The organism is Coleofasciculus sp. FACHB-542 (assembly GCF_014695825.1).
Lineage (GTDB): Bacteria > Cyanobacteriota > Cyanobacteriia > Cyanobacteriales > FACHB-T130 > FACHB-T130.
This window is the reverse complement of the sequence record NZ_JACJPB010000041.1, coordinates 1-115,343: the sequence shown is the minus strand read 5'-3', so window position 1 is coordinate 115,343 and position 115,343 is coordinate 1. Positions and strand designations below refer to the sequence as shown.

Genomic DNA, 115,343 nt, shown 5'->3' with positions numbered 1-115,343 from the left:
TTTTCTGGGTTGCCCAGTCATACAGCACCAGTCCTACGAGTAGCGCCACAATAGATGTCGCGATCGCAAAGGAAACCCATTCCGCAAGCGATCGCGGCGGTCGTTGCTGTTGGGATGAATTGCTATCTTGATTCGTTTGGCTCATGCTAGCAACCTTCCTGCTGCGCCACCTACAGTGGCTGGGAGTCCTAGTAACAATGTATAGCTCAACCACATTTGCCACGGATCGTCAAAGCTCAGCTGGTGGAAGAACCACAACATAAATGTGGCTGCCAGAAGCGACACTAAATAGGAGCAAACAGTTTCGCTTAAGGGACGCTGAAAAAGTCCTTGCTGTTGTTTCCGTTGTTGTTGATTAGTAAAGCCAGCCTGAAAGACAATCCCATAAGAAATTAACAGCGAGGCAACAATAATCGCAATCAGCCACGGAGGGGAAGAAGCAGCGACTAGCATGGGAATTTCGTCAGTAGGCGCAATGTTAAAGGCAATAATCGTGGCACCAATCAAAGTACCCCCAATATCTGCCAAGGTCGCATTGAGACGGGTTTTGTCTGGTTGTGGGGGATTTTCATCGCTGTTAGGAGATTGATAGCGATCGCCACTTAAAAAAGAACGCGCTAGCGCCACACCCAAAGCAAACGGTACACTCTCGAAGATTATTTTTCCTAATGCTTCACCCAAAGAGGTATCGAAGGTGATTTCGCGCAATAAAATTAGGATACTTGTCGCGCAGACGACGCCGATAGCGATCGCTTCAAGGGTATCTATCACCGCTTCACCCGGTCGAATATCCTTATATTTGCGAAAGCCTTCGGTGCGATTGAGCAGGAAAACGACGATAAACGTGGCAGCGATCGCAGCTAGCATCACCGGCGGTTCCGTGAACGACCCAATCCACCAGACTTCCATCGTGTACAGTAGCGGAATTCCGAATAAAAACCCACCCGCGGCACCCCGCAGTAGATCATCCCATTCTTTCGACCAAATGTTTTCGGGTTTATGTTTTGGAGCGCGTTTAATCTTCATTAGGGGGGCATCGACTTTTCATCCGCTTATGCCAAGCCAAAAGTCATTCTCAAGCAACCGAGCCAGAGGCAATAACAGATGAAGCTAGCGGTAAGCCGTTCGTCAACTTATTCCTTAAATGTTATCAAACCCTGACTCTCGAATAATGTAAATCATCCAATAGCCGTCTTATTTGATTTCGGAAGAAATGAACTGCTCCAAGTCCCACAGGGCGATCCAACAAGACAATAGAGAATTTAATAACTACTGCAAGGATTGCTGTCGAAGCAGATAAAAGCCAGGAGGAAGAGAAAATTCTGAATCGTTTGTTTTCCTAACCCCTGACTTTATCTCACTCATTTTTAAGTTGTCTTACGCCATCTTTTCCCAAACTCATCGAGGGTTGCTTTCGGAATCTGCGTCTGAAGCCACTCCAGCGCATCATCTTGATGAGGCAACCCTTGGTAGTATTTGCACATATTCACCAGATTAACTGGAGGCACTTGTGTGGGGTTGGTGAGCGCATTCCAGGTAGTTGTTCCCACAACTCCATCCGCCTTTAACCCTTGGGATTTCTGAAAAGCAATCACAGCCGTTTCTGTGCCCGTACCAAAACTACCATCAATGGGACCCGGATTAAAACCTTTGTCCTTCAAAAACTGCTGCAATTGTTTGACTTTTTCTCCTCGCGATCCAACTCTTAAGGAACCATCGTCTGTCGGAACACCGATTGCACTCAACTTTTGACGAACGGCTTGACGCAAACGGGGTAGTTGAGCGTATAACCAATCACCAGGGCAATCAGTGGCAGAAAAATCTCGATGCCCTTTGATATTATCAGGAGAAATCTTGCAGGAACTGCAAATTGAAACGCATAAATCGACTAAACTATTCCATTGTTTTTCACCCATCTGATGGGTCATGAATCTGCCTTCATTTTCAATTCCCGGCGATTCATTGCCTAGAGCACTGCCAGCATGAGACGAGCGAATACACAAACCTCGTTTAATTTTTGCTAAAGTGCCATTTCTTCCTTCTAGGAGAACGCCGTCCGTTGTATTCAAAAAATTATGACCGGAATCCCACCAGCCGAAAACATCCATGTGGGTATTCTGAACACTTTTGGCAAATTTTTTCGCTCCATCCACAGTTCCTTTCGATATATGGCTGGGGGGATTGGGCGTATCGGTATGGTGAACGATCACGTATTTAGGTGTGGTTTCCTCTGACCACTGTTTGGGGGGTCTGGCCCCCCACTCCTGACATGAAATAACGCTAGCGGTAAAAGGCATGTTGAAGATGTCCTGTAAAGTTGACGGCAGATGAATAATGAGCGTGATGGGACAAACCACAAACGCTTTCTCTAGCACTGCCAGCATCGTTTGTAACCTAATAACTATGCCGCAGCAAGGTAAGTAGCAATTTTTTTCACATTTCTTGATAGCTCAGATTAAGTGAAATTCTTGGAGTGCGGGTAAAAAGTTTTGGTTTTCGTGACTGGGGCGGCTGAGTTTGATGAGGGCAAAGCGTTGGGCGGGAGTGAGTTCTGCCCAGTGTTGGGGTGTCAGTATTGCTCCAAATTCTGCTGCCTTTTCCTGAATGTTAGCCGGTATTTTTGTAGCATCCATCCAATCTGGATGAGGTTCTATCGGCAGGTCACTGGGAGAGACGCCTGTGTGTTCTACAACGAATTGGTGCAGTAATTTCCGGTAGGCTTGAGCTTCATCTGTTGTGGTACAGGGCATCTCTACCAGGGTTTGTCGTTCCGCTTGACTAAATTGGTGCCAGTGAGGCAATTTTAGTTTGACGCCGCAAGTGTCTAATTTCATCCGCACCTGCATCGGAATGCAACGCAAGGACTCTACAAAATCGGCTTCAAATTGAAAGAAATTATTTGTAGATTTGTCAGTCTTCATTCATTTTCTGGGTAATTAATTCATTAAAAATAACAAAAATTTTGATGAATAACTTCTCCAAAGAAAAAGCTCCTAAAGGCATAAACTGCGACTAATAGGAGCATTACCACAATCGTGAAAAGCTTTCAATATCGGCAGGATTCAAGGGCTGGTTTGTGGAAAGTCCCTAGCAGCAGTATATAGGGGCAGCGAGGTGGGGTTTTGCAACCCGGTCGGCGTGCGCGATCGCTGCGTTTGAATCAACGAGACTTGGGTAGTCAACAGGAAACTGACAAAACTGGCAATCACCAGAACCGGCACCATTGCGGTGTCTGAAAGCACGCTGAGAATTACAGTGGAACTAATCGGTGTTTTTGTCACCGCCACGTTGACTGCCGCCATCATGCAAATCATACCGATTGTCGGGTGGATTTGTGGAAAAGCTAGAGAAATTGCCAAGCCAACTGCTGCACCAATGTAAAACAGCGGAAAGATGAATCCTCCCCGGAAACCGGAGTGGAGGGTGAAACTAACTGCTAGCATCTTCGCGAATGCGATCGCGAGCAACATCGTCACTCCAAACGTCGAACCTGTTTCGACAATCGTATGAATTTCCTTTTCGCCAAAAAATAGGGTCTGGGGAAACACTAAAGCAATCAGCCCAATTGCGAACCCTCCCAAAGTAGCCAGCGCAATCGTGTGGTGTTCGATGTATTGAGTCAAGTACCCAATACTCCGGAACAGAACAATAAAGATGATCGCAATCAGCGCCCCTAGCGCCCCCAGCAGTGCGCCTTGACCCAAATTCACCAGGGAAAGCTTAGGAGGTGCGACAAAGTGATACATCCCCCCAATCGTCAACCCCGTGTTAAATCGAAACACAAAAAAGCTTAAGATTGCCGAAAGCACGGCAGGAATGAGCGCTTCGTAGTATTCCAATCCCCGACGATGGGGAATTTCTAGGGCGAAGAGTGCGCCACCAAGAGGCGCACCAAAGAAGGCACCCAATGCCGCACTCATGCCGCAGAAAGTCAGCACGCGAGTTGTCGTCAGGGTCAAATTGAGCTTTTGACCCAGCCAGCCGCCAAAGCTGCCATTGATTTGTACTAGCGGGGCTTCAGGACCCGCACTGCCACCGGCTGTAATCGAAAACAGGGAAGCGACAATCATTGCCGGAGTTTGGCGTAGAGAAATTCGTCCTGGATCGTGTACCTTATCAACGACTAGAGAAACTTCACCGGGAAGTCCCATGAAGTGCAGTGTGAGACCGACAAAAAATCCCCCAATTGTGGTAGCAATCCACACGTAATTCCAGGCGGGAAATCCGCTAGGGAAGTAAGGATTCAAAACACCAGGCAGCGTGTGCCAAACAAAATGCAGGCTTAATTCCAGTGCGTAATAATAAACCGTTGCAACTAATCCTCCAGCAATTCCAATGACTGCCGAACAGAGAATAATTTGCTGATAAGTTAGTTCGCCTGCACTGTTGGAATCGTTAGGTAATGTATCAGCATATACGTTATGCTCGTTGCTGGCAGTTGTTCGATCGGGAGACGACATAAAATCTCCTCAAAGTCACTAGCAGTGTGAGTAGGAAAGCAAGGTTAACTTAATCCCAAATCACCCGTCTAGGTGTATTAAAAACAACTTTATCCAGAAAGAATATTAATAATCTATCTAAATTGGTAAGGAAGCATGAGTAGCCAAGCATATCTCTAAACCCGCTCGACACGCCATAAAAATATTGGGGTGAGATTGAAACTCACCCCTACTCGCTTGGTTTTAGAAAAAGGCAGTTATTAAACCTAAGTTGGTATAACCCTTAACACCTTATCTATTACCAATTAGCGCTTGTAACAAAATTAATTTTGTTCGCGTTCGTGCGAGAAAACGGGAGTTTTTGAGGATGTTATTCCGACTTCTTCACCTTCATGAGAGCCTTCCGGTTCTTTGAGAAGAAACGCACAAAGACTAGCCGAAATTAAGCCAACAATTCCTAGCATCTGGAAAAATATGCGATCGCCCGCAGCATCCTGAGGTAAAAAGCTATAGACGGTGAGGTAAATTACCGCTCCTACGTTGCCATAAGCACCCACGTTACCAGCAATCTGACCCGTTACGCGCCGCTTAATTAGAGGAACAATTGCAAAGGTCGCACCTTCCGCTGCCATGACAAAGAAGGAAGCAATCATGGTCACAATAACTACCCCGAACAGGGGTATATTTGCACCCAAACCGCTAAACACTAGATAGCCAATTCCTGTGCCAGCAAGCGTTGCTGCCAGCGTCCACTTCCGGCTGCCAATCTTGTCAGAAATTAAGCCACCTCCTGGACGAGCCGCCAAGTTCATAAAGGCATAAGTTCCGGCAACTCCCGCTGCTAGCGCCTCTGTCAATCCAAAGCCTCTTTGAAAAAACGTTGGGAGCATGGAAACAACAGCTAGCTCTGAGCCAAAACAGGCAAGATAAGCAATTTCTAAATTGACGACTTGACCAAATTGATAGCGCTCTTCAGCAGAGTAGCGCTTTTTACCAGTCATCAAGCTGTGATTTGCTTTCCAACAGTTATAAGCTTGGAATGCATACAAGCACAGCAGCAGAAACCAGGTGACATACAGTTGAGTGATATTGAGAAATTTAACTTGATTTAAGCGCCAAGCAATGACGCCCAAAACGCCGACTAAGGGAATGTTGCTAAGTAATAGAAACCAGAAGTCTTTCTGGGTAGTCACTTCTATTCCGGCGCTGCTTTGGGGACGTTGGTAAACCTTACCTGGAGGGGTATCTTGGACGTTTAAGTAATAAACAATTCCGTAGATAGCGGCAACAATTCCGGTGAGCGCGATCGCAAACCGCCAGTTAACTTGACCTGCCCCTAAAAAGGCAGCTGCTGTGGCAATTGTCGGGAGGGTAAACGCTGCACCTGCCGAGCCAAAGTTGCCCCAGCCGCCATAAATGCCTTCTGCTAAGCCAATTTCTTTCGGGGGAAACCATTCCGCCACCATCCGAATACCAATCACAAATCCACACCCAACGATGCTCAGCGCTAAGCGGCTTAATACTAATTGGGAAAAATTCTGTGCAAATGCAAACATCAGGCAAGGAATCGCCGCATAAATTAAAAGGCATGAATAGGTGATCCGAGGACCGTAGCGATCCAGAATCATGCCGACAATAATTCGAGCCGGAACGGTGAGCGCAACGTTACAAATAGCGAGAGTTCTGAGTTGGGCTTCATTTAAACCTAAATCTGCTTTCACCGCTGTGGCAAAAGGGGCGAAGTTGAACCAAACGACAAAGGTTAAAAAGAATGCAAACCAGGTCAGGTGTAAGATGCGGTATCGACCGCTAAATGACCATAATCCGGACATTTCAGAACCTCTTCTTTTCAAGTAAAGTATGCATCAAAGCGGGAACTGTTCTTGGGTTAGCGTAAATTTTATAGATTCAATCGAGGATATAAATCCTAGGTAAAAAATTTACGTAATTAGGCGCTTGCCACGGGGTTCAGTCTATTTTTTGCTTGAAAGTTTTCAAACATAAAATCTCACCTTATCGAGCCGAGCTGCCGAACGTTAGTTTTTTTAGCAATAAGCGCTTCTGTTAGAGTAATGAACTGAATAATCTGAGTTCGTAGAATTTGTTACAAAAGACAGATTTCTTTTGAAATCTCTATCTTGTTAGGTATTGTATCTGTATTGTGAAGTATTCTTTCTTCTCCATTGCACATTTTGCATGAGTTGAATGCAAAATGTGTAATAGAGTGATTATTTTTGAGTATTTCCTGAGCGATAACCGTTTGATTTTTTCAAGCAAATAACTTCCCTTTGCTCAAAGGGAAGTTATGAGAAGTTTTTACAAAAGCTGCTTTTGCTTTCCTCAGCTTGGATTTTTAGGCTGATTTCTCTGCTGCTATTTTCTAGTTAGGCGCTCTAGAAGCTGTCTGTTTACATCTGTCAAATCTTACTAATTCAGCATTTATTAATAGGTTTTGTGGATAGTCTTGGAGCCATTAGATTGTAAGGGCTTAAAAAAATTAAATGATATTGATAAGTCTCTATATTTTCAGAATGCGATCGCGTTATTTGGTCGAAGGCTCAGAATCTCAAGCCAAATTAGATTAATCCTATGTGAGCATTTCCTGACATTGACTCCTCTCTAGACACGGATGGTGGTTGCATCCCTCAGCGGGTTCGGCAAACTTGCTAAATCTGATTTCCTCCTTTTGATAGGTGCAGTATTCGCTGAAATTCTTCACTACCGAGAAAATCGAGTTCAGGCTATTTTAAACTTTTGTAAAAGAAGATTTTTGTATATTCAGCTACAGAATTTTTGCTAGATTTAAATAGATGCACAATTTTTAGAAATTAATCAAAAGGTTTTAGTAATGAAAACGCAAGAACGCCCCCAAGTATTGATAGCGGAGGAAGAACCCTCTAATCCATTGATGGTGGTGCTTTTGGTTACGGTGGTATCGATGATTTTCGGGTTGATTCCGGTTGTTTATAGTTCAACGTTTGCAAAACTCCAATCCCAGACACCAATCGCGCTGGGAGAGGCAGGCTTGTGGAGCGCTTTTGGAGAAAAAGCGGATAGCGTTCGGGTTAACCCAGAACGGTAAACTTTTGGTAGAAATTTAGGCGTGAAAGCGGATAGAAAACCAAAGCTTTTGCGATCGCTTCAAACACGCAGCGGTGAGGACAAAGCTTTCGGTTGAGTCTCTGTCTGTGGAGTCTCTGGAAGCATATACCCCTCAGAGATTAGATGGGCAGCAATCGGCACCAGTTGCACGGCGCAAGCTTTTAGTTCGGGTTGTAGAGAATCGGGACAGGATGCGGAGTGAGTCAGGGCATTCGCTTCGGCATCATCCGCCCAAAGATCGCCCCAGTGAATGGGGACAAAAACTGTACCGGGAGAAATGGTCTGAGTGACTTTGGCTGGGAATCGAGAAGTCCCGCGACGACTTCGCACTTCCACCCAGTCATTCTCCTGAATCGCTAAATTCGCAGCATCGCGGGGATGAATCTCAATGAACGGTTGCGGATGCATTTGGCTGATTTTGGCAATCCGTCCGGTACGAGTTTGCGTGTGCCAGTGCCCGTACAGCCTGCCCGTCGTCAGTACAAAGGGGAAGTTTGAATCGGGGGGTTCTGTAAGTCCCCGCGAATGCTTGGCAACAAAACGCGCCCGTCCATCCGGTGTCGAGAAGCGCAAGTCGGTGTAAAGCCTTTTAGGAGTGCTGAGGGAAGATTTTCTCGGTTCATTTTTAATTTTTAATTTGGCATTTTCAATCGGTTCGGGCCATTGAATGGGGCCTTCTTTTTTCAGACGTTCGTGGCTGATGCCAGTTTGGTCGCAGAGGCGATCGCCTGTTAGCTGTACAAATTCATCATAAATTTCCGATGAGTGAGTATAAGCAAACTGTTCGGGATATCCCAAGCGACGACCCACTTCTGCAAAGATTTCCCAATCTGCCCTTGCCTCCCCTAGGGGTTTGCGAAAAGCTGGACACAAGGTGACGACTCTTTCCGAATTGGTCATCGTCCCAGTTTTTTCCCCCCACTGCGCCGCCGGAAGTAGAACGTGAGCAAAAGCAGCAGTTTCCGTGGGATAGTAGGCATCTTGATAGACCGTAAAAGGCGATCGCTTTAGCGCCGCTTTCGTTCGTTCCAGATCCGGCATACTCACCGCCGGGTTCGTCGCTGCAATCCAGAGAAACTCGACCTCTCCCGTCTCTAGTCCAGTGATAATTTCCCAAGCGCTGCGACCGGGAACCGACGAAATCTTCCCAGCGGGAAGCTTCCAAAACTGCTCAACTTCGGTTCGCTGCTGGTTATCCTTGACTAAACGATATCCGGGCAACAAATGAGCCAAACCCCCGACTTCCCGTCCCCCCATCGCGTTGGGTTGACCCGTTAGGGAAAAAGGGCCGCTTCCGGGTTTGCCAATTTGACCCGTCATCAGGTGCAAGTTGATCAAGCTGGAGACTTTCGCAGTCCCTTCGGAAGATTGGTTCAAACCCATTGTCCACATAGAGAGGACTCGGTTAGAATCAGCCCACATTTTGGCAACGGTTATCAAGTCATCCACGGAAATGCCGCAGCGTTCGGCGACCACTTCCGGTGGATAGTGTTGAATCACCTCAGCGTAGGTGGAAAAGCCTGCGGTGCAATCCTCGATGAATTCAACATTCATCTTGCCCCATCGTAGAAGCAAATGAGCGATGCCATTGAGTAAATCGATATCCGTACCGGGTCGAATGGCTAGATGCAAATCGGCGGCTTCGGCGGTGGTGGTGCGACGCGGATCGACCACAATCATTTTGACGTGATGGTTCTGTTTATGGTGTTTCCGCAGCCGATTGAAGATAATTGGGTGACACTCTGCGGTGTTGCTACCGATGATAAAAGCACAGTCGGTTAGTTCTAAATCTTCGTAGCAACAAGGCGGACCATCCGAACCTAGGCTGTAAAAATACCCTGCTGTAGCGGAAGACATACATAGGCGCGAGTTGGTATCAAAGTTATTCGTGCCCAAGATTCCTTTAAAAAGCTTTTGGGCAAGGTAGTAGTCTTCCGTCAGGAACTGACCCGAACCATAGAGACATAAGGCATCTGGGCCAGTGGAGTTCAGGATGGAACCCATGCGACTGACAATTGCATCTAAGGCTTCCTCCCAGGAAGCGCGACGGAAGGGTTCATCCAGAGAGTCGCGCATCATCGGGTAGAGGAGACGGTTTTGATCGATCGATTCTGTAACCGTCGCTCCTTTGACACATACCATACCTTGACTGGAGGGATGAGAGCGATCGCCCCGAACTTTCCAGATCGGATTTCCTTGGCTATCTCGATTTGTCTCCCGATTTGCAGCTGCTGGCGGCGAAACTTCTAAGCCACAGCCAACGCCACAGTAAGGGCAGAGGGTTTTTGTTGAGTCACTCATGGCATTCGTCATGGGTCATGGGTCATGGATCATGGGTCATTAGTCAGGGGTCATGGGTCATTCGTAATTAGCAAGTGACTAATGACGCATGACTAACGACTAACGGCAATCTCTGCTTCTAGCTTTTCTTGTGGCTGCTTGGGAATTGCCCCAAAGTGTTCGATCAGCAAGTCTTTCACCACTGACTTGAGGTCCTCGCAAGGAACCTTTTTCATGATTTCTTTGCCCAGGTGTGCATCTTTCCCGACCTTGCCACCCATCCAAATATCCACCGCCTCTACGGTTTGACCATCTTTGCGTGTCTTCGTACCGATGAAGCCAATATCTGCAACTTGCGGTTGACCGCAGGAATTTGGGCAACCTGTCCAGTGAATGCGAACCGGATGCGGTTGAATTAACTCTTCCTCCAGTTCCTGAATCAAGGCAAGCGCCCGGTTTTTCGTTTCAATCAGCGCAAAGCCGCAGAACTCGCTACCTGTGCAAGAAACCAGCCCCCGGTTCAAGATGGCTGGATCGATAGACAACCGTTCTTGAAGCAGTGGTTCTTCTAAGAAGGGACTTAAGCGCGTGTCCGGGATATTGGGGATAATCAAATTTTGTTCGACAGTCAGACGAATCTCCCCGCCGCCATAAACTTCCGCCATTCGCGCAAGTTCAAACATTTCATGGGCATACAAGCGACCGACAGGGACGTGCAAACCGACGTAGTTCAGTCCGGGTTGCTTTTGAGAATAAACGCCAATATGGTCGCGCTTGTCCCAGTCAATTTCATCTTTTTCAGCCGCCGATTCCAGCGAATGCCCTAGTTGTTTTTCGACTTCCGCCCGAAACTTTTCAACGCCCCAGCCCTCAATCAGGTACATAATCCGGGACTTTAGCCGATTCTCGCGGGGACCATTATCCCGGAAAACCTCCAGCATTGCCTTACTTAAAGAGATAGCCTCTTCAGGAGGAATCCAAACATCGAGAGGAATGGCTTCTACATATTGATTGGGCGCAAAGTAGCCGCCTACGAGGACATTAAATCCAATGATGTGATTTTTGTAAGCGGGGATAAAGGCAAGGTCGTTGATTTCGGCATGAACGGAGTTGTCCCGACCCCCGGCAACGGCAATGTTAAATTTTCGGGGTAGGTTGCTGAGTTCGGGATTGCCCTCACCGTTATTGGTAATCATGTCCTGAAGGCTGCGGACAATCCCCCGTGTATCAATCAATTCAGCCGCATCAATGCCTGCAACTGGCGAACCCGTGATGTTCCGAACATTGTCCATTCCCGATTGAATGCAAGTCAGACCCGCTTTTAACAAACCGTTGAATATCTCTGGGATATCCTCAATCCGAATCCCTCGCAATTGGAAATTTTGTCGGGTGGTAATGTCGGCGTTTCCCTGGTTTTGAAATCCCGAACCCGTGCAGTAGCGTTGCACGATTTCAGCCAGTACTCGCATCTGAGTGCTGGTCAAAATGCCGTTGGGTATCCGCATTCGCATCATGAACTTGCCGGGTGTCACCGTGCGATGGAAAAAACCCAACCACTTTAGCCCTTGGTTCCGCTCAAACTCGTCCATCGCCTCCCAGCCAATTTGTGCAAAATGCTCCAGTTCTTGCTTCAGCAATAGGGGATGTTTTGCAGCTTTGGCTTTTTCAATCTTATTTAGTTTTTCCGTAGGCTTGGTTGCCTTTATTGCTTCTGTAGGCGTGGTTACGTTAGTCACGGTTCCTCCTTGCGTACCTGTATCTGGCGCAATTGCACGTGTAACCGTACAGCTATTGCTCTCGCTGTTAAATACTGCTTTTTATGCTAAGTTAGGCGCTTTTAAAAATTGAAACGGTAGACTTTGTTACAGAAGCTGCCTATTGCCAATGAAACCTTTCTTTTGAAATATTTTTAATTTTAAAAGTCTATCTTTATGGTTACTTGCCAAATCAGATTTTATGGAAGTGCTGAAGATTAAATTTCAAGCCACACCTGCTTGTAACCTCTATTTCCCAGGGTTTCGTTTTCTCTTTCGGTATTATTCAAAATAGCTGTAAGCTTTAACGGGCAAAACTTATGAAGGGATTCATCTGAAAGGAAACCCGTTTAAATAGGCATCATTTGAAATTTTCACCCAGCCACTTTCCCTCAGATACAGAGGGGCGCAAGAGAAGGGGTGAGGCTCTCCTAGAATACTGAGTAATTAGCAAGATTTATATGAGTAAATTATTCACCATTCTGTAAAAAAAACTGGCGCATTTGATACATTTTTAAAATCTTAATCAGTTTGTCTAGTTGAAGATTCTTGAGCGCTGCCTTATCGGGTCAAAATCCTCAAAATCCTTGAAGCGGAGACATTAAGAATTTTTAAAATTTCAGCCTTTCCTGGAATATATAACAGTCTTCTTTAATTTGGGAAAAACGAACCGCAGAGGACGCAGAGAGCGCAGAGGAAGAGAAGAGAGGAGCTTATCGAGGAAATAGACTCGGTAAATAACCTACACTGCATCAAGTTCGTAAATCGCTACTAGCTCTTCCTTACCTTTCACCCGAACAAACTTATCGACTAAGCGCAGGGGGAAAGTGTCGGGGTGGCGCAGCGCTTCGACGATTGGCTTGGTAACGAGGATGGTGCTGTCGTAGTTTTTGGTGAGGCTTTCGACACGAGCGGCTACGTTTACGGCATCCCCAACAACTGTAGACTCGATACGGGAGCTAAATCCAACGGTACCCATGACGACCTCGCCTCGATGAATGCCAATACCGATGTCGATGGTTGGCAAACCTTGATGCGATCGCTCTTCATTCAATAGTTTAAGTCGCTGTCGCATTGCTAATGCTGCGTACAGAGCGTTGTCCGTCGCTTCATCATCGAAGAGCGCCATAATCGCGTCGCCGATATACTTGTCAATGAAGCCGCCGGACTTGTCAATCACTTGCCCCATGCAGGCGAGGTAGTCATTTAAAAATGAAAAGGTTTCTAAGGGCGTCATTTGTTCTGACATTGCCGTGTAGCCCCGAATATCGGCAAATAGGATCGTAATCGTGCGCGTCGAGGCAAAGCCGACTTGGATGTTCTCGATGCCGTCGGGTGCAATCACCAGAAGAAATTTCTCTGGTACGAATCGATGAAAAGACTCGATAGTTTTTTGTAGTCGGCTAAACAAACCTTGTAGCGCCGCCGACATATCATTGAACGCGATCGCTAAAGCGCCGATTTCATCTTTGCGGTAAATTTCAGCCCGATGGTGTAAATCGCCTGCGGCAATTTTGGCAGCACTCACTTGCAACCGCCGCACAGGACTACTGAGTTCTGTTGCCAACAGGTAGGAACCGAAAAGACCCAAGGAGAGAGCAAAAACCCCCACAAACAGCGCTTTTTCGACAGCGATCGCGACCGCTTGATTGACCTGCCGCAGCGACATCCCAATCCGCAACGTCCCAATTTTTTGCCCCGAAGAGTTGCGAATCGCGGCGGCAACTTCGATGGCAGTTTCACCTTGGCGTGCCCGCACTTTGCGGTTGAAAGTAATGTCGCGCAGGAGGAATGTCTCGACAACACGGGTATCGTCATATACTGCCAGCGCCGAGTCCGTTACCCACACAGGCACAATATCGGGAACATACTGTTCCTGAAGTTCGCTTTCGCTGGCGGCGACGATTTGATTTGACAAGCGCACATCGGAGATCAGAATGTAAACGAAATCTGGGTTGCGCTTCAGTAGCAGATTGAAACCGAGCCGAATCTGACCCCAATTTTGGTCTTCAAGTTCGTTTGTCCAGGTATTAGATAAGGCGATCGCTAGCTGCTGGACTTCACGCCGCTTCTGTTCCCGGTAGAGTTGTCTCTCGTTTTTCGCCCACAGCCATACCACAGAACCAACAATCGCCACAATCAAGAGTGTCGTGGCGGTCATAATTCGTGTATGAATTGAACGGAACGCGGCAACTTTCATCAGGGTTAATTGGTAATGGTTACTTGGTAATTTCTAAAAAGTTTGAAATTTTAAATTTTTAGTTTTGAACGAAAAAATCTTCTTGAAACTCAAAACTCTCAAAAGTTAAAACTTTTGAATAAAATAATTTTCTTGGAACTCAAAACTCAAAACTCAAAACTCAAAACTCAGACTAACCATTCGCCATTATTTACTAACCTCCAGTTGTTCCACAAAAGTGAGCCAGCGCTGATTCTCGGATCTCGCTTGACAATTGCTGGAGAAAGCCAGCGTTATCGGACCACCCATTTTGGCAGGAATCGGATTGCGTTCGTTACTCCAGTGCGTGGCAAACAAAATATCGCAGTCTCGCACCTCGTTAGCTGCCAAACGAATTGGATTCAGGGCATTGCGAGAGACGGGCGCTTTTCCCCGAATGATAACCATACCGTTTTCTGGCAGGGTAACACCGGCAGCCGCAAGAACGTCCCGCACGCGCACGCCCGTGAGCTTGACTTTGCCAATAGGCCACCCAATCGGGTAGCCAACAGCTTCTTCGATGGTGACTTGTGGCAGTTGGCTGATGGTTTTGGCATCAAGCGGGGTTTCGCCAACGCGCAGTTGTACTGGCTCGGTACCGACAATCAGGTTGGTCACGTAAAATGCCCAAAAACGGTCGGGATACTTTTGCTCAAGCTGCGGGTACTCGGTGTAAGGAAATACCAGAGAAAGCGGGCCGCCTTCGCTGCGGGAAATGGGCATTCCATCGCGCTCTAAAGCAATGATAATCGGGTACGCACGCAAGTCTGCAATGCTGACGGTGGCACGGTAGGAATCGAAAGCGACAAGCGTTACTTCCTTACTATTAGTGATGCCGAACTTGTCGAGCAGTTTAGAGATAGCAACACCCCGAAAGTCAAAAATCCGATCGGGGTTGTTGCTGGTATTATGGGGCGATCGCGTCCGTATATGGGTGGTTGCGATCGCGTCTAGTTCTTGCATAGTCAACCGCACGGATTTTCCCGCCGCCGTTTTCCCCTGAATTTCTAGATTCCACTGTTGCCGCTGTCGATTGTTCGTATGAGCAGCAACCATTGCGGCGTTTTTTTGCATTGCCTCATTTCTCCACGCCTCCATCTCGGCATTCGTTGGTTTCTGATTTTGACATCCGCTCACGAAGGCAAGCAGGAAGAGGCAGCTGGAAAGAGGGAGCCGGGAAGGTTTCATATCATCTTTATAACCTTCAAGCTTGATTCTGCACCCTTCCACAAGTCCCTGTTGCTGCGATTAATGAGGAAAATATGTCGGTTCATTCCCCGGCTTCCACTTGATGTTGCAGCCGATGCTAGGCTTCTGGTCTGAGGGGATTGATTGACCGGCTAACACTGCATCTATTGCGGCTCGTAAATCTTTGCCGTTGACGGGTCGATCGTTACCGGGGCGACTGTCATCTAATTGACCGCGATAAACCAAACTTTGGTTGGCATCAAAGAGGAAAAAGTCTGGGGTACAAGCAGCGGTATAAGCTTTAGCAGTTTCTTGAGTTTCGTCGTAGCACAACGGAAAGGTGAATCCCAGCTCATTCGCCATTGCTTTGAGTGAGTTGGGGGCATCATCTGGATAGTTGCTGGCATCGTTGGCACTAATTGCCACAATTCCAATCTCTTCACCTACGTAATCCTTGCCAAGCTGCACGAGTTCTCCCTGAATGTGTTTTACAAAGGGGCAATGCTTGCAGATGAACATGACCAGCAATGCCTGCTTATCGGCAAAAGTGGCAAGGGAAATGGTTTGACCAGATACCACATCCGGCAACTGGAAATCTGGGGCTGTCGTGCCCAACGCCAACATAGTTGAGGCGGTTCGCACCATTGTATGCACTCCTTACGTTTTGGTAGACTGCGCTCCCACTTATATTGCTCTACCACTGAAAAAAAAACCAGAGTAAGTAGCGATCGCCTCCCGCTATAGTACAATTGTACTGATTGCGTCCGCATCCAAGTCGTTAGGTAGCCATCCAGCCATCGACATGACAAAACTGCAAGCCAGCCTCAAAGTAGTCCAGATGAAACGTGGCGAAGACCGTCAACCCGTAAAAGGTGATGCCAAACACAAGCGCGTTCCATCGCCAGCGATCGCCAATACTGAAAGACGACCTCGAAAGACAGGCGATTCCAGAAGGTTAATTCCGTCACTACGGGTGAAAACCTATCAGGAACTGCTACAGGAACATCTGAATGAAAAGTTAAAACACCTAGAGGCGCAAGCAACCCAAGTCAATCGGCTTTCAGCGGAGCTAGAGGCAGCAATACAGGAACTCAAGGCAATCTCAGCTCAAGTTAATACAGACTTGAAATCCCTTCGGGGTAAAGCTGACATTTGCGAGTATAAAGCAACCAGTCTCCCCTACGTCGGGCAAAAGCTTGATGGATCGTTAGTGCTGACGGCTCGATCCATCGATCTCTACAAAGCCGAACGGGAAGCTTCGTCGCTGGCACAGAAGCTGCGGCGACGAACCGGAAAAAAACGCCGCTGAGAGCTTTAATCGTCTAAAGCAAATATAAGCCCCAGGATGGAAGCCTGGGGCTTATTTCAATGGCTATTGCATTTGCGATCGCTGATATTTTACAAACCAGTTAAGAGCGATCGCGTGAGTTTATCGCGATCGCTCTTAACTGAAATTTAGGAAATCGTATTGCGGTTACTACAAATTCTTAGGCTTAGCGCTATTATTTGAATAATCGAAATATATCCTAAATAAATATTTAAGGATGGTTCTTCCTTATCAAAATTTATAATATTATAAGAACTTGAGTAAAGTCTAGAGTTCAAGATAAAAAGTTTCTCTTTATCTTGAAGAAAGAACTTTGTTTACATTCCACTAATAAACATTTAGGAAAAAATCAACAAAGGTATAGGTAAAAGAGTCATCATTTGATAATTGAAACTCCTAAAAAAATGCTAATTTTATTATTAATCAGACCTTTTACGTGAAAAAATAAACTAGGGTGAAGAAAGAAACTTTTATTCTTTTTTTTCTAGCCTTATACCGAAAATCGTCAAAATTTATTAGTGAGTGACGCTGGTGAAAGAAAGTAACTCAAAAGACACGCTGTTGCACGCAATGAATCCGCTGAGCCGATTTTCCAACCGAGCAGAGGATTACGCCAAGTATCGACCGAACTATCCAGACGCCGCTATTGATATTATCCTGAAGGGATTAGGAAATCCTTTACAACTGGTCGCCGCAGATATTGGTGCAGGGACGGGAATTTCCTCGCGTTTGTTAGCTCAACGTGGAGTGAATGCGATCGCTATCGAGCCAAACGCCGCAATGAGAGACGCCGCATCACCGCATTCCTTGGTAGAGTTTCGTGACGGAACAGCAGAAGCCACGAATTTACCCAACGCATCTGTTGATTTAGTGACTTGCTTCCAATCTTTCCATTGGTTTAATCCCGAACCAACATTGCTAGAATTTCGCCGCATTCTTAAGCCAATAGGACGACTAGCGGTAGTGTGGAACGATCGCAATCAAAACGAGCAATTCACAGCAAATTACAGCCGCTTAGTTGAGATTGCATCAAACAATCATCCAGCAGAGAAGCGGATGGTTTCAGTCGCTCCTCTACTAACCAGCCCCCATTTTCCAGATGTCCGGTGCCATACTTTTGAGTACCAGCAGCAGCTAGATTTAGAGGGACTAATTGGCAGGGTAAATAGTGTATCTTACATCCCCAAAGAAGGTGAGGCGTACCAGCAACTTGTGACAGATTTGCAAGAACTGTATGCAAGCGCTTGTAATGAGCGCGGCTATGTGTATTTAACCTATACCACGAATGTTTACCTTGCAGATAATGGGTAATCAGAAAGAGTAACTGTAGAGATGCGAAATTTCCTATCTTTGCAAGAATTACCCATTACCCATTACCCATTACCTATTACCTATTACCCCTTATTATCCTTTCGCCCAAGGTCCCCAGATAGCAAAAGTAATGCCAGGAGTTTGGATATTCACGAACATGGTCTGACCATCGGGCGAAAAACAGGCACCAGCGAACTCATTATCATTGATAGCATTCCGAGCAAATTGGTAGAGTTCGCCCTTTTGAGTGACGCCGACTACAAATTGCTCGTCGTCACCATCTTCACAGATGATCAAATCGCCAAAAGGAGCCACAACAATGTTATCAGGACTATCTAATACATTTACATCATTTGGTTCAACAAAAAGTTCAAGAGTGCCGCCTTCTTGTGCTGTTTTCCCAGGAACGTAGCGCCAAACTTGACCGAGTCCGGCAGCGCCACCATCTGTGCAACAAAAGTAAAATTCACCGTTGCCGTACCAGATGCCTTCCCCACGTGTAAATTGGGCTGCACCCTTACTAAAGCCTTCGACGCGGACAGTATCTGTATCCGGGTCGGGATTGTCGATGCGAACCCATTCAACTTGCATTGGTTGACGCACCGGGAAGTTAGTTTTAGTAATTGCTTGGGGCATTCCTTTAATTTTCAGAGCTTCCAAAACACCGCCTTCTACAAGTTTGCCCGGTTGATTTGGAATGAAGCGATAGAAGAGACCATTGCCTCTATCTTCAGTTTCATAAACAATTCCAGTTTTTGGATCGATTGCAACCGCTTCGTGGTTAAAACGCCCCATTGCTTTTAAAGGCACGGGAGTCACAGTTGTTTTTGCATTCGCCGGAACTTCAAAGTTATAACCGTGACGTTGGTTGACATTTCCCGTAATATTAACTGGATCGTTTGTAGCGGGAGTTGATGTATTTTCTTCAGAGCTAATCCACGAACCCCAAGGAGTCGTGCCACCTGCACAGTTGCGGTAGGTTCCTGCTAGGGAAGCAAAATGACTTTGTATTTGGCGATTCGCCCCTACAATTAGAGTTGTTGTGCCACCTTTACAGAGATTATCGTATTTGAGTCCGACAACTTGCGTGGTAGAATTCGGGCTTAATTCGTGATTGCGAATTAAGATAGTTGTGTTATTAGGACCGGGAAAAGCACCCATCCCATCGTGACCACCCGGTACTGGATTGCCATCGTTCATCATGTCTCCAGTCCGAGAAATAGCGCGATATTGAAATCCGCGTGGTAAATCCAATAAACCATTGGGATCTGGAATCAGCGGGCCATAACCTCCCCCACTCACTAATTGACCCCTGGCTGCTTTGGTATAGAGCGCTTCTAGAGGGGACATTAATACAGCACCCGCAGCACTCGCGCCTGCCAGGGTGAAGAATTGCCGCCGTGATAAAGACATGGTGTTCTCCGCGTTTATGCGTTGAACAGCTTAATTGGCGTTCATCAACCTTCGGCAAAGCTTTGATTAAGGCTTGGTTAATTTTTTATTCAGAAAATATTATTGCTTGCCTAGTTTATTCCGTTTTTACTAAAAAATTATGAACGTAGAAGTACGCTAAGAATCTTCGCGAACCTTTGCGCTTAGCTTAGCGTAGCTTTGCGTTAAAACACTCATTCATCTTCAGGATTAATCGCAGAAAATAGCGCCGAATAATCCTCATCCGCTAAACCCATGTCCTGTGCCATTTCTAAAATTTGGCGAATACCTTCCAAACTGCTGACATTCAAGCCATTTAACTTAGCTTCATTGAGAAATAAGTTAGTATCTTTGAGCAGATGTTTAGTTGGGAAATTGGGATTTTCATAATTCCTATCTAACATCCGCTGCAATTTCTTATCAAAAGTGGGAGCAAAAAGGGCGCTTTGCCGTAAGATTTGCATAAACAGCTCAACGTCGGCACCTTGACGTTGAACAAAACCTAAACTAAGGGCAAAAGCACTGGTAAGGGAAGCGATTAATTGATTTAATGCTAATTTGACAGCAGCGGCAGCACCGACTGAGCCAATATGTAGAGGTTCAGAGCTAAAATGTTTTAGAAAATCCGACCACTGTTGAAATTGCTCATCGGAAGCACCTACCATGACAATTAATTTACCGGCTTCTGCTTCCGAAATACTGCCCAACACGGGTGCTTCAATATACTCTGCACCCGCTGCAACAATTTGGGAAGCGATCCCTTTACTTTCTGTGGGTGAGATCGTTCCCATTTGAATGACTGTACGCCCTTTTAACTCTAGTCGGGAAGCCTCAGACAACAAAATCTCATCAATTGCTATAGCGTTTGTCAGCATCAAAATCACGCACTCAGACTCGCGAATTGCCTCTTGTGGAGAGTCGGCAATTTTAGCGCCAGCATCCTGCAAAGGTGCTAATTTCGACTGAGTGCGATTGTATGCAACCACTGGAACTTTAGCTTCTAAGAGCCTTTTAGCCATCGGCTGTCCCATCAACCCAGTTCCGAAAAATCCTACTTTCACGATTGCTTTAACCTCTTCTAACTCTTGTTACTAAAGAACCTCACTCCACCTGCAACACCGCTCTGAGCAAAGAGAGGATGAGAATGAGGCTCAGGAAAGATAAGGGCGATTCAAGCGGATTTAAGAGGGATTAACCCAGGCTCGTTCCGCTGTCCAATGGCGATCGCTCGATCGATAAACTGTAACACCCTCCAAACCAGCTTGTTGCAAGAAGTCCTGCACTTCATCCAAGGTAAACGCAGCGTGGAGAGAGTCGTGAAATAACATCTTTTGATGTTTGTTGTAATTTGTACCGATACTTTCCACCAAATTATTCATTATTTCCTCGCTTGGAGGACGAATTAAATCTCGGATGAGAATAGCACCCTGCGGCTTTACCACTCGTTTCACTTCTTGCAAGAATGGCAGTGGATTGGGTAGGTGGTGAAACAGGCTATTGGAAATTACCATATCAAATTCTCCGTCTTGATAAGGTAACTTCTTGGCATCAACAAATTCCAGAATGATTTGTTTTTGCAACCCAGCTTTTTCTACATTTTCTCTACCAAGTTGCAGCATTGATTCTGCCATATCGATTCCGAGAATTTGCCATTCAGGGCGTTGCTGTGCAATTAAGATAGGAATTCGAGCGGTTCCGGTTCCGGCATCTAGAACAGTTGCATTTGTTGCTCCTATCTCAATTGCCCGTTGAGCAAATGCCCCATTTATTTCTGTAAAGTCCATCGAGTCATATTCAACAGCTTCTTCCAAACTGTCCATGACTTCGGGTTCTAATACTCTTTGCATGGCTTAATGGCTAAGTAGATGGATCTCGTATTTGTCGGATAGATCGAGCAGATGCGGAGGCGCGTTCATGCCATAAGGCTTTATCCTTCTAGGGATAGTACCCCATCAAAGCGTTGTCAATGTTGGGTTTCGTTCCTGAATCTAAGCTACATCAGATGTTTAGGTTGATCGTGTCCACTCGCTGAATTGCTAATTGCGATCGCGCTTTCGTTTGCGTTCTTTTTCCTTCTTCTTTGCCTCGTCGAGAATTTTCTTCACTTTTGCCTTAATTTCGTTGTGTCGCGCTACTCCTTCATAGGCATAGCGGTTGTAGCCGTTACTCTGAATTAAACTTTCTAAATACCGAGTCCGCTCATCGGTGATCGGGTGCGTGGAAAGCCAACTGAAGATCGGGCGATCGCGATCTTGCTTGCTTAGCGTCACCATCAGATTCCGCATCCCATCCGCCGCATAGCCGGTAGCACTGAGAATACGAGTTCCGAGAATATCCGCCTGACGTTCCATGTCGCGGCTGTAGTCAAAAACAATCAGATTGGTGACGGTATTTCCAGCATAAGGAATAAATCCGGTCACACTAGCCGTAAGATTTCCCTGTGTGACTAATTGAAACCCATGAGATAGGACGGCATGAGATAATTCATGGGCTAATAAACCAGCTAATTCTGCCTCCGAATGGGTGCGCGCGATCGCACCCGCATTGACAAAAACCTTGCCTCCTGGTAGCGCAAAAGCATTGAGATCGTCATCTAGAACCACAAAAAATTCATACTCAAAATCCTGGCGTCCCGCTACCGTTGCTAATTTATTTCCTATCTCCCGAACGTAATTCAACACCTCTTCATCTTCAACCAGTGGCAGTTCGCGTTTGGCTTGTTTTGCCACCGATCGACCAATCGCAGATTCTCCCCGCAGCATCAGTGCGGCGCTTTCAACGGCAGTCAGAGGGCCGAACAAACTGCCAGTGAAGGCATAGCTTAAAGCACCCGTAATTACATTAGCGATCGCATTTCCTCTCAATTCGGCGCGTAAATGCGATTGATAACGTTTTAGATTCTCTTCCGCTAGCGTTGCAAACTCCGCCGCTTCTGGATGATTCGGGTTAAGCAACGCAAATTGACGTGCTGACAGCGAAGCTTCCAACCATTTTTTATTTTGACCGTATGCTGCAATTTTTGCTTTGAGCAACATCGGTTCGGCGGGATAAAGAGTGCTTGCCCGTTCCAAAACTTGTAAAGATTTTTCTACCTGATTGTAATCCCGCAGCGCTTTTGCATACTCTACCGGACCGGGAATAAATTCAGGATACTGCTCTACTAAAAATTGCAGCGGCACAAAAATTTTGCTTTCCAGTTTTTGTTGTATACCCGCTTGAGCCTCGCGCCAATAAACTCTCCCCGCTGGTGCTAACTTATCCGCGTCAGTAATGGCTTCTTTTCGCTCAGTTTTCTCGGTTGCATTAGCAAAAGGAACTTTTGCCTCCCGGTAAAGCTTTTCAGCCGCAGCAAATTGTCCCCCCAGATAAAGCTTATCCGCTTCAATTATTTTCTCTTGCTGAGCAATTTCTTCTGGAGTTAGTTTCTCCTCCTCAGCTTTTTCGTCTGTATCGGATTCTGGTTTTGTTTCCGGCTTTTCACTTGCTTCCGGACTGGGTTCTGGTTTTGTTTCCTCAGCAGAGGGTTTGACTTCGGGGGTGCTGGTTTCTTCCGTCTTTGGCGTTGTCGGAACTGGAGTAACGATTACCGCCGGAGGTGAATCCTTTTGCGTGTTGGTATCCTCTGGTTGAGGCGTTGGGGTTTCAGTTTTCTTGGGAACTGGAGTCACAATCACCGTAGGAGGCGATGTCGGTTCCGCTAGCACTGCTGTGGGGGAAGCGGACAATAGCACAAGCGCAAAAGCCAGGGAATTCCAGACAGGTTTCATGGCAGAAGAAAATGGAAACTCTAGTTTTCTATATTATGTTTAGAGTTTACCCAACCCATCTCGCTACGACTAGAGGAGCAGTAAGGCGAGGTTGTACCATTTTACGCAGACTTATTTTAGAAACGCGATCGCATTTCCTGTATTTGTGTTTTCGTTAGCGCGATCGCATCCTAAAGCAGTTCTGAGGAAATTTCGCTCATTGAGGCATAAAGTTCGTCTATCTAATTAATCTGCCGAGTTTGCGATCGCCTTGGTGCTGGCTATCTCTTGATAGAATGCCATGCTACCCATTCGTCCTCCGTTTTTCCAAATAAGCAGCAAATTCTCGACCTTTCGCCCCCAATTCCTCGATATCCGTATCCAGCATATCTTCAACCAGATAACTAGCATCGTGGTTAACAAAGCTATTTGGTTCAAACATACTATCGGGCAAGCATTCAAACTGTGCTATCAGGGTATCGATTACAGCCACAAAACAATTAGAATTTTGAGAGATTATTCTTTCACCTGCATTATAGATGGATAAAAGTAAGTGCTGCCAGCGGTTAAAAGCTTCTGCATCCCCATCATTTTCAGAAGTAACCAACCAGCGCACAAAAGAAAACTGAAGTTCTCCCAAAAACGCTTCTTTATCACCTTTATGGGTATCAAATAGAGCTAGTTCAAAGCGAGACTTGTGATGTTTTTCCATCCAATCAGATAATTCTGCTATTGGCAGATTGACTGGTGGTTCGCTAACTATCTCTTGATGAAGTTGCGGCGGAAAATCGCTGGAATTAATATATTGGGTCAATTTCCTCCACTTTTCCCACTGTTCTTGGGGATAAGGAAAGAGTGCTGTTCCCATAGAACCGTTGATGGCTAATTGTTGATAGGTAGCGACAGATTCGGAATTGTCATCCACAAACTGTTGTAAAGTATAGTCAAAAACTTTAACAACTACCTCATCTGGATGCAGATAGCACCAAAATCCTGGATGTGTTGCCTCAGCCTGAACGCTTACATAATGAACTCCAGGCGGAACCAAAGAAAACCCCCGAAAACCTCCTTTAAGCGGATATTTAAATAAGTCAATCTGAGCAGACAACTTCGGCACATCGCGCAAGACAATTGCAGTGAAAAGACTAGCCATTAAATCCCCCACATCTGACGAGCTAGTTCGACCAAACCAGCAAATTTGTCTTCTGCTTGTTCAATATTTTGTTGCATTTCCGCCCCTACAGAATTATTGCTATCTGCTTTTGGTCGTTGAATTTCATCAAGATTAGGTTGTTCCTCGACTTTACTCTTCTCGGCTGCTTTTTTCGCTTCCTGGTTATTTTGATAGGTTTTTTCAACATCTACCCCAAACTGAAGGATCAGATTGCGGAAACCGGATACGCTATCTGCCATTACTCCAGCAACCGGATTGAGCCTACTCTGTTGCGTTTCACTATTTGCGCCTTCATCCTTGAGCGCGATCGCGATGCTACCTACCTCTGACAAATCATTAAACCGTGCCACTTGAGACGAACCTACTAAAGGAGCAGCAGATTTGAGCATACGGTCTATATATTTACCAGCTTTATATGCAGCTTTCCAAATTTCTGCTTCACTGTACTCGTGCAATACCTTAAGCGTGTCTCCTACTTGTTCTCGGAAGGAGTGGAGATATTCTTCGTCAGATAATTGAAGTTCGACCTTATCAAATTTTTTATCTTTTTTAATGCTGTTGCCAATCTGCTGACCAATTACGGAGAAGTGAACTGCACCCTGAGTAAAATAGGCTTCATTGGCATAAACAATCGAGTGTGAGAGTGCTGTTTTAAGACGTACGGAGTATTGATCAATTTCTTTCTGAAGACCTATAGTATTTTTGCTTTTGCTAGAATTTTTAAGGTCTTGCAAATACAGACGAATTGCTGCAACTTCATCCAGTTGTTCCTGGTAAATTAGGTTAGCTGCTGCCATCTTCTTCGTATCAGCAGCTTGATGCTTGGAGAGATACTGTTTACCAGCTTCGAGATTCTTCCGCAGGGTGACATAAACCTCATCAGTGCTGGTGTTTATTTGGAGAATCTTCTCCTGAAGTAAACACTGATACTCGTTGTAGTAACCTTCAGCTTCTGCAAATCGTGTGCGGAGTTTCTGTTGCTTATGGTATGTTTCTATGTCCATCCCTTCTTGGTACTGAGCGCCTTCGTCGTATGGCTTTAAGGTATCTCCTACAATAGAGGTTTGATATTGTTCCCATTCTCCTTGGGTCATGTGGATTCGCATCTTTAAGATCGACCACATATCTTGATCGGCAGCAAACTTAGTAAAGACATCACCTTTTAGCTCGACTTCCTGTTGCGGAATAATTTTTGCGGTATTCTCGTTTTCGTTCTTATCAAGCGTGAATGGCTTCTTTTCCATGAAGTCTTGAGCATAGACGTTGACATCAAAGACTGTGCCAGGTTCATTAGGCCATTGAAGTTTTGTCTTGAACAGTTGATTGAACAGCGTGACGGCTGCGATTGAGCCTGCACCTTTGAGATTGACATCAATGTCTGAAGTTAGTGTTTGGCTGCCTGCGCTACCCCACTTCAGTCGATCGTCCTCTCCTAAGTTCTTGAATTCACCAGTTGTGAGTTCATTATCTCGTATATATGTCAGAAGCTCGTCAGTTTCCTTCTGGCGCAGTTTGATGAAACTCTCTCGCATTAGCTTTTTGAACCAAGGCTGCTTTCTCTCAATCTCTGCTTGCTCCTTGCCTTTCCATTTACCCTCTACCAAGTAATCTCTCACAAGAAACCAGTTTGAGTAGAAATCATTCTTTAATATTTGTTTGGCTTTTTCCTGACTAATAGTGTCAACGTCCTGCTCGCTATTCACCGCGTTCCAAAGGTCATCCGGCGTGCGCTGAATTAACCTACCTTGTACTGCTCCGGATAGCGTACCGCCACTCTGCTGTACCACATGAGTTAACTCGTGGGCAATTAACTCTTGTCCCTCCCGATTTCCAGGTTCGTAAGCTCCCTGACGAAAGAAGATATCTTGTCCTGTGGTAAAAGCTTTCGCCTGAATTGATTGGTTGAGCTGGTCAGATTGAGAATCGGTGTGGACTTTAACGCTACTAAAATCAGCCCCAAACGCCCCTTCCATCGGTACACGGATGCTATCTGCCAGTGGCTGTCCGCTACCCCGCGCCCCTTGAATTGAGGCTTCCACATCTTGCGTAACCGTTCCTCCGCTGGCTTGCAGACGCTGCACCATTGGCTTCATCTGAAGTTCGTCTTCCTCAGGAGGCATCTCTTGCCGCTGGACTGGGTTACTCTGACCTGACGACTGAGGAGAGGGCGCATTTATCTGCTGCACTACCTGCGCTGCCATCTGGTCAGCTTCCTGCTCGTATTTATCTCCTGGCTGCCCTATCGTAAGCTTCGCCTGAACCGACAGTTTTTCCTCGCCTTCGTCTTCCAACTCTTGCTGGCGCTGGATAGCCTCCGCCTCGGCTGACATCTGGATATTGTCTTCAACAGTGGACTCAGACTCAGATTGTAGTGCTTCTGCCCGCTCCTGCATTGGCTCAGCCGAATTCAAACTTCTCATCAGAGGATGAACGTAGTCTGCTGGCAGGGGCGTGTAGCTGGGCATTTGCGACTCTGACTGATGCTCGTCAACAGGTTGTTTTGCCTGCACGGTCATTGGAGGTGGGGCAAAGCGAGAGGCTTTCGCCTGGGTTTGCGGAGTCCAAGAGGAAGATTTTTGCACTCTTTTGTAGGTCATATTGAGCCTCTCGTGCCAGCGTGGGAAATTTTTAAGCCTTTAGATCATATCTTTGCTTAAATCGTCAAGGACGCATGGGAATAAATTTTAATAAAATAGATACTCCTCTAGATAGATAAAATCTGTAAATTAGGCGATTTCGGGTAAAGGTGGAAAAATCAATGGATATAGCAGCCACTTCTAACTGGCACAAAGCCAACCCTCACTATCTGATGACCGCAGTGGCAGGGATACATCGAGCATTAGAGACCTAATAGTTACAGTTTCTTTCCATCTTTCCCGGAGAATTACTGAGAAGTATGAAAAAATAAAAATCGTAAATTTGCTGTTGTGCTTTGATAGCCAAGCTGGTTCTAAAAGCCTTTTTCCTTTATCCCGAAACTTTAGCCAAACGACTAAAGTCGCGCTATACAAACAAAGCCTGCCTACGCAGGCTGTTATGAAAACGAGCGGAACCACACAAACAAAGCTTGCCTACGCGGGCTGTCATGAAAAGGGGCTTAGAATAACCGAATTTGCTACAAAATAAATTAATAATTTTTTAAGCTTAAATACTTAACTTTACGATTTGAATTTGCCACTAAATATATTCATCAATCCAGAGAAATTTGAAGGCGTTTAGTTCTAGAGGATAAATCCGTAATTTCCTCATGGCGGTTTGAAGTCAGAAAACTAATGAATATCACAACCACCGACCGCTGGTATAAAAGCAATTCCCACTATCTGATGACCGCAGTAGCGGGAGTGCATCGGAAATTAGAGCAGTACATCGATCGCCAGCAGAATCGAGCCGTTGAAGCAGTTGCGGACGAGCAATTGAATTTAGATGCGATCGCTGCCTCTATGTCAACCCCCCCAGCATTAGAGCAACTCTGCACTACCTTCAACCTGTCTCCCTTCGAGCGCAATATTATGCTGTTGTGCCTCGGTATGGCAATTTTTCCTAATTTCTCAGCCCTGTGCGCTAACGCTCAAGGAAATCGGGAAATGGCTTATCCGACCTTTGGTTTAGCTTTGGAAGTGTTTCCCCAAAGTCATTGGAGTGCTTTTACCCCCCAAGCACCTCTGCGTCACTGGCAATTACTGCAAGTCGGTACAGGTCAAGTCATTACCTTCTGTTCTTTGCAGATTGATGAGAGCGTGCTGCACTATCTCTTTGGCGAACCGTATCAGGACGATCGCCTGATGAGTCTAATTCAGCCCTTGCCTGTAGAAGCGTATTGCAATACACCCCTACAACCGTCCCACCAGCAGTTAGCAGACAGGCTAGCAGCTATCTTGTCTGAAGCGGGAAATTCTTCTACTTTCTCTATCCCGCAACTGTGTGGTTTAGACGTAGGCGACAAATGGGCAATCGCTGTCGCTGCCTGCGCCCTTATGGGGCATCCCTTAAAACTCATATCCGCCCATCGCTTACCAACCGATCCCGACGACCTGATTCAGCTACTCCGACGCTGGGAACGCGAAGTCGCCTTGACAGGTAGTGTTCTGTTGCTAGATTGCGATCGCTTCAATGCAGGCGATTCAGTCCGAGCAACCTCAATTTTGCAGCTCATTCAAGACACCACCACCCCACTAATGATTACTACAGAAGAACGGCTGCATTCACCACAACGCCCCCTCATTGCCTTCGACGTTCCCAAACTTACCCGCAGCGAACAACTTGCTATCTGGAAAACTAATCTAGGCTCAGTCGCTGCTGAACTAAACGGACACGTAGAGGAGCTAGTCTCTCAATTCAATCTCAGCAGTCCCGCCATTCAATCTGCCTGCGAACAATTAAAAATTAAAAGTGAAAAATTAGAAATTGAAGTAGATTCTCCAATTCAAAATCAGTTATGGGATTTCTGTCGCGTCCAAGCACGTCCACGCTTAGATGATTTAGCTCAACGCATTGATTCAACTTCTACTTGGGACGACTTGGTGCTGCCAGAAGCACAACGCCAGATTCTGCGTGATATCTCCGCTCATCTTCGGCAACGCGCTAAAGTTTACGAAGTCTGGGGATTTGCTGGTAAGAGCAATCGGGGTTTAGGTATCAGCGCCTTATTTGCAGGCGCTTCCGGTACAGGTAAAACAATGGCAGCAGATGTACTGGCGAAGGAATTGCGGTTAGACCTGTATCGCATCGACTTGAGTGCAGTCGTTAGTAAATATATTGGAGAAACCGAAAAGAACTTGCGGCGGATATTTGATACTGCTGAAGCAGGCGGTGCTATTTTGCTATTCGATGAAGCTGACGCTTTATTTGGGAAACGCACTGAGGTGAAAGATAGCCACGACCGCCACGCTAATGTCGAAGTTAGCTATTTGCTACAGCGCATGGAAGCTTATCAGGGTTTGGCGATTTTGACGACTAACTTGAAAGGTTCATTAGACCAAGCTTTCCTACGCCGCATCCGATTTATTGTGCAGTTTCCCTTCCCCGATGCCAGCCAACGGGCGGAAATTTGGCAGCGTATCTTCCCCAAAAAGACCCCGACTGAAGGGCTAGATATGAGCAAGCTAGCAAAGCTGAATGTAGCGGGAGGAAATATCCGCAATATTTCCTTGAATGCCGCTTTTCTAGCAGCCAATGCCGGAGAGCCGGTGATGATGAAACATATTCTACAAGCGACCAAAAGTGAATATGTCAAGTTAGAGCGATCGCTCACTGATGTAGAAATTAAAGGTTGGCTCTGATCTGTTTAAGTTGAAGTGCCGATTCCTTACAGGTAGGAATTTCGATTGTGAATTTAGAAACCTGAGTTAAATCGGGACTCCAACGAGAGTGCTGGGAGGAGGTCAATGACTCAACCAAGCGATCGCACCTCGAATCCAATCTTCTGCATTCGTGCTTTTCGCTAACAGGGCATCTTGTCTGACAACTGCGATCGCCTGCGATACTTCACTATTGCTATATCCCAAAGCCAGTAGCGTCATCTCCACATCTTCTAAAATCGCGGCGGAAGGGCCAGTAGTCGTGCTAGTCACCCCTGCCGAGTGACGCCATTCTGCCAGTTTAGTTTTCAGTTCCAGCGCCAGACGTTCGGCGGTTTTGCTACCAATGCCAGGAGTTTTCGCTAAGGTGCGAGTGTTGCCTGTAACGATTGCTTGAACTAAATCTGATAGCCCTAAGGTGTCTAAGAGGGCGATCGCGCCTCTGGCACCAATCCCGCTGACGCTGACGAGGGCGCGAAATAAATCCCGCTCCGCAGCGGAGCTAAAGCCATATAGGAGGACTTGATCTTCTCGAACTTGTTGGTGTGTAAAAACTTGCACCATTTCTCCCGCCGCCGGTAGCTCAGCCTCCAGGCGCGGCGGGATATGCAGTTCGTACCCAATCTGATTAACTTCCAGAATCAGGATGACGCGATTGGCGGTGCTTTTCTGGATGCCAGCTACCGTCCCTTTGAGATAGCCGATCATGCAAAGATGTTGAGGATGTAGGATAAGTTCATTCTAAAAAGCCGAAATGCTTCAGACCTTCTAGAATACCTCCAGCGCAATCCGCTTTTGCTAAATAGCGATTAATCGAAGGATTGGCGTAATGCCACTTTAGTAGTTCTGGCTGGGCATTCCCGACAATGATTCCCCGTTCCTCACCGGACTGAAAGAAAGCTACATCGTTGCCAGAATCACCACAAACAACGGTTTGTTCGGGAGGCATCTGAAATTGCTGTCGCAGAAACGTGGTTGCAGTTCCTTTATTGCCACCGCGAGGTAGGATGTCCAAGTCTTTGCCACTGCTATAGACCAACTTGACATCTAGCTTGCGTTCTTCCAACAAATCTTCTAGCTGAGGGAGAACTTCAACGGCGGCTTCTTCGGCGAGGAAGTAGCTAACTTTAAAAGGGCGTTGTTCGGATGGCGGTTGGGGAACGAGGTCAGAAAAATGAGCGGTTGTGGCGACGATCAAATCGCGATCCCAGTTGTGAGAAAGTTGCTCTACCCAAGCTGGATCTGGTGTATCGCTGCCATCTCGGTAAATTTCCGTCCCGACAGAAAGAACGAGGACATCGGGTTCTAATAGCTCCTGTTCGGTCTTCAGTTCTTGGTAGAGGACGGGGGAACGACCTGTTACATAAACAATCTTTGTCCCGTATTGTTGCCGATGCTGGCTCAGGTGGCGCTTGAGTTCTTCTAGAGCCTCGTCATCGCCTACTAAGGTATTGTCTAAATCGGTCAAGAAGAGAAATGGCTTCACGTTGCTCATTGCTTGGGATTTGGCTACTGGATTATTTTCCTATATGGGAGTTCATTAGGGGGATAGAGAGCGATCGCTTCCCATCACTCCTTAGCGACAATTGAAGATAAAAAAACCTGGGAGCGTTTTGATAACTCCCAGGCGGATTACTTGAGGTGACATGATGACGAGAATGGGAGGGAATTAATTCTAGATCAGACCCCAGAAGTGCAGGAAGCCTTGACCTGAGAAGATTTCAATCAGCGCAGCGGCTAAAAAGCCAATCATCGCTAGACGCCCGTTCCAAATTTCTGCTTGAGGAGTGAAGCCGTATCTCCAAGCGTTACGATCGTCCATGACGGGAGTGGTTACTTTCTGTGTCTCTTGCATGGTGGGAACTCCGGGTTTATCGCTACGTTTGTTAAGCAATGTTTAGCTTATGTAACTAAATGTAACGATAAGAAGCTAGGGTGGTCTCTATCTGAGGTTAGAGCTATGAGCGATCGCACCGAAAGCTTGAACCGAAAGCTTGAGAGGAATCGCGCGATCGCGTTTTTGCTTTCACTATCTTTCTTTATCACCTGAGAAAAACCGATTCTGCTCAATTCAAGCAATTCTGTATTGAAGTGGATACGCGACAAGTCCGTTCACCCGCAGAATTGCCTTCAGAAATCCCTCTAATTCCTCTCCCCCATGACATTTTTCCGCAAAGCCACGTCCTGGTTGCCTCAGCTAAATTCCCAAGTTTGGATTCTTGCCGCTGGTCGATTCTTATCCGGGATTGGCACTGGGTTTACTTTGTTTTACGCCCCGATTTTTTTTGTCAATCAAGTGGGACTCTCCGCTACGCAAGTCGGGATTGGCTTAGGCAGCGCCTCCATTTCTGGCGTAGTTGGGCGTATTTTGGGCGGTTCGTTTGCAGATTCGCAGTTTTGGGGACGCAGACGCACCCTGTTACTCTCAGCAGCGGTTTCGGCAGTTGCTTCCCTAGTCTTGGCGATTAGCAACAATTTTCACATTTTCGTGGTTGGTAACTTGCTCATGGGCATGGGCATCGGTTTATATTGGCCTGCCACAGAAGCTGTAGTAGCAGATTTGACACAGGGAGAGCAGCGCAATGAAGCTTATGCCCTAACGCGACTCGCAGACAATTTGGGGATGGGCATCGGAATTGTATTGGGAGGTGTATTAATTGGCACGACGGGGGCTTATCGAGAGCTATTTGTGCTTGATGCGATTTCATTTGTGGTGTTCTTTGGGGTCGTCTATGCAGCGATCGCAGAAACTTACAAACCAGGAGAACGCCAACAACAAGCATTTAGCAGTTGGGCAACGGCACTGCGCGATCGCAGTCTGTTGATTTTTTGCTTAGTGAACATCATCTTCACCACCTATATCTCGCAAACCCAAAGTACAATGCCCCTGTACTTCAGCAATTTCTTGCGTATAGAAGAATCTGGAAAAGGATTTTCCCCCACAACCATTAGTGCTTTATTTACCTGGCACCTTGTCTTAGCCATTCTCTTACAGCTGCCAGTTGTCAGAATATTTAAACGCTTGAGCCATCCCTACGCCTTGTGCATTTCCGCCCTATTTTGGGGATTAGGATTTAGCTTAATTTGGTTTACAGGAGTCGCGGCATCAAGTCAGTTAGTGTGGGCAATTTTAGCAATGGGAGTGTTTGCGATCGCCCTCGTCTCCTACACTCCCTCAGCATCTTCTCTCATTACAGTCTTAGCCCCCGAATCTCAGCGTGGCGTCTATTTTTCAATCAATTCTCTTTGTTGGGCAATCGGCTATTTCATTGGCCCTACAGTGGGTGGCTGGGCATTAGATCAACCGCCAGTGGTAGCGCATGGTTTGTGGCTAGGCTTCGCATTCAGCGTAGCCATCACTATTGCCATTTTGCAATACCTCAACCAGATTTTAAACGCAAAGAACGCAGAGGGTAACGTAAAGTAACGCCAAGACTCTGGGTACCGAGAGCGTTTAAAATGCTTTATCGCCGTCTTTCTTGCAACTTGCGATAAACGTCTCTGACATCGACGCGATGGTGAGCTAAAGCAACCAGGGTGTGATAGAACAAATCAGCCACCTCACCCGCGATCGCGTCCTTGTCGTCATCCTTGCAAGCCATCACCACTTCCGCAGACTCTTCGCCAACTTTTTTCAAAATCTTGTTATCTCCACCGGCAAATAGCTTGCTGGTGTAAGAACTTTCGCTGGGGTTGTCGCGGCGATCGCAAATCGTCGCAAACAAATCCGACAAGGTATCTGCGGGAGGCGGCGCTTTTTCCCCATCTACTTGATGAAAACAGCTGCGTTCTCCGGTGTGACAGGCAATTTCTCCCACCTGTTCCACAGTAACCAGCAGCGCATCGCTATCGCAGTCATAACGGAGACTTCGCACATTTTGTAAATGCCCCGAAGTCGCCCCTTTATGCCACAACTCCCCACGAGAACGGCTCCAATACCAAGCTTGTCCCGTTTCCAGCGTTTTCTGTAACGACTCCCGATTCATCCAAGCCATCATCAAGACCGTACCATCCAGATAATCTTGCGCGATCGCTGGCACCAGTCCCTGCTCGTTGTAGCGGATTCGATCGACAGGGATGGATTGGCTTAAAGCAGAGGGTTCAGCAGCTGGCATTTTCAGTACAAATGACTCACTTGTACAAGATATCACTCCTCACCACCAACTGCTCAGCACCCGTTCTAGATGCCTCAGATATTCTTCCGGGTTGTTCGCTAAAGTGAATAAGAGGTTGCAAGAAGCAGTTCCAGGCATTTGCCAAAGATGCTATTTAAGCTGGCTAACCAGGCTGGCTGATTGACTTCTGACAGCGTAAATGAGAACCTTGTGAGCCTTGAAGTCCTCTGTCTACCATCGAAGCTACCATTGAACCGTCGAACTGAATCGCTGAATCGAACTACCAAGTTGAATGCTACCCGATCGGAACTCCTAGGCTGCCTTCCAGAAACAAGAGCAAACACTCACAGGTAAATTCTGATTCGTTTGGTAGGACATGATTGGCATTACCCTCAGTAGGATAATTGAACAGCGTAATCTCTGCGATCGCAGCTTCCGCCTATCTTGAGGCAGAGATTTTATCATCAAAACGAGGAGATAACATTGATTACTTCTACAAATTTGAAAACCACCAAGTCAGAAGAAATATTCGCCGCTGCTCAACATTTGATGCCAGGAGGTGTCAGTTCACCAGTCCGGGCGTTTAAATCGGTGGGAGGACAACCCATCGTCTTTGACCACGTCAAAGGTGCCTATATCTGGGATGTCGATGGCAACCAATATATCGACTACGTTGGCACCTGGGGACCCGCGATTTGCGGTCATGCCCATCCAGAAGTGATTAGTGCCTTGCACGAAGCCCTGGAAAAAGGCACCAGCTTTGGTGCCCCCTCCGTGTTGGAAAATGTGCTGGCAGAGATGGTGATTGACGCCGTACCCAGCATTGAAATGGTGCGCTTTGTCAACTCCGGAACCGAGGCGTGCATGGCAGTTCTGCGCCTGATGCGAGCTTTCACCGGACGCGACAAGTTAATTAAATTTGAAGGCTGCTATCACGGTCACGCCGATATGTTCCTGGTGAAAGCTGGCTCCGGCGTCGCTACCCTCGGCTTGCCGGATTCTCCAGGCGTTCCCAAGACGACAACCAGCAACACGCTCACTGCCCCCTACAATGACCTGGAAGCCGTCAAAGCTTTATTTGACGCAAACCCCGATCAGATTGCTGGGGTGATTCTAGAGCCAGTGGTGGGCAATGCTGGCTTTATTACGCCGGACGCGGGTTTCCTGGAAGGCTTGCGAATGATTACGCAAGAAAATGGCGCGTTACTCGTATTTGACGAAGTCATGACCGGCTTCCGGATTGCCTACGGTGGGGCACAGGAGAGATTTGGGATTACCCCTGACTTGACAACGCTGGGTAAAGTAATCGGCGGTGGCTTGCCGGTGGGTGCTTACGGTGGACGCCGCGATATTATGTCGATGATTGCTCCAGCCGGGCCAGTGTATCAAGCCGGGACGCTTTCGGGGAATCCTCTGGCGATGACTGCCGGAATCAAAACGCTGGAATTGCTGCGAAAACCAGGCAGCTACGAGCAGTTAGACAAGATGACAAAGAAGCTCAGTGATGGCTTGCTGCAAATTGCTAAGGAAACAGGTCATGCGGCTTGCGGCGGTAGCATCAGCGCGATGTTTGGCTTGTTCTTCACTCAAGGGCCAGTCCATAACTACGAAGATGCTAAAAAGTCTGACTCGAACAAGTTTAGCCGCTTCCATCGCGGAATGTTAGAGCGGGGTGTGTATCTGGCACCTTCTCAGTTTGAGGCTGGATTTACTTCTCTGGCGCACACAGATGAAGATATTGACCGCACTTTGGCAGCAGCGAGAGAAGTAATGTCTGGGCTGTAAGTTAGTCTCGCTACGCTTTTATCCCGCCAGGAACTTAAGTTCCTGGCTAATCGCTCAAGCCCGTTTTAACGGACTGGGAAAATTAAATTTGAGTTGGATAAACCTGAATTTTGCGATTAGCCAGGAACTTGATTTTCATCAGCCATGCACGTTAGCGCTATATAGAGCGTCAGGGAAAAGTAAGCGCAGAGATCCAAGACTTAATAAATGAATTAGGATTGCTATTTAGACAGTAATTTAAAAGGCGAGAAAACCTAATGTCTGCATAGTTTACGCTATCGCTTATCCATCTAAAACTACTTAATTCTGCCTACTTATAGGCGATCTAAATTGAGATAGAATACGAGACCACCCTCAGGTGCGTGGATAATTTGTTCAATAGCGACGGGTAAATCTTCGGGTTGATAAAAAGCTGGAATTTTCTCAAATTTTTCTTCTGATACTTCTAATATTTTAGGCATTTCAGAGACGGGAATGCCTAATTTTTCTTTTTGCTTGATGGTGCAAACAATTAGATAGTGGTAGTCTGTTTCGTGGGATTTTAGAAATAGCGCCGATAGATCGATAAGCGCGATTGCTTCCTGTTCGTATTCCATTAACCGGCGATCATTGGTTAGGGCAGCATGGGGTGTAAATGCTTTGAGAACGCGCTGAACTCGGCCAATTGCGATCGCGTACTGTTCGTTTCCCATCTGAAACGAAACCAGTTTCCGCTTGGCAATCCGAGTTGAGACGAGGGCTTTAGTCCGGAATCGGCGATTCATAAGTTCTTTAATGTTTAATTAATTTAGCGATCGCTTCTAATAACTGAACCTCGTTGTAGGGTTTAGTAAAGTATTGAATCGCTCCTAACTCTAATGCCATCTGGCGATGTTTGAACCCACTCCGGGAAGTCAACATGGCAACGGGAATTGAGGCAAATTGAGGTTGAGATTTCAGATTTCGCAACAGTTCAAATCCGTCCATCCGGGGCATTTCTATATCGGCAATGATTAAATCGCAATTTAAGCCTTCCTCTAATTTAGATAAAGCGTCTTGACCATCTTTGGCTTGCGCGACTCGGTAACGGGCGCGAATTAGCGTCAGGGAGAGTAACTGTCGGATCGTGTAGGAGTCATCGACAACCAAAATTTGGGGTTGAGAACTTCCTGTCGGGGCAAGGAGTGGCGTGCTATGTCGTGTCCCTAAATCTGATTTATTATCAACTGAAATTGTGGTGCCGCTTTGAGTATAAAATTGCCCGATGAGATCGTCCACATCTAAAATCGTCACGACCTGACCATCTCCCATAATCGTGCAACCAACGATCCCGCGAGGCTTTGAGAGGGGAAGCGGAAGGGCTTTTACCACGACTTCTTGTTGACCGATGAGACGTTCCACGACTACAGCGAGAACACCTTCACTGGAAGCTAAAACCATTACCGGGATATAGTCTTGGGCAATTGGGTCGGGAGAGGGGCCGTCGGGATGGGGGACACTATAGTGGAGTAATTCTTGCAAACGCACCAAGCGGATGAATTCTTCTCGCCACCACAACATGGTCTGCGTCCCAGCCATTTGAATCTGATGCCCTTGAATGTGGAGAATCTCCTCTACGGCGTCTAAAGGGATTGCTACCGTATTGCGATCTGCCTTAACCATTAAGGCATCGCTGATCGATAGCATGAGTGGTAGCTTCAGGATAAAGCTAGTGCCTTTGCCCGGTCGTGAATCTACTTTGACAGTCCCCCGTACCTGCCGCAGATTGGTGCGAACCACATCCAGCCCCACCCCTCGACCAGAGAGTTCCGTGACCTCTCTGGTGGTGCTGAAACCAGGCCAGAAGAGGAATTCGTAGAGGTCGGCAATTGATAGTTCGTCTGCTTGTTCGGCTGCCACAAAGCCGCCTGCTACGACTTTGGCGCGGATGGCTTCCGGGTCAATTCCCCGTCCATCATCGGTAATGGTGATGATGGTTTGTCCGCCTTGGTGAAAGGCTTCAATTTCGATTTGACCGCTGGGGGGTTTCCCCAGGGCGAGGCGGGCTTGGGGCGTTTCGATGCCGTGATCGAAGGCATTTCGCACCAGATGCACTAGGGGGTCGCGCAGGGCGTCTAGCAGGCTTTCATCAATGGTGGTGTCTCGTCCCAGGAGGAGGAGATTAACTTCTTTGTTGTGGAGGCGACACAAATCTCGCAAAGCGCGAGGGAGGTGATCGACCGCCCGACTGAAGGGGACGACTCGCAGTTGCATGACGCGCGATCGCAACTGGTCGGTGATCCGCCGGAGTTGATCGGTGCTGCGTTCAAATTTCACCGCGATTTCGTCAATCTTCGTTCCCGATAGCGCGATCGCTTCAGTCGTTTCAATCACAGATTGAGCGGTAGAGTGAAATTCTGTATATTGATCTAATTCCAATAAGTCGAAAGTCGAAGGCAAAGATTTAGTAGAAGCAGTTGTGGTTTTTACGCGATCGCTTTTGCTATTTTCAGTGCTAAGGCGGTCATATTCTTCTCGGAGCTGCGTTCCAAATTGATTTAAAGCTACAATACTCTTCCGAATGCGCTTCGCTTCAGTGCGTAGTTGAGTTTCTTGTAGTTCCAAATTTGTCCGGTTAATCACTAATTCGCCCACCAAATTCACTAATTCGCTTAAGCGTTCTAGATCTACGCGAATCGTCGGGCGTTGCCAACCTGTCGGGGAAGAAACAGGCGAGGATTGAGGGCTGGGTGAGGGCTGAGGAGAGAGGGCTGAGGGCTGAGGAGAGAGGGCTGAGGAGAGAGGACTGAGGACTGAGTGAGGACTGAGGGCTGAGGACTGAGGACTGAGTGAGGACTGAGGACTGAGGGCTGAGGCTGGTGTCGAGGAATCCTCAACTGGTAATTCTGGAGTGGAGATGGCTGGTTCCTCAGTCCTGAGTCCTGTCACCTCAGTTCTATTACTGAAGGGTGTCGAGGAATCATCAACTGGTGATTCTGGAGTGGAGAGTATTGGTTCCTCAGTCCTCAGTCCTTTTAGCTCAGTCCCATTCAAAGGCTGTATAGTAATGGCTTCTCCCTGCAATAGCTGAGTGCGGGCAGATTGCAAGTTTTGGGCAATTTCCCATCCCTGTTTTTGGAGGAATTCTACACTCAGATGGGGGGTATCAATCAAAGTTCTCAAATACTCAACAATTTGCCCAAATTCTGCCAGTTGCAGCATCCCGGCTACCCCTGAAAGTTGGTAATAAACTTGGTTAAGCGTCGCTATTGTTTGCTCTAAAGTTTCTGATTTAACTTGAGAAAGTTCCGTCTCCAAATGGTTAAAAACCGGAAGTAAATCTTGTTCAAAAATCCTTTTAATAGTTTGCAGGTTTGCCCGATTGTTAAGGCTAGAGCCATTACTGGAAACAGCGGGCTTAGTATACTGATTTTCTAGCTGGGCTAGAATTTGGGCGATCGCTTCCACTTCAGCTACAGAGGTTGCCTGCATTGTTACTCCATTATCCTTACCTTCCGGCTGACAGACTTGGTTGGCAATGGTTCTCAGGAGATCGACCCCTTGGAGCAAAGCGGTAATCGTCGTTGGATTGATTTGGGATAAATCAGCGCGATCGCGTAGAATTGCAAAGCTATCCTCCAGGCAATGAGCCGCTGTTGATAAGGTTTCAAAACCAAACATCAAAGCCGAACCTTTTATCGAGTGGGCAGCTCGAAATAGGTTTTGAACGGCTTGCGATCGCGCTTCAACTTCACTGCTGCTTTCTATCAATAAAAGATTGGCTTCTAGGGATTGCAGGAATTCTTGAGTTTCAGTTACAAAGATACCGATTAGCTCATTGAAATCATCCGAATTCATACTTTTTTCCTTTAAATCGGTCAGCCTTTAGACGTGACTTTGGATTTTATTTAATTAATTCCCATCTTTGTAAGAATGCTACATATCAAATATGCTAGTTATTGCTTAATTGTTAGTTAAAAAACTTGCCTACTGTAAACATAAATCGCAATGATATTAAATAAAAAATGAAGTTATTAATTTTAATTACTCCATTTGATTGAGCTGGCATTTTTCTGTTTCCCTCCGGCACCCCTCGCCAAAAAGCGATAAGGGGTGCTGGAGTGAGGTTCTGAATCCTTGACTGCTTATTGCGAACGGAAGTTTGTCACTGAACTTTGGAGTTTATTCACGACAACAGCTAACCCACCAAGTGAATTCGTTACGTCTTCCGCTTTTTGGGCAGTGTTGGTAGAAATAGCGTTCACCTGCTTCACACTGCCTGCAATTTCTTCTGCCGAAATTGTCTGTTTTTGAGCAGCACGAGTAATGTTTTGTACCAAAGCATTAATTTCGCGGCTGACTTCAATAATCGCAATCAGATTCGTCTTGGCAGCTGCGGCAATGTGCGTTCCTTCAACAACTTGTTGAGTACCGGATTCCATTGCCCTCATCACCCGACTAATTTCATCTTGAATTGTCTTCACAATCTCCGATATTTCTTCGGTTGCTGAGGCAGAACGTTCTGCGAGCTTGCGAACTTCCTCTGCTACGACTGCGAAGCCTTGCCCTTGTTCTCCGGCGCGTGCTGCCTCAATTGTGGCATTCAATGCCAGCAAGTTTGTTTGAGAAGCAATTTGAGAAATAGATGTTACAATTTTGCCAATTTGTTGCGATCCTTCGCCTAGACGTTTCATCATTTTTGAAGTTTCGGCAATCGTTTGGCGAAGTTCGTTAATTCCATCAACTGTACGGTCTACAGCTTGTCCTCCCATTTCTGCTGTGGTAGCAGCTTGCTGTGCCACTTGTTCGGCTCGTTTTGCAGCATCTGAGACATCTTTAATCGAGTTGAGCATCCGCTCAATTTGTTTTAAGGTGGACTCAATTTGCAAGGCTTGGGTGCGAGCTTGCTGTGCGAGTTCGTTAGTGTTACCAATCGATGCAGTTGTGGCTTGATTAGCTTGAGCGGCTGCATCTTGGATATTAATGACTACTTTCCGTAAAGAGGTGACAAGGTAGTTGAAAGAGTCTGCTAATGCTCCTAAGATGTCATTGGTGACTTGAGCTTTAACCGTTAAATCTCCCTTGGCTGCACCCTTAATTTCACCCAAAAGCTTGACGACTTGTTGAGTTAGAGAATCTGCCTCAATTTTTCGCTCTTCTGCTAATTTGATAAGTCTATCAGCCGCTTCTTTTTGCTGGGTAATGTCGAAGCGAATCCCGATATATTTGATGATATTGCCATTAGTGTCAAAGATTGGGGACACTGTAGTGTCAACCCAATACAAAGAACCATCTTTGCGCTTATTTTTGATTTCTCCTTTCCATACACCGCCCCGATAAACCGTAGCCCAGAAGTCTTGGAAAAAGGATTTCGGGTGGTAGCCAGAGTTAACGATGCGATGGTTTTGCCCCATTAGTTCTTCCTGGGTGTATCCAGAGATTTGGCAGAACCGCTCGTTAGCATAGGTAATGGTTCCTTTTAAGTCGGTTTCGCTGACAATCGCCGATTCATCAAGGGCATTTTGCCGGTTTTTCAGTTCTTGCAGCAGGCGTTCCTGCTCCTTGGCGAGTTGTTGTAAACGTTCTTGGGCTTGCTTGTCGCTGGTGATGTTGCGACAAACAATCGCCCCGCCTTTGAGGACACCGTTGTCGTCCTTCAGCGGTCTGCCGTTAATTTTTGCCCACAAACCTTCTGGTATACCAGGATGACGAGTAAACATCTCTACGTCGTCAACGGCTTCGCCTCGGATCGCTTTTGTCATCGGTAAATCTGCGGTTGGGTAAACGGTCACGGTATCGGGCAAAAACAAGCCATACTGCGTTGACCATCGATCGGGGGGGGCATCTCCTGAACCCAATCCGAACATTTTCTCCGCAGCGGGGTTGAACAGTAAAAACTTTCCGGTTTCATCGGCGACGATGACTGCCTCACCCATACTGTTGAGTACCAATTGCAAGATACTGGTTTGCTGCCGAAGTTCAGCCGAGGAACGAGCCAAATCTGCTGCTGTTCGCTGTAAATCTGCTTCCGCTTGTTTGCGATCGCTAATGTCGGTGCAGACGCCAACCCACTCGCGGATACTACCATCTTCTGCTAAGACGGGAATCCCGCGAACCCAGAAGTATCCATAGCTGCCATCTGCGGCTCGGATACGATACTCAACCTGATAGAGGCTCTTCGTTTCAAGGGCTTTATTCCAAATACGAGCAGTGGGATCGCGATCTTCTGGATGCACGGCATCCAACCATCCCCAGCCTTTCACTTGTTCCTCGCTTTGACCTGTAAACGCTCTCCAAGCTGGCATATCAACCACTTGTCCTTGGGCGTCTGTCGCCCAGACTATCTGCGAGGTGGCAACGATCAATGAGCGATACCTTTCCTCGTTCTGACGGATGGTTTCCTCAGTAGCTTTGCGCTCAGTAATGTCATTGTTGATTTCTAGGATCGCTTTAGGCTGACCGGATTCCTCCCGTTGCAATGTCCAGCGACTCGCGACAACGATCTGTGTCCCATCGCGCTTGGTGTGGATGAGTTCACCTTCCCAACGTCCATCCCGCAGGCACGCGGCTTTAATTTCCTCGACGGGTTGGGGAAAGATGGTTTTTAAAAATGCGTGGATGTATTGCCCTACGGTTTCTTCCTTTGTCCAGCCGTATAGTCTTTCTGCGCCTTGATTCCAATAAGCGATGCGATCGTCGAGATGCCGAAGCAAAATGGTGTCATTGGCTAAATCCAGCATTTGCACCTGTTGCTGCAATGCTTCTTCTGCCTGTTTGCGATCGCTGATGTCTGTGGAAATACCACAGAGGGCGTAAGCCGCTCCTGTAGAATTTTTTAAGGGAAATTTCACTGAAAGATAGGTGTGGAGTCCGTCGTCTTGCGGCACAACCTCTTCCAGTTCTAAAGAAATTCCGGTTTCAATTACCTTGCGATCGTTGGCACCATAAGCATCGGCCATTTCTTTCGAGAAGAAATCGTAGTCAGTCTTGCCAATAACCTGCTCTTTGGTCGTGTGGAAGAGGCGTTCGTACTGGCGATTGACCAGAATGTAACGACCTTCCAAATCTTTGAGATAGATGACAGCGGTGTAATTGTCGATGATTGCCTCTAGGCGTTCTTGACTTTCCCTGAGTGCGGCTTCTGCCTGCTTGCTGGAGGTGATGTCACGGGCAATGCAGTACATCACTTGATTTTCAGTCGCCGCATTCGCAGTCCACGCTAACCATCGGTAGGAGCCATCTTTACACCTGTAGCGATTTTCAAAATACAGTACCTGCGAACCAACAGTCAGTTTTTCGGCTTCGGCTAAGCTCTTGTCTCGGTCATCTGGATGGATAAACTCAATAAACGGTTGAGCCAAAAGTTCCTCGACCGCGAAGCCCAGGATTCTTGTCCATGAAGGATTGAGGCGCTTAAAGGTGCCGTCAAATCCGATAATACACAGCAGGTCAAGAGAGAGAGTAAAGAAGCGATCGCGTTCTTGATTCGCTTCCGTTAATTCTGCCGTGCGCTCATCGATGCGTTGTTCGAGTTCTTGATTCAGATTGCGAAGTTCTGCTTCTGCCCGCTGGCGTTTGATATCAATGCCATTCAGGTTTCGAGAATTCCACCAAATCAGAACGGCAAAAACAATAATATTCAAGCTACCTAAAACCGAGATGGCGATCTCGGTTTCCAAAGACTTCGCCCGGTACCCGGCTAAGATTATCCAACCTAAAAGTGGCGGAATTCCAAGTACAGCCGGTGACATCCGCCTCGCCATCATACCCCCTGCATTCTGACTGGTGACAACTGCCATCACCCCTCGATCTGGACGAGCAAACAGAATGCCGGTGCTAAGAAGCGCAAATCCCACTGCTGCGTGCAAGGCCATTTGGGTGTAAGAGCTAATCCCATAAAGGGATTTCACACCATAAAGGTAGCCCAGTACCCCCAGCAAGGCGACTGAGAATGCCGCTAAGCTAAGAATTTGAGCGGCTTGATAATTAATATAGGGGCCGAGAAACAGCAGTAGAGCCACCCCCAACATCAAAAAATTAAGGGCAGTATTGGGAGCCATCCGACCAGGGGAGGAAGTGCCAAAGGTGTCTGACGACGCCTTGAACAGAAGTTGGTCAATGCCGAAATCCCACCCCAGAACATACTGCATCAGCGTGAGCAAACCGACGACCATAACGATCCCGGCAAACCATTGTCCCAAGCGGCGCTTCGACTCGTCAGCGGGATAACGGTGCCACAACCACAACGATGTACCGCTGAGGATAAAACACACCGCTGCGTTTGCTTTCATCGTCACCAGACCTGGCAAGATGCTTTTCAGGATGGGAATGTTAAACATCCAACCTAGTAGTACCGCACAACCGATTGCAATGACTGCTATAGTGGCTTTTTTAGAAAAGGATTGAAGTGTCCCGATGAGGTCGGAAGACTGAGGCACCTCTATCGGCTGATATGAACTTTCCATCTTATGGCTCCGGCAATCTATGATTTACCAGCGATCCGAATGCGCGATCGCTTCTACATCCACAATCATGAGTAAGCGTCCCTGACAGTCATATAAGCCTCGCAAAAAAGGAGCCAGTTCCTCACTCACCTCTGCTGCCGAGACAATTTGATCGGGATCGAGAGATAGCACACCCTCGACATGAGAAACTGCTAATCCCATCCGCATCGATGGGAGATTGATATCGCGCGGGTCGGGCGCTTCTACGACTAAAATCCGACTCCGAGCTTCGTGACTTTCCACAGGGTCGGCACCCATGAACCGACCAAAATCTGCTACTGCCAGAATTTCCCCTCGCAGATTGGTTAAACCCAATAAAAAAGGAAGCGTATTCGGAACAGCCGTAATGGTTTGATCGCCCAAAACCAGCACTTCTCTGACTGCCGTTAGTTCGACTGCAAACAGGCTCTTGTCTTGACCAAAGAGAACGAATTGGCGAGGCATAAACAATTAAAAATGTAAAATTAAAAATTATAATTATTGATTAATTTTTAATTTTTAATTTTTAATTCTTAGAGAAGGCGTCGCACCAGGTTAATAAACTGTTTCGCCTCAAGTGGCTTACTTACATAAGCATCGGCTCCCAGCTCGATTCCCCAAGCTTTATCAATCTCTGTATTTTTTTGCGTACAAAACACGACAGGTAAGTGTTTAGTTTCCTCGTTCTCTCGTAACTCCCGCACCACTTCAAATCCGTTCATTCGTGGCATGACCACATCCAATATCACGAGGTCGGGTGGCTTCTCCTGGATGCGAGCGATCGCTTCCTCTCCATCACTCGCTCTCACCACTTCCATCCCCGCTTCTTGTAAAATTCGGCAAATCATCTCTAGTTCAGTCGGCACATCATCGACGACTAATACTCTCGACATCGCAACCCTCACAAGTATTTATTGTTAACTCGATTCTATCTGAGTCTATTCCCGCTCAAAAAGCCTCAGTATTTTCACCGAAACATCTTTTAATATTGTTCTCATTTACTGAAAAATAAACCTTGCCAAAGTTCGTTTCCGTCCCAAGAAATTTAGCTGTATTGTTAAATATTTGTTGCTTCAATCTACATTTTGCACCAGAGCCGGTTCAAATAGAATTCGCAGCGATGCAAACTAAGCTTTTCTGCACCAAATCACGTTAAATCAAGAGTTTAAAACCCGCATCTCATCTGGTTCTTGTATGCCTAGATGTGATTTGAATCACCGATTTAAAAATAATCCAAACTCGTAGTTAAATATCCCATCACATCTATTGAATGCTGAAAACTTAATTAAGTTATCAGCTTGATACCCTTAAAATTATAAAACACATAAATAAAATTGCAGGATTTCGCCAACCCTGATTTTCAAACTCCTTAATTCAAAGTAAAGTTTTTTAGACTTTCAAAAACAAACTTTACGATTTTCAAATAATTTTGATTCACTTTTTTGATGCAAATAAAAAGAAAGGCACTTTTTCTAAGAATTTTGATGCTTTACAGTTTGTGCAAAAGAGGTAGCAGGCTGCTGAAGCTGGCGATAAACTTTACCACTTTTGCTAGAAGAGGGAGTATGAGGAACGGGTAGCTGTCGCCAGAGGAGGACAGGGATACTGAGGACACCTAAAATCATCACCACTCCAGCCGTTATCCAGACAAACAGACGATTTGCCTGATAATCGCTACGCTCAATTTGCCAAAAAACCTGGTTGTAGCGCCATGCAGCAAAGGCAATTAGGACAATGCCAGCAACCACCAGACTGATGCCAAGGCTCTGGGAACTGATGAACGAGTGAGAAGTGCTATCCTGACCTGTGACGGCGGTTTGCAGTTGCTGTAGAAATAAACCAAAGCGAGCTAAAGCAAACCCAAATCCAATCAATGCAATCGAGGTACGCAACCAAGCCAGAAATGTCCGCTCATTGGCTTGATGCTCTCGCTGGCGGTCGATTTTTGGTTGTTTATCTATTTCTCCTCTGGCTCAGACATTAGCAGGTTCTAGTCTTAATTTCAGCAGCTTTCCCAATTTCAGAGGCTCCAGTATTTTTCTAAAAAAGCAATATCCTATTGGACACGGGTAATCTTGATCCCCCAATTCGCAACCGCCTCCTTTAATTGCTGCAATAAAGTTTGAGCGATTTCGCTTCTAGAATGAACCGCTTGCTCTAGCTTAATTCGACCAATTTCAGAGCGCAGGATAGAGATAACCAAGTTTTTTAACGCTATCTCAATATTTTCAACAGTGTAATAAGTGCGTTCTAAATTTAGGATGCGCCAATACACAATTGCATCGACTTCCAGGGACACATTATCTTTTGCGATCGCTGGCTGGCGCTCAATTTTCAAAACCTGTTCGCGGGTCGTATTCTGATAGACAATCGTATCGAGCCAAGGCAAGATAAAGTGGATACCTGGTTTCAGCGTTCGATGGTATCGACCCAAGCGCTCTACTAAGGCTTCATTACTTTGACGGATAATTTTGACAGAGTATCCCAGCACGTAACCAATGATGACTGCACCAAGAGCAGCAAGGAATAACTTCATTTGTATTGTCTTGCTGGGATATTTTCACAAAGCAATTGGGCTTTTATTTTTAGAATGATGTTAACTCAAAGGCACTGTTCACCTTAAGTTTTAACCACTCAAAAAACGCACAAAATAACCAAAATTTTGCGTATCTTTGCAAAACCTCCGCGTTCTTTGCGTTTAAAAACCGTTTAGCGATAGTTATTAAATTGCAAAGCAACCGGATAATCTTCCTGCTTCAAGCGTTGAATTACCAGTTGCAAGTCGTCTTTGGATTTAGCAGAAACTCGCACGGCATCACCTTGAATTGAGGGTTGCACTTTTTTAATTTCGTCCCGAATTAGTTTGGTGATTTGTTTAGCGATTTCCTGGCTGAGTCCTTTACGCAATTTGATTTCCTGCCGAATGCGACTACCACCCGCTGATTCAGGTTTGCCATAATCAAAGATTTTCAAGCTAAGGTTGCGCTTGGCGGATTTAATTTGCAGGATGGTATGAACAGCATCCAAGGTAAATTCGCTATCGGTGCTAATTGTAATAACGTCGTCGCCTAATTCAAGGGTAGTTTTAGTGTCTTTGAGGTCGAAGCGGCTTTTTATTTCCCGCTCAGTTTGGTCTACGGCATTGACCAATTCTTGCCGGTCAAAATCGCTGACAATATCAAAAGAGTATGTAGAAGCCATAAAGAATCGTTAGTGGTTGGCTAAATTGATATTAGAAAAATCGCTAATTGCTATTGGCAGAAAGTAGGCTGAGGACAAATAAGGTGCTACTGCTCAGGGTACCGATGCCGAACATTAGCGATCGCGCGATTGGGACATTGAGAATATAAAAAACGGAGTATAATGACCGGGCAACAACGAAGGCGATCGCTGCGATCGCTGCCAAGGGCGAATCTACACCTGTCACATAAGCCATCAGGGCTGCCGCCGCAAATATCATAAATGCTTCAAACGAGTTTTGGTGCGCCCAAGTGGCTCGTTGTCCGTAGGGAGGCAGCTTATCAAACATGGCTCGCGGAGCCGCCGTGTTATACCCCACAGTCACACGGGCGTAACCCACCACCAAAAAGGGGATATAAATCAGAACAGCGGCTGCGGCAATGCAGTCGAGCAGAATAGCAGGTACTGGGATCATAGCTTTATTGTAGAGACGCCAGCGGTAGCGCTCTTAATGCATCGCGTCTTTTTAATCAAAGTAGAACAGAGTCACCACTTTGCGTTGTTCTTCCGCATCCTGACAAGTTTTGAGCAGGGTGTGGCTGTCGTGAAACGCAAAACAGATTAGCTGCTGACACCGAGAAACTATCTCTTGATTGCATAGAGCGCTGGCTTCAGCCAGCGATAAATTGTCGTTTTCGGGATTTTCTACCAAATGCATTACCTGTTCCAACTGCTCCCGCGATTCCCGTGGCTGACGCTCTAAGCTTTGGGGCAAAATTACAGTCAGCAGGCTAGAATCGGCTCGCATCGCCCCTCGGATGGCGGCAAAATTGGTTCCGGTAGCACCAGAGGTGATGAGTCGATTCCCGGTTAAAACCAAGGCATAGCTCATCATCTCAATGAGATTTTGATGGGTGATCGGAACGTGACGCGACCCCAGCAGGGCAATCCGTTTGGAACCTGTTTGCTGGATAGTCGCCAGTTCTTGCGCTAAGGCATCAAGCTTAGGAATGTCAATGGATTGGCTCAATGACGATTTCTGTCTGAACAACCTCGCTATTTTATCAGACCCGGATGACAACAGCGATGGAGTTTCTGCATCTTAGTTGCCGAGTTCTAAGTTCCATTGGTTAGCGAGAATTATTTGCACTTTTATAAAAAGCTATGCTATATTTATAAATCGTCGGACGGACGCATAGCTCAGTTGGTTAGAGCACCACGTTGACATCGTGGGGGTCACTGGTTCGAATCCAGTTGTGTCCATTATTTTTTTTGGTGCCGCTATAGGTGGCTTTGCCAACTTATTGTCGATTGCCACATTATTTGACACTAATAACAAATTAGTGTCACTTTTAACGAACTACAGAGGTAAAGGCGATCGCATTTGAGCCGACAAGCGCACCCAAAAAAAACACCTTGGTAGCTGATAACCCTCTCGGTTAGGCAAAACGCCCCTACAATCGGCTACCAAAGGATTATTCATGCGGCGCTTACCTTGGATAGCGCTCCACGATTCCCAAAACAGGCTTTACTTCCGACTCTGCAACCTTCGGAACTAAAAATCCTCCCGCATAAATCTGGGGATTCATGGCTGCAATTTGGGTATAAGATTGGCGAACCTGAGCATTCACTGCAACAGTTTTGACATCGTACATTTGCATACCCATATTCGGGTATACGCCAAGACCGATAATCAGCACCAGAAAGCAAGCAGCAATAAACACTTCACGAGGTCTGGCATCGATAAATGCTGCATCGATAGGTAAGCTACAGTTTGTACCAAAGCAAACCGGCTCCTGATTTCCCTGATTCTGCAAATCTGCATCCATAATGTCGCAGGTCGGTGCAATGTCGCAGGTCGGTACTTCACCAGAATTGTAAAACACCTGTCGCAGCATCGATAGCAGATAAATCGGCGTCAGGATAACACCCACGGCAGCTAGGAAGACGGTCACGGTGCGGAAAGTTGAGCTGTAGATATCGCTCGTTGTCACACCGACGAAAACCGACAGTTCGCTAGCAAAGCCGCTCATTCCCGGTAGAGCCACTGATGCCATCACACCCATTGTAAACAGGGCAAACACAGTGGGCATTGCCTGAGCAATCCCGCCCATTTCTTTCATCGACATAGTGTGAGTGCGATCGTAAGTCACCCCGGCTAAAAAGAATAGTAATGATGCAATCAAACCGTGAGAAATCATTTGCAGCATTGCGCCGTTGATTCCCAAGTCGGTGAAGGACGCAATCCCCAATAGGACAAATCCCATGTGAGAAACCGACGAATAGGCGAGGCGACGCTTCATATTCGTCTGGGCAAAGGAGTTAAAGGCACCGTAGATAATATTGACAACGCCCAGAATCGCTAAGACAGGTGCAAAGTATACGTGTGCATCAGGAAGAAGTCCTAAGTTGAGGCGAATCAAACCGTATCCACCCATCTTCAGCAGTACGCCTGCGAGTACCATTGATACGGGAGAAGATGCCTCGCCATGTGCATCTGGTAGCCAGGTGTGCAGGGGGAAAACAGCTAATTTGACACCAAAGGCAACAAGCAATCCTGCATAAAGCAGCAGTTCTAAAGCAAGCGGGTAATCTTTTAAGCCGAGTTCGACCATATCGAAGGTCAGATTATCGCCGTAAAATGCCATTGCCAAACCAGCAACCAGAATAAAGATGGAAGCGGCGGCGGTATATAGTAAGAACTTCATCGCGGCGTACTGACGCTTCTGCCCACCCCAAATCGAGACGAGTAGGTAGACGGGAATTAGTTCAACTTCCCACATAATGAACAGCAGCAGCACGTCTTGAGCGACGAATACCCCTACCTGTGCGGAATACAGCACCAGCATCAGGAAATAGAAGAGGTGGGGTTTGAGATTGACTTGCCACGCCGCAAACATGGAGAGTGTTGTCACTAATCCTGCCAGAAGCACCAGCGGGGCTGAAACTCCATCGATGGAAACTGCCCAGTTCAAGCCTAAATGAGGCACCCAGGAATATTTCTCTACAAGCTGAAAAGTCGCGCTGCTTGGATCGTAATGCTTCCAAAAGACGTAGCACATCAATATAAAGTCTGCGATCCCCACGCCGAGTGCATACCAGCGCACTCGCGTGCCGTCTTTATCCGGCAGAAAAGGGATCAGCAGTGCAGCAACGAGTGGGAACAGGACAATCGCGCTAAGCCAAGGAAATTGATCCTCAATCATGGCAGTAGGAAAAAATACTTATTTCTGTATGTGATTATCTTATTAAACTTTGTAAACACTTAGTCATAAATCTTTCTTGCAGATCACTATAGACGGATCTCTAGGTACAGGCTGAGCGACTTGAGCCTATGGTATAGGATGGCAGCAGATTCAACGCGATCGCTCTTTTCTCGTGGAGTCTAACTGGGAAGATGCGATCGCCTTCGCCCCATTTTCAAACCACAGATTGTTGCTTTCGTCAAGGGTATTGGCGCGATCGCATTTTGGCAGTATGACAGGGTGCAATGGTGCTAGAGGCTTAGCATGAAAGTTCAGGCAGTGATTAAGCTAATAGAAGAAGATGGTTGGTATCTGGCAAGAACTAGAAGCAGTCATCATCAGTTCAAGCATCTACCAAGTCTGGGTTAGTCACAATTGCAGGGAAACCGTCTGACGATCTAGCACCTGGCACGTTAAACAGCATAATGACGCAAGCTCAACTTAAGGAAGACAAGGAAACAGGAGAAGAAGAGTAATGCGCTATGCGATTGTGATTGAAAAGCTAGAGAGGAACTATTCAGCTTATGTTCCAGATTTACCAGGATGTGTGGCGACAGGTGCAACTCTTGAAGAGATGGAACAGCAGATAAAAGAAGCGATCACCTTTCACTTGGATGGTTTGCGAGAAGAGGGTTTACCCATTCCCGAACCAACTACTCTATGTGAATGTGTCGAAGCTTGCTAAAGGTGCGATCGCGCTTGGCGCACACGCCGCGATCGCACGCATCCATCAACGCTTGCGAGAGAATCTCCTTGAGAACGTCTTGATACAGAAATAGCAAGGCACTCAATGCCTTATTTTGCGTTGAAGCTGCCACAAAATCCACCTAATATATAGTCAGGTGGCTATTTTAGCCTCCATGTGACTAGTTAAAATAGCATGAGTCAAACCTATGCCTAGTGATAAAACTTATACGATTGAATACTGGATAGAGATAACGCGATTTTCTAAAGAGCAGTTAGAAAACCATGTTAAACAGTCGTTAGATAAGTTTCTTGAAAATATCAATTTTGATATTCAAGAAAAGGCAAATTATTTAATTTTACGTATTGTCTCAACTGAAGAAATCATCGATACTTGCCATGACCAACTAAAATTTGAGCGGGAATGGTCTTTTCGAGCCAAGGATGAACTAGGAAATTTATTAAGAGCAAAAGCATATCCTGTTTTAGCAGAAATTGAATTACGACTTAGAAGCTTCATCAGTCAAGCCATGATTGATGTATTAGGATTCGATTGGTGGAACTCCTTCATTTCTGAGAACATTCAAAAGAGAGTCAGAGACATTGAAGCAAAAGCAGGAAAAAATCAAGTTAAATTTCACCATCCAATTGAGTTTACTTTTTTTGATGATCTAATAGTAATCGTTACGACCAACTTTCAAGCTTGGTCTGACAGTCAAGCTGTTACTGTTACAGATTTGTCTGAATTACTTTCTGTATGTAATTCTATTGAAGATGTACAACGAGAAGTTAATAACCGTAGAAAAATTGTATCTTTCTGGGATAGTGTTTTTTCAGATTACTTTGATGATAAAGAAGCCTGGATTAAACTTAAGGAAAATATTGAGAAATCAATAATACCTATTCGTAATAAAGTAATGCATCATCGCTTGATGCGTCGCTATGAATTGGGGAAAATAGAAGAATGTAGAGATGAGGTAAAACGTGTACTCAGTTTAGCAAAAACTACGCTATCGGATGTAGAACTTGAAGAGATTCAACCGAGCATCAAAATTATTATTGATGGATTAAAACCTCAGCTTGACCCCGAACTTCTAAAGAAGGCGATGTCAGGTATCGACCCCGAATTTATAAAGAAGGCAATGCAACCAGCTATCGACTCCGAACTTCTAAAGAAGGCGATGTCAGGTCTCGGCTCCGAACTTCGAAAGAAGGCGATGTCAGGTATCGACCCCGAACTTCTAAAGAAGGCGATGCAACCAGCTATCGACTCCGAATTTATAAAGAAGGCAATGCAACCAGCTATCGACTCTGAACTTCTGAAGAAGGCAATGCAATCAGCTATCGACCCCGAACTTCTAAAAAAGACAATGCAATCAATGCAGTCAGCTATCGATCTCGAACTTCTAAAAAGACGAATGCCTGAAATCGAATTATCTACTAGCCAAGAAAAAATAGATAACGATGAAGACAATATGAAAGCAGAGAGTGAAACAGATGAGCCTGATTCTGGTAGCAATTCTCAAAGCAATGACGAAGATGATAGTAACAATTAGTACTTAAGAAGAAACGCCGCATAACAACCGTCTTGCAGCGTATAGTATGTGGGTCTTAGAGTGGATGCAAAGGTTACTAGCTGCCCCTGAACACGAACGTTAATCAAGAAAAACACTTTGCTCAAATAGCTTTCTGATAGGTACTCATCCCCCCAAACAGCAACAGGCACCAATCTGCGCTAGCTTTTTCAGAGCCGCTCCGCTAACGCAGCAATGCTTCGCTATCGCAACACCCATCCTCCTGCAATGCCGGAATCTTAAACCTCGCGCCGACCTGGGACACTTCGACAACAACCTCAACCCATGCTTCTCATACCCTGCTATTGACTTAAACTGGCACTCCATCTGATGACAGGTGACTCGGCATAAAAAGAAGCGATCGCTTATTCATTTTCACCCAACTTTTCCAGTTAACACAAGATTAATGTTAGGATTTAGCGCAAATTTTCAAAAAAGGTATTTAAGAATAAATGGTCTTGCTACTTGATAGAGCAGAGCCAGGATAAACGGGATAACGATTGGGAGAGCCACGATTAGTCCCCATTTGCCAAATCGAAGCTCTTGATTCTCGGATTTTAGGAGTGCAATCACTGCTGCGACTCCCATGAGTATCCAAATACAACCAAAGATAATGAAGAGAGTATATGCTGAGTCTTGCATTTTTTTCCCTACTAGCGAAAGTAGTCTAGTTTTAGGTTAGCTTGACCTATTTGTGCCGTTAACTTCCTTTAGTTGGGTTATTCTGATTGACTAAAGTTGGTTATCGTCATTTAGCCGACAGCGCCCCTGCATCTCGCATTCAATGCGCTTCTGGCGCTTGCTAACAATCGTGGCTAAATTGGGTCGTCCAGTGAGTGCAAGACGCCAATCAGCCCAAATTTCATACAGCATATCCGCAATAGAACCGATAATCGGCAATTTAGTCACCGCATAGATCCACCCCATCCCCAGAATCTCATAGACGCGGCGGAAGACTTCCACATTCTTGACGACCGTGCCATCAGGAAGCACGGCATGAATTCGCCCCATTGCCGTTTCAAAATCAACACCGCCATGCGCTTCTGGGGTATAGCGATCGCCTGCGATGTCCACAAACGCCACCAAACCTCGACCCGCATCCCGTCTCCTCAAAAAATTGACTTCTCGCACGCACAAGGGACATTCACCGTCATACAGCAACTCTATTTGCCATGATGGGGAAGAAGACTGAGGTGAAGTAGAGGCTTCAAGCGATTCGGGGAACGGAGTCTTAGAAGAGGACATAGGTGGTTCTCAATTAACGGATTCCTCACATGAGGAGAACAAGCACACCTTAATATTGTAAAGAAACTTAAAGATATGAGCTTTCTTCTGGGATGTGCAGTTTGGGGTTATAAAGGCTGGATAGGCGACCTTTTTCCGCCTGGAAGCCGTTCTAAAGATTTTCTGCGCTTATACAGTCAGCGTTTCACTGCCGTTGAAGGCAATACGACTTTCTATGCTGTACCCGACGCCGATACTGTAGCGCGTTGGGCACAAGAAACACCAGCAGGTTTTAAATTCTGCCTAAAGTTGCCTCGGACTGTGACGCACAATGGCTTGCTACAACCGTCGATTCCAGGGGCATTAAAGTTTTTAGAACAGATGCAAGGTTTAGGCGTTGGTGCAGCATCTCCTGAGGAGAGTCGCCTTGGCCCCATTTTTGCCCAATTACCGCCTAACTATCCCCCGGCATATTTGGATGACTTAACCGCTTTTTTGGAAGCATGGCCTCGCAATGAAGCGCCTTTAGCGCTGGAAGTTCGTCATTCCGACTGGTTCAAAGAACCTCACAGTAGCCATCTGACGGCGCTTTTGCAGCAGTTGGGTGTGGGACGGGTACTGCTGGATACTCGCCCTGTTTACACGGGATCGGCGAATTCTCAAGAGTGTCCAGAATCGCGAAAACCCAACGTGCCTGTGCAACCGATTGTCACGGCTTCCTTTAGCTTAATCCGGTTTATCAGCCATCCAGAGCAGTCGGTGAATCAGCCTTTTATGGAAGAGTGGGTGAGTTTGCTGGATGGATGGTTGCGTCAGGGAACAAAAATCTACTTTTTCATGCATTGTCCCTTAGAAGAGCGATCGCCCGGAAATGCCCGTCACTTTCAGCAGTTGCTGGAACAACATAACGCACCCGTTCCACCCCTTCCCTGGAATGGGATTGAGGTACCGCCTACCCAGCTAAGTCTGTTTTGAAAGAATTATATCTACCGATTCCTCGGTCTAACGATTGGAACTTGTTTAGGAGGAACAATGGTTACATCGGTCGAACGAACTCTAGAAGCAGTGAGCTTCTGGTAAAATAACCCTGCTGATTGCGGAGTCGGAAATGGGCCAACTTGGATGCCATCGACTCGATTATTCGTGTCTCTCCAGTAACAAGAGCGAACTTGGATACTTGGGTATTCTCTAGTTATCCGTTGCAGAACAGTTCGATTAGAATTTTTAACTCGAACTAACCATTTTCCTGCAAAAGAAGGACAGTTTGTTGCATTTGCTTGAGCGCTAGCAAAGCGGTGTTGGTCTAAGCACAATGTTTGGATGCCAGAAAACGAAAAACCCAGGACGATGGCTAGAGTGAATTTGGCGCGATTGTTCATAAAAGATGAATTTACCCTCTAGAAGTTAAAGAACGGCGGAATATATCTTTGGCAATCAAATACATACTGGAAACGGTTAGTAGAATTTGACCAAACTGTAAAATTGGATCGAGTCGCCATCCCTGAAAAAACAGAATCAATCCGCACAGTAAATAAACTGAAGCCAGAACACTATCTTGAATTAGATTTTCAACTCGAAAAGGTCTGCGAAGCAATAACCCTAAAGATATAAGTAATAGGCCAAACAGTATTAGTACAATCCCAAGAATGCTGGCTGAGTTGATACCGAAGTTAACCATACTGAATTTTTCAACAATAAATTTTCACGACTATTGTTCTTATAACTCACAAAATTTCCACCGTTCCCTGCTGACCATCAATTCGTACTCGCTGACCATCTTGTAATAACTGAGTGGCATTGTGGATGTCCATCACCGCTGGGATGCCATACTCGCGGGCAACAATCGCACCGTGAGAAAGACGCCCTCCCACTTCTGCAATTAACCCACCCACGCGAGACAGCAGCGCCGCCCAACCAGAATCCGTGTAAGGCACAACTAAAATAGTGTCGCGGTCAATATCTGGAATTGCTTGCAGACTGCGGAGAACTTTTACTTTCCCTTCTACTAGCCCTGGACTGGCACCAATGCCTTGCAATCGCTTTTGACTGACTTGCCGGTTGGCGGTGTTGAAATATGTAGAAGGTGGCGCATTACCGTAGACTAAAGGCGACGCACTCGCCATCTGACTATCTTGTTCCAGTTGCGATCGCCTTTGTTTTACCAACTGCGGGGCTTGGTCAATGAATGACTGGTCAGATTGTTGAATGATTTGCCTAATTTCATTAAATTTTAAGAAAAATATATCTCCGGATTGAGATAGCAAACCTGAGTGCAACCAGATGTTTTCTAAGGCTACAAAATTCCAACGCACTTCCGCCAACAAGCGACTATAGATATCTGTAACCTTGCCCTTCAAATTGAGCCGCCGCTGCACGAAATCAACCTTCCATCCCTGCTTTTCTTTGGGTTCTCTGTGCCTATGTTCAGTTTCCCCGAAAAACTGCGTCAGTAATTCCCGAACCGCATGAGGATCTTCCTTCCAAGTAGGAACTGCGATATCGGTTCCCACATCGCTCAAGTATCCATAATGGTCAAGCCATCGATCGAACTGTTCTAGAATACTCTGCCCATCAGGCATTTCAGCCAGCAGGGTAAAGAAAGAGGATGAATTTTCAGGGAATGATGGCGAGTGAGGGAGTAAATTCCGCGCATCCAGCGCGATATCTTCGAGCGATCGCAAGGAAGCCACTTCCGGAGTTTGGCTGTTATCTAATTGTGAATCCTTGGCTTTCAACAGCGCTTGTCGCAACGCAAAACTCAAGGGAGCGAGAATACTGTAGTACGTCGCCCGTTTCAGCACTTCTAGCAAAGTATCTATCCGTTCCAGCAGCGCCGCAGGTTGACTTGTAGAGACAAGGGCGATCGCGTCTGACTTTTGAGTGGAAGCATCCAGTCCCGCATCTAAATAAGCAGATCGCCGTTCCAAAATTGGGGTAAATAAACGCCGATCATCCCGCGCAAAATCCTTTTCTAAACTTAATTCACGCCCCAATAATCGCAGTAACCCCGGCACATTTTGCAGCGTAGAAGCTAGAGGGGGTTTTGAGAACTTAGCACCTCTAGTTAAAAACTCCAAACTTTCCGGCGGTAAACCCATACGACGGAAAATTTGTCCCAACAAGGTTGCATTAAAGTAGGCGCGAGAAGCGTGTAGCGTCGCCGTTTCATTAAAATCTAACCCAGCGGCTTCTTTGCCTAAAACTAAAGTAAAAATCTCTCCCCAAATACCGCAAGTCAGAGGACGATTAATCGACCACGTCAGCGGACGAATTAACCCCGGAATCACCTCAGCGGCAATCTTGCGCGTCCAGATAGGTTGCAGAGTAGTAATTGTCCGCGATTGCAACAACCACAGGGTTTGCCCATCGTAACTCCATTCAACATCTTGGGGAATGCCGTGATACTGACTTTCCAATTGCCGCGCTAAGTAAGCGACTTGCTGAATCAACGCCGGAGGGACATCGCCGCTACCTTCCACGGGTAAAGACGCGACATCCTGCGCCTGGAGATCGTCCACAAACACGCGATATTGCTCTGGCGTCACTTGCCCGGATACAATCCGCACCGCGTCTCCCGGTAATGCCTCAATCACTACTGCATTACCTTGCTGGGCGATCGGATCTCGGCTAAAAGCAACGCCAGAGAAGACGCCCCGGACTTGTGTTTGAATCAACACCGACATCGAAGCTTCTGGCAGGTTGCGATCGCGCCGATAAGTCTTTGCTGCCGGGTTATCGTAAGAAGCAAGAACGCGAGTAATCGCCTCCTCCAACGCTTCTGCACTCGTAACATTCAAAATCGTTGCGTATTGTCCCGCCGCCGAAGACTGTTCCGAATCTTCCCCCACAGCAGAAGAACGCACCGCGAGGGGTTGTTGTTCGGAAGCTTGGAGAAACTCAATCATCACCCCTGGATCGTCTCCAGGCGTCAGCACCCAGCCCATCGGCACCGGATAACCCCAGCGTTTGAGCTGAGATAACGTTGCAGCTTTTTGTCCGACCTTGCTGACTTCTAGCGCTTGATCGAGAGAAACAATCGCTTTATCACCTCGGAAAAAACGAAACACAGCTTTATTCCCAGTTTGAGCTTGTTCGGATGGAAGGTCTAAATCATCGGGGATTTTCTGATAAATCCAGGCGATGATCCCACTAAGAGCGATCGCGGCGACAACTTGCGCTGTTGAGTGATGGGGCAATAGCGCCATGAATACGGGCAACAAAATTAAAACCAAAATGCGCCCTTGCTTCCTCTCCCGCACCAGTGTAAAACTAACTCCCCCAATTACAAATACTAAGACTGCCACCAACGGAGCGTGAACGACCATACCCCAAACAACATTGGTTGTGCCAGCACCCCGCCCCATCCAATAACGTCCCAGCACCAGCGCAATCAGCGCGATTAACTCCCATTCGGGGTTCGTCGGAAAGAAACTACGCGCTAATAAAACGGCAGCAATCCCCTTAGAAGCTTCCGACAGCACCGCCAAAATACCTGCAAGGCGTCCCCCGTGGTAAAAAGCAGCAGAGACGGAGACATTGCCCGTGCCGAGTCTTGCCAGTCGCCGCCCAGTCAGGGCGCGAACAATCCAAGCAATAAGAGGCAATCCGCCCAAGAGAGGACAGACAATAAAAATGAGGAGAGCGCCCCAAACTTGAGTCAGAGTCATGGCTGGGAGTAGCAGTACCAACACATGAATTGTAGTAATCTTTCTCAACGCAAAGAGCAACAGAAGTTCCCAAAGTTGTCGAAATGCCCATTTATGGCGTCTCTTCTTTGCGCTTACCTTCGCGTACCGTTGCGCTAAAAATCTAAATTTATGTCATCTTCCCGCATTGTCACCTACAGCCCCGCTTACACAGTTGTCCCGACCTACGAGTGTTTTAATCGCTGTAGTTACTGCAACTTCCGCACCGATCCTGGTAAAAGTCCTTGGCTCACCCTATCAGATGCCCAGAGAATCTTGCGATCGCTTGCGTCTCAAAACGTCTGCGAAATCCTCATCCTCAGCGGCGAAGTGCATCCCCATTCCTCACGCCGTCAGGGATGGTTTCAGCGGATTTATGACCTTTGCGAACTAGCGCTATCAACGGGATTTCTCCCCCACACGAATGCAGGGCCATTGAGCTTTGAGGAAATGCAAAAGCTGAAGGAGGTTAATGTTTCGATGGGGTTAATGTTAGAACAGCTAACACCACAGCTCTTGCAAACCGTTCACAAATACGCTCCGAGTAAAGTCCCAGAATTACGTTTGCAACAGTTAGAGTGGGCAGGAGAATTGCAGATTCCCTTTACAACCGGATTGCTTTTGGGAATTGGAGAAACCGAGCAAGATTGGTGGGAAACACTGGAAGCGATCGCGCTTCTCCATCAACGCTATAATCACATTCAAGAAGTCATCCTCCAACCCCACAGCCCCGGCACTCAACAAACCTTCGACGCCCCACCTTTTGACCCCCATCAGTTACCAGAAGTCATCGCCAAAGCCCGTCAAATTCTCCCCCCAGATATTACTATCCAAATCCCGCCCAATTTAGTTCCAGATTCGAGTTGGTTACTCGCCTGTGTAGAAGCCGGTGCCAGAGATTTAGGAGGGATTGGCCCAAAAGATGAAGTAAATCCGGATTATCCTCATCCTCAGTATCATCAATTAAAAGAAATTTTAGAACCTGCGGGTTGGGAATTAGCGCCGCGATTGCCCGTTTATCCTCAGTATGATGATTGGTTATCAGATAGGTTGCAAAGTGCCGTCAATCAATGGCGGAGTGCTACGTTATTAGAAGAGAGCATTAAATAGAAGTGATCGCGTCCTCACTCACCCTAAAGCGCGATCGCGCACTCTATCCATGCATGGATAACATCCAAAATTTATCTTTAGATAATTATTTTACATCGTTAAACAATGGTAATTCTAAAAAATATATAATCTAATGCAGTATTTAGTCGGCTTACTAGTTTTTTCAAGTATCGCTTACTTTTTAATCGTAGATACAACTATTTTTTATAATGATCTAAAAATAAATAGTAACCGAAATCAATTACTAGTAGATTTTGGGAGGCTTTTGATTTTAGCAGCAATGGCAGGAATTGGATATAAGGTTGCTTCAGAAACTTTTCAACAACCGAATGATTCGATAATCTTTCTAACCAGAGGCATAATCATAGCTTTTTTAATACGTTTAGTTCGTTCAATCAGCTAGCTCTTTGGCTCCATCAGTAGATTGAATAACAAAATTAATGGTTGAATTAGCCAGTAAATATAGCACTTATCGCTTGAGTCAAGTACACTCAGGCCTAACCCCCAACCGACTTCCCGGAATCGGGAAGAAGGCTAAATTTCAAAGCCTCTCTCCTACAAGGAGAGAGGTTTGGAGAGAGGTCATGCAGCGTAGCTCAGTTGCTTAGAAAGCATATAAAGTGCCATCAAAAGTTTTGATTTTCTAAGTTGGGCTAATGGCAAACGAGTCACTGGTGAAAGGTAGATAAGTGTAATGTGCGACGCAAAACGCTGTGTGTCGCATTCCCACTCACCGCAAAGTGCGATCGCTCCCATTCATCCCCTCGACGACTAACCGCATTTTTGTACAATAGATTCACTCATTCAGAAGCTAAGTTTCTCGAGTAAAAATACCTATGCGTAGATTAGGGCGCTACGAGCAAGCGATCGCGAGTATCGATCAAGCACTGGGAGTTGACTCCGACGACCACAAAATCTGGTACAACCGAGGCGAAGCGCTAGCGAACTTAGGTCGCTATCAAGAAGCACTGGTCTGCTTCGAGCGAACTGTAGAACTTGCACCATCAGACCACGCTGCTTGGGTATTTCGAGGCGTTGTGCTAATTCACTTAAACCGCTATGAAGAAGCTCTCTCTAGCTGCGACAAGGCGCTAGAAATTGCACCAGAAGATAAAGAAGCTTGGACATTCCGAGGTGCAGCGCTGCATGGGTTGGGACGGTATAAAGAAACTTACGCTAGCTACGACAAAGCTTTGGGAAACCCAAAGACACCACGATGGCGAAAACTTATTCAGAAATGGGTAATGGGTAATCGGTAATGGGTAATTGTCCATTCGTAATTGCCGCTTTCCAGAGTCCCTTTGCCCGCTCCTTTTCATCAGGGATGAAGTCGGTAAAATAGAGTTATCGAATTCAGAAGCCAGTTTACTGGCATAAAACCCCTATCGAGACTATCTACGGCAATCTTCAAGGTCTTAAGTCCAGCCATCTGAAGCAGCTACAGCGACTGTATCATCAGCGGCTACCGGGCGATTGTCTGACTACGCCAGAATTTGCCCAGAGGCTGGCAGCAATCAGCACGGAAATTAATCAGCCAATGTGCGCCTACATCAATCGCCGGGGACAGGTGATTCGGGTAGGAGTGGGAACCCCCAGGCAAACGCAGATTCCCCCTCTAGAATTGCCTCGCTACGGTGCAGAACGACTTAGCGGCATTCGCTGCATCGCCACCCAGTTGAAACCAGAAGCACCCAATGAAGCTGCCTTAACTGCAATGGCAATGCAACGTCTGGATGCGCTAGTGGTGATATCCCTCACTGGGACAGGTTTTGAGCGTCGTGGCGGCGGAGCTACAGGTTATATTAAAGAAACTTATATTGCTCACCTAGTTCCTCACCCCGAAACTCCCTGGAGTTTGTCGCCGCCGATGAGCCTAGATGTGCTGGCGAACCAGGATTTTCTGGAACTGGTGGATGGACTAGAAGCCGAGTTCCAACGGGAATTTGTTGCTCGGCAAGTAGACATCGACCACGACCGGGTGCTGCTGGTTGGGTTGATGACGGGTGACAGGACACCCCAGCAATTCCAAGATGGGTTGCAAGAATTAGCGCGGTTAGTGGATACGGCTGGGGGACAAGTATTGGAGACAATGCAGCAGAAGCGCCCCCGTCCCCATCCTCAGACAGTCGTGGGTGAAGGAAAAGTACAAGAAATTGCCCTCACCGCCCAGACTCTCGGAGTGAACCTAATCGTATTTGACCGCGACCTTTCACCTGCTCAGGTTCGCAACTTGGAAGTCCAAACAGGCATTCGAGTGGTAGACCGCACTGAGGTGATTTTGGATATCTTTGCCCAACGCGCCCAATCCGGTGCTGGTAAGTTGCAAGTAGAGCTGGCTCAGCTGGAATATATGCTGCCCCGCCTGACAGGTCGAGGTCAAGCGATGTCCCGATTAGGCGGCGGTATCGGCACTAGAGGGCCAGGGGAAACAAAATTGGAAACCGAACGCCGTGCGATCGCGCGCCGCATTGCCCGACTGCAACAGGAAGTGAACCAGCTGCAAGCACACCGTTCGCGGCTGCGACTTTCGCGGCAACATCAGGAAGTTCCTTCTCTAGCTTTAGTTGGGTATACGAATGCTGGGAAGTCAACCCTATTGAATGTACTGACGAATGCCGAAGTTTACACGGCTGACCAACTATTTGCGACTCTCGACCCCACCACGCGACGCTTAACGATTCCTGACGCTGTGACGGCTGAACCTCAGCAGATTGTGCTGACAGATACGGTGGGATTTATTCACGAGTTGCCGCCTTCTTTGGTAGATGCCTTTCGCGCCACTTTAGAAGAAGTGACGGAAGCTGACGCGCTGCTTCATGTCGTGGATTTATCTCATCCGGCGTGGCAAAGTCAGATTCGTTCTGTGATGACTATCTTGTCGGAAATGCCTATAACACCCGGCCCAGTGCTGGTTGTGTTTAATAAAATCGACGAAGTTGATGGCGATACGTTGGTTCTGGCACAGGAAGAATTTCCGCAAGCGGTGTTTATTTCAGCGAGTCAGCGCCTTGGCTTAGAAACCTTGCGTCAGCGCATGAGTCAACTGGTTCAGTATGCAGTTGCACAGGAGTAAATCACTTAAAAATAACTTCTCCGAAAAGTGAAAACTTACGTAATTCTCCGTTAGCTCTGTTTTCTAGCGGAGAATTACATATTTTCTTTTTGAAGTTTTGATAAAGCAAGCCCCTATATTCTTAAAGAGTCAGTAAAAACCACTACCGTACTCTAGACACTATCTACCGAAATCACTTACACATATATTTACACACCATAAAAATGTCTACGGCTAGTTAGATAAATCAGGCAAAAATACAGGAAGTCAATATAATGGCAAAAATCCTCTCAAAACTAAATATCGGATTACCTGTTTTATCTGCTGTTGGTAGCCGTTCTGTTTCGATTTTCGCTTCGGTTGTAGTTGCCGCAGGAATTGCCACCGCATCTTCTACCTTCTCCCCTGCTAGCGCCTTCACAATCACTACAAAGACGGGAGCCGATAGTACAGCGGGAAATCCAGCCGGTCAACAGCTATACGATGTGGGTATTACTAAAGATGACATTGGTAATTCCTTTTTAGTTGACTGGTTCCTCGCCAGCGGTACTAAAAACACGGATGGTAAAAGCACTCCGGTAGATTTAAGCGCCACAGGTATCTTTAAGGTGCTTGATTTTACTCAAAATTTGCTATCTTTGGAAGTCAAAATCACTAATACAACCTCTGCTAATTTCCAGGCAGCGATACTCAGTACTGGGTTTAGCGTAACTCCTGATGCAACTTCTGTGTCATTGATTAAACCAGGAAGCATTTTTGACAATGCTGAGGTTCAAAAGGCTGAGGTTCAAACTGTTAAGGCCAATAAATCTGGTAAGTCTGGTAAGCCGCCTGATAATTCTAGTAATCAGCAGTTTCCTGGGGGCTTTAAAGACATTGATGTTTGCATCTACGCAGCAAATGGTTGCAATGGTGGCGATGTTAAAGATGGTCTGCAATCAGGCGGTAAGTCTGATACGATTAAGGTCAACATTACCGGAAATTTTGGCGTAAATTACGCTGCTACTTTAGATTCTTTTCCCATCAAGTTTCAAACTCAGAATGGAAGTTACGAGCTAGCTGGCAAGCCCAAGCCTAAGCCACCAAAGCCTGTGCCTGAGCCTGGTACAGCAGTAGCTTTAGGATTGGTTGCTGCTGGTGCTGCTAGAGCGTTAAAGCGGAAAAATGTAGTGCAGCCATAATTCGCTTTTTGTTGAAGATTGAGGATTCCTTAATCTTCATATATACACTCGGAACCTCACCCCAACCCCTCTCCGTTCACGGAGAGGGGAGAATATTGAACCCAGTGGTGTTTACGGGAGGGCAGGGATAGGGTTAAACCGTACTCTATTCAATAGAGAATGGCTATAAATGGAAATTTAATCCCCACTCCTGCAAGCTATTAATCCCCGCGGCATAGGTCAGGTTGTATTGCAAAGGTGTCACGGTGATGTAATTTTTGCGAATCGCCTGAACATCCGTTTCTATATGACTGGGTAACAGGGGATTTTCTGGTTGTTCTACCTCCTCCAAAGCCTCACCTGCTAACCAATAATAAGTTTTGCCACGAGGATCTACTCGCTTTTGAAAGATATCAAAATAGCGACGAATTCCTTGGCGAGTCAGAGCAACACCAGCAATCTCTTCCCACTTCACAGGCGGCACATTGACGTTGAGCAACATTGCCTCTGGTAGCGGCTGCTTCGATAACTGAGAAAGCAGAATTGTGGCAAACCGGGCAGCGGGTTGAAATTCTCTTAAAGTGTAACTGGTCAGGCTAAAAGCAATGCTGGGAATTCCTTCAATCACGCCTTCCATCGCCGCTGAAACTGTGCCGGAGTAGAGAATATCGGTGCCGAGATTAGAACCGTGGTTAATGCCAGAAAGGACAAAATCCGGAGGGGCATCGAGCAAAGCACCTAGCGCCAGTTTCACGCAGTCGGAGGGGGTTCCCGAACAAGACCAAGCTTTAACTGTGGGATGAAAAATCGAGTCAACGACTTCGGCGCGAATGGGGTCGTGGAGGGTAAGACCGTGACCAGTGGCTGACCGTTCTCGGTCGGGACAAACTACGGTGACATCGTGACCGGCTTCTGCGAGAGCATTGGCGAGGGTGCGAATGCCCAGAGCGAAGATGCCATCATCGTTGCTGATTAGCAATTTCATCAATTCAATCAAGGGGGTGCATTGAGGAGTTCACTCTATTGTGGATGAATTTGCATCGCAGTCTGTAGCAGCTTGTGGCAGATGGATGAGTCAAAATCGCGCTAAACTCAAGCTTACTGCCACTAGAAATGACCCTCTCTAAAATGACCACGATGCTCAACGAGCTTGAGGCTCAATTAGCCGCGCTCAAACAGGAAGCAACTCAAGCGATCGCTGCCGCCGATACCCTGGAACGCCTAGAGGAACTCAGAGTTGGCTATCTGGGCAAGAAAGGGCAGCTCTCGAAGGTACTAGGGGGTTTAGGCAAATTAGACGCAAGCGATCGCCCCCGCATTGGTGCTTTAGCAAACGAAGTTAAAGAAGCGCTACAACAAGACTTGGATCGCAAGCGGACAAACTTACAGGAAGCACAAATCCAGGCAAAGCTAGAATCAGAAACTCTGGATGTCACGATGCCAGGAGTTTACCGTCCCCTCGGTCGTAAGCACCCCCTCAACAGCACGATCGACCGGGTTGTAGATATCTTCGTCGGACTCGGCTACACCGTCGCCAACGGCCCGGAAATGGAGACAGACTACTACAACTTCGAGGCGCTGAACACTCCCGCCGACCACCCCGCCCGCGATATGCAGGATACTTTTTACCTGCCGGATGGTAATCTGCTGCGGACTCATACTTCTTCGGTGCAGATTCGCTACATGGAAGAAAATGAGCCGCCGATTCGGATTGTTGCACCTGGACGCTGTTACCGTCGGGATACCGTCGATGCGACCCATTCGGCAGTCTTCCATCAGATCGAAATTTTGGCAGTAGATGAAGGACTGACTTTCACTGACCTCAAGGGCACGATTAAAGTGTTTTTGGAGGAGATGTTCGGCGCAGAGTTGCCAATTCGCTTCCGGACGAGTTATTTCCCCTTCACTGAGCCTTCTGCGGAAGTGGATGTGCAGTGGCAAGGGCGTTGGCTAGAAGTGATGGGCTGCGGGATGGTCGATCCCAATGTCCTCAAGAAAGTAGGTTACGACCCAGAAGTTTATACTGGCTTTGCTGCTGGCTTTGGTGCTGAGCGCTTTGCGATGGTACTGCATCAAATTGATGATGTGCGCCGGATGTACAGCAGTGATTTGCGCTTTTTACGGCAGTTTTAAGTAGGGGAACCTCACCCCCAACCCTTCTCCGCAGGCGGAGAGGGGGCTATTTCCTTGGGTGATATGGGGTGCTATTTCCTCGCCTCCCTAAAGAGCAGGCAGGGGTTGGAGGTGATGTTTCCGGTCATACCGCACCCCAAGGTACAATACTCCCTCCCATCAATGTTCTCCCCGCTCCGTGGAGGTCGAGGGTCTGGAAGTGAGATTCCGAGTGTATATATTTCACTAAGAGTGAGAACCCCCGGATAAGTTTTAGATATTTTCCCGACCTAATATTTTCCCGGATGAAGGGATCTAACTGTGTTAAAAAGAATTAAGTCGCTGCACCTGTAAGAGCGATCGCTAATCAGCCAAGTATCGAAAGAAGTATTCTTTTAAATGCGGTTGAATCCAAACCTAGGAAAAAATTTGGCTTTAGTGCCGCTAGCGATCGCGAGTATCTTTTGTGGAGCTTGTACAGATCAGCTAACAGACAAGCAACTGGAAACATGGCGAACGGAAGCGATCGCTCTCAATGCCCAGAAGGTAAAAGCCAATTCCCAAGAGCCACAGGAAACTGAATGGAATCTAGAGATTGGGGGGCAAATTGCTCAGAGGGAATCTGTGCAATTGAATTGGCAACAGCTACAAGCATTGGCAACCGAGCGTGTAAAAACCACAGATCCGAATTTTGTACTCAACCCAAAAGAGATTTTTGACTTTCACGGCATTCGTGTCTCTAGCCTCTTAAAACAGTTAGCGATCGCCTCCGATGTCAGGAATGTTACCTTTGTCTGCTTTGATGGCTACCAAGTGACAATTGCCGTCAAGGATTTGCTTGCCTACCCGATTACATTAGCGATCGCCAGAAATGGCAAACCAATTCCTCGCGCTCAAGGCGGCCCAATTTATTTAATATTTCCGTATAGACGATACCCAGAATTGAAACAGAAGTATAACGAATTATCTTGGGCATTTTACGTTAGCCACATGATAATTGGTACTGAACCCGTAAGATTACGTGTAGGAAAGCGCGAACTAGATTTAGCGACTCTTGACAAACTGCCCCAAGTCACAATTTCGGACAATGTTGGGTATAGAATGGGCTGGCCTACTGGCAAAGTCAAACTTCACGGGGTGCGCGTGCGCGATGTTTTAGCCTTCGCGGGTGTTCAGTTGCCCGTTAATGGCGAAATTGTGGTTCAAGGGAAGGCACCCATTTCCCGTGACCCCTCTAATCCAGTCCGCTTGGCAGCCGCCGACTTACGCGAGTGTGACATTCTGCTGGCAACTAGATGGGGCGATAACCAAGAATCTATCCCCGCAAAAATGGGTGGTCCATTGACACTCGCTTTTGGTTCTAAGTGTCAAGATAGGGAAGAGAAATCTTTCTCTTTGAGCAAACAGAGATGGGTGACATTCGTGGTTGAAATTTTGTCCAATTTTTGATAGAAATTAATACACAACTATCACAACCAAATTTCCAGAAAATATCAACTGTTTTTAAGGATTTTATATGACCAAACCATTAGATGAACCTCTTTCAACAGAACTGTCTAAACGCATTAAAAGCAAAGCGAAAACTCCTTTTGACAATGCCTATAAAGCAGCCTTGTTAACTGAAGGGTGTATGTATGTTCAAGGGTTTTTAGTTTGGGATGACCAGCCATACAAACCAATTGAGCATGGTTGGCTGGAGCTGGATAATTGTATTGTCGATCCAACTCTGCCACATTTCAATAAAAATCCTCAAGAACTCTACTACTTTCCGGCACAACGTTTAACCATAAAAAAACTGATTGCAGCGGTAGAAGAGGCTCAGGAAGATTATCCAGAAGATGACGCACTACCTGTTTATGATGCTTTACCGCATGAGTATTACGGCAATGTGATGATGGGTGGGAAAAACTATTCGGAGGCATATAACGAGGCTCAAGCTAAGTGCAAAGAGTTGAATAAACCCAAAAAGAAGACTAACTTAGAGAGCGAACCTACTTGAGTCTAGAAAGAATAACTTATTAACAGTCATCAGACACCAAGAATATCAGTGTCTCAAACCGACCTACCAATTTTAAAACTTAAACCGGATGCTAGATGACGCTAGTGGGATGTAATAAAAATGAGAATCACGAGCGCTAAAGCACCATGAAAGTGTTTGCTTTCCACTCAATCCGCACCCAGATTATGACTGCGACAACGCTGTTGATAGTCACGCTAGTTGGCTCAATCGTTTGGGTTTGGGCAGAGACCGAGAGTAACCTCTACCGCCAGCAGCAGAAGAGTCAAGCAAAGTCCTTAGTCAAGCTATCAGCTTATGCCTTAGCGAACGAACTTTCTGAAGATAACTGGAGTCAAATCCGCGTGGATCTGGATTTGCTGATGAAAGAAAATCAGGATTTCCTATACATTCTCGTCTCTGATGTTCGGAAAAAAAATCAGATCCTCGCGTCGTCTCCTAGCGATTTCCAAAACCAGTACATTCCAGATATTGTGCCAGTAAAAGTGACGAATGCCGCCCTAGATTTATCGCAAAAGTCTTCTGCTGTAGAAACATTTGCTTTGCGGGATATCAAGTTTTTGGAGAGCATACGCGCGAAGCGTGGCGAACGAATTATAGAGGTAAGTTCGGATGTCCAAATGGTATCTGGTGAAAAAATCGGCACGTTGCGGATTGGGATGTCGCTACGACAAATTAACCGCGCTGTTGTCTATGCGGTAAATCAGGCGTTGCTGGTGGGTACGGTGGGACTTTTCGTTGGTTTAGTGTATGCGTATATTTTGGCAAAGCGGTTGAGCGATCCAGTGCAGCGTTTGCAGGTAAGTGCTGCCAGAATTGCTGCTGGGGATTTGCATCATCGTGCGGAAATTAACTTGTCTGATGAAATTGGTGCTTTAGCAAAGTCTTTTAACGAGATGTCAGTCGCATTGCAGACATCGTTTAGTAAGTTACAGAAAACTTTGAAATCGTTTGAACATTTCGTACCGGACAAATTTCTTGCAGTTATTGCACCAGAGGGAATTGAAAACATTCAGGTGGGTGTATCAGCGACGCGAACAATGACGATTTTGTTTTGCGATATCCGAGGTTACAGCTCAATGGCTGAACAAATGACGCCACAGCAAACATTTTCGTTTTTGAATGATTTTTTGGAATGTATGGGATTGCCGATTGAAGAGAGTGGTGGCTTTATTGACAAATATATTGGTGATGCAATCATGGCATTGTTCGATGACGAAGGAACTGATTCCGCTGTGCGTGCGGCGATTTTGATGCAACAGACGCTTTCCCGGTTCAATGAGGCGCGGATGCAAAAAGGTTTACCAGCGATCGCTATCGGTATTGGTATCCATCGCGGTGAGGTAGTGATGGGTACTGTGGGATTTACTTCCCGTATTGACTCTACAGTGGTTGGCGATTCAGTGAATCTAGCTTCTCGCCTGGAGGGTTTAACGAAGCAATATAACTGTAATATTTTGGTAACAGAGTCAGTGGTGAATAGTTTGTACCATCCAGAATCGTTCTACTTGGGATTGGTAGATAAGTCAGTGAAGGTGAAGGGAAAAGACGAAGCGATCGCTATTTACGAAGTCAAGATATAAATGATTTAAAATTAATCCTTTTATAATTAAGCTTTTAACAACGAAAAACAACGCCAGCAGTTCAGATCCCGGACTTCTTTAAGAAGTCCGGGATCTCGGTTGTACAAGTTATTTAAGAGTGTTAGATTTATGAGCAAAATGCTCTAACAACAATCGGTGAACAAAAATATAACCGCCGCCCACTTTTTGTAACAAAATGCGCTCAGTTGCCCAGTCTAGAAAACGCGCATAGTTCCAAGGTATGTAACCGTTGCAATAAAGAATAACTCGTAAAGCAAAGTGTTTCACGCAAGCTTCACCCGCTGCAAACATTCCGAAAAATAACCCAATAATTAGTCCCCAAAAGAGAGGAATCCCCATCAATCCAGCAATGATTTCTAACCCCAGAATTCCTACAATTGCAAAGAATGTTGCATTTCTTGCTGACTGCCAAATCCCTTGATTCGAAACTGTACTGGTTTCGATCCCTGGCCCCATCAACCCACGCATCAATATAAAAATTAGCCACGCACCCAAACCGCCCCGTAGCCCGGAAATCAAACTATCAGTTAACCCTGACTGGAGATTAAACACTAATCCCGAACCTAGCCCACTACTTAATCCCGAAACCAGCCCACTACTTAACCCCAAAATTAGCCCAGCAATCAGCCCAACAACTAGCCCGGATTTCAGGTTATCTTTTGCTTTTGCACTTGACCATTTCAGCGTTTCGACTGGGTTGATTTGATTACTAATCACTCCAAAAATTAACCCTGCACCCAGAAAACCACATAGTCCACTAATGAGTCCAACAATTAATCCAATTTGCAGCCCCGCCGCGTGCCCAGAAATTATACCAGCCCCCAATGCTGCACTCAGTCCAATCAACAAACCCAGAGTAACAGCATACATTCTTCTTTGCCCGTTTGTTGGCAACCAACTAGGCTGAATCCGTTCAATTAAAAATACCGTTTGTGACTTTTCAACTAACCTTTGTGCCAGCCAACTGAGCCAGTGAATTGCTTGTTCTTTTGAATACTGAGTATTCCCACTTCTGCGCTCAAACATTCTTTGAATATATTTATCAAATAAATGTTGGCGGCGTTCTTCTAAATTTAGACCGGGTAAGTCAGTAATTGACATTCCTTGGTAAGCGAGGGTCATAATACTGAGTATTAGCGGGGATTTGGCTAATTCTTGCAGTGTCGTATCTGCTTGCAGTGCGGTGTTGAGTGCTGCTAGTTCTGTTCCCGTACTTTTTAGATATTGGTAAATTTGTTCTAAAGTGAGCGGTTGGATAAAAACTGCGCCTTGAAATCGGAGACGGTTCGATAACAATTCATAATCTTTGAGGCGGCTACAAACAACAATTTCAGTTTGCCCGTATTCCTGACTAAATTGATTAATTGCTTCAACACAATGCTCCCGGCGTTCGGCACTGACTTCATCTAAGCCATCTAGTAACAGCAGTAGTTGTTGCTCTTTAATCCAATTCTTGCCAATTTCTTTAGAAACTTGATATTTAGTATTGAGTTCCCGAATCAGCCAGTCAGCGATTTTTTCTTTGGCATTCGTCCAGGCAGAAAGATTAAATACTACTGAAATTGGCTGATTGACATCTTTTTCGGCAAAATCAATGAGATCGCGGGCAAGTTCTAGAAGCGTTGTGGTTTTTCCCGCACCCGGTTCGCCTAAAATTAGCAAAGTTCGCCCTTCTCCCATCTGATTAAAAAGGTCGATGACTCTAGTATTTTTAGATAAAGTTTGTCTGGGTTGGTCGGCAGTTTCCCAGACAATCCCCCAAGGTCGATCGATGGCATCCAAGCGTTTTTCTAAGCCGAGTTCTATTAGCGCTTTGCCATGTAAGGAAGTTTCAAGAACGCCTTTTATCCAGTAATTTTTGACCTTATTGATCAATATCTGGCGATGGCGATACTCCTGACGGCTGTGGGGAATTCTAGGTTCTGATTTCTCTTGTCTAACAGATGGAAGGGGTGAGGTTGGTATCTCTGCAAAGTTAATCGTATTTACATCAGATATGGAAAGCTTTTGGGCGTGCGGCAAGGCTTGGTCGTGAGGTTGCAAAGCTGATAGCATGGTTTTGGCATCTGGATAGCGATCGCTCGAATGGCATCGCACTGCCTTATCCAAAACCTCTACTAAATTCGGGCTAAATCCTAGGGCGTCTGCATCCCACATCATCTCGCCCGTCTGAGGATTGATATGGAAGTCTTGAGGACGTTTACCTGTCAGCAGATAAATTGCAGTCAATCCTAGACTATAAATATCGCTTGCGTAGACAGGTTTACCCGCTGCTTGTTCTGGGGGCATATAACCCAGCGTCCCGACAGCAATTGATTGACTGATATCGCCTTGGGCGTCTACCGTCCTATCAATGATTTCCTTGGCGATGCCAAAATCGATTAAAACAGGCTTGTCATTCTGTTGTCGCAGAATAATATTGCTCGGTTTGATATCTCGGTGGATAATCCCTTTGGTGTGGATATAATCCAAAACTGGTAAGAGACTTGCTAGCATTTCCTTGACTAAATCTTCGCCCAGAAGTCCCTGCTGTTGCAATTTTTGACTCAGGGTGAAACCTTCAATCCATTCTTGAACTAAGTAAAACTGCCCTTTTTCCTCAAAATAAGCGTGCAACCGAGGAATTTGTTCGTTGCCGTTACCCAGTTGCTCTAAAATAGCTGCTTCTCGCTGAAATCGCTCTTGAACGAGTTGATAAACTTGGGGGTTATTGGATACAGGTTTCAGTTGCTTGATGACACAAATACGACGGGAAGGCATATAGGTGTCTTCCGCCAAAAAGGTTTCGCCAAACCCACCTGTTCCCAACGCCCGAATGATGCGATAGCGGTTATTTAAGAGCGTCGGTGTCATCTCAGTTTATGCTGTTACTGGTTGCTGGTGATTCTATACAAGCATCATAGCTGGGAGCGATCGCGCTCAGTTGAAGAGGATATGAAGATGTGTAGGACGCAGTTTGAGGCGAAGCTGCGCTCTCACTTCGTGCAACTACTGTTACTCTGAGCTATATAGTAATCCTCAATAATTCGTGAAGGCAAGATACCCGACTTCTTCAAGAAGTCGGGTATCTGAACCGCTGGCATCTCACCACTCAAATGGGGTTGCTAATATACAGTTACATTTTGGCGAAGTGTTCTCTTAGCAAGTCGTGAATGAAGCGATAGCGTCCGCCGACTTGTTTAATCAACCTACGCTCATTTGCATAGCTGAGGAAACGCGCATAGTTCCAAGGAATCGCCCCACTCTTCCACAAGATTAGCCGCAACACAAAGTGTTGAATGACAGGTAAACCATCAAAGATAACTCCAAACATTAGTGCCAAACTAAACCCAGGAATTAGTATACTGAGAAGCTCCACAGTTTGTCCTCTAACTACCAATGGCACTGTATAAAAAAGTAGCACACTGAAAGGCAAGATAACTAAACTATTGAATCCAGTAATTTTTGCTGACTCTAAAATATCTTGGTTGGGTTTGTTTCTAGTTTTTATTTTATTATCAATAGTTACTTGATAAATAACCCCTAAAAATAACCCAGAAAATAACGCAATAATTAGCAAAAGCATCAGTTTGTTTAACCAAAACATCAGCCCGAGCGCCAGCCAGCTTAATATCCCGATCATTATATGTTTACGAGTTGTTGTCCCTGTCCAAGATATATTAAGTCTATTAGCCAATGCTATTGGATTAGAAGTAAGTCCACTATGTATTTCCACAATCAACCCAATAATCATCAGCCCAATAATCAGCGCCTTAGTCAGCCCAGTAATCAGCCCAATAAGCAGCCCGATAAATAGTCCATGTAGCAGCCCGATAATTGACGAAATAATTAGTTTGTATACCAATTTTTCTAGCTTGTTGCTAAAAAATATAGGGTATATTTTTTCAATGTAAAATTCTGTTTTGTTCTGCTTTTTCAAGTTTTTTGATAGCCAAATTAACCAGCTTTTACTATCTTTTGGATCATATCCTTGATAGTCGTGAGGCTTTTCTAAGCGGAGTCTAATGTAAGCCTCAAACAAATCTTTACGGCATTTTTCTTGGTATACTTCGAGTTCAGCCGGAGAATTGAAGCGTTCAGCTTTGCTTTCTAAACCATTTGGATAAGCTACTGGAATAAGATGTAAAAACAGCGGCATCTTTGCCAACTCCAGTAAACCATTTGGGTCATTCTGCATACCATGCCAGAGATGTCCGCAGTTTAAGCGTTGCAGATAGCATTGGATCTGCTTTTCTTCCAGCGGTTTCAGACAAACTGCTCCCCGTAGCGTTAAGATTTCCTCACCTGCTTTGTACTCTTCTTCACGACAGCAGACAACAATCTGAGATAAACCAGAAGTTGTTTGCAGAAATTCATTAATTCTGTCAATACACTTTCCCTGACGAGTTTTCAATTCATCCAAACCATCCAACAGGGGCAATAATTTACCTGTTTCTAACCACTCACGAGTAATTGCATCTGGGATATTATTGCGAAACTTTAAATCAGCTACCAGCCAGTCAGCGATCGCTTGCTTATCATCTTTCCAGCTAGAAAGTTCAAATATTACCGGGATTGGCTTTTCCGGCTGTTGTTGGGCAGCTAAAATCAAGTCTTGCGCTAGTTCCAGCAGCATTGTGGTTTTGCCAGATCCGGGCGCACCTAAAATTAGCAATCTGCCTGCAATATCATCTCGCTCAAAGACATCTATAATTTTTTTGCCAGGTTCAGACTCAGCGGTTGCTCGTATAAATTTCGGTAGCCTCTCCCACCAACCAGGAGACGGTTTAGCATTCACCGTTACTTCTGGAGGTCGTCCCACCTCTTCCCGTTGGTCTTCCATCAGTAGCGAAATCAACAGATCGTCATGCAGAGAGTCTTTCCTCCGCACTGTTACATCAGTTCGCATGATTTCCAGCAATTCCTGCCGCCGTCGCTGTGAAATTGCCTCTGGTGTGCTGGAAGTTTCAGCGTTATTTCCTTGCCTACTTCTGAGCAAATACAGCGTCGTTGGCACCGCAAAGATGTAGCCAAAGCCCAAAGTCCAGCAAACCTTCTGAATCCAGGTAGCGTTTTGCTCTGCCTGTGCCGTAGTAATGAACCCGCCGCCAACGAGTGCTAGAACGCCGCACAACACTCCTAACCCAAAAATAAAGCACTTGCCGGGTAAGGAATTCTGTTTATCAAATGCACTAGGCAGAAGTCCTCCAATCACGGCTAGTAATCCTAGCAGCAATAAAAGCAGTAGCCGAAGCAAGTCAGGAGTTGTCATATTTAGAGATAACCAGGATTAGATGCCAAGCGATCGCAAGCTCAATCTGGGCATAATCGCACTATACTCACACAAATAAATTCGTCGCTATTCTATCCCTCTCCTCCTCTGCGTCCTCTGCGGTTCGATCATCTTTCATCGACGGATATCCCCGTGCTAACCTGTTGAGAATCATTACGCTGATACACTTGTACCTACCCGAACAGCCTAATTGACCAGCACCTATGGTCTATGTCAAGCGAGTGGAACTCAGTAACTTCAAATCCTTCGGTGGCACCACCTCAATTCCGTTGCTGCCGGGGTTTACCGTGGTTTCTGGCCCTAATGGTTCGGGGAAGTCGAATATTCTTGATGCGTTGCTGTTTTGCCTCGGACTCGCCAGTTCTAAGGGAATGCGGGCGGAACGCTTGCCGGATTTGGTGAATCACAACCAAACCCATCGCGGCACGGTAGAAACTAGCGTGACGGTGACGTTTGATTTGTCTGATGTACCGGATGCTTTCGCAGAAGAGGAGGAGACGCACAATGGGCAAGGAGAAAATCCTGACGATCCCACCCTTGAAAAAGTGGGCGACGATCCCCCCCTACCCCCCCTTAAAAAGAGGGAGAGAATTGATAACTCAGAATGGAGTGTGACGCGGAAACTGCGAGTCACTCAGCAAGGTACGTACACATCGAATTACTACATCAACGGCGCATCCTGCAACCTCACCGAACTCCACGAACAAATGAACCGCCTGCGGATTTATCCAGAAGGCTACAACGTGGTGCTGCAAGGGGATGTCACCGGGATTATTTCGATGAACCCGCGAGAACGGCGGGAAATAATTGACGAATTGGCTGGAGTGGCGACCTTTGACCGGAAAATTGTGCAGGCGAAGAACACGCTAGATTCCGTTAAAGAGCGGGAAGATAGCTGTCGCATCGTTGAGGCGGAACTGGTTGCCCAACGCGATCGCTTATCTCAAGATCGCATCAAAGCTGAAAAATACCAAAAACTTCGCGCCGAACTTCAGCAGAAAGAACAGTGGGAAGTCGTTCTAAAATGGCGCAGTCTTCAACAACAAGAGCAACGCCTCAAGGAGCAAATTGCCGCAGGCGATCGCACTTGTGTTGAGTTAACCACCCAACTAACTGCCCTCAATGGTCAAATCCAGCAAGCAACCGCAGAACTCGACCAACTGAATACCCAAGTGAAAGCGCTGGGGGAAGAAGAACTTCTGGCTTTGCAATCGGTTCTCGCGACTCAGGAAGCGGAACGGCGTGCGACACAACGCCAGCAGCGCGAGTTAGAAACAGCACTTGGGACGACGACAGCGAATATAGAACACGAGGAGCGAAGTCTTCAACAACACCAGCAAAAGCTGCAACAGTTCGCTCAAGAACAACAAGTTATCGAAACCAACGATATCGCGTCTCTACGTGCCGCACGGGATGAAGCGCAGCAAGTTTTAGAGCAAAGACGGGAAGAAGCCAGCGCGATCGCTGCCGCCTCGGAAGCTTGGGTACAACAACAAACTGCCCTGAATCGCCAAATCGACATTTTACTGCAAACGGTCGAACCGCAACGGACAGAGCAAGCGCAGTTGAGAGAGCGTTATACCAATTTGGGGCGGCAAATCGAGGAGCAAAGACAGCTGTTACAAACAATTGAGCCAGAATCTACCACAAAACAGTCCCGTTTGGCTGATTTTGAAATCCAACTCAATGATTATGCCCAAGAAATCCAATCTTTAGCCCAATCTCTCGCAGCCGCCGAACACGAACTGCAAATCCAGCAAGAGACTCAGAAGCGACTGCTACAAGAGCAACGGGACAAACAGCGCCAACTCGATAAACTCGAAGCGCAAGCCCAAGCCGAGCAAGAAGCGCAAGGCACCTTCGCCACAAAAGTGATTTTGCAATCAGGATTACCCGGTGTCTGCGGCTTAGTCGCCCAGCTAGGGCGCGTGGAACCCCGCTATCAGCTGGCACTGGAAACCGCCGCGGGTGGGCGTCTGGGAAATCTCGTAGTAGAAGATGACGGCGTGGCAGCAGCGGGAATCGAACTGCTGAAACAAAAACGGGCAGGGCGAATCACCTTCTTACCCCTGAATAAAATTCAGCCGCCGCGATTTTCTCAAACGGTGGCGCTGAGTTATGCGAATGGATTTATTGACTATGCGGTGAATTTGATTGATTGTGAGGCGCGGTATCGGGATATCTTCGCCTACGTCTTCGGCAGCACCGTTGTCTTTGAAACGCTCAGTGATGCACGTCGTCACTTGGGGCAGCACCGGATTGTCACCCTAGATGGAGAACTGTTAGAAAGCAGCGGGGCGATGACGGGTGGCAGTAGCAATCAACGTTCTGGGCTGCATTTTGGGACGGCTGACGCGGCAGAATCAGCGGAAGCAGCGGCGTTGAGAAATCGCTTGCAAGAAATTGAGCGAATTTTAGATCGCTGTGGTGAAATTATCAGTTCTTTGACCGCAAAAACCAAGCATCTGAGCCAAGAATTGACGGAGGCGAAGGCGAAGCGGCGGGAACAAGAACTGCAATGCCAACAGTTGCAAAAGGAAATTAAGAACTTAATTGCACAAACAGAACAAGCGCGATCGCTTCTTTCTAAAAATACCCAAGAATTCCATACAGCTGAGTCTCGCTTAGCCTCCCTTAATGCCGAATTACCCGCGCAGGAAGCGCAACTGCAACAATTGCGGCAAGCTTTAGCGGAATTAGAACAATCTCAAACTTCTAGCGAATGGCAACAAATTCAGGCGACGATTAAAACCGGCGAACAACAGCTACAAGAACGGGAAAAAGCGCTTCGGGCTGCTGAGCAAAGATTAAAAGATTTGGAAAATCAGCAACAGCGATCGCAAGAAAAAATCCAAGAATGTCAGCAGCGCTTGCAAGAATATCGCACGCAACAGATAGAACAACAAAATCAGCTAACAGCACTCAACACTAAAGCCGAAGAACTTAGCACTCAAATTGCCCAAACCCAAGCCGGATTAAAACAGCAAGAAGAGAAATTAGGGGAAATTAAACAACAACGCGATCGCGCCGAACAAGAATTGCGATCGCGTCATCTTTCCCAACAGCAGCTGGAATGGCAACTGCAAAAACTCCAAGAAACCCAACAACAGCATCGGGAAGCCTTAGCCACCGTGCAACCGCAGCTAGAAGCACAACAAGCAGAATTACCCGATCCGCTGCCAGAAGTGCCCATGCTTGTCAATCCGGGTTCTACTGAGACGGAAGCGATCGCCTTTGACTCCTTAATCGCTCAACTCGAACAATTGCAAAAAGAAATGCGCGCGATCGCCAAACGCCTGCAAGCAATGGAACCCGTCAATATGCTGGCGTTAGAAGAATACGAACGTACCACCACCCGATTAGAAGAACTCACTCAGAAATTAGCAACATTAGAAGCAGAACGCACCGAATTGTTATTGCGAATTGAAAATTTCACCACCCTCCGACGCCGCGCCTTCCAAGAAGCCTTCGATGCAGTCAATCAAAACTTTCAGTCAATATTTGCCGAACTTTCCGATGGCGATGGCTACTTACAACTCGACGATTCTGAAGATCCTTTCGTTGGAGGTTTAAACCTCGTTGCACACCCCAAAGGCAAACCCGTACAGCGGCTTGCTTCCATGTCCGGCGGCGAAAAATCCCTCACCGCCCTGAGTTTCATCTTTGCCCTGCAACGCTACCGTCCCTCGCCATTCTATGCTTTTGATGAAGTCGATATGTTTTTGGATGGGGCAAACGTAGAGCGATTAGCTAGAATGATTAAACAACAAGCGATGCAGGCGCAGTTTATTGTTGTGAGTCTCCGACGCCCTATGATTGAGTCATCTGAACGCACGATCGGCGTCACTCAGGCGCGAGGAGCTTACACCCAAGTTTTGGGACTAAAATTGCAGTCTCAAAAAGAGTCTGTATGATTTGAATTAGTATTAGTAACTAATAGGATTCGAGATCGGGATTCGGCCTCCAATGACATCTGAACAAATCCGTCAACGCTCCGACATTTTAAATACCCAAGTCATCACCCGCGACACTGGTAAGCGCGTGGGTGTTGTCAAGGAGCTATTGGTAGACATCGATCAGCGCAAGGTTGTGGCGCTCGGTTTGCGAGACAATCTGCTCTCGATTGCGGGAATGCCCCGGTATATGCTCCTTGATAGCATCCGTCAGATGGGCGATGTGATCTTGGTTGAAGATGACGACGTTATTGAAGATATCGACGTTGATGCCTACAGCACCCTGATCAACAGCGAAGTGATTACGGAAACGGGCGAACTTCTAGGGAGAGTCCGGAGTTTCAAGTTCGATCCTGACAGTGGCAAAGTTTACTCCTTGATCGTTGCATCTTTGGGGCTGCCGCAAATTCCCGACCAAGTGATTAGCACCTATGAGCTGCCGATTGAGGAAATTGTCAGCAGTGGCCCGAATCGATTAATTGTATTTGAAGGCTCCGAAGAGCGTCTCGTTCAGCTAACGGTGGGCGTTTTAGAGCGTCTGGGAATTGGCAAAGCGCCTTGGGAACGGGAAGACGAGGAAGCTTACTTCCAGCCGACGGTTGCATCGGACAAGCAACTGGGAACTGGCATCCCCATTCGCACCCCGACAGTCACGCCGATTCGCACTTCTACCCCGGTTGTTGAAAACCGCTGGGATGAGGACGAGTGGGACGAACCAGAACCAGAGCCAGTTCGGAAGCGCCAAGCCGAATCCATTTATTACGAAGAAGACGACGAAGAGGATAACTGGAGCGAGGCGACAACCGAAACGCGGGGCGTTCGCTATGAAGATCGACCCTATGCGGACTCTGAGCCATACGACGACGAAGAGGACTACGAAGAAGACGCATACGAAGAGAAAGATGTTTGGGAAGACGCTGAGGAGCCAGAGCCTTACAAAGCACCCCGCCTAAACATTCCTGAAAAAACCAAAGCGCCAGAGTACGAAGACGGCACCTATTAAGGTGAACCCCACTCCAGACCCTCCCCGTGAATGTTGAACCCCACCCCAGCCCCTCCCCGTAAACGGGGAGGGGTTCAATATTCTCCCCTCTCCGTTCACGGAGAGGGGTTGGGGGTGAGGTTCCAAGTGTATGCACTAAGAGAGTCAATCTTCAGTCCCACCCGCTGCTTCTAAAGCAAGTTAGAAGCAGCGGGTGGGATTTTCATTCAAGAAAATTGCACATCGTGTCGTAATGTCTCCCAGCATTTTTACTTTCTTCGCCGCCAGACAAGCCAAGCGATTCCCAGTCCGAGAATGACGAATAAAGCGATCGCGCTAGCGGATACGAAGTTGTTCGCGCTAGCGGAAGCCGAGCGATTGGCGGGAACTGGCTCCTGGCTAGATGGCTGGCTAGATTGACTGGCTTTTGGCACCGCAGTCCCGGCTGCTACGGTGACGGGAAATTTTAGCTCAAACGGCTGGAAATTCGCTCCCGATGCAGGTGTGCCACTGAGTTGCACCTGATAAGTCCCCGGCTTGGGGAAAACAATCTCGGCACCCGGAATGCCTTGATATCCCTCCGCTGAAATAGCTTTCAGTGGGGGTGACAAGATGGGCGAGGGATTTAGGGTGCGGGGTTCAGAGTAGACGGTTAACTGGCAATTACACTGCTGTAAGGGGATGACTTGACCGCCTTTGCGAGTAAGTGCAAACCAGGTAAGAGAAGGTTCTCCAGCTTTGGGATTGTCATTGGGTTCGATGTGCAGGGTACCGCCGACATCTTCTGCAATCTGTACCTTATGGGCAGTCGCGGGTGTAACCAGTAGTGTCAGGAAGAACACCGTTTCACCCATTGTCTGCAACAAATACCCGCGATTCCTCCAACTCCTCTGATTAAGATGCGGTTGGTAAATTTGACCTAAAAACTCCAGGTTGCCGTCAGAAAGATAACGAACTAAATCTCCAGTTTTGTAGAGGCGGAACCTCTCCCCCAACCCCTCCCCTCTCAGGGGAGGGGTGAATTGCTCCCCCTTCCCTTGCAGGGAAGGGGGTTGGGGGGTTAGGTTTTTAAAATCCGCCAAGCGTATCTGATCCACGGGGGATCTTCTGATACTTTTACCGAGACTGGGAAGGAGGGACATATAATTTTTCAAGTGAAAAAAGTGACCAAATCCAGCGAACTCGCACCAGCAATACAGCCAACGCCACCATTCCCAGTAAGACTACCCGCAGCTGATTCGCCCAAGTCCCCCCTAAAGTACCGAGGTAATGGGAACCGATTAGCACCGCATGAATTACACACAGGAGAAACGCGGGAATGCCCAGCAGATGAATCTGTCGCCAGCGTTTGCCTAAAGATTTCTGTATCCGGTCAAAACTGGTTAGTGCCGCTGGAGTCATCAACGCCAAAGCGATCGCTCCCGCACCCATCCCCCATTGATGCACTGGCAACATAAAAAACACTGCGTTGAAATTCCTGTTCAGCGTATGCTCTACCATGTGAAAAGTGTGGGCAAGGGACAGCACATAAGCTCCCACTCCCAAGGCACGGCGGTAATGTAACAATTGTGCCCAGAAGCGGCTAACCGGACGGGCAATCAGAGTCAGCATCAAACACAGTAACGCCGCGTGTCCCGTGTAATCTACCATTGTGTCGCCGGTTCGCATCAGGGTGAGGATACCAATCGTCAGCGTCACCCAACCGCCCAACCGAAACAACTGGCTGCGTTTGTCAGCACTTAATTTAGATGCCGACACTCCGACGCCCAGCATCATCGGCAGCGTTCCCAGCCCAAAAGCGAGCATGGTTGCTGCCCCCATCCAGAGACTGCCCGTTTCCGCTGCTTTGAGTTGAGCCGCATACAAGAATCCGCAGGGAATTAAGCCCCAAACCAGCCCCAATAAAGCCGGTGTTAAGGAGGGGCGATTTTGGTGATCGCTTGCAGATGCCCCTCCGGGGGGCTGGCTCGATTTCAGGGACAACTTGACCATTGCGGCATTCAGACGATTGTGCCATCTGCCTTCCTTGAGGGGATGTAAGATCGGCAGACGAGGCAGGAAATCCGGTTTAATCTGCGCCAAGCCAAACCAGATCAGCATCAGTCCGGTAAAAATCGCGATCGCGCGGCGCAAGTCACTGCCGATCCCAGCGAATTGCCCTCCGGCAATTAATAGAGAACCCAGTGCCCCAAGTCCAATACCCGTGAGGGTATAACTAACAATCCGCCCCAAATTTAATAGCCCGTGAAAATACAGTTGCTGCTGCCAACGGGGAGCGGTATTTTGCGGATGGGACAGGGAAAACGCTACGGTGAGAGGGCCACACATTCCCACGCAGTGACCAAAACTCCCCAAAAATCCCAGAGCCATGACTAGCAACAAATCCAACATTATGTTTGTTTCTTAGGAACCTCTCCAGCGGCTTGTTCGGTCGAAAGCTGGAATAGACCCAACTCCCTCAGTCGTTATTCTAGGTCTGGACGGGGGGCGGCGATAAACAAACGGTAATTTTAGGTAGAAACATGAGGAAATGGATAGTCTCGGTGTTAGCACTGGTCGCGATCGCAGTCGCCGTCAGCAGCCATGAATTCTTCCAGCAGCGATCGCAACCAGTCATTGAAAGCCGGGTAGAAAGCACTCCAGCACCTCCAGTCCAGCATTTCGACATAGCAGTGGCGTCTGAGAAACCCGTCAATGCCCCGAATGTAGACCCAAAGCGGCTGATGGCGCACGTCAACGCATTAAACTTTCAGCGCTACACCCAGACAGAACGCGATCGCACTCGCAAATACCTCACCCAATCCCTCAAAAAATCGGGCTGGTCGCCCAAACTACAACCTTTCGAGGGCGGCGTCAACGTTGTTGCGACTCGCAAAGGCACCGATAAGAAAGCCGGAACCGTTCTCATCGCAGCTCATTACGACACCGTTTCCGGTTCTCCTGGTGCAGATGACAATGGCAGTGGCGTTGCCGTAATTCTGGAAATGGCTCGTCTTTTCGGTTCTCTCCCCACTCCCCGGACGCTACAATTGGCATTCTTTGACCAAGAGGAATTGGGACTGCGGGGCAGTCTTGCCTTTGCCGCAAAGCAGACAAATTTAGATAACCTGCGCGGCGTCATCGTCATGGATATGGTGGGCTATGCTTGCTACACCCCAGGCTGCCAGAAACTTCCCCCTGGTTTGCCCATCACTCCACCCAGCGATAAAGGCGACTTTCTAGCGGTCGTCGGCGACACCGAACACTTGCCACTGCTAGACGCTTTTAAAAAGTCCGCTCAACCCGGTTTACCCCTGGTTCTCACCGTACCCGTGCCTTTAAAAGGTCTCATGACCCCCGATGTGTTGCGTAGCGATCATGCGCCGTTCTGGTATCGGGGAGTGGGTGCAGTGCTGTTGACCGATACAGCGAATCTGCGGACTCCTCACTATCATCAGCCCAGCGATACGCCGACCAATTTAGATCGACCCTTCTTCCAAGGAGCCGCCCAGCTCGTTGCGAACGCGATCGCTCGGCTTTTGGAGAGCGATCGCCTGGAATCGGAGCCATCCACCTCCTCACCATCTGCTGGCAGCAATTTCGGGCAATAACGGCTGGCATTGCCCAAAAATAGTTGACGTTTTTTATATCCTATGCTAAAGAGCAATGCTTTAATCAGCTTCTCGGTGATACTCTAGGGAAACACCCAACTTTTCCCTAGTTTTTCACTTTTTCAGTGAAGCTCCTATGAGAATTCTGCTAGTGGAAGATGAGCAATACCTTGCTAAAACCCTGAACCAAGCGCTCGTTGACCAAAATTATGTAGTTGATTTTTCCCCTGATGGTCAAGCCGGATGGGAGCAATCGCAAACCTTTCCCTACGACTTGATTATCTTGAATTTGTGCTTGCCGAACTTGAACGGTATCGACTTTTGCCGACAATTGCGGTGCATGGGCGATCGCACCCCTGTCCTCATCGTGGCGACTCAGGATAGCGCTGCTCAGAAGGTAATGGTATTAGATGCAGGCGCAGATGATTATGTTGTTTACCCCTATGACCAGCAAGAGTTACTCGCTCGCATCCGTGCTTTACTGCGTCGGGCTAGTTTGACCGTACCGCCCATCCTTAACTGGGAAGGCTTGTGCTGTAACACGATTACCTGTGAAGTCACCTATGGCGGTCATCTTCTGGAGTTGACGGCAAAAGAGTATCGCTTAATCGAGCTGTTCGTACGAAATGGTCGCCGGGTGTGGAGTCGGAGTGCGATTCTCGACCGCCTTTGGCCTGCTGAAGAAATCCCGCAAGAGGAGACAATCAAGACCCACATCAAGCATTTACGGCAGAAACTGCAAACGATTGGTGCCCCGACTGATTTGATTGAAACTGTTTATGGTTTGGGCTATCGCTTGAAAGAAGAGTCTTCGGTTTAAGTAGCGTTCAGTGAAACGAGGGCGATCGCTTCATCGGAGAGGGAAATCCTCCAGACCATCGATTGAGTCCTACCCCGACCCTAGATGTTCACTTTTTAGCTCTAACGTCAAAGATAGGTTGAAAAATCGAAGCTCGTTACAGCTATAAATCTTCTAGCTGTAACGCAATTTTTACTCTGCTCGTGTAGCTTTTGTTTACACCTAAAACAAATGAATTTCACACATACTAGCGATACAGATAACTCTCTTAATCAATCAAAAGACAGTGAAAGACAACAAAAAGCTAGGCTAAGGAGCCAAAAAAATCGGATTTTATCTCAAAAAAAGCATGAAGAACGACAAAAAGTGCTAACTGAGCAAAAAAAGCTCCTAAAAACTCAACGAAATAGCCTAATAAAACTAAGACAAGAGCGAGAAAAACTGATTAGGCTATTGGCTTCTGCCAAAACATTAATGTGCTCAGAGGGTTCGGCTTTGCAGCCGATGTTGAGCCGGGGAGACTTACACTTCAATCCAGCTACCTTTGAAGCTACCTATGCCGCCCAACCTCTGAATTTAACTGCGAAAGAGTGTTGCTTACTAGAACTATTCCTGAAACAGGGTCGCTGCATATTGAGGCGAGATGAGATTCTTCAACGCCTTTGGCAGCCTGAAGAAATGCCTCATGAAGAGACCATCAAGGCTCACATTAAGCATTTACGGCGGAAACTGCAAGCAGTGGGCGCACCCGCTGATTTAATTGAAACCGTTTATGGCGTAGGTTATCGTCTCCAAAACAGCCCGCCCCGACCTTAAGCATGGTTACGCTGACAAAATCTAACTTTCCTTCTTCCCGACTTCTTCACTTTTAGGCGTTAACTTTTAGATAAAGCGTTTGAATAGAAAAGAAAAATGCCTTCTTGTCCTTGCTGTTCCCAGCCCTTAGTCCGCCATGCTGCTTTGGGGAAAGTTTACTGGTTTTGTAGCTATTGTTACCAGGAAATGCCAAATTTAATCACTCTTGTCAAAGCTAAACCAGGGTTTCACATAGACCGTTAGATGGGAAGAAGCTTAAACAACCAACATTGAGCGAACGATCTCAAAAAATCATCTGCGATACTGCTTCTTCATTTATCTAATTGGTTAATATTAAGATGTTTTTCACAGCAGTTTATTCAGGGCAACAGATTCTGTTGAACAATACAAAATGAGTCAAAAAGAAGAAATTTCTTTACTTGATGAAGCGACTCTGAATTCTCTTACAGTCTATTGGCAGAAAAATTGTATAAAAGAAGAAGACATCGATAAATACGGGTTCTTGGTATCCATGAGAGATGCTTACAAACTTGCTTCAAGATTTACTGAAGGAACCCCCTATCGAGATAGATGGTTTTGGATGCTGCATGAATTTATGCAAGATGAGTATAACAAAATGACTGTTGCTCAGTTTAATCTTGATGGGATAAGCACCCAGTTAAGGCAGGCTTTTACCCGACAGCCTTTTCGCATTACCCCTATCCTGTAAAGAAAAGACATTACAAATTACCGATTCCCTGCTTTATAAATTAGCAACCGAATTGGTATGAGTTTTCGGCAAAGCCAGATTCATTCATCATCAGCCTTACAGAAGTAGGATAGTTATGACTCAGATACTTGATTCTCTTCCTCCAAATTCTTCTGATAGAATTCTCTGCTGTTATATCAATTCCACCAGCCAAATTCAGATCGCTCGGATTGCGAATATCCCAAATTGGTACTTTGAGCGGATTGTTTTTCCAAAAGAACGTTTTTTCTTTGAAGCGTTACCGGATGCTCAGCTAGAAATTCATACGGGTATGATATTCGATGCAAGTCTAGCGGATACAATCCCTTGCAATCAGCTATATATTCAAGAATTGGCAACTGAACTCGTTTAATTGCTACAGTTCTAATTGCTACAGTTCTAATTGCTACAATAACTCAAGGCAAAGTTGGCGGAAATGGTCGCCGCGTTGCTCAAAATTTTGGTATTGATCGAAACTGGCACAGGCTGGAGAAAGTAAAACAACTTTAGCGCCATGAGCTTGAGCTAATTCAGCCGCTCTAGAGACAGCCTTCTCCATTGTTTGTACAATTTCGTAACTGGAATAGCCAACGTCTTGTAGTCGCTGGGAAAAAACAGGGGCGGCGTCACCGATGAGTAATACGGCGGCGGCTTTGGTTTGAATCGTCTCTAGCCAACTGGTGTCATCACCCGCTTTGGCTTCACCACCAGCAATTAAAATCGCGGGACTGTTAACGGAAGCTAATCCGACTTGGGCGGCGTCGTAGTTGGTGGCTTTGCTGTCGTTGATAAAGTCAATCCCCGCCAGCGTGCAGATGTGTTCCAGGCGATGGGGAACGCCGGGGAAGTTTGCGATCGCTTCTTGGATCGCCTCTTTCTCAATTCCTGCCAGTCTCGCCGTCGCTACCGCCATCAGGAGATTTTGCAGATTGTGTTCTCCCACCATCCGCAACGCCGATGCTTGCACGATTTTTTCACCTTGTTTTTCAGCTTGTGGAGATTCCATTTGCGTCTCTACAACCCAACCGTCTTCGATGTAGAAACCTTTCTCCCCAATCAAATCGGCTTTATTCACACTTGTCCAGTAAGCATTGGGAAAGCGATCGCGTGCAGTTTTCCGCAGTTCGGGATCGTCTCCGTTCAATACTTGCTGCTGAGACTGACTTAGTAGATGTGCCTTAATGTTGTAGTAGTTTTCTAGAGTTTTATGACGGCTGAGGTGATCGGGTGTAAAGGTTGTCCAAACCCCGATTTTCGGAGCAACTGTAGCAGAGGACTCGATTTGATAGCTGCTGAGTTCTGCAATTACCCAATCTGGAGGCTTTTCCGCCAACGCTAGTTCCCCAGCAGCATAGCCGATATTGCCGCAGGCGGGAGCATGGAAACCAGCCGCTTGAAAAATCGCAGCCACTAAAGCTGTAGTGGTGGTTTTGCCGTTAGTACCAGTAATACCTACCCAAGGACAAGATTGGAGATATCGCCACGCGAGTTCTATTTCTCCAATTGTCTCGATCCCCAGCTTCCTCGCTTCTATTAATATCGGTGCATCCCAAGGAACGCCGGGACTGACGACAATCAGCTGGGGTAAATCGGAACCGTTGAGTTCCAAGGAATAGCCCAACTTCACGTCAATGCCCTCGTTGGCAAGCTGTTGTTGTTCTTGGCGGAGATTTTCGGACAAGTTGCGATCGCTAATCGTCACCGCCCAACCGTCCCGTTTTAACAACCGTGCAGCGGCAATTCCCGATTTTCCCAGACCGATAATATGAGCGATGGGCATAAACTCAATGGCAGTGCAAAGTCCCTAGTTTAGCAATCCTGTATCATATCGCGATAACGGTATTTAAAAACTCATATCCCACCAATCGCCTCCTTCCTGATTCTTCCTTCGCTCTTTATAGCGAAGAGAGCACATGGCTCCGCTAGTGCGCCTTCGCGGTTTTTTTCTTCCTAATTTCTGCTTGCTCAGCAAGAAAATTCCCAAAATCAAACCTTCCTAACCGCCGACTAACTCTTTACAATCGCCCCAAAATCAGCCAACACACGGGCATGATTCCGAAGCAAACCCAGGATATTCAACCGATTGCGCTTGATATTGGGATCGGCATCCATTACCAAAACACTTTCAGCACCATCAAAGAAAGTGCTAACAGTCGGGGCAATCTGCGCCAAACCATCCACTAATAGCTGGTAATTTCGCTGTTCTTGAGATGCTTGAGTTTGCGGAACTATCTGCACTAAAGCATCATAAAAAGCTTGCTCTGATGCTTTCTGGAATAGTTCTGGACTCACCACCGTCTCTGGTTGTAACTGAGCTTTATCTAAATCGCCTTGAGCTGCTAAACGAGTCGAACGGTTGACAGTTTCGTAGATTTCATTCAGCTTGCCATTATTGCGAATTGTCTGGAGGAATAAAGCGCGATCGCGTACATCCAATAAATCTTTTAACGCTCGTTCTGTATATTCCGGATCGTTGTCTCCCAGAACTGCGTTCACCAAGTCATAATCAGTATTTCGCTCATCTTGTAGGAGATTGCGGATGCGTTGCAAGAAAAATTCCTGCAATTGCCGCACTAATTCCTCCGATTTTGTCTTCGGATATTTAGCAACAAAATCAGCAACAATTTTTTGCAGCAATTGATGCAAATTAATTGGTAAATCTGCTGCCCAAGCGATATTAATCACTGCATTCGCCGCACGACGTAAAGCAAAGGGATCGGAAGAACCTGTAGGTAGCATTCCCAACCCGAAGATACTGACCAAAGTATCCAACCTATCCGCTAAAGCAACAACTTGCCCTGTTATCGTTTGGGGTAAAGAATCCCCTGCACCTCGCGGCAAATAATGCTCAATAATTGCGGTTCCCACAGCCTCCGGTTCGCCACTTGCTAAGGCATATTTCTGTCCCATAATGCCTTGCAATTCCGGGAATTCTCCCACCATTTGGGTCACGAGATCCGCTTTACATAACAAGGTAGCTCGTTCGATATTGTTCCTTTCATCCTCGCCTAATTGCAGTTGCTCGTTAATGTGACCGGCAATTTTAACCAACCGCTCCACTTTTTCCCGAACTGACCCTAAAGATTCCTGAAAGGTTACTTTTTCCAGTTGAGGTAAATAGTTCTCTAAAGATTGGGACAAGTCAGCTTTATAAAAATACTGACCATCCGCTAATCGTGCCCGAATTACTCGTGCATTTCCTTCGGCGATAATGTCCGACTTCGCCGGGTCGCCATTAGAGATTGTGATGAAATAGGGAAGTAATTCTTTAGATTTTTCAGTTTTAAAAACTGGGAAATAACGCTGGTGAGTTACCATCACTGTGGTAATCACTTCAGTTGGGAGGCTCAAGAACTCAGAATCAAATTTTCCGACAACTGCTGTGGGAAACTCTACTAAATGAGTGACCTCTTGCAGCAAATCCGGATAGATTTCGGTGTAGCCATCCATCTTTTGAGCCGCAGCCTGGACTTGCTGTTGAATTTTGGTTTGACGCGATTCTGGATTCACTTCCACCGAAGCAGAACGCAAACAATCGACATAATCATCTGCCTGAGAAATCGTCACAGATTCGGGATGCAAAACCCGATGAGCGCGTGTAATGCGATCGCTTTTAATCGTCTCCGAACCATTGACTAACTCTATCGGCAGTACGGCATCATTTAATAAAGCCACCAACCACTCAATCGGTCGCGGAAACTTGATGTCCCCATCCCCCCAGCGCATCAACCGCTTGCCTTCTAATCCAAAAATCCACTGGGAAACCAACTGGGTGAGAATTTCAGCAGTTGGGCGTCCGGCGATGGTTTGCCGGACAAAGACAAAATCACCTTTGTCGGTGGGGCGAATTTCTAAAGCGTTGAGTTCTACACCGAGCTTTCGCGCAAACCCTTCTGCTGCTTTCGTGGGTAGCCCATCTTTAAACGCCGCCTGTGCGGGTGGCCCTTTGACTTCTTCTTCTCGATCCGGTTGCTGAGTGGGCAATCCTTTAATCAGCACCGCGAGGCGTCTGGGTGTGGCATAAACTTCAATCGCCTCGTGCGCCAAGCTATTTTCGGTAAGACTGGCAGGAATGCGCGATCGCCATTGCGCGATCGCATCGTTCACAAAGCTTGCAGGTAATTCTTCTGTACCAACTTCCAATAAAAATGTACTCATAGAACACTGTCTTTTAATGATTCAGGGGCTGGACGGACTGTTACCAGTTAGTTTAAACAGTTTACCGCGCTGCGAATCCAGACAGGCTCCATGTCAAACCTCCATATCAAACGATGTCGAGTAGGGGCACGACAATCGAAAAGCCCCTACTGGATATCAAGGATTGAAAGCGATCGCCTCCTCCGTACCCAGATTTAAGTCAATCTCTCCGATCGGGAACGTGGATCAAATCAACTTACACTCATTCACGCATTCACGTTCTGTAGGGGCGTGGCATTGCAATGCCCCTGCCATGCCCCTACGCAAAACAATCGGAGCGCGATCCTGACCCAATCCAAGATACATCACGCTTCTAAGGGGTGAAGAGCCACTAAAGACTTAAATTTTGGCGTCTCCATCAAAGCCGGATTCAGCCCAAACCAGCGCCCATTCTCATCCCGATATTCAAAGACAAACATACTTCTGAGCAGCGTCTGATATTCTTTATCTCCCTTCACATTTTGCTGCTGCACCACCCGAAACAATAAGTCCCACTCCTCTTCATCAATCGCCAGCGCCAAATCATCACGGTATTCTTTAATCACATTCTCCAAACAACCACGGGAGAACGGTGGATCTTCTTGCTGAAGACAGCTGTAAAGCAATCCCAGTAAGTTCCGCACATGACCGCCACTGACCCGGCACAACCGATCCAGCGTTTCAGAAGCATCAAAAACCTTGGTCAATAGCTCTAGGTGCTGCTGTTCGTTCGCTTCTGGGAAGGCTCGTACCATCACCATCTTTCGCAGCAACGTCATTCCTGCCTCGCAATCCCGACCATCGCGGTTCCGCACCGGCACCATTGGCAACACTTTGGGAGCAACCCCACCCCCCAAACGATTCTTCAAAGCTTCGTAATCGTTAGAGAAAATTAAGGACAAGGGGATCGTGTAAACGACATGGCAACTCAAGCGGCGTAACTGTGCCCCCCGGTCGATAAACAGATATTCTGGCAGGGTACCTCCCGAAGGCATCGGTCGAGGATCGACCCGATCCAGGTTATCGATAATCACCACCAAGCCTTTTTGACCGCGTCGCTTCAGTTCTTCGTTCGCCCGTTTCAGGATTTCTTCATTGATTGCTTTTAAAAAGCCTTCGGTGCGGGGTTCTAGGTACTGCCGCAACTGATCCCGCAGCTTAGGGCTATCTTTAGTTTTGGCGGTAATTTTGCCAATCCCCACAGACAATTGGGCTTCAGCGGAGACATCAATCGGAGTCTGCAAGATGTCTTTGATCTCGTTGAAGAGATTGGAAAAGTAACTCGGTTTGAGCCGAATCTGAATTTCTTCCAGGCTTTCACTGACTTGACGCGCGATCGCCAGCAAAATATCGCTGATATCGATATTCGCCATGTCTAATTCTTGACTGGACTCGAAATAAACCACATGAAATTGCTGCCGTTCTAACTCGGCTTTCAAGCGAAATAGCTCTGTAGACTTCCCACAGCCGATGTGTCCGGTAAATAGTTGACTGGTGGGATCGTCGGGTGAAATCCGGGCAATGGTTCGCCCCACCGCCTCAATAATTTTGCCACCTCGCACCGCTGAGAAATCGATATAGTAGGGACGATCTTCCGCCCTAGAGAAGATGAGCGTCTTCGCAGGGTTACAAGCCTTATAGAATCTCTCCAAATCCAATTTCATGCCGACCTCTTGAGTATGCAGATCAATCCCTGTACTGATTTTTGTACTGCTAGACAGCTTCCGTTAAAGCGACCCTAGTCGGACTGGAGGGGCGCACCCCTCTTGCACTGAGATAGATACATCCTGGTAGAGTTGAGGGGATTTGAGAGGAATGCTTCGCCCTGAGTCGTCTAACCACCGGCTACTTTGCGGCTATAACGCGATCGCTCTCAGCTTGGTTCTCAGATGCGCTTCGATTCAGGTCGAATTGCGATGATTGCCTCGCCGAATCGTGCCGAGCGAGCCAAAAAGCGATGGAAAAAGCCCAGATTTTGGTGGCGAAGAGCGATCCCCAATTTTAAATTCTTTTTCCGTAGTCTAAACAGAGTTCATAATGACCCGGTCACGTTAATATTTAGACGTTAGAATTTCCCGCTACAGTTCCTGATGAGCCGTACTGAAAAGAGAAAAAGATTCTGTTAACTTCCTGTTAGATGAAATTGCCGAGCGAACCGATCGTGACTTTACCCCCGGTCAGCGGATTGGCGAGCATAGCGCGATAGCCCCGTCAGGAGGGGATAGTCGGAACTCCCAAGCGCTCTGTTTAAGTTAAAGAAGGACGCGTCTAAACTTACGGCGAACCACCATCAAGCTGTGTTGAGTGCAGTCTACCTCAAGCACCACAAACTCCCGATTGAGAAGTTAGGATGACAAGCATCGCATCAGTATCACAAACCGAATTGAGCCAACGGCGTCAAAAACTACGTCGCCAACGACGGATAAAATCTTTTCAAGCGATGTGGCGAGCGATCTTCGTCGCCGGTTTAGCAGGCAGTTTAGTTTGGGTGACAACTTTACCCGCTTGGGTGATCCGCAAACCCGATCAAATTGCGATTGAGGGCAATAAAACGCTTTCAATCCAAGCGATTCGGTCGCTGCTCCCCCTATCTTACCCTCAGTATTTGCTGCGGCTACAGCCGCAAATCATCGCCGATAAGTTGGAATTACAACCTGCCATCAAGGAAGCTACTGTTACCCGGCAAATGTTGCCGCCAGGACTCACCGTACAAGTTACGGAACGACAGCCAGTCGCGATCGCCCTCCGCACTCGCCACGCCAAATCTTCCACTTCCAGCCAAACCTCCTCAAATAGCAAAACGCGATCGCAGCCGGTATTGGGATTGTTGGACGAACAAGGCGTCTGGATGCCCTTAGAAAGCTACACCGAACTAGAGCGCACCATTCCCTTGCCGACCTTAAAAATCATTGGCTATCGGGATGAATATCGCCCCTACTGGTCGGCACTTTACCAAGCCGTTAGTCGCAGTCCGGTCAAAGTATTTGAAATTGATTGGCAAAACCCAGCCAATTTAATTCTGAAAACCGAGCAAGGATGGGTACATTGTGGTGCTTACACTTCTCGGTTTGCCTATCAGCTCACCGTCCTCGATCGAATGCGAGATTTGCCAGCACATTTTTCAACCAGCGAAATTGCCTATATTGACCTCAAAAACCCCGATTCCCCAGCAATTCAAATGAAAAAAGGCAACCCTCCCAAAAAAACCAAAACCTTATAAGCTTGGAGGGAACGCGAGTTCTGGCTTTAGACAGAAGGCGTCTTGTGAGCTAAATTCATTCTTCATCCTGCCAAGAGCGCATCTACTTTACGAATATCCTTCATCTTTTAGTAGGATCAGCCTTCAGACAGTTGACTCTAGACCTCTTCAAGAACGTCAATGCACTATGACTCTCATTGGTTTTAAGGGTCAACTTACCCTATAGTTGACTCATATCGCTACCTAAACTAAAAAGTTGTTTATTGACCCTTTCTATTGCAATGACGCTCAATAGTAAACCAGGGCTTGCCCACCAAAACTCAAATCCCTCAGGGAACGCAGGTCGTTCACCCGCAGTGGACGGCGCGAATCCTTTTAATAACACCGTGTTACATTTAGGCCATAATCACGATGCTAACGGAACACCCAGGGAAGAATCTAGGAGTGACAACATCGTGCTAGGTAGCGTCGCCAAAATTAAAGTCATTGGTGTTGGTGGGGGTGGGGGCAATGCGGTGAACCGCATGATTGCCAGTGATGTCAGTGGCGTAGAGTTTTGGTCAATCAATACTGATGCCCAATCGCTGTCTCACTCCTCAGCTGCTAAACGCTTGCAAATGGGACAGAAGTTAACGCGAGGTTTAGGTGCTGGAGGTAATCCTGCCATTGGTCAAAAGGCAGCGGAAGAATCGCGCGATGAGATCGCTCATGCCTTAGAAAACACCGATCTCGTATTTATTACCGCTGGCATGGGAGGCGGGACGGGTACGGGTGCAGCCCCGATTGTGGCAGAAGTTGCCAAAGAAATGGGAGCCTTAACGGTGGGCGTTGTCACTCGTCCTTTCACCTTTGAGGGACGCCGTCGCACTTCTCAGGCAGATGAAGGCATTGCCGCTTTGCAGGGTCGGGTAGATACGCTCATCGTCATCCCTAACGATAAGCTGCTGGCAGTGATTCCAGAAACCATGCCGGTTCAAGATGCTTTTCGAGTAGCAGATGATATCCTGCGTCAAGGTGTGCAAGGGATATCGGATATTATTACGATTCCCGGACTGGTCAATGTAGACTTTGCAGATGTCCGAGCCGTGATGGCAGATGCGGGATCGGCAATGATGGGGATTGGCGTGGGTTCTGGGAAATCGAGAGCCAGAGAAGCCGCCGTCGCCGCAATTTCCTCACCGTTGCTAGAGTCTTCGATTGAAGGAGCCAGAGGGGTTGTCTTTAACATTACCGGCGGTAGCGACCTGACGCTGCACGAAGTGAATGCCGCAGCCGAAACAATCTATGAAGTGGTCGATCCGAATGCGAATATCATTTTCGGGGCAGTGATCGATGACCGGATGCAAGGTGAGGTAAGAATTACCGTCATTGCGACTGGATTTAGCGGGGAAACTCAGTCTACACCGGCGGCGAGGGAGGCACGCACTTCCAGACAGCCACAGCGACCCATTGCACCGTCACCCGTTCCTCCTTCTACCCCCACGTTTGAGCCTAAACCTCAACAACAAGGTGGAGGATTGGATATTCCGGAATTTCTCCAAAGACGGCGTCCGCAACGCTAGAAGAATTAAAAATTAAAAATGGAACATTTCCTTTTTAATTTTTAATTGATGCGTGGGCAATCCAGCCTTAGTTAGCAGGGTGCGAAATTCTTCTAAACTTCCACGAAGCCGATTGAATTCGGTAGAAGTTCCGAATTCAATGATTACCTGTCCCAAAAGTGGGAAGACTTGACTGATTACAGGAGCGATCGCTACATCCATGCTCTCACGCCGCACGGATTTCCCCTCCTAAACTGGAAATTAGTGCGGCTCATCGTATATTTCCTCTAATTAGGTCTTTAGGCACATAACTCAGTTCTACTCGCTTCTCAAGGGCGGCATTGCAATAATTTGCCGATGAGTCGGCAAATTGTAAATTGAGCAGCACTCGATTTGCAGCAATTTGTAAAATCTAATCATTCAATTCAATTTAGATTGGGATTGGTTTCATCAAAATTTAGAGTAAAAGTAATTGTTAGTAGTCCTTAATTTGCGGGTATTAACTAATTACCCATTCCTCATTCCTATGACCGTTAAAAACCCTTCAAGCATACCTGTTGCTCTCACGATTGCCGGTTCTGATAGCGGCGGCGGTGCTGGCATTCAAGCCGATTTACGGACATTTGCCTTTCACTGCGTTCACGGCACCAGTGCCATTACTTGCGTGACAGCGCAGAATACGCTGGGAGTGACGCGGGTGGATGCTTTACCGACAGCAGCAATTGTCGCCCAGATTGAGGCTGTGGTGACGGATATTGGCGTCCAAGCAGCGAAAACGGGGATGTTGCTGAATGGGGAGATTATTGCGGCTGTAGCGCAAGCTGTGGAAACTTTCAAACTGAAGAACTTAGTCGTCGATCCCGTCATGGTATCGCGCACAGGTGCCCAGCTGATTGACAATGACGCTGTGGCAACGCTGCGGGATGTCTTAATCCCTAAAGCAGCGATTGTGACCCCCAACCGCTACGAAGCTCAATTACTGAGCGGGTTGCCGATTCATACCTTGGATGATATGCGCTCCGCTGCCCAACGCATTTATCATTTGGGAGGTGGTCCATCTGTATTAGTGAAAGGAGGCGGCATGGAGGGAAATCTACGCGGCATCGATATCTGGTTTGATGGGCACCATCTGGAAACGTTAAAAACCGCTACTGTAGAGACAACAAACACTCATGGCACGGGGTGTACGCTCAGTAGCGCGATCGCGGCTAATCTAGCCTTGGGCAAAGATCGGTGGTCTGCGGTTCAAAAAGCCAAAGATTATGTCACCACTGCTCTAAAATACGCTTTAGCCATTGGTCAGGGTCAAGGGCCAGTGGGACACTTTTTTCCCCTCCTACAATCGGAGAATTAAAACAATCGGAGAATACAAAGGTTATAGCAATGACACCGTAAAGATCGATTGGGGCACATTCCTAGTTGATTAAATAGCAAATTTGTTAAAAAATGGCTGTCAGAGTCGCCTCACTTTCCATTATTGTTGCCTTACCAAACTTAAACTAAATCCATGATGTCTAATCCCTCGACCCGCTCGCCAATGCAAAATGCTTATATTTCTGAGCAGACTCCCCAAAGCCCAATGAATACCTACCGTCCCTCAGTGCCAATTTCGGTTTACAAAGAACTCTCAGCAGAGTTACAAACAGCGCAAGCGATGCTGGACTCGCTGAATTCCCAGAATCAGCAGTTAGCCAAAGAAAATCAACAGCTGCGCCAAGAAATCGAAAAAGTTGTTCAGTCAGCTTTGCACGCACAACAGGTAGTCACTTCGTTTCCCTCCGGGAGTCGAGTTGAAGTTCCCCCTCCCTCCATTGAACCGGAAATTCGGACTGGATCAAACGCAACACCTAAGCGGCGTTCTCCGCAGCCTCCTCGTCCTCCTCGTTCGGCTGCGATCGCTCCGCCAGTGGAAGTTCTACCGCCTCCCCCTCCCAAAGCTGAACCAGCACCACTATCTGATTTTTCAGAAAGCTTGGTAATCGAACAGGAAGAAGGTCGGTATCGTCGCCCAACTCAGCCAGAGCGTTCCGCAGATGTGAGTGGCTGGTGGTTAATCATCGTCATCTTTTTGATTGTGGCGACAGCGTTTGGCACTGGCTTTTTGATTGTGCGTCCGCTTTTGAACAATAGTCGTTGAGCTTGCTGGTTGACGGCTGAAAGATTAACTCTGCTAGGAGTCGGAAGAACCGGGTGCATCTGCCTGGAACAACCGCTTTGATACAAATGGGGAAAATATTGCCAACCCCGCGCATCTTCACTGTACTGTCAAGTCAAACGCTTTCAAGGTAACGAGTCAGCGATATCCAGAGAAACCCCTTAGTTAGGGTTGGCATAATGGATGCCTCTGGTGGGAGTGAAGAGCAATATGTATCATATAATACAAAAATCTTTGTTTGAGCAGTGATAAAACATAGCCGCCGCTTTACGAGTACCTTTGGTTGTACAAATTGATTGTACAGATCAAATCCAGAACGAACTGAGGAGTTAGAAGCTTGAAAAAAGTTGAAGCGATTATCCGGCCTTTTAAACTCGACGAAGTTAAAATTGCGCTAGTCAATGCGGGAATTGTGGGAATGACCGTTTCTGAAGTCCGAGGATTTGGGCGGCAGAAAGGTCAAACCGAACGTTATCGCGGTTCCGAGTACACGGTTGAGTTTCTGCAAAAACTTAAAGTAGAGATCGTTGTTGAAGACAGCCAGGTTGATATGGTGATTGAGAAAATCATTGCCGCTGCCCGAACGGGTGAAATCGGTGATGGTAAGATTTTTGTCAGCCCGGTAGAGCAGGTCATCAGAATTCGGACGGGGGAAAAGAATCTGGAAGCTGTCTAAGTCAGGACTGAGGACTGAGGACTGAGGGCTGAGGACTGAGGACTGAGGGCTGAGGACTGAGGGCTGAGGGCTGAGGACTGAGGGCTGAGGACTGAGGACTGAGGACTGAGGACTGAGGACTGAGGACTGAGGACTGAGGACTGAGGACTGAGGACTGAGGGCTGAGGACTGAGGACTGAGGACTGAGGGCTGAGGACTGAGGACTGAGGGCTGAGGACTGAGGGCTGAGGACTGAGGGCTGAGGACTGAGGACTGAGTCATCAAGGTTAGAGGTCAGGAGTCATTAAAAATCAGAAATTAGAATTTTTGGCGATCGCAAAATTCTGATTTCTGGTTACTCGACTTCTAACTTCTGGACTTAACCCTCAGTCTTTAAAGTCTGTAGCTGGGGTAAGAGAATTTTAAAAGCTTGACCGCGATGGCTCCACTGACGCTTCAACTCAGGAGTCATTTCCGCAAAGGTCATTTGCTCTTTGGAAACGTAAAAAATCGGATCGTAGCCGAATCCTCCCGTACCGCGAGGGGCGTGGAGAATTTCGCCGCGGCAAACTCCTTCGGCTTGCAGGGCGATCGCGCCATCGGGACGAGCGATCGCGATCGCACACACAAATTGGGCTTCCCGATTCAGTTCGTTGCCGAGTTCATTCAACAGGCGTTCAATTCGATCGGGGTCGGTTTTGCCGTAACGAGCGGAATAAATACCAGGTGCGCCCTCTAAGGCGTCTACTTCCAAGCCAGAATCATCTGCGATCGCCCACTCTCCAGTCGCCTCTGCCACCTGGGATGCCTTCAGACAAGCGTTAGCCATGAAGGTGTCACCCGATTCCTCAATCTCCAGTTCCTCTGGCTTCAGGGTCAATTCCCAGCCAAATCCGCTTAAATACTTCTGCATCTCTCGCAGCTTGCCTGGATTTCCCGTAGCGACTACCAACACAGTCATCGCGATCGCTCCCTTGCTGGAATAAATACACACCTACACGATTATAGAAACCTGTTTTTGCAGAAGTTAACTTCTTTGCGTGCGATCGCTATCTGAAACTTGTAAAAAATCACCCATTCAGGTGAACGAAACAGCGGAACTAACTCGCACGATAGCAGCGTCAAGCGTTTTATCTGCTATATGCATTCGATGAGCGTTGGAGTGCCGCTCGTCTCACCTAACACGCTCTCCGCTTGCAAAAACAACTCTATTGAGGTTTCTATGAGACAGATTTTCAAAAAACACTCCAAAGCCGTAAACCCCGGTGAAACAGTTCACCAGTCCGAGCGAATTTTTGCCGTTTTAGTTCTAACTGGCGTCCTGTCTTTAGGCGCAGGTCTGACACTGTTACAAACCGCATTTGCTGCCCCAGCCGGACTTTCTGAGTCTATCACCAGACTGGTTAAGGTTAAAGACCAGAAAGTTGGGCAAAATCTTGACCGTAAGCAAGCTAATCGCTTACCGCCTCGGATTGCTAACGCTGTTCGTCAAGATTTGTCGCGTCAAACTGGCATCGCTCCAGGAAAGCTCAAAATTACTCAGTTTAGTCAGGAAACTTGGAACGATGGCTGTTTAGGACTTCCGAAATCGGGTGAATTTTGTACTCAAGCATTAGTTCCCGGTTGGCGTGTTGTCGTGTCTAGCAATAACAAAACTTGGGTCTATCGCACCAATTCTACAGGGCAAGTTTTACGTCAAGAAAAGTCGAATACTCCTGGCAGTAACATCCCAGGAAACTTCCCCAAATCTGTTGCCAATGCTGTGATTTCTGATGCCTCCACGCAGCTGGGTTTGCCGGTAAACCAGATTCGCGTCGTCCAGGTCGAACAGAAGACTTGGCCTGATGCGTGTCTAGGGATTTACGCACCTGATATTTTGTGTGCGCCAGCGACAGTAGAAGGGTGGCAGGTGACGGTAGAAGCAAGCGGAAAACGCTTGGTCTATCGCACGAATGCAGCTGGTTCTGTCGTGAAGGTGGATCAACTCGCGAGTTTGCCGAATTCCGTTCGAGATGCAGTCTTAAGGGAAGCTTCCAGACAGTTCAAAGTGCCCACGACCGAACTCAGCATCGTTCAAGCTCAACAGTACAATTGGGATAGCTGTCTGGGTTTGGGCGGTATTAACGAGAGTTGTCTTACTAATGCAATACCTGGGTGGCAGGTAACTGTACAAAGCAAGCTACAACTGTTGGTTTATCACACCAACAGCGATGGTTCCATTATTAAGTTCAATCAAGCAGCAAGTAAACTAAGCGATGCTGGCATCCTCAAGCCAATGCCAATCCCGACTAGCGAACTACCACCATCCTTGGATAAAAATGTGGTGTTTCGAGCGATTGCCAGTGGCGGTTTTACTGGCAGAACCTACGAAACTGTTTTATTGAATGACGGAAACTTGATGCGGGTTCGCATCGGCGATGCTAATGACTCCGAACGTAGCGTTCTCCGCATTCCTGTGCAACAGGTACGACAGTTTCAGCAATTGCTAGAACAGCAGCAATTTGCCCAATTTAAGAACCTGAGTTACCCAGCACCTAGTGGTGCTGCCGATCACATCACCTACACCCTTAGCAGCCGCAAGGGTACAGTTCGCTACACCGAGATTAATCAAGGGAGTTTGCCTGCACCTTTAGAGAAGGTGATCCAAACCTGGAATCAGCTTGGCAGCAGCGCCCAAAGATAAGATCGGGCAGAATCTAGATACTCTCATTCTTAGCCAATAGGGAAAGCAGCCCCAGACTGGGGCTGCTTTCCCTATTGGCTGATATCTTGCCAGTGAAGCAACTGAATAACACAGGGATTGCTGTTTGGCGATCGCTAAACAATTCCGGCTAGCGATCCTTGAGGAAGGTGTTTTGGCGATCGCGACGACTTTTCAAGGGTTTCAAGAGTTTTAGAGAGCCTTGCCAATCGGTGTTTTTGCCAAAGCTCCCGTGAGTGCAGTTCACAACCAACGATGAAAGTCTCTGTAGTTTCGCCTAGTCCGTGCGATCGCGCCGTTGCGCTAACAGCACGTTAAAGTCAGCTCTAATGAAGTGTGATTTGGGTCTAAACTAAGAGTCGAGCTGCTTTCCGAAAAATGATTTGACAGAATTTCACACTTGATTATTTATCTTTCATACTTTTTACTTTGTAATTTCTGCTTTTTTGGGCATCCTGAAAATAGACATGAATTTTTTTTAGGCTAGCGACTATGTCCACTCCGTTCCTTATTGTAGATTTGCGATTGGCTCAAACCCCTGCCAAGAAGGCTCAACCTAAAGCCCCTGCCAAAAAAACTCAAACCGCCCAACCAGCAGCCGCAGCCGCCAACGCTCAACCTGCGCCCATCTGGATGTACACTTCCGGAGGACTGCTGTTACTTCTCATTGCTGGGGCAGTATTTGTCAAGCTTAAAAAGGATGAGATGGCAAAGAAAGCCAAGATCCAGGATTTCAAAGTCAAAGACCTCCAGAAAAAGTTAAAGTTGGCGCTTGACTCTATTCATAGAATGGAAAGCAATCCTGACTTGGTTAACTCACGCGAATTCAACCTGGATTACCTCAGAATGCGAATGGATGAAGAGGTCTTTCACTTTGCCATTGTTAATCAAATCAAAGTCAGAGTAAAAGACTTAATCACTATCGCCCTGCGTCCTACCCAAGCATCACAAGCATCAGTGGGCATTGCCAGTACAGCGGGACGCCAAGTTGATGAGATTTTTGATGTCATTTATGAGACGGGAGAGGGTACGAAGCGCTCTAAGCGGGTGCTTTTCCGCATTCAAATCAAGTTAATGAAATTACCTACCCAAGCGACTTCTGCTACGATTAGCCAAATTATTGATTGTATTGAAACATTCCTCAGTCCAGCGGAAGACCACGATACTTGGCAACCCACAATTCAGGGTCGTCTTGCAAAACTACAATGGGATCAAAAAGCCAAACCGACACCTTTATTGGTGCTAGAACAATTGAGTGAAGGTGGCAATGTCACTATTCGCACAAAGCGCTAGGATGTTGAGAAATAAGTTCTTTTCCATCAGCAACCAGGGTGGATTCTGTTTAGTTATTCTTTAGTGACATCTTGCTCCGGGCAGTTGAAACCGCACAGCGATAGGAAGCACGCAAACGAAGCCTGCCGAGAGCAGGTTACAAAACCCTTGTTTTCGGTTAGTCCGCGCTTTTGGATTTGGAATGCAATCGTCTCAGAATTCTATTCTGAGGGCTTGATGCAAGATATGAGCTTAGTTACAATCATCTCTAAACAAAAGGCTTTCTTGAAATGTAGATGGCAAATGAAAAGATTGCCTTTTGTAGAATGAGCCATTCGCCAAAAATCATCTAGTGTATCAAGAGAAATCAACTCACTTCAATCGAATTTTTCACTCAGAAATCTGACTTAAGCAGGCGTTTTTTCGGAAATAATTGTATCGCGGACTAGACGCCCATCTTCCATGTGAATAATTCGGTCAGCAACATCTAAAATACGATTGTCGTGAGTTACCATCAAAATCGTACATCCTTGTTCCTTTGCCAATCGCTGCATCAGCTCGACAACATCGCGTCCAGACTTACTATCTAAAGCAGCAGTAGGTTCGTCAGCTAATACTAATTTAGGATGACTCACTAAAGCACGCGCGATCGCTACCCGTTGTTTTTGTCCCCCAGAAAGATTTTCCGGGTAGTAATTTACGCGATCGCCTAACCCCACCGCTTCCAACATCGCAGTTGACCTAGTTGCAGCTTCCTGCGACGGAATATCCCGATGCAGTTCCACCGACATTTGCACGTTCTGTCGTGCTGTTAGGCACTTCAGCAAATTGTGAGCTTGAAAAATATAGCCTATGTGCCGCCGTACCTGCACCATTTGGCTTTTAGAAGCTCCAATTAATTCCTGTCCTAATACTTTCAGGCTACCTTCTTGAGGAGACCTTAAACTGCCCATTAAAGTCAATAATGTGGTTTTTCCTGACCCTGATGGCCCGGTCATGATTGTAATTTCTCCCGGTTGCATTTCCAGATTTATATCAAATAAAATCTGTTTTCTGAGCGAACCTTTGCCAAAGTAATAATTGAGATTTTTAATTGCAACAATCGGTTCTTGCAGCATAATTTTTCAATTTCATTAAAATTAGCAACTAGCTATGTTAAAAAATACCCTTTAAAAAATATCAGCGGGGTCGGCAGCTCGGAGCTTACGGACTGCGATCGCACCTGAAATCAAGCACATAAAAATAGTTAAAAGCAACACTACGGTTGCTCGAACAACAGTCATTGCAATCGGTAAATTTGTACCGCCTTTTATAAAAATATAAAGCCCTGACGCTAACAAAAAGCCAGGAATATAACCTAAAACTGATAAAATTAAAGCTTCCTGAAAAACAACAATTAGTAAGTATAAATCCGTATAGCCTATCGCTTTTAACGTAGCATATTCAGCTAGATGATCGGCAACATCAGTGTATAGGATTTGGTAGACAATAACTGTACCAACAACAAATCCCATTAAGGTTCCTAAACCAAAAATGAATCCAATTGATGTACTGGTTTGCCAATATGTCTTTTCAAACTCAATAAATTCTTCATGGGACAAAATTTGTACATCTGTACAATCTTTATCCATATTTTTTAAGTCTTGGCATTTTTCATCATTCTTCTTTAAATTAAAGGACTCCTTCATATTTTGAATAACTTGACTTACATCCGCACCGGCTTCTAAATTAACCACTCCAATATCAATCAATCCTCTCTGTCGTCTAGGGAACATCCGAAAAAAGTTCAAATCGCTCGTTATCAGATTACCATCGGCTCCAAATGATGCGCCTAGCGTGAATAAGCCTTGTACTTTGACGCGACGGCTTTCTACTTCTGTTTCAACAGTTTTTCCCTGCTTAAACCAATCACCAACTGCCCCAAATTCTGGACGAGACGCTTCATCAAATAAAACAACATCTGGAAGTTTAATTTTATCTCGGTTATTTTTAACTTCGGGTAAATTTAGAATTTCTGCTGCGGGATTAAATCCAATTACCATCAATTGGCGAGTGCGGCGATTTTCTGGATTTTTCCACAAGCCAAAGCCAAGATATACTGGACTGACCGATTCTACTCCGTCAAAGCTGAGAGCTTGATACAGTCGCCGCTGTGGGAAACTTTTCATGGCAATCAAAGCCGTGGACTGGGAACTGACCAAAAAAACGTCCCCCTGCATATTTTCATGCAAGCTTACGGAGCTTTGAAAAAGGGCATCGCGAAACCCTAACTGCACAAACATCAAAATGTCAGCAAAACCAATACCGGCAAGTGCCACCAGCAGCCGCATTTTTTCACGGGTAAGCTGTAACCAGGCTAGAGGAATTTTTGGCATGATTCTACAAAACTTGTTGGCAAGGGGCTAATGGCTAATTGTTCAAAAACCATTAGTAAAGATAGCTAAATATGAATTTTGACGGTGACTTTAGAGTTAGTTAAACCGGCAACGCGGCGGCTGGACTCTGCATTTAGGCGAATTTTTACTTCCACCACTCTGGCATCTACATCTGCGGCTGGATCGGTATTTAAAATATCTTTTTTCCCAATTTGCAAGCCAATCTGATTGACCGTTCCTTTGAGTTCATCGGCAAAAGCATTGCCCTCGCTGTTAATCGTCGCTTGCTGCCCTAGCCGCACTTTTCCGATATCACTTTCATAGATTTCTGCGACAGCAACCATCAAATCGGTTTGCCCAATTTCGACGATTCCATTATTACCAATGGTTTCTCCAGGACGGGTATGAACTTTCAAAACTTGACCAGCAACGGGTACGCGGACATAGGCTGATTCCAAGTCGGCTTGCGCTTGTTTGACGGATGCGATCGCGTTCTCAATTTCGGCTTGTGCTGCTTGGACATCGACGGGGCGAATTTCCGCAATTTTTTCTAACGTCGCTTTGGCTTCGTTAATTTGCTGTTCTAAAGTGGCGATTGTCTCTTTAGCAGTGGCTTTGGCTTCGTTAATTTGCTGTTCCAGGGTAGCTACTTTCTGGTTAGCAGTGGCTTGAGTTTCGTTGAGTTGCCGAAGTGCCGTTTCTACTTCTAAGCGCTTGGTGTCAAAGAGAGAAGCTCCAACGGCACCTTGTTGATATAGCTGCTCATAGCGATCGAACTCCTTTTTCGCATTATCCATCTGGGCAGTCAGGCGGGCAATCTTAGCAACAGACGCATTTTTTTCCCCTTGCAGTTCGGCTTCTAAGCGAGCTACCGTCGCTTGTTGAGTGGCAATTTTCCCGCGTAACTCCTCTTGGGTGCGAGCGATCGCTGCCTTCTGAGCGGTAATTTCCCCGGTTTGCGCTCCAGCCTTAACTTTATTGAGATCGGCTTGGGCGACTTTGACTTGTTGTTTTGCCTTGTCCAAAGCTGCTTGTAAGCGATCGCGATTGTCGAGAATTGCCACCACTTGACCTTTTGTGACCTTATCTCCCTCACCGACCAAAAGTTGATCCACGCGAGCAGCGCCCTGAACCGACATAGGAGCAGAGAGTTTGATCACTTCCCCTTGTGGTTCCAGACGCCCTAAGGCAGTCACAGCAAGCTTAGGAGGCGTACTTGGCTCTGCTGCTGGTACCGGCTGCTGAGCAGCTTCTCGCAAGGCATAGAGGTTGTAAACGGTAACGCCGCTGGTTGCTAAAGCACCAGCCACGACAACCGCGATCGCCCACCGCCCTACAGGTTTTACGAATGGTTGATTCTTGGAGCCAGATTCCTGTGCCATAGCCTCTAAGGAAATTATTTTTATTAATTAATCTTAAGAGGTAGGCATCAATCTGGCGAGGGAATCTTACTAGCAGATTAAGCACTCGGTAAGTCAAACAGAACGGTCGTCATGTAATGTTCTGCCCACTCCTCGCCAAAGGCTTTTTCTAGCACTCGACGCGTTTTGTCGTTTTGCTGCTGTTGGGTGCAGTAGTTGCGTTGACCCTGCAAAATTTCAGCTTGCTGTTCGGCAGAAACGGGTTTGGCGGCTTTGGCATTAACACAATGAATTTCTAAAAACGCCTCGACGCGAGAGAGAAACTGGGTTTCTTCCTCTGGATTACTGGGTCGAATAAAGATGCAGAATTCTGAAAAGATTGCGCCCCAAGCGGGTAGTTCGCGCGGTTGGGAAAATTGAAGGGCTGGTAGTGCCTGAAGTTCAGCGGTATAGTTTGCCGGTAAGGTGCGGTCGCTGCTTGTAGGAGAAAGATCGGCGATCGCGGCACTAATCTGTCCCCGTCCCCCGACTAAATCGCAGCCAAACATTGGCAGCGCGTATTCTAGACGCGGAAACATCACGCAATGCAAAATATCCAGCATTGTGCCGACTTTTGCCAATTCCAGGTGCATTTTGCGGAACTGCGGCGACTGGTAGCAGCGATTTTCAATCGTTAGCTTTTCACCTTCTAATCGCCCTTCCACATACCCCAACTCTTCTGGCAGGTGGTAGGGAGAAAGGTCGAGATGGCGGTGCCAAACTGCCTCGATAGTGTCCGCTAAATTGCGAATCAGAGGGTGTTGTTGTTCGCGTAGGGAAGGCTTAGAAGTTTCGAGCATTTTTTTAAAATTTGTTTTCTTTAGCGTACAAGAATCCAGTAATAAAGGCAGGTAGGTTAAGGATATCAGCTTGCCACCCGCGATAACCCAGAGTTATAACAACAGCTAATAGCTAGGGGCAGGCGATAAGTATGAAGGGTGAAGTCTTTGGCGATCGCTACCAAATCGAACAACAGCTTGGAAAACGCGCTGGAAGACGCACACTCCTAGCGCGTGACCAAAAAACGCAACAATTAGTAATAATCAAACTATTGACTTTTGGCAGTGATTTTGAGTGGGAGGAGCTTAAGTTATTTGAACGGGAAGCGGAAACTTTAAAATCTTTGACACATCCGGCGATTCCGCGCTACCTGGATTATTTTGAGCTAAATTCACCGAACTACAAAGGATTTGCCCTCGTCCAAACCTACGTGGAAGGGAAATCTCTAGAGGAACATCTCAAAGGAGGACGAACTTTCAGCGAAGCAGATATCAAGCAAATTAGCACTGCAATTCTCGAAATTCTCAACTATTTGCATAGTCGTCAACCTCCAGTTATCCACCGAGATATTAAACCCAGCAATATTTTATTAACCAGCCGTTCTGGTAATAATGTTGGCGGAGTTTATTTAGTTGATTTTGGGGCGGTGCAGACTCTCGCCGCCAGGGAAGGCGGGACAATTACAGTTGTGGGAACTTATGGTTATATGCCGCCAGAACAATTTGGCGGACGTGCAGTTCCCGCATCCGATATTTACAGTCTAGGTGCAACTTTAATTTATCTGGCAACAGGTCAACATCCTGCTGATTTACCTCAAACAGATAACCTGCAAATTAAATTTGAAAAAACTGCCAATCTCAGTCCTGTTTTAATCAATTGGTTAAAGCGGATGACACATCCCAGCTTAAATCGACGCTTGGCTTCTGCTAGTGAAGCACTACAAGCATTAAAACAAGAACATCCAACAGCAGATAGCTTTCCTCTAGTTGTCAAGAAACCAACTGGTAGCAAAATTTCACTGACTAAAAATGCAGATTTTATTAAAATTAGTATCCCTCCGAAGGGACTTACTGCTTCTACGATAGGGTTGTGCTTTTTTGCGATCGCTTGGAATTCATTCATCTTCGTGTGGACAAGCTCTGTCCTATTTGCACCACTAGGCTTCAACTTGTTTATGGTGTTGTTTTCACTACCCTTTTGGTTTGCTGGCGTGAGTATGAGCTGGCAGATTCTCTTTGCGTTATTTGGACGATCGCAGCTTTATAGCAATCAAAAGCAAATTTCACTGACATGGGAAATATTTGGATTTAAATTCCATCGTCCTCGTCCAGCATTGAGACAGGATATTAACAGGTTGGTATACATCCCGAAACACCATAAAAAAGACTCAGAAGGAAACCGGGTTGATGTTCCAGGCAAAATCATTATTGAGGCAGGATTAAGGCAGTATGAACTTAACGCTGAGAGTGGCGGCATCCATGAAGCGGAACTCGAATGGTTAACCCAAGAACTTAGCGAATGGTTGGAAATACCCATTACAAGAGATTATCTTCCTCCAGCCGCTCGATAGTCTCCTATAGTTGATTGTGGATAGTTCGCAGGAAACGGGTATGTTTGGTTTAGGATGGCCTGAAGTGGGAGTAATCGCGATCGCAGCGATTTTAATTTTCGGTCCCAAAAAGATTCCCGAACTGGGAAGTTCGCTGGGTAAGACTTTACGCGGCTTCAAGGACGGAGTAAGGGGCGTGGACGAGGAACCATCAGATGAAAATCAAGACCTCAAATAACGGGTAGGGACACGGCATTGCCGTGTCCCTACAAATACATAACTGATGAGCGTTTAAAGGGTCTGTGCTACAGACGCCTTCAAGCTATTTTGATTTTCTATCGACGGTGCAACCGGCTGATGTCCGTTTTCCCCTTGAGGGCGACGCGCCTCAATTAAGCTAATCGCACGGGTGACGCTTTCTGGCAAAATGACCACCAAACTGCCTTCTGGAGCTTGCTCCAGCGCCGTATTTATGGCGGTCGTCTCATCCAGAATGGTTTCATAGCGGGAATCTGGCTTTTCTTGCTGAATTCCCTGAGAGATTAAGGCAGCTGCCTCACCGCGAGGACGCCCCCGCGTATCATCATCTTCCTTGATGATGATGCGGTCAAACATATTAGCCGAGAGTATGCCCAGAGTAACGAAATCTTCGTCGCGGCGATCGCCAGGGCCACCCACCACACCAATTCTCTCACCAGGCCAGTTGCGGACAAAACCACCTAACGCCTCATAGCTGGCTGCATTGTGAGCATAATCGATCAGAGCATTATATTTGCCCATCTCGAACATATTCATCCGTCCTGGTGTCTGAGCGGTTGAAGCGCGGAACGTATTTAAGCCCTGACGAATTTCCTCAATCTTCACCCCTTCCGCAAAAGCCGCCAAACTCGCCGCTAGCGCGTTGGCAATCTGAAAAGGTGCCCGTGCCCCCATCGTCAGCGGCACATTCACCGCTTGTTCAATCCGTAGTACCCAATCTCCCTTCAAAATTGACAAATAGCCATTTTCATAAGCCGCTGCCAAACCGCCCCGACGGGTATGTTCTCGCACCAGCTCATTTTCTGGATTCATGGTGAAATAAGCTACTTGTCCTTGCACCCGCCGCGCCATCGCTGCTACCAAGGGATCGTCGGCGTTCAGGACGGCATAGCCTTCTGGCATCACCGATTCCACCACGACGCTCTTGAGATGAGCCATATCTTCGATCGTTTCAATATCGCCAATTCCCAGGTGGTCGGCAGCCACGTTTAAGACGACACCCACATCAGAGGCACTGAAGGCTAAACCAGAGCGGAGAATCCCCCCCCGCGCCGTTTCTAGCACCGCCACTTCTACCGTGGGATCTGAAAGAATCAGCTGGGCACTTTGAGGGCCGGTGTTATCCCCCGGTTCCACCATATAATCCCCAATGTAGGTGCCATCGGTGGTCGTGTAGCCAATCGTTTTCCCCGTCTGCTTGAAGATATGGGCAATTAGACGAGTCGTTGTTGTTTTACCGTTGGTGCCAGTAATGGAAATGATGGGAACGCGAGTGGGCGCTCCAGGCGGGAAGAGCATATCTAGCACTGGGGCAGCCACATTTCGCGGCAAACCCTGGCTGGGACAAACGTGCATCCGGAATCCGGGGGCGGCGTTCACCTCAACAATCACCCCATCCATTTCTCGCAAGGGTTTGCTGATATCGGATGTCACCACATCAATTCCAGCAATATCCAACCCGATAATCTTGGCGACTCGTTCGCAAAGCCAGATATTTTCGGGATGGATCTCGTCAGTCCGGTCAACAGCAATCCCGCCAGTGCTGAGGTTGGCGGTTGCCCGCAGATAACAAATCTCTCCGGCGGGTAGCACGGTCTCCAGGGTATACCCCTGCCGTTGCAACAGCGTGAAGGTGGTGCGATCTACTTCAATTTTGGTGAGGATGTTATCGTGCCCTTCACCCCGATGGGGATCGCTATTGGTTAGCTCAATCAATTGCTCGATGCTGGATGTGCCATCTCCTACCACATGGGCGGGGACTCGTTCCGCAACTGCCACCAATTTGCCGTTGACCACCAATACTCGGTGGTCGCTTCCAGTATAGTAGCGTTCAACAATCACCGAGCGAGTTTTAGAAGCACTCTTGGCAGCATCATAGGCTTCTTCTGCTTGTTGGAAGTCGGTGATATTGATAGTAATGCCCCGTCCGTGGTTGCCGTCGAGGGGCTTGAGGACGATTGGGTATCCCCCCACCTCTTGAATGGCGTCTTCAAGTTCGTCCAGGTAGTGAATTACCGTGCCGCGCGGAACCGGCACCCCGGCTTGGCGCAACATTTTTTTGGTGCCTTCTTTGTCGGAGGCAAGTTCGACACCCAAAATGCTAGAGTGGTTGCTCAAAGTCGCCTGCATCCGCTTCTGGTAGACGCCATACCCTATCTGAATCATGGCGCGAACGCTTAAAGGCATCCAGGGAATTCCCCGCGCTTCGGCTTCTTTGACAATGGTTTCGGTGCTGGGACCGAGGGCAGCAGCCCGTGCGAAATCCCTCAGGTCTTTGAGATCCTGTGCTAACTCCTGAGCGGAGTAGGTGCCGGTGTCTACAATACTCTGACAAAGGCGCACGGCGGCTCTGGAGGCATAGCGACCGGCTTGTTCATCGTGGTACTCAATGACCACCTGGTAAATGCCTGGGGTGGCTGTTTCGCGGGTACGACCAAAGCCAGATGGCATCCCAGCGAGTTCCTGGAGTTCTAGGGCAACGTGTTCGATGATGTGTCCCATCATCGTGCCTTCTTTGACTCGGCTCAAGAAACCACCTCGACAGCCAGGGGAACAGAAGTGTTCTTCCAGACTTGGCAGCACCTGGATTAATCCCTCGTAGAAGCCAGGAATCTGATTGGATGGCTTTTCTGCAAGTTCTTCTAAATCTAGGCGCATGACGACCAATTTTTGCCGTCGAATACTCCAGTAGTTGGGACCCCGTAATGTCTGGATTTTTAAAATTCTCATGGCTACTTTTGCGGGTGATTCAGAGGATGTGGGCTGTCGAATCGCGGGTAGGGACGAAGATGCAAGCGATTTCACATCTGCTGCTTTTAAGAGAAAACTTTGCCAGAAAGGCTTCGCCCTTACTGAATCCGCTGCTACTTTAAGCAATTCCCTAGTTTCCAGCTTTAAAAAGTCACTAGACTGTTCTCCACGAACAGTTTTTTGCCAAAAAGGCAATCATGACAAGTTTTAAATTTGGAATTGAAGTACCGCTAGTAATATTCACTCATCAGCCATCGGGTAGCAGGATGACTCGCTGGTGTAAATGGTAGCGATCGCCATAACTAAGAATATGCAACCGTAGATTGAAAATACTAATCGGATCGGTTGCTCCCACTAAAGATTGATTCGTGTGAGATATCTCCCCAGGATCGACGATAGACACGGTGCCTTTGCCGACTACCTGTAAAAGACCATCCGCTTCCACTAAGGCGCAAGTATCTTCGTCAATCCCAATCCCTAATTTGTCTGGATGAGCCGAAATCGCACTAATCAAACGCGCCATGCGATTGCGATTGTGAAAGTGTTGATCTACGATCACATCCGGTAAAATCCCTAACCCTAGCGTCATATCGACTAGGGAACGATTGGGAGACTCGCCGCTACCGCCTCCCGCAATCATATGATGTCCCATCACCGCCGCTCCTGCACTGGTTCCTGCCAGCGTAATCTCTCCCAGTTGCGCGCGGTATCGGACTCTTTCCATAAATGGCGTCTCGCCAAGCAGTCCACAGAGTCGCAGTTGATCGCCTCCAGTCATGAAAACCCCTGTACACTCTTCAATGTACTCGTGCATCAAGGGATCGTAACTCTGCTCCCGTTCGCGGATATCTAACACTTTCACTACTTTCGCACCCATTTCTTGAAAGATGGTGAGGTAGCGATCGCCAATCACCGCAGGTTCTCTGGATGCTGACGGAATAATCGCAATGCAGGCATCAGTCGAGCCAGCACGATTAAAAAAGGTTTGTAATATCTCTCGTCCGTGAACTTTGTCTTCCGCACCGCCGATCACCATGATGGCGGTTTTCGTTGATTGGGGCATCCTCTGTACTAAGGATTGAGGTTCTAACTGCAGCATCATGTTGCTCTTGAGCATAGGGTGATATCGAATACTATCGTTCTGCCAGTTGATAGGAATGCCAATTTATCCTGATGCATGGTTCTTGCTCAACTCCCTCTAACCCCCTTGCTCACCAGGACAATCTCTCTTTTCACGCTTGTCAATCGTCTCAATTTCCTTATCAATCTTTCTGGCAGGCGTTCCATCAACATCACCAAACAATTTAATTGTTTTTCTAGGTTGTTGAGTAACAAACGTTACAGATCGCCCATAGCTTGTCGCTTTTGGGCTTAATCCTATATGCATAATGCCAGATCGAGTCAACTTTTTTTATAAAATATTTAACATTATCTTGCGATTAGGGATACCGGGTAGTGGGTAATCGGTAGGAATTCGTAGGGAATGGGTAAAATCAACCTACTACTTAACTATCACCGACTTCTGCTGTGCGATTTGATATTGTTACTCTTTTTCCAGATTTTTTCTCCTCTCCTCTGAGTTCGGGACTATTAGGGAAAGCTTTAGCCAAACAGATTGCTTCCGTGCATCTGATCGATCCCCGTAACTTTGCCACCGATAAACACCGCCGCGTGGATGATGAGCCTTACGGCGGCGGAGTAGGGATGTTGATGAAGCCAGAGCCGATATTTGGTGCTGTGGAGTCACTGCCAGTTCTAGCCAGACGCGAGACGATCCTGATGACGCCGCAGGGAGAACCGATGAAGCAACCGCTGTTTCGAGAATTGGCAGCCAATTATGACCAATTAGTAATTATTTGCGGTCATTATGAAGGTGTCGATGAGCGGGTGCTGAATTTGGTGACACGGGAGGTCTCTTTAGGAGATTTTGTCTTGACTTGTGGAGAAATTCCGGCGCTGGCACTGCTCAACGGCACCATCCGCCTATTACCGGGAACGGTGGGGAAGGAAGAGTCTTTAAAAGCAGAAAGTTTTGAGGCGGGATTGTTGGATTATCCTCAATACACTCGTCCTGCTGACTTTCGCGGGTGGAAGGTGCCGGATGTTTTACTATCGGGGAATCATGCGGAGATTGAACGCTGGCGAAGAGACAGACAAATCGAGAGAACGCGCGATCGCCGTCCCGATTTATTTGCTGCTTGGTTGCAAGATTCCAGTTCCAACCAAAAACCAAAAACCATGAATCAGAATGAGCTTGAAAATGATATCGTCACCGTTAGCACACTACAGATAGCGCTAACAGCCCAAGCGGGTGCGATTCAATCAAAATTGTCTCAATTAAGTCTCACGGCGAATACTCAAACCCAGGAAGGGTTGATGCAGCTACTACAAGCATCTGTGCAAGCACTGCTAGAAAATTCCGAATGCTGGACTCATGTGTTGGGGAGTTCACAGACAGTTTCTAGTCGGGAGGAAGCCGAAACAGTCTTCAACAAACTTTCGTTACAAGAACGTAGCAAATTTACGGCTGAAACCCTCTCTAACGTAGATGGCAAAGTTACCCAGCAACAAGTTGAACTCGATCCAGATGAAGAACAACCTGCATACATCGTCGTAACATTGCTAATCGGCACGGCTGACGATCAGCCGTTATTTGAAAACCTCAATTCTGCACATACTGTAAAGCTTGCTTTAGAGAAAGTTACAGCCATCAGCCTCGACTATCTAATGGTGTTTGAACTACTCTGGAGTCCTCAGGTAGAAACTGATGCACTAACTCAAGAGGAACTTTTGAGCGAGTACCGTGACCTGGTAGCGATCGCTTAATCTCAAGTTTTACAACTGACTGCTTGCAGGCTAAAAAGCTTAAATTATGGAGAAAATCAGCCGGGTTTAGTTTGTTCCAAATTATGATTTTCTCAGGTTGAAGTGGAGTCGTCCCGGTGTTAAAAAAGCTTTTCAAATATGTACTGGTAGGTGTAGTGCTGGTGCTGGGCTACCACGCGATCGCTTCTGCCATTAGTGCGGCATCGACTCGTCAGCCTGTGTGGTCAGTAAACCTACACGCTAGTACGGCACCAATCGCAACAGAGAACCGATTGCTGGTGCCAACGGGGAATACAAAGCCCTCAGCACTTCAATCACTCGATCCGGCAACCGGGAAGGTGCAATGGCGGAGCCAGCAGCCGATTGGCAGGGTGTTTGCTATAGAGGGTAATACTATCTATGCCAGCGATTTCGGGCTACTGCCACTAGTTGACGATCCCAAAAACCTGGTGACGCTTGATGCCAACACAGGCAAGACAAAAGCAGTATTGCCACTTGACAATTCAGACTTTGCGGGAATGATTGGAGTATCTCAGGGAGCCTTCATTCTCAACAGCTATGTCAGACAGGGAGTAGAGAGCGATCGCAACGAAATTTCTGCCCGTACTCCAGATAAACTGCTCTGGAAGTTTGTCACCCCCAAAGACAGTATGGTTTCTACCTTTGAGAGTGTGGACTCCAAATCGCCTGTGGTTCAAAATGGGGTAGTGTTTTTGCCCGTGTTAGTTAATCCCAGTACACCCCAAAGAGGATACCAACTCACCGGATTGGATGCCGCTACAGGCAAAGTCCTCTGGACTTGGAACACCTCAGCTGAGCTAACGGATGTCACAGTTTTAGGAGACACTGTATATCCGGCAGTGTATAGCAAAGACCGTACAGGAAAGGAACCTGGTTGGGTCAAGGCACTCGATTTAAAAACGGGCAAGGAACGCTGGACTCATACGATGCGGGGCGGTGAAGCCAAGCTAGCGAGCGATCGCGAAGTCTTCATCTGGGATGGTGATGTCAAGACGAGTACGCGATTTGTCGTTTTGGATCGGCAGACTGGGGCTATGCTTCGGCAATTTACCTTATCTCGCCAGGATCGGCAAGAACCCAGACCCATCGCTCTGGCGGACAATATTATTTACACGGCTGATATGGAAATCGAAGGTGTCAGCGCTCTTGGTTTCTATGGTTCAGCAAAGAACCATAGTCGGGTGAATGCCTTCGATGCCACAAGCGGACAGGTGCTTTGGCACACCCCGACACTCCGTGAAAGCCATATTTATCGATTTGTTCTGAATGGCGATCGCTTGTTCTTAAGCAGTAACGGGCTAGAAAACAATGTCCAGAGTGTTGTGCAGTCCTTTTCTACTCGCTAGAACCGCTGACGCAAACTCCAGACCAGAAACCCGCCTGAGATCGCAGCGTAAAGCACAACGCTGACAGATGCGATCGCCCAAAAGAATGGATTCCAAGCACTCTGGCTGACATCAATCCCCATCGGGCCGACAAACCTTTGCAGCACATCGATACCAATACTACTTGCGATCGCGCCAACACCACTGACCAGTACCCACCAACCTGCTTGCGGCACTTTTGTTCTCAGCACTAGCCACTGAGCTACCCCCAGCAAGATGCCGTAGATACCATCAAACAAAAACTGAGGCAGCACGGACATGGGGGGCATCATGCCACCTATCAAGCCGGAAGCTGGGGGCATAAGAGTCACTGCCCATAGCCCGTTAATTACCGCCAAGGCGATCGCACTTCCCAAACTGGTTGCCAGAACCCAAGAGCGAATAGATGGGAGCCACTGCCTTAAAACCAGCCATTGAGCAGTTCCGCCTAAAGCACCGCCGATCAGTCTAAACACGATGAGGATCAACAAAAGGCTAGTGCTACCCCCAGTGAATCCTCCCCCTGTCGCTGATGCAACCGCTCCGGCAACTCCGTCCACAATGATTTGCAGCAGTTTAGCCACGACGCAGGCAACTAACCATTGCCACAAAAGTTTCTTCCATGCCAAAGATTTGTCGATCGTCACGCTCAATCACTCTTTAAGTCATTTATTCTGTCAAATGTGGCTTATTTTAAGGGCAGATTATTGGCGACAAACCCCCATTTGCCGTCCTGATAAACAGCTGCCAGACCTTCAGAAAACTTCGTCGCTAAGTAGCTGGGACTAATTAAATGTAAGATGGGAGCGGTTCTCTAAACGGAGTTTTCCATTATTTATGCCTGCTCCTATTCGGATTATCTTAAGCGAAGCAGAGGACTCAATGTTAAGCGAGTTGCGAGTTGCTCAAAGCGTGCCGCAACGCAC

The 115,343-nt window shown here is 47.0% G+C and carries 89 protein-coding genes, 1 tRNA gene and 4 pseudogenes (1 of these 94 running past the window's edge); 38 read left to right on the top strand and 56 right to left on the bottom strand.

Translation table 11 applies throughout. The features are described from left to right. From H6F52_RS15135 to H6F52_RS15110, 6 genes are all read right to left on the bottom strand, one after another. Positions 1–145 carry the start of a TIGR02588 family protein gene (locus H6F52_RS15135; RefSeq protein ID WP_190415885.1) on the bottom strand. 281 nt of this gene lie to the left of the window's left edge, so only the first 145 of its 426 coding nucleotides appear in the window; its start codon is at positions 143–145; its stop codon lies beyond the left edge, outside the window. Continuing rightward, entirely contained in the window at positions 142–1,026 is an 885-nt protein-coding gene (locus tag H6F52_RS15130) for a TIGR02587 family membrane protein (protein WP_190429991.1), read from the bottom strand. The genes H6F52_RS15135 and H6F52_RS15130 overlap by 4 nt, the downstream gene beginning before the upstream one ends. 341 nt (positions 1,027–1,367) lie before the next feature. Beyond that, positions 1,368–2,384, bottom strand: a complete 1,017-nt coding sequence (locus H6F52_RS15125; RefSeq protein ID WP_242033283.1) for a peptidoglycan-binding protein — start codon at positions 2,382–2,384, stop codon at positions 1,368–1,370. A gap of 66 nt (positions 2,385–2,450) precedes the next feature. Further along, positions 2,451–2,921, bottom strand: coding sequence for a nitrate reductase associated protein (locus H6F52_RS15120; protein WP_190440017.1), 471 nt, complete (start codon positions 2,919–2,921; stop codon positions 2,451–2,453). Between the two features lie 141 nt (positions 2,922–3,062). After that, positions 3,063–4,460 (bottom strand): chloride channel protein, encoded by a 1,398-nt coding sequence (locus H6F52_RS15115; RefSeq protein ID WP_190535856.1) that lies wholly within the window; start codon positions 4,458–4,460, stop codon positions 3,063–3,065. Between the two features lie 302 nt (positions 4,461–4,762). Continuing rightward, positions 4,763–6,271: a NarK family nitrate/nitrite MFS transporter gene (locus tag H6F52_RS15110; RefSeq protein ID WP_190415878.1), complete on the bottom strand. Its 1,509-nt coding sequence runs from the start codon at positions 6,269–6,271 to the stop codon at positions 4,763–4,765. 1,016 nt (positions 6,272–7,287) lie between these two features. On the opposite strand from H6F52_RS15110, the gene H6F52_RS15105 reads away from it, so the two are divergent. After that, on the top strand, positions 7,288–7,521 hold the full coding sequence (locus H6F52_RS15105) for a hypothetical protein (protein WP_190535854.1): 234 nt from the start codon (positions 7,288–7,290) through the stop codon (positions 7,519–7,521). A 59-nt stretch (positions 7,522–7,580) separates the two neighbouring features. Here H6F52_RS15105 and H6F52_RS15100 read toward each other — a convergent pair whose 3' ends face one another. The 5 genes from H6F52_RS15100 to H6F52_RS15080 form a co-directional block, all read right to left on the bottom strand. After that, a complete protein-coding gene (locus H6F52_RS15100; protein WP_190535852.1) occupies positions 7,581–9,842 on the bottom strand; it encodes a nitrate reductase in 2,262 nt (753 codons plus the stop codon). Between the two features lie 92 nt (positions 9,843–9,934). Continuing rightward, positions 9,935–11,557, bottom strand: coding sequence for a ferredoxin--nitrite reductase (locus tag H6F52_RS15095; protein ID WP_347276219.1), 1,623 nt, complete (start codon positions 11,555–11,557; stop codon positions 9,935–9,937). A 760-nt stretch (positions 11,558–12,317) separates the two neighbouring features. Next, positions 12,318–13,775: an adenylate/guanylate cyclase domain-containing protein gene (locus tag H6F52_RS15090; RefSeq protein WP_190535850.1), complete on the bottom strand. Its 1,458-nt coding sequence runs from the start codon at positions 13,773–13,775 to the stop codon at positions 12,318–12,320. 186 nt (positions 13,776–13,961) lie between these two features. After that, positions 13,962–14,867 (bottom strand): molybdopterin-dependent oxidoreductase, encoded by a 906-nt coding sequence (locus tag H6F52_RS15085; protein WP_242033954.1) that lies wholly within the window; start codon positions 14,865–14,867, stop codon positions 13,962–13,964. 174 nt (positions 14,868–15,041) lie between these two features. Continuing rightward, entirely contained in the window at positions 15,042–15,626 is a 585-nt protein-coding gene (locus H6F52_RS15080) for a thioredoxin family protein (RefSeq protein WP_190429335.1), read from the bottom strand. A 157-nt stretch (positions 15,627–15,783) separates the two neighbouring features. On the opposite strand from H6F52_RS15080, the gene H6F52_RS15075 reads away from it, so the two are divergent. Both H6F52_RS15075 and H6F52_RS15070 read left to right on the top strand, forming a co-directional pair. Further along, positions 15,784–16,290: a hypothetical protein gene (locus H6F52_RS15075; protein WP_190415866.1), complete on the top strand. Its 507-nt coding sequence runs from the start codon at positions 15,784–15,786 to the stop codon at positions 16,288–16,290. A 549-nt stretch (positions 16,291–16,839) separates the two neighbouring features. Then, positions 16,840–17,619, top strand: a complete 780-nt coding sequence (locus tag H6F52_RS15070) for a class I SAM-dependent methyltransferase (protein ID WP_347276218.1) — start codon at positions 16,840–16,842, stop codon at positions 17,617–17,619. A gap of 93 nt (positions 17,620–17,712) precedes the next feature. Here H6F52_RS15070 and H6F52_RS15065 read toward each other — a convergent pair whose 3' ends face one another. From H6F52_RS15065 to H6F52_RS15040, 6 genes are all read right to left on the bottom strand, one after another. After that, complete coding sequence (locus H6F52_RS15065) at positions 17,713–19,032, bottom strand: alkaline phosphatase PhoX (RefSeq protein ID WP_190429334.1); 1,320 nt, start codon at positions 19,030–19,032, stop codon at positions 17,713–17,715. A gap of 212 nt (positions 19,033–19,244) precedes the next feature. Further along, on the bottom strand, positions 19,245–20,111 hold the full coding sequence (locus H6F52_RS15060; protein ID WP_190535846.1) for an NAD(P)-binding domain-containing protein: 867 nt from the start codon (positions 20,109–20,111) through the stop codon (positions 19,245–19,247). Between the two features lie 120 nt (positions 20,112–20,231). Further along, complete coding sequence (locus tag H6F52_RS15055; protein ID WP_190535844.1) at positions 20,232–20,897, bottom strand: class I SAM-dependent methyltransferase; 666 nt, start codon at positions 20,895–20,897, stop codon at positions 20,232–20,234. Between the two features lie 189 nt (positions 20,898–21,086). Further along, a complete protein-coding gene (locus H6F52_RS15050; protein ID WP_190535841.1) occupies positions 21,087–22,817 on the bottom strand; it encodes a M48 family metallopeptidase in 1,731 nt (576 codons plus the stop codon). A 283-nt stretch (positions 22,818–23,100) separates the two neighbouring features. After that, positions 23,101–23,949, bottom strand: coding sequence for an AAR2 pre-mRNA splicing protein (locus H6F52_RS15045; RefSeq protein ID WP_190535839.1), 849 nt, complete (start codon positions 23,947–23,949; stop codon positions 23,101–23,103). Then, positions 23,949–26,567, bottom strand: coding sequence for a DUF4157 domain-containing protein (locus tag H6F52_RS15040; protein WP_199300567.1), 2,619 nt, complete (start codon positions 26,565–26,567; stop codon positions 23,949–23,951). Before H6F52_RS15040 ends, H6F52_RS15045 begins: the two co-directional genes overlap by 1 nt. 675 nt (positions 26,568–27,242) lie before the next feature. Between H6F52_RS15040 and H6F52_RS15035 the strand changes: the two genes are divergently transcribed. Beyond that, a complete protein-coding gene (locus H6F52_RS15035; RefSeq protein WP_190535836.1) occupies positions 27,243–29,249 on the top strand; it encodes an AAA family ATPase in 2,007 nt (668 codons plus the stop codon). A gap of 102 nt (positions 29,250–29,351) precedes the next feature. Here H6F52_RS15035 and ruvA read toward each other — a convergent pair whose 3' ends face one another. From ruvA to H6F52_RS15020, 3 genes are all read right to left on the bottom strand, one after another. Further along, positions 29,352–29,975, bottom strand: coding sequence for a Holliday junction branch migration protein RuvA (gene ruvA, locus H6F52_RS15030; RefSeq protein ID WP_190535834.1), 624 nt, complete (start codon positions 29,973–29,975; stop codon positions 29,352–29,354). 28 nt (positions 29,976–30,003) lie between these two features. Further along, positions 30,004–30,753 carry a sucrose-phosphate phosphatase gene (locus tag H6F52_RS15025; RefSeq protein WP_190415900.1) on the bottom strand — a complete coding sequence of 250 codons (750 nt, stop codon included), beginning with the start codon at positions 30,751–30,753 and terminating at the stop codon, positions 30,004–30,006. A 189-nt stretch (positions 30,754–30,942) separates the two neighbouring features. Beyond that, the gene (locus tag H6F52_RS15020; RefSeq protein ID WP_190415851.1) at positions 30,943–31,122 is read right to left on the bottom strand and encodes a chlorophyll a/b-binding protein; all 180 of its coding nucleotides are present in this window, start codon (positions 31,120–31,122) and stop codon (positions 30,943–30,945) included. A 303-nt stretch (positions 31,123–31,425) separates the two neighbouring features. Between H6F52_RS15020 and H6F52_RS15015 the strand changes: the two genes are divergently transcribed. Beyond that, entirely contained in the window at positions 31,426–32,694 is a 1,269-nt protein-coding gene (locus tag H6F52_RS15015; RefSeq protein ID WP_190535832.1) for an MFS transporter, read from the top strand. 37 nt (positions 32,695–32,731) lie between these two features. Here the strand turns inward: H6F52_RS15015 and hisIE are convergent, their stop codons facing one another. Continuing rightward, positions 32,732–33,382 (bottom strand): bifunctional phosphoribosyl-AMP cyclohydrolase/phosphoribosyl-ATP diphosphatase HisIE, encoded by a 651-nt coding sequence (gene hisIE / locus H6F52_RS15010; RefSeq protein ID WP_190535830.1) that lies wholly within the window; start codon positions 33,380–33,382, stop codon positions 32,732–32,734. Positions 33,383–33,868: 486 nt separating this feature from the next. Here hisIE and hemL point away from each other — a divergent pair, with 486 nt between their 5' ends. After that, entirely contained in the window at positions 33,869–35,167 is a 1,299-nt protein-coding gene (gene hemL / locus H6F52_RS15005; protein ID WP_190415898.1) for a glutamate-1-semialdehyde 2,1-aminomutase, read from the top strand. A 314-nt stretch (positions 35,168–35,481) separates the two neighbouring features. Here hemL and H6F52_RS15000 read toward each other — a convergent pair whose 3' ends face one another. The 10 genes from H6F52_RS15000 to H6F52_RS14955 all read right to left on the bottom strand — a co-directional run bounded on the left by H6F52_RS15000 (position 35,482) and on the right by H6F52_RS14955 (position 47,818). Beyond that, positions 35,482–35,931, bottom strand: coding sequence for a chemotaxis protein CheW (locus tag H6F52_RS15000; RefSeq protein ID WP_190535828.1), 450 nt, complete (start codon positions 35,929–35,931; stop codon positions 35,482–35,484). A 7-nt stretch (positions 35,932–35,938) separates the two neighbouring features. Then, positions 35,939–38,983 (bottom strand): hybrid sensor histidine kinase/response regulator, encoded by a 3,045-nt coding sequence (locus H6F52_RS14995; RefSeq protein ID WP_190535826.1) that lies wholly within the window; start codon positions 38,981–38,983, stop codon positions 35,939–35,941. 287 nt (positions 38,984–39,270) lie between these two features. Further along, entirely contained in the window at positions 39,271–43,590 is a 4,320-nt protein-coding gene (locus H6F52_RS14990; RefSeq protein WP_190535824.1) for a PAS domain S-box protein, read from the bottom strand. Between the two features lie 24 nt (positions 43,591–43,614). Beyond that, positions 43,615–44,073, bottom strand: coding sequence for a chemotaxis protein CheW (locus H6F52_RS14985; RefSeq protein ID WP_190415837.1), 459 nt, complete (start codon positions 44,071–44,073; stop codon positions 43,615–43,617). Between the two features lie 68 nt (positions 44,074–44,141). Next, positions 44,142–44,501 (bottom strand): response regulator, encoded by a 360-nt coding sequence (locus tag H6F52_RS14980; RefSeq protein WP_190415835.1) that lies wholly within the window; start codon positions 44,499–44,501, stop codon positions 44,142–44,144. A gap of 579 nt (positions 44,502–45,080) precedes the next feature. Continuing rightward, complete coding sequence (locus H6F52_RS14975) at positions 45,081–45,569, bottom strand: DUF202 domain-containing protein (RefSeq protein ID WP_190536020.1); 489 nt, start codon at positions 45,567–45,569, stop codon at positions 45,081–45,083. Positions 45,570–45,664: 95 nt separating this feature from the next. Then, complete coding sequence (locus H6F52_RS14970; protein ID WP_190535822.1) at positions 45,665–46,144, bottom strand: paraslipin; 480 nt, start codon at positions 46,142–46,144, stop codon at positions 45,665–45,667. A 173-nt stretch (positions 46,145–46,317) separates the two neighbouring features. Beyond that, a complete protein-coding gene (locus H6F52_RS14965; protein WP_190415832.1) occupies positions 46,318–46,809 on the bottom strand; it encodes a YajQ family cyclic di-GMP-binding protein in 492 nt (163 codons plus the stop codon). 43 nt (positions 46,810–46,852) lie between these two features. Continuing rightward, positions 46,853–47,263: an MAPEG family protein gene (locus tag H6F52_RS14960; protein WP_190535820.1), complete on the bottom strand. Its 411-nt coding sequence runs from the start codon at positions 47,261–47,263 to the stop codon at positions 46,853–46,855. Between the two features lie 51 nt (positions 47,264–47,314). Then, a complete protein-coding gene (locus tag H6F52_RS14955) occupies positions 47,315–47,818 on the bottom strand; it encodes a DNA recombination-mediator protein A (protein WP_190415828.1) in 504 nt (167 codons plus the stop codon). A gap of 159 nt (positions 47,819–47,977) precedes the next feature. Here H6F52_RS14955 and H6F52_RS14950 point away from each other — a divergent pair. Next, positions 47,978–48,051, top strand: a tRNA-Val gene (locus H6F52_RS14950). Positions 48,052–48,278: 227 nt separating this feature from the next. Here H6F52_RS14950 and H6F52_RS14945 read toward each other — a convergent pair. Continuing rightward, entirely contained in the window at positions 48,279–49,994 is a 1,716-nt protein-coding gene (locus tag H6F52_RS14945; RefSeq protein WP_190434421.1) for an NAD(P)H-quinone oxidoreductase subunit 4, read from the bottom strand. Positions 49,995–50,144: 150 nt separating this feature from the next. Then, entirely contained in the window at positions 50,145–50,279 is a 135-nt protein-coding gene (locus H6F52_RS26140) for a hypothetical protein (protein ID WP_277879673.1), read from the bottom strand. A gap of 18 nt (positions 50,280–50,297) precedes the next feature. Between H6F52_RS26140 and H6F52_RS26455 the strand changes: the two are divergent. After that, positions 50,298–50,509: pseudogene (locus H6F52_RS26455) on the top strand (type II toxin-antitoxin system HicA family toxin). Then, a complete protein-coding gene (locus H6F52_RS14935) occupies positions 50,509–50,718 on the top strand; it encodes a type II toxin-antitoxin system HicB family antitoxin (protein ID WP_190434419.1) in 210 nt (69 codons plus the stop codon). Before H6F52_RS26455 ends, H6F52_RS14935 begins: the two are co-directional and overlap by 1 nt. Here H6F52_RS14935 and H6F52_RS14930 read toward each other — a convergent pair. Further along, entirely contained in the window at positions 50,687–50,851 is a 165-nt protein-coding gene (locus tag H6F52_RS14930; RefSeq protein ID WP_190434417.1) for a hypothetical protein, read from the bottom strand. The two genes, H6F52_RS14935 and H6F52_RS14930, sit on opposite strands and share 32 nt — an antisense overlap. A 75-nt stretch (positions 50,852–50,926) precedes the next feature. Between H6F52_RS14930 and H6F52_RS14925 the strand changes: the two genes are divergently transcribed. Next, on the top strand, positions 50,927–52,273 hold the full coding sequence (locus tag H6F52_RS14925) for a hypothetical protein (protein WP_190434416.1): 1,347 nt from the start codon (positions 50,927–50,929) through the stop codon (positions 52,271–52,273). 750 nt (positions 52,274–53,023) lie between these two features. Here the strand turns inward: H6F52_RS14925 and H6F52_RS14920 are convergent. Then, entirely contained in the window at positions 53,024–53,536 is a 513-nt protein-coding gene (locus tag H6F52_RS14920) for a DUF393 domain-containing protein (protein WP_190434414.1), read from the bottom strand. A gap of 75 nt (positions 53,537–53,611) precedes the next feature. Here H6F52_RS14920 and H6F52_RS14915 point away from each other — a divergent pair, with 75 nt between their 5' ends. Continuing rightward, positions 53,612–54,490 carry a DUF72 domain-containing protein gene (locus H6F52_RS14915; RefSeq protein WP_190434412.1) on the top strand — a complete coding sequence of 293 codons (879 nt, stop codon included), beginning with the start codon at positions 53,612–53,614 and terminating at the stop codon, positions 54,488–54,490. Between the two features lie 415 nt (positions 54,491–54,905). Here the strand turns inward: H6F52_RS14915 and H6F52_RS14910 are convergent, their stop codons facing one another. Next, complete coding sequence (locus H6F52_RS14910) at positions 54,906–55,193, bottom strand: Ycf66 family protein (RefSeq protein WP_190528656.1); 288 nt, start codon at positions 55,191–55,193, stop codon at positions 54,906–54,908. A 46-nt stretch (positions 55,194–55,239) separates the two neighbouring features. Further along, complete coding sequence (locus H6F52_RS14905; protein WP_190535818.1) at positions 55,240–58,182, bottom strand: glycerol-3-phosphate acyltransferase; 2,943 nt, start codon at positions 58,180–58,182, stop codon at positions 55,240–55,242. Between the two features lie 150 nt (positions 58,183–58,332). Between H6F52_RS14905 and cofG the strand changes: the two genes are divergently transcribed. The 4 genes from cofG (at position 58,333) to H6F52_RS14885 (ending at position 63,543) form a co-directional block, all read left to right on the top strand. Further along, on the top strand, positions 58,333–59,310 hold the full coding sequence (gene cofG, locus H6F52_RS14900) for a 7,8-didemethyl-8-hydroxy-5-deazariboflavin synthase subunit CofG (protein WP_190535816.1): 978 nt from the start codon (positions 58,333–58,335) through the stop codon (positions 59,308–59,310). A gap of 836 nt (positions 59,311–60,146) precedes the next feature. Then, positions 60,147–60,569 carry a tetratricopeptide repeat protein gene (locus H6F52_RS14895; protein ID WP_190535814.1) on the top strand — a complete coding sequence of 141 codons (423 nt, stop codon included), beginning with the start codon at positions 60,147–60,149 and terminating at the stop codon, positions 60,567–60,569. 125 nt (positions 60,570–60,694) lie between these two features. Beyond that, positions 60,695–62,383 carry a GTPase HflX gene (hflX, locus tag H6F52_RS14890; RefSeq protein ID WP_190430163.1) on the top strand — a complete coding sequence of 563 codons (1,689 nt, stop codon included), beginning with the start codon at positions 60,695–60,697 and terminating at the stop codon, positions 62,381–62,383. A 254-nt stretch (positions 62,384–62,637) separates the two neighbouring features. Continuing rightward, positions 62,638–63,543 (top strand): cistern family PEP-CTERM protein, encoded by a 906-nt coding sequence (locus tag H6F52_RS14885; RefSeq protein ID WP_190535812.1) that lies wholly within the window; start codon positions 62,638–62,640, stop codon positions 63,541–63,543. Positions 63,544–63,706: 163 nt separating this feature from the next. On the opposite strand, the gene surE is transcribed toward H6F52_RS14885, so the two are convergent. After that, on the bottom strand, positions 63,707–64,507 hold the full coding sequence (surE, locus tag H6F52_RS14880) for a 5'/3'-nucleotidase SurE (protein ID WP_190415809.1): 801 nt from the start codon (positions 64,505–64,507) through the stop codon (positions 63,707–63,709). 152 nt (positions 64,508–64,659) lie between these two features. Between surE and pheS the strand changes: the two genes are divergently transcribed. The 4 genes from pheS to H6F52_RS14860 all read left to right on the top strand — a co-directional run bounded on the left by pheS (position 64,660) and on the right by H6F52_RS14860 (position 69,234). Then, positions 64,660–65,655, top strand: a complete 996-nt coding sequence (pheS, locus tag H6F52_RS14875) for a phenylalanine--tRNA ligase subunit alpha (RefSeq protein WP_190415893.1) — start codon at positions 64,660–64,662, stop codon at positions 65,653–65,655. 378 nt (positions 65,656–66,033) lie between these two features. Then, on the top strand, positions 66,034–67,083 hold the full coding sequence (locus H6F52_RS14870; RefSeq protein WP_190535810.1) for a molybdopterin-dependent oxidoreductase: 1,050 nt from the start codon (positions 66,034–66,036) through the stop codon (positions 67,081–67,083). Between the two features lie 67 nt (positions 67,084–67,150). Continuing rightward, positions 67,151–67,633, top strand: a complete 483-nt coding sequence (locus H6F52_RS14865; RefSeq protein ID WP_190535808.1) for a hypothetical protein — start codon at positions 67,151–67,153, stop codon at positions 67,631–67,633. Positions 67,634–67,779: 146 nt separating this feature from the next. Continuing rightward, on the top strand, positions 67,780–69,234 hold the full coding sequence (locus tag H6F52_RS14860) for an adenylate/guanylate cyclase domain-containing protein (protein ID WP_190535806.1): 1,455 nt from the start codon (positions 67,780–67,782) through the stop codon (positions 69,232–69,234). Between the two features lie 108 nt (positions 69,235–69,342). Here the strand turns inward: H6F52_RS14860 and H6F52_RS14855 are convergent, their stop codons facing one another. Together H6F52_RS14855 and H6F52_RS14850 are read right to left on the bottom strand one after the other, a co-directional pair. Then, the gene (locus H6F52_RS14855) at positions 69,343–72,108 is read right to left on the bottom strand and encodes a protein kinase (protein WP_190535804.1); all 2,766 of its coding nucleotides are present in this window, start codon (positions 72,106–72,108) and stop codon (positions 69,343–69,345) included. 262 nt (positions 72,109–72,370) lie between these two features. Further along, complete coding sequence (locus H6F52_RS14850) at positions 72,371–74,506, bottom strand: NACHT domain-containing protein (protein WP_190535802.1); 2,136 nt, start codon at positions 74,504–74,506, stop codon at positions 72,371–72,373. A gap of 224 nt (positions 74,507–74,730) precedes the next feature. Here H6F52_RS14850 and smc point away from each other — a divergent pair, with 224 nt between their 5' ends. Together smc and H6F52_RS14840 are read left to right on the top strand one after the other, a co-directional pair. Further along, the gene (gene smc / locus H6F52_RS14845; protein ID WP_190535800.1) at positions 74,731–78,441 is read left to right on the top strand and encodes a chromosome segregation protein SMC; all 3,711 of its coding nucleotides are present in this window, start codon (positions 74,731–74,733) and stop codon (positions 78,439–78,441) included. A 52-nt stretch (positions 78,442–78,493) separates the two neighbouring features. Beyond that, positions 78,494–79,483 carry a PRC-barrel domain-containing protein gene (locus H6F52_RS14840; protein ID WP_190535798.1) on the top strand — a complete coding sequence of 330 codons (990 nt, stop codon included), beginning with the start codon at positions 78,494–78,496 and terminating at the stop codon, positions 79,481–79,483. Positions 79,484–79,731: 248 nt separating this feature from the next. Here H6F52_RS14840 and H6F52_RS14835 read toward each other — a convergent pair whose 3' ends face one another. Continuing rightward, positions 79,732–80,559, bottom strand: coding sequence for a hypothetical protein (locus H6F52_RS14835; protein ID WP_199300566.1), 828 nt, complete (start codon positions 80,557–80,559; stop codon positions 79,732–79,734). 19 nt (positions 80,560–80,578) lie between these two features. Next, a complete protein-coding gene (locus H6F52_RS14830; RefSeq protein WP_190535796.1) occupies positions 80,579–81,853 on the bottom strand; it encodes a sulfite exporter TauE/SafE family protein in 1,275 nt (424 codons plus the stop codon). A 131-nt stretch (positions 81,854–81,984) separates the two neighbouring features. Between H6F52_RS14830 and H6F52_RS14825 the strand changes: the two genes are divergently transcribed. From H6F52_RS14825 to H6F52_RS14805, 5 genes and pseudogenes are all read left to right on the top strand, one after another. Continuing rightward, on the top strand, positions 81,985–83,052 hold the full coding sequence (locus tag H6F52_RS14825) for a M28 family peptidase (protein ID WP_190535794.1): 1,068 nt from the start codon (positions 81,985–81,987) through the stop codon (positions 83,050–83,052). 136 nt (positions 83,053–83,188) lie between these two features. After that, positions 83,189–83,872, top strand: coding sequence for a response regulator transcription factor (locus tag H6F52_RS14820; RefSeq protein WP_190535791.1), 684 nt, complete (start codon positions 83,189–83,191; stop codon positions 83,870–83,872). Positions 83,873–84,325: 453 nt separating this feature from the next. Further along, entirely contained in the window at positions 84,326–84,667 is a 342-nt protein-coding gene (locus H6F52_RS25255) for a winged helix-turn-helix domain-containing protein (protein ID WP_199300565.1), read from the top strand. A 391-nt stretch (positions 84,668–85,058) separates the two neighbouring features. Continuing rightward, on the top strand, positions 85,059–85,376 hold the full coding sequence (locus tag H6F52_RS14810; RefSeq protein ID WP_190535788.1) for a hypothetical protein: 318 nt from the start codon (positions 85,059–85,061) through the stop codon (positions 85,374–85,376). A 115-nt stretch (positions 85,377–85,491) separates the two neighbouring features. Further along, positions 85,492–85,746, top strand: a pseudogene (locus H6F52_RS14805) (DUF1830 domain-containing protein); the annotation flags it as partial. Positions 85,747–85,800: 54 nt separating this feature from the next. Here H6F52_RS14805 and murD read toward each other — a convergent pair. From murD to H6F52_RS14790, 3 genes are all read right to left on the bottom strand, one after another. Then, positions 85,801–87,174: a UDP-N-acetylmuramoyl-L-alanine--D-glutamate ligase gene (murD, locus tag H6F52_RS14800; protein WP_190535784.1), complete on the bottom strand. Its 1,374-nt coding sequence runs from the start codon at positions 87,172–87,174 to the stop codon at positions 85,801–85,803. Positions 87,175–87,401: 227 nt separating this feature from the next. Next, positions 87,402–89,552 carry a glycine--tRNA ligase subunit beta gene (gene glyS, locus H6F52_RS14795; RefSeq protein WP_190535781.1) on the bottom strand — a complete coding sequence of 717 codons (2,151 nt, stop codon included), beginning with the start codon at positions 89,550–89,552 and terminating at the stop codon, positions 87,402–87,404. Between the two features lie 344 nt (positions 89,553–89,896). Further along, the gene (locus H6F52_RS14790; RefSeq protein ID WP_190535779.1) at positions 89,897–91,234 is read right to left on the bottom strand and encodes a P-loop NTPase fold protein; all 1,338 of its coding nucleotides are present in this window, start codon (positions 91,232–91,234) and stop codon (positions 89,897–89,899) included. 686 nt (positions 91,235–91,920) lie between these two features. Between H6F52_RS14790 and H6F52_RS14785 the strand changes: the two genes are divergently transcribed. Together H6F52_RS14785 and ftsZ are read left to right on the top strand one after the other, a co-directional pair. Continuing rightward, positions 91,921–92,790, top strand: coding sequence for an FtsQ-type POTRA domain-containing protein (locus H6F52_RS14785; RefSeq protein ID WP_190535777.1), 870 nt, complete (start codon positions 91,921–91,923; stop codon positions 92,788–92,790). A 260-nt stretch (positions 92,791–93,050) separates the two neighbouring features. Continuing rightward, complete coding sequence (gene ftsZ, locus H6F52_RS14780) at positions 93,051–94,331, top strand: cell division protein FtsZ (protein ID WP_190412850.1); 1,281 nt, start codon at positions 93,051–93,053, stop codon at positions 94,329–94,331. Positions 94,332–94,343: 12 nt separating this feature from the next. Here the strand turns inward: ftsZ and H6F52_RS14775 are convergent, their stop codons facing one another. Then, complete coding sequence (locus H6F52_RS14775; RefSeq protein ID WP_190412312.1) at positions 94,344–94,547, bottom strand: hypothetical protein; 204 nt, start codon at positions 94,545–94,547, stop codon at positions 94,344–94,346. Between the two features lie 289 nt (positions 94,548–94,836). Here H6F52_RS14775 and thiD point away from each other — a divergent pair, with 289 nt between their 5' ends. From thiD to H6F52_RS14760, 3 genes are all read left to right on the top strand, one after another. Beyond that, positions 94,837–95,664: a bifunctional hydroxymethylpyrimidine kinase/phosphomethylpyrimidine kinase gene (gene thiD, locus H6F52_RS14770; protein WP_190535775.1), complete on the top strand. Its 828-nt coding sequence runs from the start codon at positions 94,837–94,839 to the stop codon at positions 95,662–95,664. A 153-nt stretch (positions 95,665–95,817) separates the two neighbouring features. After that, positions 95,818–96,447: a hypothetical protein gene (locus tag H6F52_RS14765; RefSeq protein ID WP_242033953.1), complete on the top strand. Its 630-nt coding sequence runs from the start codon at positions 95,818–95,820 to the stop codon at positions 96,445–96,447. A gap of 355 nt (positions 96,448–96,802) precedes the next feature. Beyond that, entirely contained in the window at positions 96,803–97,141 is a 339-nt protein-coding gene (locus H6F52_RS14760; RefSeq protein WP_190412314.1) for a P-II family nitrogen regulator, read from the top strand. Positions 97,142–97,153: 12 nt separating this feature from the next. Here the strand turns inward: H6F52_RS14760 and H6F52_RS26450 are convergent. Then, a pseudogene (locus H6F52_RS26450) lies at positions 97,154–97,402 on the bottom strand (hypothetical protein); the annotation flags it as partial. Between the two features lie 97 nt (positions 97,403–97,499). Beyond that, the gene (gene rdgB / locus H6F52_RS14755; protein ID WP_190535773.1) at positions 97,500–98,081 is read right to left on the bottom strand and encodes an RdgB/HAM1 family non-canonical purine NTP pyrophosphatase; all 582 of its coding nucleotides are present in this window, start codon (positions 98,079–98,081) and stop codon (positions 97,500–97,502) included. Positions 98,082–98,342: 261 nt separating this feature from the next. Between rdgB and H6F52_RS14750 the strand changes: the two genes are divergently transcribed. Beyond that, positions 98,343–99,803: a hypothetical protein gene (locus tag H6F52_RS14750; RefSeq protein WP_199300564.1), complete on the top strand. Its 1,461-nt coding sequence runs from the start codon at positions 98,343–98,345 to the stop codon at positions 99,801–99,803. 510 nt (positions 99,804–100,313) lie between these two features. Next, positions 100,314–101,114: a hypothetical protein gene (locus H6F52_RS14745; protein ID WP_190412316.1), complete on the top strand. Its 801-nt coding sequence runs from the start codon at positions 100,314–100,316 to the stop codon at positions 101,112–101,114. 386 nt (positions 101,115–101,500) lie between these two features. On the opposite strand, the gene H6F52_RS14740 is transcribed toward H6F52_RS14745, so the two are convergent. The 4 genes from H6F52_RS14740 to H6F52_RS14725 form a co-directional block, all read right to left on the bottom strand. Further along, positions 101,501–102,211: a DevA family ABC transporter ATP-binding protein gene (locus H6F52_RS14740; RefSeq protein WP_190535771.1), complete on the bottom strand. Its 711-nt coding sequence runs from the start codon at positions 102,209–102,211 to the stop codon at positions 101,501–101,503. A 51-nt stretch (positions 102,212–102,262) separates the two neighbouring features. After that, complete coding sequence (gene devC, locus H6F52_RS14735) at positions 102,263–103,468, bottom strand: ABC transporter permease DevC (RefSeq protein ID WP_190535769.1); 1,206 nt, start codon at positions 103,466–103,468, stop codon at positions 102,263–102,265. A gap of 65 nt (positions 103,469–103,533) precedes the next feature. Beyond that, positions 103,534–104,850, bottom strand: coding sequence for an ABC exporter membrane fusion protein (locus H6F52_RS14730; protein ID WP_190535767.1), 1,317 nt, complete (start codon positions 104,848–104,850; stop codon positions 103,534–103,536). Between the two features lie 77 nt (positions 104,851–104,927). Then, the gene (locus tag H6F52_RS14725; protein ID WP_190535766.1) at positions 104,928–105,668 is read right to left on the bottom strand and encodes a phycocyanobilin:ferredoxin oxidoreductase; all 741 of its coding nucleotides are present in this window, start codon (positions 105,666–105,668) and stop codon (positions 104,928–104,930) included. Between the two features lie 131 nt (positions 105,669–105,799). On the opposite strand from H6F52_RS14725, the gene H6F52_RS14720 reads away from it, so the two are divergent. Further along, positions 105,800–107,218 carry a serine/threonine-protein kinase gene (locus tag H6F52_RS14720; protein ID WP_190535765.1) on the top strand — a complete coding sequence of 473 codons (1,419 nt, stop codon included), beginning with the start codon at positions 105,800–105,802 and terminating at the stop codon, positions 107,216–107,218. 40 nt (positions 107,219–107,258) lie between these two features. Beyond that, entirely contained in the window at positions 107,259–107,435 is a 177-nt protein-coding gene (gene tatA / locus H6F52_RS14715) for a twin-arginine translocase TatA/TatE family subunit (RefSeq protein ID WP_190412322.1), read from the top strand. A 53-nt stretch (positions 107,436–107,488) separates the two neighbouring features. Here the strand turns inward: tatA and cphA are convergent, their stop codons facing one another. The 3 genes from cphA to H6F52_RS14700 form a co-directional block, all read right to left on the bottom strand. Beyond that, positions 107,489–110,185, bottom strand: coding sequence for a cyanophycin synthetase (cphA, locus tag H6F52_RS14710; RefSeq protein ID WP_190429450.1), 2,697 nt, complete (start codon positions 110,183–110,185; stop codon positions 107,489–107,491). A gap of 268 nt (positions 110,186–110,453) precedes the next feature. After that, on the bottom strand, positions 110,454–111,305 hold the full coding sequence (locus H6F52_RS14705; protein ID WP_190536016.1) for a cyanophycinase: 852 nt from the start codon (positions 111,303–111,305) through the stop codon (positions 110,454–110,456). Positions 111,306–111,404: 99 nt separating this feature from the next. Continuing rightward, positions 111,405–111,593, bottom strand: coding sequence for a hypothetical protein (locus H6F52_RS14700; RefSeq protein WP_190429442.1), 189 nt, complete (start codon positions 111,591–111,593; stop codon positions 111,405–111,407). A gap of 140 nt (positions 111,594–111,733) precedes the next feature. On the opposite strand from H6F52_RS14700, the pseudogene trmD reads away from it, so the two are divergent. From trmD to H6F52_RS14690, 3 genes and pseudogenes are all read left to right on the top strand, one after another. After that, a pseudogene (trmD, locus tag H6F52_RS25780) lies at positions 111,734–112,417 on the top strand (tRNA (guanosine(37)-N1)-methyltransferase TrmD); the annotation flags it as partial. A 27-nt stretch (positions 112,418–112,444) separates the two neighbouring features. After that, on the top strand, positions 112,445–113,032 hold the full coding sequence (locus H6F52_RS25775; protein WP_242029059.1) for a DUF1517 domain-containing protein: 588 nt from the start codon (positions 112,445–112,447) through the stop codon (positions 113,030–113,032). Between the two features lie 116 nt (positions 113,033–113,148). Continuing rightward, positions 113,149–114,399: a PQQ-binding-like beta-propeller repeat protein gene (locus H6F52_RS14690; RefSeq protein ID WP_190429444.1), complete on the top strand. Its 1,251-nt coding sequence runs from the start codon at positions 113,149–113,151 to the stop codon at positions 114,397–114,399. On the opposite strand, the gene H6F52_RS14685 is transcribed toward H6F52_RS14690, so the two are convergent. Further along, a complete protein-coding gene (locus tag H6F52_RS14685) occupies positions 114,396–115,064 on the bottom strand; it encodes a hypothetical protein (RefSeq protein ID WP_190535764.1) in 669 nt (222 codons plus the stop codon). The genes H6F52_RS14690 and H6F52_RS14685 overlap by 4 nt on opposite strands. Positions 115,065–115,343 lie beyond the last annotated feature (279 nt).

Bases quoted from the DNA above. Each gene is read 5' to 3' on its own strand.
- ftsZ (WP_190412850.1), top strand. From the start codon at position 93,051: ATGACGCTCAATAGTAAACCAGGGCTTGCCCACCAAAACTCAAATCCC.
- H6F52_RS15065 (WP_190429334.1), bottom strand. From the start codon at position 19,032: ATGTCTTTATCACGGCGGCAATTCTTCACCCTGGCAGGCGCGAGTGCT.
- H6F52_RS15130 (WP_190429991.1), bottom strand. From the start codon at position 1,026: ATGAAGATTAAACGCGCTCCAAAACATAAACCCGAAAACATTTGGTCG.
- ruvA (WP_190535834.1), bottom strand. From the start codon at position 29,975: ATGATCGGCTATCTCAAAGGGACGGTAGCTGGCATCCAGAAAAGCACC.
- H6F52_RS14785 (WP_190535777.1), top strand. From the start codon at position 91,921: ATGACAAGCATCGCATCAGTATCACAAACCGAATTGAGCCAACGGCGT.
- H6F52_RS14980 (WP_190415835.1), bottom strand. From the start codon at position 44,501: ATGTCGAGAGTATTAGTCGTCGATGATGTGCCGACTGAACTAGAGATG.
- H6F52_RS14935 (WP_190434419.1), top strand. From the start codon at position 50,509: ATGCGCTATGCGATTGTGATTGAAAAGCTAGAGAGGAACTATTCAGCT.
- H6F52_RS14970 (WP_190535822.1), bottom strand. From the start codon at position 46,144: ATGAAGTTATTCCTTGCTGCTCTTGGTGCAGTCATCATTGGTTACGTG.
- H6F52_RS15015 (WP_190535832.1), top strand. From the start codon at position 31,426: ATGACATTTTTCCGCAAAGCCACGTCCTGGTTGCCTCAGCTAAATTCC.
- H6F52_RS14865 (WP_190535808.1), top strand. From the start codon at position 67,151: ATGACCAAACCATTAGATGAACCTCTTTCAACAGAACTGTCTAAACGC.
- H6F52_RS15120 (WP_190440017.1), bottom strand. From the start codon at position 2,921: ATGAAGACTGACAAATCTACAAATAATTTCTTTCAATTTGAAGCCGAT.
- H6F52_RS14700 (WP_190429442.1), bottom strand. From the start codon at position 111,593: ATGCATATAGGATTAAGCCCAAAAGCGACAAGCTATGGGCGATCTGTA.
- pheS (WP_190415893.1), top strand. From the start codon at position 64,660: ATGCTCAACGAGCTTGAGGCTCAATTAGCCGCGCTCAAACAGGAAGCA.
- devC (WP_190535769.1), bottom strand. From the start codon at position 103,468: ATGCCAAAAATTCCTCTAGCCTGGTTACAGCTTACCCGTGAAAAAATG.
- glyS (WP_190535781.1), bottom strand. From the start codon at position 89,552: ATGAGTACATTTTTATTGGAAGTTGGTACAGAAGAATTACCTGCAAGC.
- H6F52_RS14860 (WP_190535806.1), top strand. From the start codon at position 67,780: ATGAAAGTGTTTGCTTTCCACTCAATCCGCACCCAGATTATGACTGCG.
- H6F52_RS14720 (WP_190535765.1), top strand. From the start codon at position 105,800: ATGAAGGGTGAAGTCTTTGGCGATCGCTACCAAATCGAACAACAGCTT.
- H6F52_RS15055 (WP_190535844.1), bottom strand. From the start codon at position 20,897: ATGCAAAGAGTATTAGAACCCGAAGTCATGGACAGTTTGGAAGAAGCT.
- H6F52_RS15000 (WP_190535828.1), bottom strand. From the start codon at position 35,931: ATGAATCGCCGATTCCGGACTAAAGCCCTCGTCTCAACTCGGATTGCC.
- H6F52_RS14885 (WP_190535812.1), top strand. From the start codon at position 62,638: ATGGCAAAAATCCTCTCAAAACTAAATATCGGATTACCTGTTTTATCT.
- H6F52_RS15020 (WP_190415851.1), bottom strand. From the start codon at position 31,122: ATGCAAGAGACACAGAAAGTAACCACTCCCGTCATGGACGATCGTAAC.
- H6F52_RS14730 (WP_190535767.1), bottom strand. From the start codon at position 104,850: ATGGCACAGGAATCTGGCTCCAAGAATCAACCATTCGTAAAACCTGTA.
- H6F52_RS14895 (WP_190535814.1), top strand. From the start codon at position 60,147: ATGCGTAGATTAGGGCGCTACGAGCAAGCGATCGCGAGTATCGATCAA.
- H6F52_RS14745 (WP_190412316.1), top strand. From the start codon at position 100,314: ATGTCCACTCCGTTCCTTATTGTAGATTTGCGATTGGCTCAAACCCCT.
- H6F52_RS14870 (WP_190535810.1), top strand. From the start codon at position 66,034: ATGCGGTTGAATCCAAACCTAGGAAAAAATTTGGCTTTAGTGCCGCTA.
- H6F52_RS15050 (WP_190535841.1), bottom strand. From the start codon at position 22,817: ATGAAACCTGTCTGGAATTCCCTGGCTTTTGCGCTTGTGCTATTGTCC.
- H6F52_RS14985 (WP_190415837.1), bottom strand. From the start codon at position 44,073: ATGCCTCGCCAATTCGTTCTCTTTGGTCAAGACAAGAGCCTGTTTGCA.
- H6F52_RS14840 (WP_190535798.1), top strand. From the start codon at position 78,494: ATGACATCTGAACAAATCCGTCAACGCTCCGACATTTTAAATACCCAA.
- H6F52_RS14705 (WP_190536016.1), bottom strand. From the start codon at position 111,305: ATGCTGCAGTTAGAACCTCAATCCTTAGTACAGAGGATGCCCCAATCA.
- H6F52_RS14765 (WP_242033953.1), top strand. From the start codon at position 95,818: ATGATGTCTAATCCCTCGACCCGCTCGCCAATGCAAAATGCTTATATT.
- H6F52_RS15115 (WP_190535856.1), bottom strand. From the start codon at position 4,460: ATGTCGTCTCCCGATCGAACAACTGCCAGCAACGAGCATAACGTATAT.
- H6F52_RS15110 (WP_190415878.1), bottom strand. From the start codon at position 6,271: ATGTCCGGATTATGGTCATTTAGCGGTCGATACCGCATCTTACACCTG.
- smc (WP_190535800.1), top strand. From the start codon at position 74,731: ATGGTCTATGTCAAGCGAGTGGAACTCAGTAACTTCAAATCCTTCGGT.
- H6F52_RS15105 (WP_190535854.1), top strand. From the start codon at position 7,288: ATGAAAACGCAAGAACGCCCCCAAGTATTGATAGCGGAGGAAGAACCC.
- H6F52_RS25255 (WP_199300565.1), top strand. From the start codon at position 84,326: ATGTGCTCAGAGGGTTCGGCTTTGCAGCCGATGTTGAGCCGGGGAGAC.
- murD (WP_190535784.1), bottom strand. From the start codon at position 87,174: ATGCCCATCGCTCATATTATCGGTCTGGGAAAATCGGGAATTGCCGCT.
- cofG (WP_190535816.1), top strand. From the start codon at position 58,333: ATGTCATCTTCCCGCATTGTCACCTACAGCCCCGCTTACACAGTTGTC.
- H6F52_RS14915 (WP_190434412.1), top strand. From the start codon at position 53,612: ATGAGCTTTCTTCTGGGATGTGCAGTTTGGGGTTATAAAGGCTGGATA.
- H6F52_RS14995 (WP_190535826.1), bottom strand. From the start codon at position 38,983: ATGAATTCGGATGATTTCAATGAGCTAATCGGTATCTTTGTAACTGAA.
- H6F52_RS15125 (WP_242033283.1), bottom strand. From the start codon at position 2,384: ATGCTGGCAGTGCTAGAGAAAGCGTTTGTGGTTTGTCCCATCACGCTC.
- H6F52_RS14725 (WP_190535766.1), bottom strand. From the start codon at position 105,668: ATGCTCGAAACTTCTAAGCCTTCCCTACGCGAACAACAACACCCTCTG.
- H6F52_RS15045 (WP_190535839.1), bottom strand. From the start codon at position 23,949: ATGGCTAGTCTTTTCACTGCAATTGTCTTGCGCGATGTGCCGAAGTTG.
- H6F52_RS14750 (WP_199300564.1), top strand. From the start codon at position 98,343: ATGAGACAGATTTTCAAAAAACACTCCAAAGCCGTAAACCCCGGTGAA.
- H6F52_RS14810 (WP_190535788.1), top strand. From the start codon at position 85,059: ATGAGTCAAAAAGAAGAAATTTCTTTACTTGATGAAGCGACTCTGAAT.
- H6F52_RS14740 (WP_190535771.1), bottom strand. From the start codon at position 102,211: ATGCTGCAAGAACCGATTGTTGCAATTAAAAATCTCAATTATTACTTT.
- H6F52_RS15075 (WP_190415866.1), top strand. From the start codon at position 15,784: ATGACAAAACTGCAAGCCAGCCTCAAAGTAGTCCAGATGAAACGTGGC.
- H6F52_RS15100 (WP_190535852.1), bottom strand. From the start codon at position 9,842: ATGAGTGACTCAACAAAAACCCTCTGCCCTTACTGTGGCGTTGGCTGT.
- H6F52_RS14910 (WP_190528656.1), bottom strand. From the start codon at position 55,193: ATGGTTAACTTCGGTATCAACTCAGCCAGCATTCTTGGGATTGTACTA.
- H6F52_RS14965 (WP_190415832.1), bottom strand. From the start codon at position 46,809: ATGGCTTCTACATACTCTTTTGATATTGTCAGCGATTTTGACCGGCAA.
- cphA (WP_190429450.1), bottom strand. From the start codon at position 110,185: ATGAGAATTTTAAAAATCCAGACATTACGGGGTCCCAACTACTGGAGT.
- H6F52_RS14825 (WP_190535794.1), top strand. From the start codon at position 81,985: ATGAGGAAATGGATAGTCTCGGTGTTAGCACTGGTCGCGATCGCAGTC.
- H6F52_RS14945 (WP_190434421.1), bottom strand. From the start codon at position 49,994: ATGATTGAGGATCAATTTCCTTGGCTTAGCGCGATTGTCCTGTTCCCA.
- H6F52_RS14855 (WP_190535804.1), bottom strand. From the start codon at position 72,108: ATGACACCGACGCTCTTAAATAACCGCTATCGCATCATTCGGGCGTTG.
- thiD (WP_190535775.1), top strand. From the start codon at position 94,837: ATGACCGTTAAAAACCCTTCAAGCATACCTGTTGCTCTCACGATTGCC.
- H6F52_RS14830 (WP_190535796.1), bottom strand. From the start codon at position 81,853: ATGTTGGATTTGTTGCTAGTCATGGCTCTGGGATTTTTGGGGAGTTTT.
- H6F52_RS15090 (WP_190535850.1), bottom strand. From the start codon at position 13,775: ATGAAAGTTGCCGCGTTCCGTTCAATTCATACACGAATTATGACCGCC.
- H6F52_RS15040 (WP_199300567.1), bottom strand. From the start codon at position 26,567: ATGACCTACAAAAGAGTGCAAAAATCTTCCTCTTGGACTCCGCAAACC.
- H6F52_RS15035 (WP_190535836.1), top strand. From the start codon at position 27,243: ATGAATATCACAACCACCGACCGCTGGTATAAAAGCAATTCCCACTAT.
- surE (WP_190415809.1), bottom strand. From the start codon at position 64,507: ATGAAATTGCTAATCAGCAACGATGATGGCATCTTCGCTCTGGGCATT.
- H6F52_RS14990 (WP_190535824.1), bottom strand. From the start codon at position 43,590: ATGGAAAGTTCATATCAGCCGATAGAGGTGCCTCAGTCTTCCGACCTC.
- H6F52_RS14905 (WP_190535818.1), bottom strand. From the start codon at position 58,182: ATGACTCTGACTCAAGTTTGGGGCGCTCTCCTCATTTTTATTGTCTGT.
- H6F52_RS14960 (WP_190535820.1), bottom strand. From the start codon at position 47,263: ATGATCCCAGTACCTGCTATTCTGCTCGACTGCATTGCCGCAGCCGCT.
- H6F52_RS14925 (WP_190434416.1), top strand. From the start codon at position 50,927: ATGCCTAGTGATAAAACTTATACGATTGAATACTGGATAGAGATAACG.
- H6F52_RS14820 (WP_190535791.1), top strand. From the start codon at position 83,189: ATGAGAATTCTGCTAGTGGAAGATGAGCAATACCTTGCTAAAACCCTG.
- H6F52_RS14850 (WP_190535802.1), bottom strand. From the start codon at position 74,506: ATGACAACTCCTGACTTGCTTCGGCTACTGCTTTTATTGCTGCTAGGA.
- H6F52_RS14790 (WP_190535779.1), bottom strand. From the start codon at position 91,234: ATGAAATTGGATTTGGAGAGATTCTATAAGGCTTGTAACCCTGCGAAG.
- H6F52_RS14920 (WP_190434414.1), bottom strand. From the start codon at position 53,536: ATGTCCTCTTCTAAGACTCCGTTCCCCGAATCGCTTGAAGCCTCTACT.
- H6F52_RS15080 (WP_190429335.1), bottom strand. From the start codon at position 15,626: ATGGTGCGAACCGCCTCAACTATGTTGGCGTTGGGCACGACAGCCCCA.
- hisIE (WP_190535830.1), bottom strand. From the start codon at position 33,382: ATGCCAGCTGCTGAACCCTCTGCTTTAAGCCAATCCATCCCTGTCGAT.
- tatA (WP_190412322.1), top strand. From the start codon at position 107,259: ATGTTTGGTTTAGGATGGCCTGAAGTGGGAGTAATCGCGATCGCAGCG.
- H6F52_RS15085 (WP_242033954.1), bottom strand. From the start codon at position 14,867: ATGCAAAAAAACGCCGCAATGGTTGCTGCTCATACGAACAATCGACAG.
- H6F52_RS25775 (WP_242029059.1), top strand. From the start codon at position 112,445: ATGAATCAGAATGAGCTTGAAAATGATATCGTCACCGTTAGCACACTA.
- rdgB (WP_190535773.1), bottom strand. From the start codon at position 98,081: ATGACTGTGTTGGTAGTCGCTACGGGAAATCCAGGCAAGCTGCGAGAG.